This window comes from Citrobacter sp. KTE151 (assembly GCF_000398845.1).
Taxonomy (GTDB): Bacteria; Pseudomonadota; Gammaproteobacteria; order Enterobacterales; family Enterobacteriaceae; genus Citrobacter; species Citrobacter braakii.
The window spans coordinates 1147941-1263283 of the sequence record NZ_KB976064.1 but is presented as its reverse complement, the minus strand read 5'-3'; the positions used below and the strand labels follow the sequence as shown (position 1 = coordinate 1263283).

General features: G+C 54.1%; 101 protein-coding genes and 1 pseudogene (2 of these 102 cut by a window edge). 70 read left to right on the top strand and 32 right to left on the bottom strand.

From position 1 onward, the window contains the following. The 4 genes from WC7_RS08765 to WC7_RS08780 all read right to left on the bottom strand — a co-directional run. A protein-coding gene (locus WC7_RS08765; RefSeq protein ID WP_016154021.1) for a fimbrial protein crosses the window boundary here: on the bottom strand, positions 1 to 97 show its 5' portion. Its footprint begins 986 nt before the window's first position; only the first 97 of its 1083 coding nucleotides appear in the window; its start codon is at positions 95 to 97; the stop codon falls past the left edge of the window. Continuing rightward, positions 88 to 2583: a fimbria/pilus outer membrane usher protein gene (locus WC7_RS08770; protein WP_016154020.1), complete on the bottom strand. Its 2496-nt coding sequence runs from the start codon at positions 2581 to 2583 to the stop codon at positions 88 to 90. The genes WC7_RS08765 and WC7_RS08770 overlap by 10 nt, the downstream gene beginning before the upstream one ends. 52 nt (positions 2584 to 2635) lie before the next feature. Further along, complete coding sequence (locus WC7_RS08775) at positions 2636 to 3328, bottom strand: fimbrial biogenesis chaperone (protein WP_016154019.1); 693 nt, start codon at positions 3326 to 3328, stop codon at positions 2636 to 2638. Positions 3329 to 3404: 76 nt separating this feature from the next. Further along, entirely contained in the window at positions 3405 to 3977 is a 573-nt protein-coding gene (locus tag WC7_RS08780) for a fimbrial protein (protein ID WP_016154018.1), read from the bottom strand. A gap of 514 nt (positions 3978 to 4491) precedes the next feature. On the opposite strand from WC7_RS08780, the gene WC7_RS08785 reads away from it, so the two are divergent. Then, entirely contained in the window at positions 4492 to 5640 is a 1149-nt protein-coding gene (locus tag WC7_RS08785; protein WP_016154017.1) for a 3-phenylpropionate MFS transporter, read from the top strand. On the opposite strand, the gene csiE is transcribed toward WC7_RS08785, so the two are convergent. The 7 genes from csiE to WC7_RS08820 form a co-directional block, all read right to left on the bottom strand. Then, on the bottom strand, positions 5635 to 6912 hold the full coding sequence (gene csiE / locus WC7_RS08790; RefSeq protein ID WP_016154016.1) for a stationary phase inducible protein CsiE: 1278 nt from the start codon (positions 6910 to 6912) through the stop codon (positions 5635 to 5637). The genes WC7_RS08785 and csiE overlap by 6 nt on opposite strands. Positions 6913 to 7159: 247 nt before the next feature. Then, a complete protein-coding gene (locus tag WC7_RS08795; protein WP_016154015.1) occupies positions 7160 to 7759 on the bottom strand; it encodes a KpsF/GutQ family sugar-phosphate isomerase in 600 nt (199 codons plus the stop codon). Continuing rightward, positions 7756 to 9393 (bottom strand): FGGY-family carbohydrate kinase, encoded by a 1638-nt coding sequence (locus WC7_RS08800; RefSeq protein ID WP_003847100.1) that lies wholly within the window; start codon positions 9391 to 9393, stop codon positions 7756 to 7758. The genes WC7_RS08795 and WC7_RS08800 overlap by 4 nt, the downstream gene beginning before the upstream one ends. Before the next feature lie 17 nt (positions 9394 to 9410). After that, the gene (locus tag WC7_RS08805; protein WP_003037658.1) at positions 9411 to 10364 is read right to left on the bottom strand and encodes an ABC transporter permease; all 954 of its coding nucleotides are present in this window, start codon (positions 10362 to 10364) and stop codon (positions 9411 to 9413) included. 1 nt (position 10365) lies between these two features. Next, on the bottom strand, positions 10366 to 11355 hold the full coding sequence (locus tag WC7_RS08810; RefSeq protein ID WP_008785467.1) for an ABC transporter permease: 990 nt from the start codon (positions 11353 to 11355) through the stop codon (positions 10366 to 10368). Beyond that, positions 11348 to 12856, bottom strand: a complete 1509-nt coding sequence (locus WC7_RS08815; protein WP_016154014.1) for a sugar ABC transporter ATP-binding protein — start codon at positions 12854 to 12856, stop codon at positions 11348 to 11350. The genes WC7_RS08810 and WC7_RS08815 overlap by 8 nt, the downstream gene beginning before the upstream one ends. 103 nt (positions 12857 to 12959) lie before the next feature. Beyond that, the gene (locus WC7_RS08820) at positions 12960 to 13943 is read right to left on the bottom strand and encodes an autoinducer 2 ABC transporter substrate-binding protein (RefSeq protein WP_003037665.1); all 984 of its coding nucleotides are present in this window, start codon (positions 13941 to 13943) and stop codon (positions 12960 to 12962) included. Between the two features lie 420 nt (positions 13944 to 14363). On the opposite strand from WC7_RS08820, the gene WC7_RS08825 reads away from it, so the two are divergent. Together WC7_RS08825 and WC7_RS08830 are read left to right on the top strand one after the other, a co-directional pair. Next, complete coding sequence (locus WC7_RS08825) at positions 14364 to 15002, top strand: DUF1007 family protein (RefSeq protein WP_016154013.1); 639 nt, start codon at positions 14364 to 14366, stop codon at positions 15000 to 15002. Continuing rightward, positions 14993 to 15973 carry a nickel/cobalt transporter gene (locus WC7_RS08830; protein WP_016154012.1) on the top strand — a complete coding sequence of 327 codons (981 nt, stop codon included), beginning with the start codon at positions 14993 to 14995 and terminating at the stop codon, positions 15971 to 15973. Before WC7_RS08825 ends, WC7_RS08830 begins: the two co-directional genes overlap by 10 nt. Positions 15974 to 16057: 84 nt before the next feature. Here the strand turns inward: WC7_RS08830 and suhB are convergent, their stop codons facing one another. Continuing rightward, positions 16058 to 16861 (bottom strand): inositol-1-monophosphatase, encoded by an 804-nt coding sequence (suhB, locus tag WC7_RS08835; protein WP_016154011.1) that lies wholly within the window; start codon positions 16859 to 16861, stop codon positions 16058 to 16060. A 118-nt stretch (positions 16862 to 16979) separates the two neighbouring features. Between suhB and trmJ the strand changes: the two genes are divergently transcribed. The 11 genes from trmJ (at position 16980) to sseB (ending at position 25788) form a co-directional block, all read left to right on the top strand. Next, positions 16980 to 17711 carry a tRNA (cytosine(32)/uridine(32)-2'-O)-methyltransferase TrmJ gene (gene trmJ / locus WC7_RS08840; protein ID WP_016154010.1) on the top strand — a complete coding sequence of 244 codons (732 nt, stop codon included), beginning with the start codon at positions 16980 to 16982 and terminating at the stop codon, positions 17709 to 17711. Between the two features lie 217 nt (positions 17712 to 17928). Further along, a complete protein-coding gene (gene iscR, locus WC7_RS08845; protein ID WP_005120405.1) occupies positions 17929 to 18420 on the top strand; it encodes a Fe-S cluster assembly transcriptional regulator IscR in 492 nt (163 codons plus the stop codon). Positions 18421 to 18587: 167 nt separating this feature from the next. Then, positions 18588 to 19802, top strand: a complete 1215-nt coding sequence (gene iscS / locus WC7_RS08850) for a cysteine desulfurase (RefSeq protein ID WP_016154009.1) — start codon at positions 18588 to 18590, stop codon at positions 19800 to 19802. A gap of 25 nt (positions 19803 to 19827) precedes the next feature. After that, positions 19828 to 20214: a Fe-S cluster assembly scaffold IscU gene (gene iscU, locus WC7_RS08855; protein ID WP_002913991.1), complete on the top strand. Its 387-nt coding sequence runs from the start codon at positions 19828 to 19830 to the stop codon at positions 20212 to 20214. A gap of 20 nt (positions 20215 to 20234) precedes the next feature. Then, complete coding sequence (iscA, locus tag WC7_RS08860) at positions 20235 to 20558, top strand: iron-sulfur cluster assembly protein IscA (RefSeq protein WP_003835203.1); 324 nt, start codon at positions 20235 to 20237, stop codon at positions 20556 to 20558. A 108-nt stretch (positions 20559 to 20666) separates the two neighbouring features. Continuing rightward, positions 20667 to 21182: a co-chaperone HscB gene (hscB, locus tag WC7_RS08865; RefSeq protein ID WP_016154008.1), complete on the top strand. Its 516-nt coding sequence runs from the start codon at positions 20667 to 20669 to the stop codon at positions 21180 to 21182. A 15-nt stretch (positions 21183 to 21197) separates the two neighbouring features. Further along, positions 21198 to 23048 carry a Fe-S protein assembly chaperone HscA gene (gene hscA, locus WC7_RS08870; RefSeq protein ID WP_016154007.1) on the top strand — a complete coding sequence of 617 codons (1851 nt, stop codon included), beginning with the start codon at positions 21198 to 21200 and terminating at the stop codon, positions 23046 to 23048. Position 23049: 1 nt separating this feature from the next. Then, positions 23050 to 23385 carry an ISC system 2Fe-2S type ferredoxin gene (gene fdx, locus WC7_RS08875; RefSeq protein ID WP_003037690.1) on the top strand — a complete coding sequence of 112 codons (336 nt, stop codon included), beginning with the start codon at positions 23050 to 23052 and terminating at the stop codon, positions 23383 to 23385. 11 nt (positions 23386 to 23396) lie between these two features. Further along, positions 23397 to 23597: a Fe-S cluster assembly protein IscX gene (gene iscX / locus WC7_RS08880; protein ID WP_003037694.1), complete on the top strand. Its 201-nt coding sequence runs from the start codon at positions 23397 to 23399 to the stop codon at positions 23595 to 23597. Between the two features lie 60 nt (positions 23598 to 23657). Next, positions 23658 to 24941, top strand: coding sequence for an aminopeptidase PepB (gene pepB / locus WC7_RS08885; RefSeq protein ID WP_016154006.1), 1284 nt, complete (start codon positions 23658 to 23660; stop codon positions 24939 to 24941). A gap of 70 nt (positions 24942 to 25011) precedes the next feature. After that, entirely contained in the window at positions 25012 to 25788 is a 777-nt protein-coding gene (sseB, locus tag WC7_RS08890; protein WP_016157136.1) for an enhanced serine sensitivity protein SseB, read from the top strand. Positions 25789 to 26011: 223 nt separating this feature from the next. Here sseB and sseA read toward each other — a convergent pair whose 3' ends face one another. After that, entirely contained in the window at positions 26012 to 26863 is an 852-nt protein-coding gene (sseA, locus tag WC7_RS08895) for a 3-mercaptopyruvate sulfurtransferase (RefSeq protein ID WP_016154005.1), read from the bottom strand. A 207-nt stretch (positions 26864 to 27070) separates the two neighbouring features. Here sseA and WC7_RS08900 point away from each other — a divergent pair, with 207 nt between their 5' ends. The 13 genes from WC7_RS08900 to WC7_RS08960 all read left to right on the top strand — a co-directional run bounded on the left by WC7_RS08900 (position 27071) and on the right by WC7_RS08960 (position 46781). Then, a complete protein-coding gene (locus WC7_RS08900; RefSeq protein WP_016154004.1) occupies positions 27071 to 32005 on the top strand; it encodes an alpha-2-macroglobulin family protein in 4935 nt (1644 codons plus the stop codon). Continuing rightward, positions 32006 to 34318, top strand: a complete 2313-nt coding sequence (gene pbpC, locus WC7_RS08905) for a peptidoglycan glycosyltransferase PbpC (protein ID WP_016154003.1) — start codon at positions 32006 to 32008, stop codon at positions 34316 to 34318. Positions 34319 to 34454: 136 nt separating this feature from the next. After that, positions 34455 to 34886, top strand: a complete 432-nt coding sequence (gene ndk, locus WC7_RS08910) for a nucleoside-diphosphate kinase (protein WP_003037710.1) — start codon at positions 34455 to 34457, stop codon at positions 34884 to 34886. Positions 34887 to 35142: 256 nt separating this feature from the next. Continuing rightward, positions 35143 to 36309 carry a dual-specificity RNA methyltransferase RlmN gene (locus tag WC7_RS08915; RefSeq protein WP_016154002.1) on the top strand — a complete coding sequence of 389 codons (1167 nt, stop codon included), beginning with the start codon at positions 35143 to 35145 and terminating at the stop codon, positions 36307 to 36309. Between the two features lie 284 nt (positions 36310 to 36593). Beyond that, positions 36594 to 37583: a cytoskeleton protein RodZ gene (gene rodZ, locus WC7_RS08920; protein ID WP_016154001.1), complete on the top strand. Its 990-nt coding sequence runs from the start codon at positions 36594 to 36596 to the stop codon at positions 37581 to 37583. A gap of 26 nt (positions 37584 to 37609) precedes the next feature. Next, positions 37610 to 38728, top strand: coding sequence for a flavodoxin-dependent (E)-4-hydroxy-3-methylbut-2-enyl-diphosphate synthase (ispG, locus tag WC7_RS08925; RefSeq protein WP_016154000.1), 1119 nt, complete (start codon positions 37610 to 37612; stop codon positions 38726 to 38728). A 110-nt stretch (positions 38729 to 38838) separates the two neighbouring features. Then, positions 38839 to 40113 (top strand): histidine--tRNA ligase, encoded by a 1275-nt coding sequence (hisS, locus tag WC7_RS08930; RefSeq protein ID WP_016153999.1) that lies wholly within the window; start codon positions 38839 to 38841, stop codon positions 40111 to 40113. Positions 40114 to 40126: 13 nt separating this feature from the next. After that, positions 40127 to 40747 carry a YfgM family protein gene (locus tag WC7_RS08935; RefSeq protein WP_016153998.1) on the top strand — a complete coding sequence of 207 codons (621 nt, stop codon included), beginning with the start codon at positions 40127 to 40129 and terminating at the stop codon, positions 40745 to 40747. A 10-nt stretch (positions 40748 to 40757) separates the two neighbouring features. Continuing rightward, entirely contained in the window at positions 40758 to 41936 is a 1179-nt protein-coding gene (bamB, locus tag WC7_RS08940; RefSeq protein WP_016153997.1) for an outer membrane protein assembly factor BamB, read from the top strand. Between the two features lie 117 nt (positions 41937 to 42053). Then, a complete protein-coding gene (gene der / locus WC7_RS08945) occupies positions 42054 to 43526 on the top strand; it encodes a ribosome biogenesis GTPase Der (RefSeq protein WP_016153996.1) in 1473 nt (490 codons plus the stop codon). A gap of 300 nt (positions 43527 to 43826) precedes the next feature. Beyond that, complete coding sequence (locus WC7_RS08950; protein ID WP_016153995.1) at positions 43827 to 45368, top strand: peptide MFS transporter; 1542 nt, start codon at positions 43827 to 43829, stop codon at positions 45366 to 45368. Between the two features lie 63 nt (positions 45369 to 45431). Continuing rightward, positions 45432 to 46514: a Gfo/Idh/MocA family oxidoreductase gene (locus tag WC7_RS08955; protein WP_016153994.1), complete on the top strand. Its 1083-nt coding sequence runs from the start codon at positions 45432 to 45434 to the stop codon at positions 46512 to 46514. A 51-nt stretch (positions 46515 to 46565) separates the two neighbouring features. Next, a complete protein-coding gene (locus WC7_RS08960; RefSeq protein ID WP_016153993.1) occupies positions 46566 to 46781 on the top strand; it encodes a zinc ribbon domain-containing protein in 216 nt (71 codons plus the stop codon). Here WC7_RS08960 and xseA read toward each other — a convergent pair. Next, positions 46778 to 48151 carry an exodeoxyribonuclease VII large subunit gene (xseA, locus tag WC7_RS08965; RefSeq protein ID WP_016153992.1) on the bottom strand — a complete coding sequence of 458 codons (1374 nt, stop codon included), beginning with the start codon at positions 48149 to 48151 and terminating at the stop codon, positions 46778 to 46780. The two genes, WC7_RS08960 and xseA, sit on opposite strands and share 4 nt — an antisense overlap. Positions 48152 to 48311: 160 nt before the next feature. Here xseA and guaB point away from each other — a divergent pair, with 160 nt between their 5' ends. Both guaB and guaA read left to right on the top strand, forming a co-directional pair. Next, positions 48312 to 49778 (top strand): IMP dehydrogenase, encoded by a 1467-nt coding sequence (gene guaB, locus WC7_RS08970; RefSeq protein WP_019077375.1) that lies wholly within the window; start codon positions 48312 to 48314, stop codon positions 49776 to 49778. Positions 49779 to 49841: 63 nt separating this feature from the next. Continuing rightward, the gene (gene guaA / locus WC7_RS08975; protein ID WP_016153990.1) at positions 49842 to 51419 is read left to right on the top strand and encodes a glutamine-hydrolyzing GMP synthase; all 1578 of its coding nucleotides are present in this window, start codon (positions 49842 to 49844) and stop codon (positions 51417 to 51419) included. 86 nt (positions 51420 to 51505) lie between these two features. Here guaA and WC7_RS26760 read toward each other — a convergent pair. After that, positions 51506 to 52869, bottom strand: a protein-coding gene (locus tag WC7_RS26760; RefSeq protein ID WP_155849795.1) for an IS3 family transposase whose coding sequence is annotated in 2 segments (ribosomal slippage) — positions 51506 to 52392 and positions 52392 to 52869 — 1365 coding nt in all. Because the reading frame shifts where the segments join, the coding sequence is not laid out codon by codon here. Positions 52870 to 53423: 554 nt separating this feature from the next. Then, positions 53424 to 53627 carry a YfgG family protein gene (locus WC7_RS25760; RefSeq protein WP_071601777.1) on the bottom strand — a complete coding sequence of 68 codons (204 nt, stop codon included), beginning with the start codon at positions 53625 to 53627 and terminating at the stop codon, positions 53424 to 53426. Positions 53628 to 53977: 350 nt separating this feature from the next. Between WC7_RS25760 and WC7_RS08990 the strand changes: the two genes are divergently transcribed. Continuing rightward, positions 53978 to 56248 carry a sensor domain-containing phosphodiesterase gene (locus WC7_RS08990; RefSeq protein WP_016153986.1) on the top strand — a complete coding sequence of 757 codons (2271 nt, stop codon included), beginning with the start codon at positions 53978 to 53980 and terminating at the stop codon, positions 56246 to 56248. On the opposite strand, the gene ppx is transcribed toward WC7_RS08990, so the two are convergent. The 4 genes from ppx to purM all read right to left on the bottom strand — a co-directional run bounded on the left by ppx (position 56228) and on the right by purM (position 61729). Further along, positions 56228 to 57769, bottom strand: coding sequence for an exopolyphosphatase (gene ppx / locus WC7_RS08995; protein WP_016153985.1), 1542 nt, complete (start codon positions 57767 to 57769; stop codon positions 56228 to 56230). The two genes, WC7_RS08990 and ppx, sit on opposite strands and share 21 nt — an antisense overlap. Positions 57770 to 57773: 4 nt before the next feature. After that, the gene (gene ppk1, locus WC7_RS09000) at positions 57774 to 59840 is read right to left on the bottom strand and encodes a polyphosphate kinase 1 (protein ID WP_016153984.1); all 2067 of its coding nucleotides are present in this window, start codon (positions 59838 to 59840) and stop codon (positions 57774 to 57776) included. 210 nt (positions 59841 to 60050) lie between these two features. Continuing rightward, entirely contained in the window at positions 60051 to 60695 is a 645-nt protein-coding gene (gene purN / locus WC7_RS09005; RefSeq protein ID WP_016153983.1) for a phosphoribosylglycinamide formyltransferase, read from the bottom strand. After that, positions 60692 to 61729: a phosphoribosylformylglycinamidine cyclo-ligase gene (gene purM / locus WC7_RS09010; RefSeq protein ID WP_016153982.1), complete on the bottom strand. Its 1038-nt coding sequence runs from the start codon at positions 61727 to 61729 to the stop codon at positions 60692 to 60694. Before purM ends, purN begins: the two co-directional genes overlap by 4 nt. A gap of 295 nt (positions 61730 to 62024) precedes the next feature. On the opposite strand from purM, the pseudogene WC7_RS09015 reads away from it, so the two are divergent. From WC7_RS09015 to WC7_RS09030, 4 genes and pseudogenes are all read left to right on the top strand, one after another. Beyond that, positions 62025 to 63454: pseudogene (locus WC7_RS09015) on the top strand (6-phospho-beta-glucosidase). A 183-nt stretch (positions 63455 to 63637) separates the two neighbouring features. Beyond that, complete coding sequence (upp, locus tag WC7_RS09020; RefSeq protein ID WP_003835110.1) at positions 63638 to 64264, top strand: uracil phosphoribosyltransferase; 627 nt, start codon at positions 63638 to 63640, stop codon at positions 64262 to 64264. Between the two features lie 95 nt (positions 64265 to 64359). Next, positions 64360 to 65649: a uracil permease gene (gene uraA, locus WC7_RS09025; protein ID WP_016153979.1), complete on the top strand. Its 1290-nt coding sequence runs from the start codon at positions 64360 to 64362 to the stop codon at positions 65647 to 65649. A 95-nt stretch (positions 65650 to 65744) separates the two neighbouring features. After that, a complete protein-coding gene (locus tag WC7_RS09030) occupies positions 65745 to 66446 on the top strand; it encodes a DnaA inactivator Hda (protein WP_200049399.1) in 702 nt (233 codons plus the stop codon). Positions 66447 to 66481: 35 nt separating this feature from the next. Here WC7_RS09030 and arsC read toward each other — a convergent pair whose 3' ends face one another. Both arsC and bepA read right to left on the bottom strand, forming a co-directional pair. Then, positions 66482 to 66841, bottom strand: a complete 360-nt coding sequence (arsC, locus tag WC7_RS09035; protein WP_016153977.1) for an arsenate reductase (glutaredoxin) — start codon at positions 66839 to 66841, stop codon at positions 66482 to 66484. A gap of 86 nt (positions 66842 to 66927) precedes the next feature. Next, positions 66928 to 68391, bottom strand: coding sequence for a beta-barrel assembly-enhancing protease (gene bepA / locus WC7_RS09040; protein WP_016153976.1), 1464 nt, complete (start codon positions 68389 to 68391; stop codon positions 66928 to 66930). 226 nt (positions 68392 to 68617) lie between these two features. On the opposite strand from bepA, the gene WC7_RS09045 reads away from it, so the two are divergent. The 4 genes from WC7_RS09045 (at position 68618) to iadA (ending at position 72146) form a co-directional block, all read left to right on the top strand. Then, the gene (locus WC7_RS09045) at positions 68618 to 69682 is read left to right on the top strand and encodes an AI-2E family transporter (protein WP_016153975.1); all 1065 of its coding nucleotides are present in this window, start codon (positions 68618 to 68620) and stop codon (positions 69680 to 69682) included. A gap of 166 nt (positions 69683 to 69848) precedes the next feature. Then, positions 69849 to 70508, top strand: a complete 660-nt coding sequence (locus tag WC7_RS09050; RefSeq protein WP_016153974.1) for a nucleoside recognition domain-containing protein — start codon at positions 69849 to 69851, stop codon at positions 70506 to 70508. A gap of 1 nt (position 70509) precedes the next feature. Continuing rightward, complete coding sequence (locus WC7_RS09055; protein WP_003037948.1) at positions 70510 to 70971, top strand: YjiG family protein; 462 nt, start codon at positions 70510 to 70512, stop codon at positions 70969 to 70971. Between the two features lie 11 nt (positions 70972 to 70982). Further along, entirely contained in the window at positions 70983 to 72146 is a 1164-nt protein-coding gene (gene iadA, locus WC7_RS09060; RefSeq protein WP_016153973.1) for a beta-aspartyl-peptidase, read from the top strand. Positions 72147 to 72261: 115 nt separating this feature from the next. Here iadA and bcp read toward each other — a convergent pair whose 3' ends face one another. After that, positions 72262 to 72732, bottom strand: coding sequence for a thioredoxin-dependent thiol peroxidase (bcp, locus tag WC7_RS09065; RefSeq protein ID WP_003835095.1), 471 nt, complete (start codon positions 72730 to 72732; stop codon positions 72262 to 72264). Beyond that, a complete protein-coding gene (locus WC7_RS09070) occupies positions 72732 to 73304 on the bottom strand; it encodes a glycine cleavage system transcriptional repressor (RefSeq protein ID WP_003037954.1) in 573 nt (190 codons plus the stop codon). Before WC7_RS09070 ends, bcp begins: the two co-directional genes overlap by 1 nt. A gap of 145 nt (positions 73305 to 73449) precedes the next feature. Here WC7_RS09070 and dapA point away from each other — a divergent pair, with 145 nt between their 5' ends. The 6 genes from dapA (at position 73450) to ypfH (ending at position 80002) form a co-directional block, all read left to right on the top strand. Beyond that, entirely contained in the window at positions 73450 to 74328 is an 879-nt protein-coding gene (dapA, locus tag WC7_RS09075) for a 4-hydroxy-tetrahydrodipicolinate synthase (protein ID WP_016153972.1), read from the top strand. A gap of 16 nt (positions 74329 to 74344) precedes the next feature. Then, the gene (bamC, locus tag WC7_RS09080; RefSeq protein WP_016153971.1) at positions 74345 to 75379 is read left to right on the top strand and encodes an outer membrane protein assembly factor BamC; all 1035 of its coding nucleotides are present in this window, start codon (positions 74345 to 74347) and stop codon (positions 75377 to 75379) included. A gap of 111 nt (positions 75380 to 75490) precedes the next feature. Then, positions 75491 to 76204, top strand: coding sequence for a phosphoribosylaminoimidazolesuccinocarboxamide synthase (gene purC / locus WC7_RS09085; protein ID WP_003835086.1), 714 nt, complete (start codon positions 75491 to 75493; stop codon positions 76202 to 76204). Positions 76205 to 76332: 128 nt separating this feature from the next. Further along, a complete protein-coding gene (locus WC7_RS09090; protein ID WP_016153970.1) occupies positions 76333 to 77199 on the top strand; it encodes a KPN_02809 family neutral zinc metallopeptidase in 867 nt (288 codons plus the stop codon). Positions 77200 to 77214: 15 nt separating this feature from the next. Further along, the gene (locus WC7_RS09095; protein ID WP_016153969.1) at positions 77215 to 79230 is read left to right on the top strand and encodes a tRNA(Met) cytidine acetyltransferase TmcA; all 2016 of its coding nucleotides are present in this window, start codon (positions 77215 to 77217) and stop codon (positions 79228 to 79230) included. A 73-nt stretch (positions 79231 to 79303) separates the two neighbouring features. Then, entirely contained in the window at positions 79304 to 80002 is a 699-nt protein-coding gene (ypfH, locus tag WC7_RS09100) for an esterase (RefSeq protein ID WP_016153968.1), read from the top strand. A gap of 48 nt (positions 80003 to 80050) precedes the next feature. Here the strand turns inward: ypfH and WC7_RS09105 are convergent, their stop codons facing one another. The 3 genes from WC7_RS09105 to WC7_RS09115 are packed head-to-tail and all read right to left on the bottom strand — an operon-like array spanning position 80051 to position 81766. Next, complete coding sequence (locus tag WC7_RS09105; RefSeq protein ID WP_003835080.1) at positions 80051 to 80251, bottom strand: YpfN family protein; 201 nt, start codon at positions 80249 to 80251, stop codon at positions 80051 to 80053. 27 nt (positions 80252 to 80278) lie between these two features. Beyond that, a complete protein-coding gene (gene dapE, locus WC7_RS09110; RefSeq protein ID WP_016153967.1) occupies positions 80279 to 81406 on the bottom strand; it encodes a succinyl-diaminopimelate desuccinylase in 1128 nt (375 codons plus the stop codon). A gap of 3 nt (positions 81407 to 81409) precedes the next feature. After that, positions 81410 to 81766, bottom strand: a complete 357-nt coding sequence (locus WC7_RS09115; protein ID WP_016153966.1) for an ArsC family reductase — start codon at positions 81764 to 81766, stop codon at positions 81410 to 81412. Positions 81767 to 82155: 389 nt separating this feature from the next. Here WC7_RS09115 and ypfM point away from each other — a divergent pair, with 389 nt between their 5' ends. Then, positions 82156 to 82215, top strand: a complete 60-nt coding sequence (gene ypfM, locus WC7_RS26755) for a protein YpfM (protein WP_001386977.1) — start codon at positions 82156 to 82158, stop codon at positions 82213 to 82215. 75 nt (positions 82216 to 82290) lie between these two features. Here ypfM and acrD read toward each other — a convergent pair whose 3' ends face one another. Together acrD and narQ are read right to left on the bottom strand one after the other, a co-directional pair. Next, positions 82291 to 85404: a multidrug efflux RND transporter permease AcrD gene (gene acrD / locus WC7_RS09120; protein ID WP_016153965.1), complete on the bottom strand. Its 3114-nt coding sequence runs from the start codon at positions 85402 to 85404 to the stop codon at positions 82291 to 82293. Between the two features lie 184 nt (positions 85405 to 85588). Further along, positions 85589 to 87286 (bottom strand): nitrate/nitrite two-component system sensor histidine kinase NarQ, encoded by a 1698-nt coding sequence (gene narQ, locus WC7_RS09125; RefSeq protein ID WP_016153964.1) that lies wholly within the window; start codon positions 87284 to 87286, stop codon positions 85589 to 85591. Positions 87287 to 87549: 263 nt separating this feature from the next. Here narQ and aegA point away from each other — a divergent pair, with 263 nt between their 5' ends. The 3 genes from aegA to WC7_RS09140 all read left to right on the top strand — a co-directional run bounded on the left by aegA (position 87550) and on the right by WC7_RS09140 (position 91429). Then, entirely contained in the window at positions 87550 to 89529 is a 1980-nt protein-coding gene (aegA, locus tag WC7_RS09130) for a formate-dependent uric acid utilization protein AegA (RefSeq protein ID WP_016153963.1), read from the top strand. 157 nt (positions 89530 to 89686) lie between these two features. Further along, a complete protein-coding gene (nudK, locus tag WC7_RS09135; protein WP_016153962.1) occupies positions 89687 to 90262 on the top strand; it encodes a GDP-mannose pyrophosphatase NudK in 576 nt (191 codons plus the stop codon). A gap of 123 nt (positions 90263 to 90385) precedes the next feature. After that, positions 90386 to 91429, top strand: coding sequence for a DUF1176 domain-containing protein (locus WC7_RS09140; RefSeq protein ID WP_016153961.1), 1044 nt, complete (start codon positions 90386 to 90388; stop codon positions 91427 to 91429). Here WC7_RS09140 and tkt read toward each other — a convergent pair. Then, positions 91419 to 93413: a transketolase gene (tkt, locus tag WC7_RS09145; RefSeq protein WP_016153960.1), complete on the bottom strand. Its 1995-nt coding sequence runs from the start codon at positions 93411 to 93413 to the stop codon at positions 91419 to 91421. The genes WC7_RS09140 and tkt overlap by 11 nt on opposite strands. 280 nt (positions 93414 to 93693) lie before the next feature. Here tkt and maeB point away from each other — a divergent pair, with 280 nt between their 5' ends. The 18 genes from maeB to eutR all read left to right on the top strand — a co-directional run bounded on the left by maeB (position 93694) and on the right by eutR (position 110907). Next, positions 93694 to 95973, top strand: coding sequence for an NADP-dependent oxaloacetate-decarboxylating malate dehydrogenase (gene maeB / locus WC7_RS09150; RefSeq protein WP_016153959.1), 2280 nt, complete (start codon positions 93694 to 93696; stop codon positions 95971 to 95973). A 160-nt stretch (positions 95974 to 96133) separates the two neighbouring features. Next, on the top strand, positions 96134 to 96469 hold the full coding sequence (eutS, locus tag WC7_RS09155; RefSeq protein ID WP_003037995.1) for an ethanolamine utilization microcompartment protein EutS: 336 nt from the start codon (positions 96134 to 96136) through the stop codon (positions 96467 to 96469). 12 nt (positions 96470 to 96481) lie between these two features. Continuing rightward, on the top strand, positions 96482 to 96961 hold the full coding sequence (eutP, locus tag WC7_RS09160; RefSeq protein WP_016153958.1) for an ethanolamine utilization acetate kinase EutP: 480 nt from the start codon (positions 96482 to 96484) through the stop codon (positions 96959 to 96961). Beyond that, on the top strand, positions 96939 to 97643 hold the full coding sequence (eutQ, locus tag WC7_RS09165; RefSeq protein WP_016153957.1) for an ethanolamine utilization acetate kinase EutQ: 705 nt from the start codon (positions 96939 to 96941) through the stop codon (positions 97641 to 97643). The genes eutP and eutQ overlap by 23 nt, the downstream gene beginning before the upstream one ends. A 9-nt stretch (positions 97644 to 97652) precedes the next feature. Continuing rightward, positions 97653 to 98456, top strand: coding sequence for an ethanolamine utilization cob(I)yrinic acid a,c-diamide adenosyltransferase EutT (eutT, locus tag WC7_RS09170; RefSeq protein ID WP_016153956.1), 804 nt, complete (start codon positions 97653 to 97655; stop codon positions 98454 to 98456). Continuing rightward, positions 98453 to 99469: a phosphate acetyltransferase gene (gene pta / locus WC7_RS09175; RefSeq protein WP_016153955.1), complete on the top strand. Its 1017-nt coding sequence runs from the start codon at positions 98453 to 98455 to the stop codon at positions 99467 to 99469. The genes eutT and pta overlap by 4 nt, the downstream gene beginning before the upstream one ends. Positions 99470 to 99505: 36 nt before the next feature. Next, positions 99506 to 99799, top strand: coding sequence for an ethanolamine utilization microcompartment protein EutM (eutM, locus tag WC7_RS09180; RefSeq protein ID WP_003835054.1), 294 nt, complete (start codon positions 99506 to 99508; stop codon positions 99797 to 99799). A 114-nt stretch (positions 99800 to 99913) separates the two neighbouring features. Beyond that, a complete protein-coding gene (gene eutN / locus WC7_RS09185; RefSeq protein ID WP_016153954.1) occupies positions 99914 to 100201 on the top strand; it encodes an ethanolamine utilization microcompartment protein EutN in 288 nt (95 codons plus the stop codon). Positions 100202 to 100212: 11 nt separating this feature from the next. Next, positions 100213 to 101616: an aldehyde dehydrogenase family protein gene (locus tag WC7_RS09190; protein ID WP_016153953.1), complete on the top strand. Its 1404-nt coding sequence runs from the start codon at positions 100213 to 100215 to the stop codon at positions 101614 to 101616. Between the two features lie 12 nt (positions 101617 to 101628). Next, on the top strand, positions 101629 to 102468 hold the full coding sequence (gene eutJ / locus WC7_RS09195; protein ID WP_016153952.1) for an ethanolamine utilization protein EutJ: 840 nt from the start codon (positions 101629 to 101631) through the stop codon (positions 102466 to 102468). Then, a complete protein-coding gene (gene eutG / locus WC7_RS09200) occupies positions 102458 to 103645 on the top strand; it encodes an ethanolamine utilization ethanol dehydrogenase EutG (RefSeq protein WP_016153951.1) in 1188 nt (395 codons plus the stop codon). Before eutJ ends, eutG begins: the two co-directional genes overlap by 11 nt. A gap of 27 nt (positions 103646 to 103672) precedes the next feature. Next, the gene (gene eutH, locus WC7_RS09205; protein ID WP_016153950.1) at positions 103673 to 104905 is read left to right on the top strand and encodes an ethanolamine utilization protein EutH; all 1233 of its coding nucleotides are present in this window, start codon (positions 103673 to 103675) and stop codon (positions 104903 to 104905) included. Next, positions 104902 to 106305 (top strand): ethanolamine ammonia-lyase reactivating factor EutA, encoded by a 1404-nt coding sequence (gene eutA, locus WC7_RS09210; protein ID WP_016153949.1) that lies wholly within the window; start codon positions 104902 to 104904, stop codon positions 106303 to 106305. The genes eutH and eutA overlap by 4 nt, the downstream gene beginning before the upstream one ends. Before the next feature lie 11 nt (positions 106306 to 106316). After that, positions 106317 to 107678: an ethanolamine ammonia-lyase subunit alpha gene (eutB, locus tag WC7_RS09215; RefSeq protein WP_016153948.1), complete on the top strand. Its 1362-nt coding sequence runs from the start codon at positions 106317 to 106319 to the stop codon at positions 107676 to 107678. A 20-nt stretch (positions 107679 to 107698) separates the two neighbouring features. Beyond that, positions 107699 to 108595 carry an ethanolamine ammonia-lyase subunit EutC gene (eutC, locus tag WC7_RS09220; RefSeq protein ID WP_016153947.1) on the top strand — a complete coding sequence of 299 codons (897 nt, stop codon included), beginning with the start codon at positions 107699 to 107701 and terminating at the stop codon, positions 108593 to 108595. A 9-nt stretch (positions 108596 to 108604) separates the two neighbouring features. Continuing rightward, positions 108605 to 109264, top strand: coding sequence for an ethanolamine utilization microcompartment protein EutL (gene eutL, locus WC7_RS09225; RefSeq protein ID WP_016153946.1), 660 nt, complete (start codon positions 108605 to 108607; stop codon positions 109262 to 109264). 11 nt (positions 109265 to 109275) lie between these two features. Beyond that, positions 109276 to 109806, top strand: coding sequence for an ethanolamine utilization microcompartment protein EutK (gene eutK, locus WC7_RS09230; protein WP_016153945.1), 531 nt, complete (start codon positions 109276 to 109278; stop codon positions 109804 to 109806). Between the two features lie 48 nt (positions 109807 to 109854). Next, entirely contained in the window at positions 109855 to 110907 is a 1053-nt protein-coding gene (gene eutR, locus WC7_RS09235; RefSeq protein ID WP_016153944.1) for an HTH-type transcriptional regulator EutR, read from the top strand. 67 nt (positions 110908 to 110974) lie between these two features. On the opposite strand, the gene hemF is transcribed toward eutR, so the two are convergent. Both hemF and amiA read right to left on the bottom strand, forming a co-directional pair. Further along, entirely contained in the window at positions 110975 to 111874 is a 900-nt protein-coding gene (gene hemF / locus WC7_RS09240; protein ID WP_016153943.1) for an oxygen-dependent coproporphyrinogen oxidase, read from the bottom strand. 2 nt (positions 111875 to 111876) lie between these two features. Next, positions 111877 to 112746 carry an N-acetylmuramoyl-L-alanine amidase AmiA gene (gene amiA / locus WC7_RS09245; RefSeq protein WP_016153942.1) on the bottom strand — a complete coding sequence of 290 codons (870 nt, stop codon included), beginning with the start codon at positions 112744 to 112746 and terminating at the stop codon, positions 111877 to 111879. 211 nt (positions 112747 to 112957) lie between these two features. Between amiA and WC7_RS09250 the strand changes: the two genes are divergently transcribed. From WC7_RS09250 to yfeX, 4 genes are all read left to right on the top strand, one after another. Continuing rightward, positions 112958 to 113383, top strand: coding sequence for a GNAT family acetyltransferase (locus tag WC7_RS09250; RefSeq protein WP_003038048.1), 426 nt, complete (start codon positions 112958 to 112960; stop codon positions 113381 to 113383). Beyond that, positions 113370 to 113819 (top strand): DUF2919 domain-containing protein, encoded by a 450-nt coding sequence (locus WC7_RS09255; RefSeq protein WP_016153941.1) that lies wholly within the window; start codon positions 113370 to 113372, stop codon positions 113817 to 113819. Before WC7_RS09250 ends, WC7_RS09255 begins: the two co-directional genes overlap by 14 nt. Positions 113820 to 113878: 59 nt before the next feature. After that, positions 113879 to 114454 (top strand): RpoE-regulated lipoprotein, encoded by a 576-nt coding sequence (locus tag WC7_RS09260; RefSeq protein ID WP_016153940.1) that lies wholly within the window; start codon positions 113879 to 113881, stop codon positions 114452 to 114454. Between the two features lie 94 nt (positions 114455 to 114548). Continuing rightward, positions 114549 to 115343 carry the 5' portion of a porphyrinogen peroxidase gene (yfeX, locus tag WC7_RS09265; RefSeq protein WP_016153939.1) on the top strand. It continues 105 nt past the right edge of the window, so the window shows 795 of its 900 coding nt (coding positions 1-795); the start codon lies at positions 114549 to 114551; the stop codon falls past the right edge of the window.

Sequence of the window (115343 nt, the reverse complement as noted above, 5' to 3'; positions counted from 1 at the left end):
CGGCGCAGGACCCGTTCGCCGCGTAGACCGGGGCGATAGATAGCGCCAGCAGCGCGGCGGCAATCCCATTTTTCATCCACGAATTCTTTATTGACATGGTGCGTTCCCATTATGTATTGCGGCGCTGCGATCGGCATCTTCCTGCATGCTGAAGGTAAACTGGCACTGTTGATCAGGCTGATTGCCCCAGCGCACGGACCACCTCTGCGGTTGATTGTTCACGCCGGTGATATACAGCACGCCGCCTTCATCGACGATGCTTTGCTGCGTCTGGCTGCTGGCTAGTGCGCCGAAGGGCAGCGCATTCCCTCGCGCATCGGTGAGTTTTAACAGCACGCGGTAGCCGGTCTGGGCAATAAAATGCGCCGTTACGGCGGCACCGCGATTAGGCACCACGGTACGCACGGTTTCGGTCACATCGACATTATCCGGCATCATAGTGGTATCGAGAGAGATGGCATTTTCCTGATACGCGGTCAGATAGGGGATAATGGCATAGCCAAAATAGTCGGTGGCGATGCCCGGATAGTTTTTCACCCGGATACCTGCCGCGCCGTTGGCGTCAATCAGCGCAAAGGCATTACCCAGCGGCTGCGACAGCGTCACGCCGTGGGGATGGGCGACAATCCCGCCGGAGAGGCCGTAGCTCATCTGCTGGCTATCGCTGCTGTAGTCGTAGCCCGCATTCATGGTGCCATAGGCAGAGCGATAGCTGCCGTACAGGCTGCTGCTATCACCGCCGCCGCCTTCGCTTTGTCGCTGTTTGAGGCTATAGCTCAGTCGACGGTCTTCCAGCAGCGAGCCGTTGATACCCACTTCGTGCTGTGTGGCGCGATCGCGTTGATCGGTGGTGCGCCAGGTTGCCCGCGCATGCGACAGCCAGCGATCCAGCGGTACGCTCAGGCTGAGCGACAGCGTGCGATCGTTGTCGCTGTCCTGCGAATCGGTGAACTGGCCGCTGAGGTTATAGCTCACGCCCCATAGATTGCCGTTCAGGCCGATGGACAGGTTTTTATCCTGCCCCCCGCGATCCCAGTACTTCTGCTGCGAGCCGGAGGCGTAGAAGCTGATACCAGAAAACAGCGACTGGCTGACGGTGAACTGAGCTTCATTGCGCAGGCGGTCGTCGGCGCTGATGTCCTTCTGGTTGGCGTCGGAGAAGTTGAAATAACCGCTGCTGGTGTAGCGATAGTAGCTTAGTGACACGCTGGTGCCGCTTTCCGGTAGATCTTTGATGTACTGGGTACGCCAGCTGTAGCCGTGATAGTTTTCATCGTTATCAAGCTGAGTATCCGCACGGCTGACATCCATCGATACCGCCCCAAGTTCGCCGAGCGTAGAGCCGAGACCCAGCGCCAGCGCCCGATAGTCCTGCGAGGCATTCAGACCACCGTACAGGGTCAACACGTTGTTCAGGCCATAGCTGGCGGTGCTTTCAAGGAACTCCGGCTCGTTGCTGTCCTGCGAGCTGGCGGCGCGAAAGCGCCCGGCGGTGGCGCTGTATTTGAGATATCCCGGCCTCTGCATCTGCGGTAGCGCGGAGAACGGCTGGACGAAGTGCCGCACGCTACCGTCGGCCTCTTCGATAGTGACGTCTAAATCGCCGCTGAAGGAAGAGGGGTACAGGTCGTTGATTTCAAAAGCGCCGGCCGGGACATTGCTTTGATACAGGGTGTAGCCGTTTTGCCGTACCGTGACGATAGCGCTGGTGTTGGCGATACCGCGAATGGTCGGCGCAAAGCCGCGCTGACTGTTGGGCAGCATGGTTTCATCGGAGTACAGCCGCACGCCGGTAAACTGATAGCTGGTGAATACCGTGCCTTCCGTTGCGCTCTCGCCCATCACCAACTGCGATTTCAGACTCTTGATATCCCGCTGCAACCAGCTATTGATGCTCTCCCAGCGTGTGTCGTTATCGTTGTGCGTCCAGGTGGAATAATTGCGCAGCCGCCAGGGGCCGATATTGGCGCCGTTTTGCATATTCAGATACTGGCGCTGGGTGTTATCGCTGTCGTATTGGTTCTGCGAGCCGCTAAAGGCGTAGTTGGTAAACAGCACCGGCATACCGTCGTCCCAGCGGGAGGGGTCAATATACCCGCGGGCGTCGCGGTACAATGCAATCTGCGGCACGCTGAGATTCAGTCGGCTGTGGTTGAAGTCGAACTGAGAGACGCTGCCGGGGATGACCTGCGCCAGATCGGCAATTATCGTTCGGTTGTCCTGCTCCGCAAGCTGCGGATAGTTGTCGATCTTAAAGCCCAGCTCACGTAGCTGCCCAAGGGTGAACTGAGGAATCAGCTGGTGGTCTTTACTGGCGATGAACGGCAGCGTACGTTGTGCCGTTTTCTTTTTATTAATATAAATATCAACGATATATTCACCAGGGAGCTGGGCGTTATTCTGAGAAAATACGTTGAGGTCCACTATCCGCTGGCCACTTTTCTCCGTTTCCAGCAGCGCCGGGTCAAAATAGAGATCGCTGGCCCAGGCCTGGCATGCGCCCAGGCATCCGCTGACAATCGCGCAATGTATCCAGACAGAGAGCCGTTTCGTGGTTAATAAATGCGGTGTTAATTGCACCATTTCGCTTGTCATTCCTTTAGAGCTATCATCGTGTGGTCAACGTGGGGTAGGGCTATTGCAGCGTACGGGTTTCCGTTTTGGTGGCCCCGCCGTAGTCGTTAATGGCTGCCCACTGCACCGTTTTCCCTGCAGAAGCGGGAACCTCGATCTGTTTATGCTCGCCGGGAGCGATATAGTCGATTTTACTGGTGAGATCGGTTTTACCGAGCGCAATACCGGCAAAGACGACGTGATAAGCCGATGGGTTATAGATGTCTAACTTATTATTGCTATATTTATATTCGAGAGATTTATAGGCATCGTAAGGTTTACCCGTTAAATTGGCTGGCCGATAGAACAGTTTGATGCGCGTTTTAAATACCAGGGTCAGCATATTATTATCGCTGTCGGCAGACTGGCTTTTTGCCGGGATCGCACGGACGTTAATAAAGAAAAGTGATTCTTTGTTATTAATGATGTTTTCAGATGATTTAATTATTCGTAGTGATGAATCGCTGCCCGAATCCAGACGAAATAGCGGTGGCGTAATAATAAAAGGACCACGTGCCGTTCCTTGCGCATTATCGACCCACGACTGTAATAAATAGGGCAGGTTCTCGCTGCGGTTAGCCACTGGCAGGGCGGCCTCTTTTTTCCCGGCATCGTAGATGACGCGAGTTCTCTCTAGCACAATTCCACCCGCGAGGCACTGGCTGACCCAGCCACCAAGCAGCATCGATAATACGAGAATAGTGTGTTTTTTCATCACAGTCATCCTTAACCAGACGTCAGAAAACGTCTCTTTTCGTCCTTGCTGGAAGAAAAGAGACGGCGTACGGGAATTAGCGGTAGTCTATGGTGACATCCACGCTGGCGTTGGCTTCCCCTGGGGTGATCTGTGATGCTTCAACGGTGGATACGTAATAGGCTTGCAGCCCTACGGTAGTGGTGCCATCGGCATCCGGGGTAAAACTAACTTTCGGCGTGGTGAGCTTATTCAGCGACATTTGCTGGCCGTCGCTGGATCTGTCGATACGGATACCCACGCCGGTTGCGGCGGTATCCAGACTGCTAACGGCGACCAGATCGTCGTAATTGGCCACGGTGCCGCCTGCACGCGTTTCCAGCCACACCTTGAACGAGTTGTCCGTTGTACCATCAACGTGTTCCCACGGGGTGGTTGGGCAATTTTTTAACGGAATATCAACCGGAATCGCCGGGGAACGGTCGCCTGGGCTTTTAAACTGAGCAGCGGCGTAGTGACCCAGTTCCACGTTGATGACGTCGCCATTAGAAAACTCGCAGGTGCTGGTTAGAATTTCACCCGTAAATTCAATGGTGCCATCCGTCGCCCATGCGCTTCCCGCAGAAAGCGCTATCAGGCTAACTGCTATAGATTTTGTAATTTTGTTCATTAAATTCCCTCTTATCCGATAAAGCCATTGACAATTAAATTTATGAAAACATACAGGTTAAAATTAATTGCGCAGGTTAAAATTAATTGCGGGGCGATGGTATTAGATATTCGTATATAAGCAAGTTAAGGCGTGATGTTTTAAGATTATATTTATTTAAAATAAGTAAATTAACTGTCGTTGTATTAAATGATATTAAATTATTGAGGCGTGAAATATTAAAGTAACGAATGTTTTTTTCTAAATGTTATACTCGTGATGATATTAAGCCTCTTGATATTTAGTTGCGTGTTTTTAGCAAAATCTTTCCCTTCCCTTCCTTGCATTCCTGTTTACTCATCCCATTACATCTTCTGCTGTAAAATTGTACAGGTGTAAATGATTGTGGATTCGGATAGCCAACAGTGTTGGTTAAAAGTGATGTTTGTCACAATTATCTCGTAAATGTGAACAGTAGTACTCTTCAGAATGCGGCTTGTGTCATTAGACTAGGGCTTCTAAAACGGGAGGACCCATGGCTTTGCATTCCACGCGCTGGCTGGCGCTCGGTTATTTCACCTACTTCTTTAGCTACGGTATTTTTCTGCCTTTCTGGAGCGTCTGGCTCGAAGGGCTGGGGCTGACGCCGGAAACCATCGGTTTACTGCTGGGCGCGGGGCTGATTGCACGTTTTCTCGGCAGTTTGCTGATTGCGCCGCGCGTAAGCGATCCCTCTCGTCTGATCTCCGCTTTACGTATTCTGGCCCTGTTGACGCTGGTGTTTGCGCTGGCCTTCTGGGCAGGCACCAACGTGGCGTGGCTGATGGTGGTGATGGTCGGCTTTAACCTGTTTTTCTCGCCGCTGGTGCCGTTGACCGACGCGCTGGCCAACACCTGGCAAAAACAGATAACCATGGACTACGGTCGGGTAAGGCTGTGGGGATCCGTTGCCTTTGTGATTGGCTCCGCGCTGACCGGTAAGCTGGTAAGCCTGTTTGACTATCGGGTGATCCTGGTCCTGCTGTCGCTTGGCGTCGCGTCGATGCTATTGGGGATGATGATCCGCCCGAGCGTGCAGCCAGCGGGGGAAAACCGTCAGCAGGAGAGCGCGGGATGGCCCGCCTGGCGCGTGTTGATAACCCAAAGCTGGCGTTTTCTGGCCTGCGTGAGTCTGTTGCAAGGTGCGCATGCCGCTTATTACGGGTTCAGCGCCATCTACTGGCAGTCTGCCGGATATTCCGCTTCGGCGGTGGGCTATTTATGGTCATTAGGCGTGGTGGCGGAAGTGATTATTTTCGCGCTCAGTCACAAGCTGTTCCGCCGCTTTAGCGCGCGCGATTTGCTGCTGCTTTCCGCCGTTTGCGGCGTGGCACGTTGGGGGTTGATGGGCTGGAGCACTGAGCTACCGTGGCTGATTGTGGTGCAAATCCTCCATTGCGGAACCTTTACCGTCTGCCACCTGGCGGCAATGCGCTATATCGCGACGCGCCAGGGCAGCGAAGTGATACGTTTGCAGGCGGTGTATTCTGCGGTGGCGATGGGCGGCAGCATCGCCATCATGACCGTATTCGCAGGCTACCTGTACCAGAATCTGGGCAACGGCGTATTCTGGGTGATGGCGCTGGTGGCGCTACCGGCAATCTTTCTGCGCCCGAAGGTGGTGGCGCAGCCTGCAACGTTATGATTCGAGGATTTTGCGGATCTGCTGCTGCTGATGCGGCGTAAGTGCCAGATCCGCATGAATCAACGGCGGAGAAAACAGCGGCAGCGGCGTGGTATACGGCGTAATAATCAGCGTGACTCCGCGCGGCGAACCCTGTTTTTGAAAGTCCTGCATCGGCATATGTTTTACGTTGAGCGGCAGCAGCGTCAGTTCGCGCAGCTGTTGCTCAATATGCGCTTCAAGTTGTTCATTGTTGCCGGTCAGCAGGATAATCTGCTTCTCGTGCAAATCCTTCTCCTGCATCAGCCAGGCACCGAAAATAACGGCGACCAGCCCAATCTCTTCTTCTGAAAACTGCACATCGTACTCCGCTTCGAAGCCATGTATCGCCTCGCGGGTAGTACGAACCAGACGGGGATAAAGTCGGCTGAACTCCTCCGGCAGCGTGTTATCTATGCCAATGGCAAACACGCTGCGGTTAAGCGCCTGGGCAAGGTGAATATACAGCTGATCGTTCAGTCCTTGCTCATCGCTGAAGCGCACATTGCCATACTCGCGAAAACGCAGCACCAGCCGTGCAATAGCAAGGCGCAGGCGACGATCCTGCTGGTGGTTATCGCGCACTGGGTCGGGGATACGGAGCATTGAGAACAGCAACGCCATAAACAGCGATTCGCCCGGCGGCGCACTCTGCATGACGTGGCGCTGCCAGTGGCGGCCAATTTCCTCCGCGAGCGGATACTCTGCGCAGGATTGCGCCCAGCGTTGCTGGAGCGGATTAAATTCCGGGGTGATTCCCGCGTGATGCTGTAGCAGACAATACTGTAAATACAGGCGCAGGAACTGGATGTCACGGTACTCAAACGGCTTCTGCAAGCGCCGGGAGCACAGATTAATGAGCGCATGCAGATTGGTGTCGTCATACAGCGTACGCGCGATACCTTGTTGTTTCAGCGCCATTTTTAATGCGGGTGTGAAATGCTGGGCGATGAAAGTCGGGCAGATCCGCAGACCGCGGCGCAGCCACTGCAACAGACACAGGCGCTGATTTAGCGGGGTCCCTTCGAGCGTATAGCCGCCATTCAGCGCGGTGGTAATCGCGAGTCGGTGATAGCGCTGGATTTCGAGTCCTGCGCCAATAATATCTTCCTCAACAGTGGCATCATCAACGCCATTGAGGCGACTGAAGGTTTGAGCTGTAGCGATTTGCCCTGGCAGGAAAAGCGTCAGCAGCACCTGGCAACGGCGCTGGGGAGCGGAAAGTACAGATGGTGGAGCAAGCGTTGACATCATCTGTAGAATCTCCCGTAAGTATGTTTGATAAGAATAGCTAAAGTTTGCTCATAGATTTGGAGAATGGAATGCTTTCCACCAGGAATGCTGGAGAGCGTCACAGAATTTTTAACGTGCGGAACAGATAGCAGGAGTGGAACGCAGCGCGTTAACTGGCTTTTTCACTGTTTTATCTTCTATTGAGACATAAAAAAACCCGCCTGAGGGTGACGGGTTGAGAAGACGAGTGGAAATGCGCGGTCTGGTGTTACTGTTCGCGGCTCAGCGTTAATCCCACATCACCGCCGGGATGTACAGACAATAGCGTCTCTTTTGAGTAACCGCTTTCGCTCATCAGACAGGCGCAGGCGGCGTCAAAGATAGCCAGGACCAGTAAAATTGAGGTGGTGGCCAACATGTTCAACGGGTCGGCCTCACGCTGGACGCCGGTGGAAATCACCAGCCTCGACGCTTTAGCAATGGCTGAGTCGGCGTTTTCAGTCACGCTCAGGATGGGCACATTTTTCGCAGCCAGCCCGGGCAGCAGTCGGGTGAGTTCATCCGAATTTCCCCCGCGTGATAGCATAATGACCAGATCGTCGGCGCGTAAAAAACCGAGATCGCCATGTGCCGCATCCGTCGCGTTGAGGTAAATCGCCGGACGTTCCACGCAGGCGAGCATGTGCGCAACTTTACGCGCCGCAATACCGGATGTACCGACGCCAGTGACGACGATTTTCCCCTGGCAACCGCGCAGCTCCGCCATTAGCGACTGCCAGACCGGTTCAGTCAGATGCTGTCCCAGACCTGCGAGGGCATCGCTATAGAGCTGAAATACGCCGGTGGCCTGAGACCAGGAGTCACTCATGCGTCCTCCTGCATCAGTTGGCGGTATTTCATATGATCCTGATACATCTCGTGGAATACCCGATATTTGCGATCGTAGTACTGCTTAATGCGATTGGTCTGCGGGGTGACCGTTTTACCAATCCGGCTCATTGCCGACATCGCTTCCGGGAACGTGTCGAACACGCCTGCGGCGATAGTCCCCATCATGGCGCCGCCCAGCAGCATGGCTTCGCTCTCTTCAGGCAGCAGCATGGCGCAACCGGTGGCGTTGGCATGCTCCTGAACGAAGATCGGGTTTTTCGTCCCGCCGCCGCTGGCCATAATCGTATCGATGGTGTAGCCGCTTTGGTTCATCGTTTCAATGATATGGCGCGTTCCCAGCGCAATGGCCTGGATGGTTGCGAGGTACTGGAGCGCCATATCTTCCGGCGTGCGGGACAGCTTCAGTCCGGTGATTGCTCCCGTGAGCGTGGGGTTAGCGCGCGGCGAGCGGTTGCCGTGGAAATAGGGCAGGATGTGCATGTCACGGGTCAAAAAGGCGATATCTTCCGGCTCACCAGCCATTTTACGCAGCAGCGCATTCAGCACTTCATAAATGGTTTGTCCCTGAGACTTAGCCTGCGTCAGCAGGGTTTCGTAACACGGATGCGACTGAATAACGTGGTCGATTAACGCCCCGGTTGCTGACTGTCCGCCTTCATTAAGCCAGTATTCCGGCAGTACGGCTGAGTAGTAAGGGCCCCAGACGCCGCCGATAAAACGCGGCTCTTTGGAAATTGCCATGTGTCCGGTGGAGGTGCCACCAATTAGCGCGACACGACGGTCAAAATCCGCCACCTCGCCGGAAACTCCGCTTGCGCCGAGCGTACCGAGTGTGCCGGCGTGGGCATCGATTATCGAGACGCTGACCGCGGTCCCCGGAATCAGTCCCATTTCGCTGGCGGCGCGCGCGGACAGCCCGTGACCGAGCGGTTCGCCCATGGTTTTCACGTAGCGACCAATTTTGGCAGCATCATGTTCCAGCAGGTCTTCCAGACCAATCTGGCGGAAGTAGCTGGCATCCCATTTGTCTTCATGGCCCATATAGGTCCATTTACACACTGTCGAACACAATGAGCGTGTGTCATCGCCTGTTGCGCGCCAGGTCAGGAAATCGGGCAGATCAAAGTAGTAACCCGCATTGGCCCAGGTATTGGGCATATGCTGCTTCAGCCACAGCAGCTTTGGCGTTTGCATTTCCGGGGAGATAATGCCGCCAACGTAGTCCAGCACCCGATGATGCAGGGCGTTAATGCGTTCAGCCTGGGTAATGGCGCGGTGATCCATCCACACAATGATGTTCTGTTCGCTGCGCCCGGACGGGCTGATGGTCAGCGGTTTACCTTCTTTATCCAGCACCACCAGTGAGCAGGTAGCGTCAAAGCCCAGACCTTTCACCTGGATTGGGTTGATATCTGACTGGTTAATCGCATCGCGAACCGCGTTACACACCGCCTGCCAGATGTTATCGGAAGACTGCTCAACAAAATCGGCCTGCGGGCGGTAAATCTCGATAGCCCGACTGGCCTGGCCGACCATTCTGCCGTTGAGATCAAACACGCCAGCGCGGGCGCTTCCGGTACCGACATCCACACCAATAAAGTAACTTGCCATAATTTTTTCTCCTGAAATCAGGCTTTACGATTCTGTAATGCGATAAAGAGGATCAGCACCGCGCCCCACAGGGCCATCGTCAGATAGCTGCTCACCCCCAGCAAGTTAAGGCCGCTTTCCAGCATTTGCAGCACAATCAGCGCCAGTACCAGGCCGATAATGCGCCCGAAACCGCCATCCGGGTTGATGCCGCCGAGGACGGAAGCAAGGATGGTGACCAGCAGGTAGGACTCACCGTATCCGGCTTTTGCCGAGTTGAATTTCGCCATCATCAGAATGGCGGCGACCCAGCCGAGCAGGGCAGAAATCACGTACACGGAAATTTGTACCCGGACGGTATTTACGCCGCTGTAGCGGGTAGCCTGTTCATTGGAACCCACGAGATACAGACTGCGCCCAAGCGTGGTGTGCTCCAGCAGTACCCACAGCAGGATTGCCACCAGGAAAAAGAGCAGCAGCGCTACCGGAATACCGGCAATCGTGGCGTTACCAAGATATTGAATGGCGGTCGGGAAACCGGAAATCACTGTCCCATTGGAAAGCAGAATATTCAGCCCGGAGATAAGCGTCATCGTGCCGAGCGTGGCGAGAATCGGCGAAACCCCGACCCAGGCAATCAGCGCGCCGTTGAGCGTACCGATTGCGACCGCCACGGCAGCGCCTGCCAGCAGCGCCAGCACCAGAAACAGCGGGTTATCCGGATGGGTGACGATAATCGCCGCCATTACCAGCGAGCAGGCATTCGCTCCTGCAATTATCGACAGGTTTATGCCGCCGGTCAGCATGGTCATACCCATCCCGAGGGCCAGCATGCCAAGGATCGGCAGTTGCGAGCCAATCGACTGGAAGTTAGCGACGCTGAAAAAACGGCTGCCGAGCAGGGCCGAGAAGACCAGGGCGACGACCACAATAATGACGCATTGCAGACGAATGATGGCATCACCGGGTAAAAATCTGGCGATTGTTTTCATCTCAAAGCTCCCTTGCCAGTTTGCGTTTTTCGTTCCAGGCCGTGGCGCTAATGCTGACCAGGATAATGGCGCCGCTGAACACGGTGTGCCAGTAAGAGGAGACGCTGAGCAGCGTCAGGCCATTTTGTAAGAAGGCCAGCAGGACCACGCCGAGCAGGGTTCCGGTTAATGTGCCGCGTCCGCCGCTCATGCTGGTTCCGCCGAGCACGACCGCCGCCAGCACCGTCAACTCAAAACCGAGCAGCGAATTGGGCGCAACTGACTGGGTGATTTGCGCCTGAACCACGGCGGCAACGCCTGCCAGAATACCCATGTAGCCATACACGTAGAAATGCAGCTTCAGCAGATTCAGCCCCAGGCGCGAAGCCGCATCACGATTACCGCCCATGGCGTAAACCTGACGGCCAAGACGGGTATAGTTCATCAGCACGGCGGTAAAGATGATCACAGCCGCCAGGCACAGCAGGGGCAGTGTCAAGCCGTAGTCGTAGCCATCCGCCGCGGTGAACGAGAACCAATTGATGCCGTTCATAAACCAGTCCGGAAAGCCGTACAGCCAGGTGCCTTTGGTGGCGTACACCAGCAGACCGTAGTAAACGTTCAACGTGGCGATGGTAATGATGATGGCCGGAACGCGCAGCCAGTAGACCAGGAAGCCATTAATAAGTCCAAGCAACAGGCCCACCGCAATCGCGATGATTAACGCCAGCGCGAAGTTGCCGCCGTGGCCGATAACCCAACTTGCCATCGCATACTGGGCTATCGCGGTCATCGCCGGAAATGAGATGTCGATCCCGCCGGAAATCAGTACCACAAACAGCCCGCAGGCAAGGATGCCGAGAATCGCATAGCTGGTAGCCACATCCGTCAGGTTCCCCAAAGACAAGAACTCATCGGTGCTGATGCTCAGCCCAACGGCAAGGGCAACAACCAGCAGGCCCAGCCAAAACTCATGTTGCCCGATTAAACGGGAGAGATGCATCTTATTCATTGATTACCTCGACCACTTCAGCAATCTCCTCTTCACGGCACTGATGAGGATTAAATTCCGCGACCAGCCTGCCGCGACGCATCACCAGCACGCGGTGGCTGTTGTAATACGCTTCCGGGATTTCATCGCAAATCATCAGCACCGCCATACCCTGTTCCGCCAGATCGCGGGCTATCTGGTAAATACCCTCTTTGTTGGCGATATCTACGCCTACGGTAGGGGAGTCGAGGATCAGGATGCGGGGATTAGTCGCCACCCATTTGGCAATGGCGATACGCTGGGCATTACCGCCGGAAAGGGTTTTAACCGGCAGGTGTGGATCGGACACTTTGATATTCAGCTCGCGGATCAAATCGGCGACCAGCTTTTGCGCTTTACGGTGATCGAGCAGGCCGCTGCCAGTATGCAGTTGATCAAACACCGTGACGATGGTGTTGTCGTAGATCGACTGCTCCATGATCAGCCCCTGCGTCAGGCGATCTTCTGAGACGTAGCCGATCCCATGTTTGATGGCATCATGGTTATTGCGAAGAGTGACCGGCTGGCCGTTAATGCGAATCTCACCGCTTTCTGGGTGCGTCATGCCAAACAGGCTCAGACAAAGTTCGGTGCGTCCGGCGCCCAGCAGGCCCACAATGGAGACAATCTCGCCGCCGTGCAGCGACAGATTAATGTTTTGGTATTTGCCTCTGCGGCTGAGGTTGCGCAGCTCCAGCAGGGGCTCTTGCTCAATAGCGGGTCTTTCCGGCAGCGGGCTATAGTGGAAGCGTTGTCCGGTCATCAGGAAAGCCAGCTCGTGGCTGTCGAGTTCGCTGGCAGGATAAGTGCCCACCAGTTTGCCGTCGCGCATCACGCTGATGCGGTCAGCCACTTCCATCACTTCATCCAGACGGTGGCTGACAAACACTACACAAATTCCGGCAGCTTTTAGTTCGTTAACGACCCGTAGCAGACCATTAACCTCCTGACGGGTTAGCGAGGCGGTGGGCTCGTCCATAATCACCAGACGTGCGTCGGCGGCAATCGCCCGGCAAATGGCGACCAGTTGTCGGTCGGCAATCGAGAGTTTTTCAACCTTTTTATCGGGATCGATGTTCACACCGATGCGCTTCATGGCTGCCAGCGCCTGCTGCTTCATGGCGCCACGACGTACCCAGATATCGCCACCGGGCAGATAGCGGTTGACCGCGATATTCTCCGCGACGCTAAAGTTAGGGAACAACGACAGGTCCTGATAAATAACCTGAATGCCATAATGGGAAGAGAGCTGCGGCGTCAGGTGATGGAACAATTTGCCATCGAGTAAAATCTGCGCGCCTTTTTCCGGATGATAAACTCCGGAGATCACTTTAATAATGGTACTTTTACCACAGCCGTTTTGACCCGCCAGACAGTGAACTTCGCCTTTTCTCAGCGTCAGATTCACGTTATCCAGCGCCAGCACGCCCGGGAATTGTTTGCTGATATTCTCAAGAGTGATAAATGCGGTGGTGTCTGCCATGGACAATACCCCTGCGAGCGCCCGGATGGACGCTGAGTGTTAGTTTGGTTGATAGCGCCGGCCAGACGGCCGGCGTTAAGGTTCCCTGGTGTTGGCTAAAGCCTTAGAAACCAAGTGATTGTGCGTTGTCTTTGGTGACTTCGAGGATCTTGTTAAAGCGGATCACTTTCTTCTCCGTGTCGATATCGGCTTTCCCTAAACCATCGATACTCAGGTCGGCGTTAACTTCTTTGCCCTGCAACAGCTGATCGGCAACCGTTACCAGCGCGTAGCCCGCGTCTTTTGGATCCCACAGCAGCGCTTTTTTGATATCACCGCGCATCAGGTAAGGTGCAGCCTGTGCTGGCATTGCGATCCCGACAACGGCGATTTTATCTTTGGCGCGTTTTTTCTGCACAGCCTGACCCGCACCGATTGGACCCAGCGAGCCGAAACCGATAATGCCTTTCATCTGCGGATAAGTTTTCATGAGGTCCAGCGTCGTGGCGTAGGATTTATCGATGCTTTCCGCAACCGGCAGACGTGAAGTGACCTCAAACATTTCCGGATATTTTTCTTTCTGGTACTTAATTGCATAATCCGCCCACGCGTTATGCAGCGGCACCGTCAGTGAACCGACATAGATGGCGTAACCCCCTTTGCCGCCCATGTTTTTTGCTAACTCATCGACGTTGGCCTGTGCGTATTTTTCACTATCGATGGTTTCGATATCCCATTGGCCAATTTGCTCATCCGGGGATTCGTGCGTCAGAACGACAATGCCTTTATCGCGCGCTTTTTTCAGTACTGGCTCAAGGACCTTGGCGTCATTCGGTACCACGATGATGGCGTTGACGTTTTTGGCGATCAGATCCTCAATCACTTTGACCTGCTGTGCCGGATCCGGCGTGGAAGGCCCGGTCTGGTAAGCATTCACATCCAGTTTTTTTGCTGCTTCATTAACACCGGTTTCCATCCGGTTAAACCACGGAATCCCGGTGACTTTGGCAACCACAGCAATTTCATATTTTTCCGCCGCAAAGGACGTGCCGGACAACATGCATGCAGAAACCAGGGTTGCACTGAGTAATGCGAGTTTGAATTTCATAGTTGTACCTTTCGTAGGGGGCAGGACATGTCACGGCGTGAAGTTAACAACGAATGGAAGAGGGAATGAATCACAAGTTTGGTGAATGTGATCTATGCCCATTATTGTAATTTTATGGAAAATAAACGGTTAAATATTGGTTAAATTTGCACGAAAATACACTCAGGAATTTAAATTCAGTGTTAACAAAACATTAAAATGAAACCATAAATTAACAAATTGTTATCATTTTGCTTAAGTTGTGGCGACGAAAAGGTATTTGGGAGGATGTTGCTGAAGAAGAAATTGTTGAAATTGAGAACTGAATCGATACCGGAAAAGGAGGCTCAACATTTTTTCGTTCAATGGTATCCTCAGCACACTTTCGCCAAACACGGCATCATTATTTGTGGCGGTGTAGATTTTTCTCGTGGAGAACTCATGCAAGGCGTTAAACGTATCATTATGACGTTGTTTCTCGCGATCCTGTCCTTTGGCGCAGGTGCGCATCCCCACAGCTTTATCCATTTGAAAACCGAGATAGTGAGCGAGAATTACCAGTTCGTCGCGCTAAAAATGCGCTGGACGATGGATGAAATCACCTCGGCAGATCTGCTTTACGATGCGGGAAATGCCAAGCCTGGTGATGAGATCTGGAAAAAACTGGCGGCAGAAGTGATGGCCAACGTCCTCGGGCAGCACTATTTCACCGAAGTGTGGCACGACGGGAAAAAGGTAAAGTTCAAAAACAGGCCGACGGAATATGGCATGGAGCGTGAAGAACATCAGGCAGTGCTGACGTTCGTGTTGCCGCTGGCAGAAGCTCAGCCGCTGAGCGGTCAAAAATATACTATTTCAACCTTCGACCCCACCTACTACGTTGATATGAGCTATGACAAAGACAGCGATGCCTGGCTGGCGCAGGCCATAAGTCAGCAATGCCGTATTTCAGTACATACGCCGACGCCGAATGAACAAATGCTGAGCTTTGCGCAGTCGCTGGATAAAGAAGACGCACCGCCGGAGGATATGGAATTGGGTAAACAGTTTGCACAGACGGTGACGCTGCAATGTCCGTAGTTTATCAACAACGCGCCGCCAGACGCCGCTGGCTGACACTATGGCCGCTGGCGGTGTTTTTACTGTTGGCTGCAGTCGGCATACTGTGGCTATGGCAGGCCTGGCCGCAGGTGATGATGAAGAGTGTCGTCTGGCAGCGCGACGTTAACCAGCAGATGAGCGGTTTGCTGAAAGCCGTTGCCGCCAATCCGGCCCAGGCCGGGGGATCGCTGCTGCTGTTTAGTTTTCTTTATGGTGTGCTGCATGCGTTGGGACCAGGACATGGAAAAGTCGTCATTACCACCTGGCTGGCAACGCATCCCTCGAAGCTGAGGTCGAGTATTGGCCTGACGCTGGCCTCATCTTTATTACAGGGACTGGTCGCCATCGGGCTGGTGGTTGTGGTGCTCACCATTTTGCAGTTGCCTGCACGACAGCTACATATGAGTAGTTTCTGGCTGGAGAAAGGGAGTTATGCGCTGGTTGGCGTGTTGGGCGTTTTATTGTGCGTCCGTGCGCTGAAGAAATTGCGCCAGTTGCTGCGTCGCCCGAAATTTATCGCCTTCACGCCGCACCATGTGCATCACGAGGGATGTGGCTGTGGGCATCAGCATTTGCCTGATCTTGAACAGCTGCAAAGCGGTGATGACTGGCGCGCCCGGCTGATGATCGTTTTGTCTATGGGAATGCGGCCATGCTCCGGGGCAATTATGGTTTTACTGTTTAGCAAAGTGGTTGGCGTTTTTAGCTGGGGCATGGCGTCGGCGCTGGCGATGGCGGCAGGAACCTCTTTGACCATTACGTCACTGGCTTTGCTGGTACACAGTTTCCGCTCGCTGGCGGTGAGACTTAGCGGACATAAAGCGCCGGTGCTGTGGCGACAGATTGGCTGGACGACGCTGGCATTAGCCGGTGGTGCGGTGCTGATTGCTGCTGCGGTAGTGATGTGGGTGAGCGCGGTGCCGGTGGGGCGAGGGATTAGACCGTTTTAATCAAAGCCGGATGGCGGCTTCGCCTTATCCGGCCTGTATCAACACGTAAGCCCGGTAAGCATGACACCACCGGGCTGTACTGAATTAACGCTTCAGCGCGTCGCTCAGTTCGTCACGCATGTTAGCCAGCATGGCTTTCACTACGCGCGGATTACCTGCAACGATGTTGCCAGTCGCCATATAGTTATGACCGCCGGTGAAGTCGCAAACCAGTGCGCCTGCTTCACGAGCAATCAGCTCACCTGCGGCGAAATCCCATGGTTTCAGACCGATTTCGAAGTAACCGTCAACGCGTGCAGCGGCAACGTAAGCCAGATCCAGCGCAGCAGAACCTGTGCGGCGGAAGTCAGCGCACTCGGTAAACATCTTGCCAAGAATTTTCATGTAAGAAGTGGCGTGCTGTTTCGCTTTGAACGGGAAACCGGTGGCGATGATGGTACCGTCCAGATCGCGTGAAGTGCTGCCACGCAGACGGTAGCCGTTCAGCTGTGCGCCCTGGCCGCGGGTTGCGGTGAACAGTTCGTTACGCATTGGATCGTAAACAACGGCGACTTCAGTACGGCCTTTAATGCGTACTGCGATGGAAACCGCGAAGTGCGGCAGACGTTTTACGAAGTTGGTGGTGCCATCCAGTGGATCGATAACCCATTGAACATCCTGATCTTCACCAACATGCTCACCGCTTTCTTCGGTGATGATGGTGTGCTGTGGGTAAGATTTGCGAATTGTTTCGATAATAATCGCTTCGGCGGCTTTATCGACGTTAGTCACGAAATCATTGCTGCCTTTCTGGCTGGTTTCTACAGAGTCTGGCGTTTCGTAGTGTTTGGCAATTACATTACCCGCCTTGCGCGCTGCGCGCACGGCGATGGTCAGCATCGGATGCATCGGTCTCTCTCACTGGATGTTAAAGAACGGGAAAACGGCGCAGAGTATAGCAGCGAGTTCGGAATATGTCTTCGTTTTATGATAATATGCCCGAATAATCTTTAGCCGAAGAAATACAATGCTGCAAAATATTCGAATCGTGCTGGTGGAAACTTCTCACACTGGCAACATGGGCTCTGTGGCCCGCGCAATGAAAACCATGGGTTTAACTAATCTGTGGCTGGTAAATCCACTGGTTAAACCGGACTCCCAGGCCATCGCCCTGGCGGCAGGTGCCAGCGATGTGATCGGCAGCGCGCAGATCGTCGATACTCTTGATGAAGCGCTGGCGGGTTGCAGCCTGGTGGTGGGTACCAGCGCGCGCTCCCGTACGCTGCCGTGGCCGATGCTGGATCCGCGTGAATGCGGTTTAAAAAGCGTCTCTGAAGCAACGAACTCGCCGGTGGCGCTGGTGTTTGGACGTGAACGCGTTGGCCTGACCAACGAAGAGCTGCAGAAGTGCCATTATCACGTCGCCATTGCCGCAAACCCGGAATACAGCTCGCTCAACCTGGCGATGGCGGTGCAGGTCATCTCTTATGAAGTTCGCATGGCCTGGCTGGCAACGCAGGAAAGCGACAAGACCGCAGAATACGAAGAAGCTGAGTATCCGCTGGTCGATGATTTAGAGCGTTTTTACGGTCATCTGGAACAAACGCTGCTGTCGACCGGGTTTATCCGCGAAGGACATCCGGGGCAGGTGATGAACAAGCTGCGCCGTCTGTTCACTCGTGCGCGTCCTGAGAGCCAGGAGCTGAACATTTTGCGCGGAATTTTAGCTTCTATAGAGCAGCAGAATAAAAGCAAGTAAGCGTCTTGATGCCGGATGGCTGCACGATTTCCAGGCCGGATTAGCGAAGCGCCATCCGGTAAGTGAAAATGGCACTGAAGGTTAAATACCTGACTAAATTAGTCAAGTAAATAGTTGACTGATTTAGTCGGGAATGTCAGACTTGCCCCTGCTATGCAATACCCCCATTTTACAATAAAAAACCCCGGGCAGGGGCGAGTTTGAGGCTAAGTAAGACATGAGACTGACATCAAAAGGGCGTTATGCCGTGACCGCAATGTTGGACGTTGCGCTCAACTCCGAAACGGGCCCGGTACCGTTGGCTGATATTTCTGAACGTCAGGGAATTTCCCTGTCATATCTGGAGCAGCTGTTTTCCCGTTTGCGTAAAAACGGTCTGGTTTCCAGCGTACGTGGACCAGGCGGCGGGTATCTGCTGGGTAAAGATGCCGGCAGCATCGCAGTAGGTGAAGTGATTAGCGCTGTTGACGAGTCTGTAGACGCGACCCGTTGCCAGGGCAAAGGCGGTTGTCAGGGCGGCGATAAATGCCTGACCCACGCGCTGTGGCGCGATCTGAGCGATCGTCTGACCGGTTTCCTCAACAACATTACGTTGGGCGAACTGGTGAATAATCAGGAAGTCCTGGATGTGTCTGGTCGCCAGCACACCCATGACGCTCCACGCAGCACCCGCACGCAAGACGCTATCGACGTCAAACTGCGTGCCTAATAAAAATTACGCAATATCTTCTGGTTGCATCAAGGCAGCCAGAAAGATGAAGCGTAAAAAGTATTTCAGAATCAGGCCGGGGTGCCAGACGCCCCGTTAACTCGGTCGTACATCCAGCCGGTTGCCTGATTCCTTGCATTGAAGCGATGTACGGAGTTTATAGAGCAATGAAATTACCGATCTATCTCGACTACTCCGCAACCACGCCGGTGGACCCGCGTGTTGCCGAGAAAATGATGCAGTGTCTGACCCTGGACGGAAACTTTGGTAACCCAGCGTCTCGTTCACACCGTTTCGGCTGGCAGGCTGAAGAGGCGGTAGATATCGCCCGTAACCAGATTGCCGACCTCGTGGGCGCTGACCCGCGTGAAATCGTCTTTACTTCCGGTGCGACGGAATCCGATAACCTGGCGATTAAAGGTGCAGCCAACTTTTACCAGAAAAAAGGCAAGCACATCATCACCAGCAAAACCGAACACAAAGCCGTGCTGGACACCTGCCGTCAGCTGGAGCGCGAAGGGTTTGAAGTGACCTACCTCGCCCCGCAGCGTAACGGCATTATCGACCTGAAAGAACTTGAAGCGGCAATGCGTGACGACACCATTCTGGTCTCCATCATGCACGTTAACAACGAAATCGGCGTGGTACAGGATATCGCAACCATCGGCGAAATGTGCCGTGCTCGCGGCATCATCTATCACGTTGATGCGACCCAGAGCGTGGGCAAACTGCCTATCGATCTGAGCCAACTGAAAGTTGACCTGATGTCCTTCTCCGGCCACAAAATTTATGGCCCGAAAGGTATCGGCGCGCTGTACGTTCGTCGTAAACCGCGTATTCGTATTGAAGCGCAGATGCACGGCGGCGGTCACGAGCGCGGTATGCGTTCCGGTACGCTGCCTGTGCACCAAATCGTTGGGATGGGTGAAGCTTACCGTATCGCCAAAGAAGAGATGGAAACCGAGATGGCGCGCCTGCGCACTCTGCGTAACCGTCTGTGGAACGGCGTGAAAGATATGGAAGAGGTGTACCTCAATGGTGACCTCGAGCAGGGCGCACCGAACATTCTCAACGTTAGCTTCAACTTTGTTGAAGGCGAGTCGCTGATTATGGCGCTGAAAGACCTGGCTGTGTCCTCCGGTTCTGCATGTACCTCTGCAAGCCTGGAGCCATCCTACGTGCTGCGCGCGCTGGGGATGACCGACGAGCTGGCACATAGCTCAATTCGTTTCTCTTTAGGTCGTTTCACTACCGAAGAAGAGATTGACTACGCCATCAATCTGGTTCGCAACTCCATTGGCCGCCTGCGCGACCTTTCCCCGCTGTGGGAAATGTTCAAACAGGGCGTGGATTTGAACAGTATTGAATGGTCACATCACTAATCGGTACCGATAAGGAGAATTCATCATGGCTTACAGCGAAAAAGTAATCGATCATTACGAGAATCCACGTAACGTGGGCTCTTTTGACAACAGCGACGAGAACGTGGGCAGCGGCATGGTGGGTGCACCGGCCTGTGGCGACGTGATGAAGTTGCAGATCAAAGTCAACAATGAGGGTATCATTGAAGACGCGCGTTTCAAGACTTACGGCTGCGGTTCCGCTATTGCCTCCAGCTCTCTGGTTACCGAATGGGTAAAAGGGAAATCTCTGGATGAAGCACAGGCGATCAAAAATACCGATATCGCCGACGAGCTTGAACTGCCACCGGTGAAAATTCACTGTTCTATTCTGGCTGAAGACGCGATTAAAGCCGCGATTGCGGATTACAAAAGCAAACGTGAAGCAAAATAATTAAGAGTTGAGGTTTTATTATGTCGATTACCTTAAGCGACAGTGCAGCAGCGCGTGTAAATACCTTCCTGGCAAACCGCGGTAAAGGGTTTGGTCTGCGTCTGGGCGTGAGAACCTCCGGCTGCTCAGGTATGGCTTATGTACTGGAATTTGTTGACGAGCCGGCGGCTGAAGATACCGTGTTTGAAGACAAAGGCGTAAAAGTCGTGATCGACGGTAAGAGCCTGCAATTCCTCGACGGTACGCAGTTAGACTTCGTCAAAGAAGGTCTGAACGAAGGGTTTAAATTCACTAACCCGAACGTGAAAGACGAATGTGGATGCGGCGAAAGCTTCCACGTGTAACGCGCTTACTGATAACCCCACCGTGGTCGCCTGCGCGTGGGGTTTGTTTTACCTGACTCTCTGGTTTTGCCTCATCGAACAACAGAGAATCGATGCCCTGAGAATGTTATGGACTACTTCACCCTCTTTGGCTTACCGGCCCGTTATCAGCTCGATACTCAGGCGCTGAGCCTACGTTTTCAGGATCTACAACGTCAGTATCATCCTGATAAATTCGCCAGCGGTTCTCAGGCGGAACAACTTGCTGCGGTTTCGCAGTCCGCCACTATCAACCAAGCCTGGCAAACGCTGCGTCATCCTTTGATGCGCGCCGAATACTTGTTGTCTTTACACGGCTTTGATATCCGCAGCGAGCAGCACACGGTGCGCGATACCGCGTTCCTGATGGAGCAACTTGAGCTGCGCGAAGAGCTGGACGAGATTGAACAGGCAAAAGACAATCAACGGCTGGATGCGTTTATGCAACGCGTCAGCGAAATGTACAACGTTCGCCATCAACTGATGGTGGAACAGCTGGATAGCGAGACGTGGGACGCAGCGGCAGATACCGTGCGTAAGCTGCGTTTTCTCGATAAACTGCGAAGCAGTGCAGAACAACTCGAAGAAAAACTGCTCGATTTTTAATTTCCGGAAGCGAAAATGGCCTTATTACAAATTAGTGAGCCTGGTCTGAGCGCCGCGCCGCACCAGCGTCGTCTGGCGGTCGGTATCGATTTAGGCACCACCAACTCCCTGGTTGCGACCGTACGCAGCGGCCAGGCCGAAACGCTGGCAGATCATGAAGGTCGCCACCTGTTGCCGTCAGTGGTTCACTATCAGCAGCAGGGCTACTCGGTCGGTTACGATGCCCGCGCCAATGCTGCGCTGGATACGGCAAACACCGTCAGCTCGGTAAAACGCATGATGGGCCGCTCTCTGGCGGATATCCAGGCGCGTTACCCGCATCTGCCTTATTCATTCCAGGCGAGCGAAAACGGCCTGCCGATGATTGAAACCGCTGCCGGTTTGCTTAATCCGGTGCGCGTATCCGCTGACATTCTGAAAGCGCTGGCCGCGCGGGCAACCGAATCGTTGTCTGGCGAACTGGATGGCGTAGTGATCACCGTTCCGGCTTACTTTGACGATGCACAGCGTCAGGGGACGAAAGACGCCGCGCGTCTGGCAGGCCTGCACGTATTGCGTCTGCTGAACGAACCGACCGCTGCGGCGATCGCTTATGGCCTGGATTCCGGTCAGGAAGGCGTGATCGCGGTCTATGACCTTGGCGGCGGTACTTTTGATATTTCTATTCTGCGCCTGAGTCGCGGCGTGTTCGAAGTGTTGGCGACCGGCGGTGATTCCGCGCTGGGCGGCGACGATTTTGACCATCTGCTGGCCGACTATATTCGCGAGCAGGCGGGCGTTGCCGATCGCAGCGATAACCGCTTACAGCGCGAACTGCTGGATGCCGCGATTGCAGCGAAAATCGCACTCAGCGACGCCGATTCTGTGACGGTTAACGTGGCGGGATGGCAGGGTGAAATCACCCGTGAAACCTTTAATGAACTCATTTCCGCACTGGTTAAACGTACGCTGCTGGCCTGCCGCCGTGCGCTGAAAGATGCGGGCGTTGAGCCGCAGGATGTGCTGGAAGTGGTAATGGTCGGTGGTTCAACGCGCGTGCCGCTGGTACGTGAACGCGTCGGTGAATTCTTTGGCCGTACGCCGCTGACCTCTATCGACCCGGACAAAGTGGTCGCCATCGGTGCGGCAATCCAGGCGGATATTCTGGTCGGGAATAAACCGGACAGCGAAATGCTGCTGCTGGACGTTATCCCGCTGTCTCTGGGACTGGAAACCATGGGCGGTCTGGTGGAGAAAGTGATCCCGCGTAACACCACTATCCCGGTGGCGCGTGCGCAGGACTTCACCACGTTTAAAGATGGCCAAACCGCGATGTCCATTCACGTGATGCAAGGCGAGCGTGAGTTGGTGCAGGACTGTCGTTCACTGGCGCGTTTTGCGCTGCGCGGTATCCCGGCGTTGCCGGCAGGCGGCGCGCATATCCGCGTGACCTTCCAGGTCGATGCTGATGGGCTGCTGAGCGTCACCGCTATGGAGAAATCCACCGGCGTTGAGTCCTCGATTCAGGTCAAACCGTCCTACGGTCTGACCGACAGTGAAATCGCCTCCATGATTCAGGATTCGATGAGTTTTGCCGAGCAGGACGTTAAAGCTCGTATGCTGGCAGAACAGAAAGTCGAAGCGGCACGCGTACTGGAGAGTTTATCCGGTGCGCTGAACGCTGATGCCGCGCTGTTAAGCGCCGCAGAACGTCAGGCTATCGACACCGCTGCTGCGCACTTGAGCGAGGTAGCACAGGGTGACGATGTTGACGCGATAGAACAAGCCATTAAAAACGTAGACAAACAAACCCAGGAATTCGCCGCTCGCCGTATGGACAAATCCGTCCGTAGCGCGCTGAAAGGCCATTCCGTGGACGAGGTTTAATATGCCAAAGATTGTTATTTTGCCTCATCAGGATCTCTGTCCCGATGGCGCAGTTCTGGAAGCTGAGACCGGCGAAACCATTCTCGACGTTGCCCTGCGTAACGGTATCGAGATTGAACACGCCTGTGAAAAATCCTGTGCCTGCACGACCTGCCACTGCATCGTACGTGAAGGTTTTGATTCTTTGCCGGAAAGCACAGAAGAAGAAGACGACATGCTGGATAAAGCCTGGGGACTGGAGCCGGAGAGCCGTTTAAGCTGTCAGGCACGGGTAACCGAGGACGATTTAGTGGTCGAAATCCCACGTTACACAATCAATCATGCACGTGAGCATTAACAGAGGGTAGTATGGGACTGAAGTGGACCGATAGCCGCGAAATCGGCGAGGCGCTGTACGACGCGTTCCCCGATCTCGATCCCAAGACCGTTCGTTTCACCGATCTGCATCAATGGATCTGTGACCTGGAAGAGTTCGATGATGATCCACAGGCATCGAACGAAAAAATCCTTGAGGCCATTTTACTGGTCTGGCTGGACGAAGCCGAATAAGTCAACGGGCTGCCCACGGGTGGCCCGTTTTCCTGTATGCGCGAAATAAGGATAAATAAAATGACAGAAGCCATGAAAATTACGCTTTCCACGCAACCCGCTGACGCTCGCTGGGGTGAAAAGGCGACATACAGCATTAATAATGACGGTATTACCCTGCACCTGAACGGAAAAGATGATCTCAGCCTTATCCAGCGCGCCGCGCGTAAAATTGACGGCCTGGGTATTAAACATGTCCAACTGGATGGTGAAGGCTGGGATACCGAACGTAGCTGGGCGTTCTGGCAGGGTTACAAAGGACCAAAAGGCACCCGCAAAGTTGAGTGGGCCGCTCTGGACGAGGCGCAGCGCAAAGAGCTGGATAACCGTCTGAAGATTATTGACTGGGTGCGCGATACCATTAACGCACCTGCAGAAGAGCTGGGCCCGGAACAGTTGGCGCAACGCGCGGTAGACCTGCTGTGCAGCGTGGCCTGCGACAACGTCTCGTACCGTATCACCAAAGGTGAAGATCTGCGCGAGCAGAACTACATGGGGCTGCATACCGTAGGTCGAGGCTCTGAACGTCCGCCGGTGCTGCTGGCGCTCGATTACAACCCGACTGGCGACAAAGAAGCTCCAGTTTATGCCTGTCTGGTTGGCAAGGGAATTACCTTTGACTCCGGCGGATACAGCATCAAGCAAAGCGCATTTATGGACTCAATGAAGTCCGATATGGGCGGTGCGGCAACGGTCACCGGCGCGCTGGCGTTTGCCATCACCCGTGGCCTGAACAAGCGTGTGAAGCTGTATCTGTGCTGCGCGGATAACCTGATCAGCGGCAACGCCTTTAAGCTTGGCGATATCATTCACTATCGCAACGGTAAAAAAGTTGAAGTGATGAATACCGATGCTGAAGGGCGTCTGGTACTGGCCGATGGCCTGATCGATGCCAGCGCGCAAAAACCTGAATTGATCATTGATGCTGCCACGCTGACCGGCGCGGCGAAAACCGCACTGGGCAACGATTACCACGCGCTGTTTAGCTTTGATGACCAACTGGCCGCGCGTTTGTTGGCAAGTGCGGCGCAAGAAAACGAGCCGTTCTGGCGTTTGCCGTTGGCAGAGTTCCACCGTAGCCAACTGCCGTCAAATTTTGCTGAGCTGAATAATACCGGCAGTGCGGCCTACCCAGCGGGTGCAAGCACCGCGGCGGGCTTCCTGTCCCATTTCGTGGAAAATTACCAGCAAGGCTGGCTGCACATCGATTGCTCTGCAACCTATCGCAAAGCGCCGGTTGAGCAGTGGTCTGCGGGCGCAACCGGTCTGGGTGTGCGCACCATCGCGAATCTGCTGACCGCATAATTCATGACTGTATTGCCGGATGGCGCTACGCTTATCCGGCTTACATGTATTCATCCAATTTGTGATACTTATGTCCGAAACAAAAAATGAATTAGAAACGTTGCTGGAGCAAGCAGCGACAGAGCCTGCGCATCGTCCGGCATTTTTCCGTACATTACTGGAATCCACCGTCTGGGTGCCGGGTACTGCCGCAGAAGGCGAGGCGGTAGTAGAAGACAGCGCCCTCGACCTTCAACACTGGGAAAAAGAAGACGGCACTACCGTGATTCCGTTCTTCACCTCCCTGGAAGCCCTGCAACAGGCGGTTGAAGATGAGCAAGCATTTGTCGTTATGCCGGTGCGTACGCTATTTGAAATGACGCTTGGCGAAACGCTCTTTCTCAACGCTAAACTGCCGACCGGCAAAGAGTTTATGCCGCGTGAAATCAGCCTGCTGATGGGGGAAGAGGGTAATCCGCTAAGCACCCAGGAAGTACTGGAAGGTGGTGAATCGCTGATCCTTTCTGAAGTCGCCGAACCTCCGGCGCAGATGATTGACTCACTGACCACGCTGTTTAAAACCATTAAGCCGGTAAAACGCGCATTTCTCTGCTCAATCAAAGAAAGTGCTGAAGCCCAGCCGAACCTGCTGATTGGTATTGAAGCTGAAGGTGATATTGAAGAGATCATCCATGCTGCGGGTAGCGTCGCGACCGATACGTTGCCGGGTGATGAACCCATTGATATCTGCCAGGTGAAGAAAGGTGAGAAGGGCGTGAGTCACTTTATCACTGAGCACATCGCACCGTTCTACGAACGCCGCTGGGGCGGTTTCCTGCGCGACTTCAAACAGAACCGGATTATCTGAGTGAAGGAAAGCCGCCACGAAGGATTATACCTCGTGCACTGAATAACTTTGCCGCTAACTCAGTTGGCTTTTTCTCCCTTAAAAGGGAGTATTAGTGCGCTACGATGAGCATGCGTTGCTAAAGCAGCACAGCCTGCTGGAAAGGCCGCGAACCGGACTGGCACAAAAAAAACCGCTCATTGAGCGGTTTTTTTGTGGGTGAAAAAGATGAGTAAATCAGATTTTATTGAGTCTCAGCCGGTTCTACCGGTAAATCGTTACGCGCGCCCCATTCGCTCCATGCGCCGTCATACAATGCGACGTTAGAAACGCCCAGCGTGGCAAGCGCCAGCACAACCACCGCCGCCGTGACGCCTGAGCCGCAGCTGGCGATAATGGGACGGTCAAAGCTTACGCCGTGGCTGAAGAAAATAGCATCCAGTTCGTCGGTAGTTTTCAGTTCACCGTCACGAACCAGCTCTGTCCACGGTACGTTAAGCGCACCAGGCACATGGCCACGCTTGAGGCCCGGACGCGGCTCGTCAACTTCGGCATTAAAACGCGCAGCCGGTCGGGCATCGACGATCTGCGCCGTTTTTTCATGACTGGCCAGCAGTACGTCGGTAACGCGCACAACCGCTTCAGGCGTAAATGCCACGTTAAATTCACCTTCCGGTAAATCCTCATTTCCTTCTTTGAGCATTAGCTCATCGCGCTGCCAGCCAGCCAGACCGCCCGCCAGAATGGAGACATTCTCGACACCAAATGTCCGCAGCATCCACCATGCGCGTGGCGCGGAAAACAGGTTGCCGTCATCGTAGACAACCAGGTGTTTATCCTGATGAACGCCCAATTCGCGCATCGCTACGGCAAAGGCTTCCGGTCGCGGCATCATATGCGGTAGCGGTGACGTATGGTCGGAAAGCGCTTCAATATCAAAAAAGACTGCGCCAGGAATATGGCCCGCGCGATACTCCTCGCCAACATCGCGATCTTCCTGTCCTGGAGGTGCCATCCGGGCATCAAGAATTTGTATTTCCGGGTCGTCAATGTGTTCGGCAAGCCAGTCGGCAGCGACAAAAAAGGCGGTGGTCATAGGCATCTCCATTTTTACCAGGTTTTGGCAAATTGTCGGATGTTTAGGGCAATGCGACAAGTAAAAGAGGCTGATTTGTCAGGCGAATCCACATTAATCACGAAAAAATAGGACAACGTAGAACAGTTACTGGCTTCCACAGCCGAAAATCTGACGCATAATAGTTGTTCTACGTAGCTAACGGGCCACTACGGCCAGGGATGAAAAATGAAACATTTACGCGTAGCGGCCTGTATGCTGATGCTGGCACTGGTTGGGTGCGATAATAATAACGAAAAATCACCGACGGCTGCGAAGCCTGATGCGCCTGCACCGCAGACTGCGCCAGCAAAAGATAAGGCCCAATTACAAAAGCTGATTCAGCAAAGCCAGGGTAAGTCGCTGACGCTGCTTGATGCCTCAGAGGTCCAACTCGACGGCGCGGCAACGCTCGTTTTGACCTTTTCCATTCCCCTCGATCCGGAACAAGATTTTTCTCGCGTAGTACACGTTGTTGATAAAAAAAGCGGCAAAGTGGATGGTACCTGGGAGCTGGCGCCAAATCTAAAAGAGCTACGCTTACGCCATCTCGAACCTAACCGGGAACTGGTGGTTACCATTGAGCGTGATTTGCTGGCGCTGAATAAAGCGACGTTCGCTATCGATTATGAAAAAAACATTACCACCCGCGACGTCCAGCCAAGCGTAGGGTTCGCTAGTCGCGGCTCGCTGCTGCCGGGAAAAGTGATTGAAGGGTTACCGGTGATGGCCCTTAACGTTAATAGCGTGGATGTGAACTTCTTTCGCGTGAAGCCTGAGTCGCTCGGTGCGTTTGTCAGCCAGTGGGAATACCGTAATTCGTTGTCAAACTGGGAGTCAGACAATCTGCTGAAAATGGCGGAGCTGGTTTATACCGGACGCTTTGACCTCAATCCTGCGCGTAATACCCGAGAGAAGCTGCTACTGCCACTGAGCGATATCAAGCCGTTGCAGCAAGCAGGCGTTTACATTGCGGTGATGAATCAGGCCGGACACTATAACTACAGCAATGCTGCTACGCTGTTTACGCTCAGTGACATTGGTGTCTCTGCGCACCGTTACCACAATCAACTGGATGTCTTTACGCAGAGTATGGAAAACGGCGCTGCGCAGCAGGGTATTGAGGTCACGTTACTCAACGAAAAAGGGCAGACGCTGGCGCAGGCTACCAGTGACGCGCAGGGTCACGTCAAGCTGGAAACCGATAAAGACGCGGCCTTATTGCTGGCCCGTAAAGACGGGCAAACCACGCTGCTAGACCTGAAGCTCCCGGCGTTGGATCTGGCTGAATTTGATATTGCCGGCGCGCCGGGATACAGCAAGCAGTTCTTTATGTTTGGCCCCCGTGACCTCTATCGCCCTGGCGAAACGGTGATCCTCAACGGATTACTGCGAGATAGCGACGGCAAAACGCTGCCTGACCAGCCGGTGAAGCTGGAGGTCGTTAAGCCCGACGGACAGGTGTTACGCTCGGTAGTGAGCCAGCCGGAAAACGGTCTGTATCGCTTTAGCTGGCCGCTGGACAGCAGCGCGCCAACCGGCATGTGGCATATTCGTGCCAATACTGGCGACAACCAGTCGCGGATGTGGGATTTCCACGTCGAAGATTTCATGCCTGAGCGGATGGCGCTCAATCTCACTGCCAATAAGATGCCGGTGGCTCCAACTGATGAAGTGAAGTTCTCGGTGGTGGGCTACTACCTGTACGGCGCGCCCGCCAACGGCAATGCTCTGCAAGGGCAGCTTTTCCTGCGCCCGTTGCGGGAAGCGGTGCAGGCATTACCGGGGTTCCAGTTTGGTAATATTGCCGAAGAAAATCTTTCTCGCAGCCTCGATGAGGTTCAGTTGACGCTGGATGACCACGGTCGCGGCGAAGTGACTACCAACAGCCAATGGCAGGAGACGCATTCTCCGTTACAGGTGATTCTGCAAGCCAGCCTGCTGGAGTCGGGTGGCCGTCCGGTGACGCGTCGGGTTGAACAAGCCATCTGGCCTGCGGATACGCTGCCAGGTATTCGTCCGCAGTTTGCGGCGAGAGCCGTATATGACTACCGCACCGATACTACCGTCAATCAGCCTGGCGTTGATGAAAACAGCAATGCCGCTTTTGATATTGTGTATGCCGATGCGCAAGGTGAGAAAAAAGCGGTGTCCGGTTTACAGGTGCGTTTGATTCGTGAACGCCGTGATTATTACTGGAACTGGTCTGAAGGCGAGGGCTGGCAATCGCAGTTCGATCAAAAAGATCTGGTTGAGGGTGAGCAGACCCTGGATCTTAAGGCCGATGAAACCGGTAAAGTCAGCTTCCCTGTCGAGTGGGGTGCCTATCGCCTGGAAGTGAAAGCTCCGAATGATGCGGTGAGCAGCGTGCGCTTCTGGGCTGGTTATAGCTGGCAGGATAACAGCGACGGCAGCGGGGCAGTGCGTCCCGATCGCGTGACCCTGAAACTGGATAAACCCGGCTATCGTCCTGGCGATACCATGAAGCTACACATTGCCGCACCCGCTGCTGGCAAAGGTTACGCGATGGTGGAGTCCAGCGAAGGCCCGCTGTGGTGGCAAGAGATAGACGTACCGACGGATGGTCTTGATATCTCCATCCCGGTCGATAAAACCTGGAATCGCCATGATTTGTATCTCAGCGCGCTGGTGGTTCGTCCTGGCGACAAGTCTCGTTCGGCAACGCCAAAACGGGCAGTCGGCTTACTGCATTTGCCGTTAGGCGATGAAAACCGTCGTCTGGCGCTGGCGCTGGAAAGTCCGGCAAAAATGCGTCCAAATCAGCCGTTGACCGTCAAGATTAAAGCCAGTGTTAAAAATGGCGACGTGCCAAAACAGGTTAACGTGCTGGTCTCAGCCGTTGACAGCGGGGTGTTGAACATTACCGATTACGCCACGCCGGATCCGTGGCAGGCGTTTTTCGGGCAAAAACGCTATGGCGCGGATATTTATGATATTTACGGCCAGGTGATCGAAGGGCAAGGACGTCTGGCGGCGCTGCGCTTTGGTGGTGATGGCGATGAGTTAAAACGCGGCGGCAAGCCACCGGTTAATCACGTCAATATTGTGGCGCAACAGGCGCTGCCGGTGACGCTTAACGAGCAGGGCGAAGGTACGGTGACGTTACCAATTGGTGATTTCAACGGCGAGCTGCGGGTAATGGCGCAAGCCTGGACGGCGGATGACTTTGGCAGTAGCGAAAGCAAAGTGATTGTCGCCGCGCCGGTAATTACTGAACTGAACATGCCGCGCTTTCTGGCGGGGGGCGATACCTCGCGCCTGACGCTGGACGTGACCAACCTGACTGACAAACCGCAAACGCTGATTATTAATCTCGCGGCCAGCGGTTTACTGGAGTTGATGGGGCAAGATCCCGCCCCGGTGAATCTGGCGCCAGGCGTACGGACTACGCTGTTTATTCCGGTGCGTGCGCGGGAGGGCTTTGGCGATGGCGAAATTCAGGCGCAAATTAGCGGTCTGAATCTACCGGGTGAAACGCTGCCTGTTCAGCATAAACAGTGGAAAATTGGCGTGCGACCGGCGTTCCCGGCGCAAACTGTTAATTACGGCGTCGCACTTCAGCCGGGCGCAACCTGGCAGCTTCCGGGCGAAGAACTGACGAATTTCTCTCCTGTGACGATGCAGGGACAACTGCTATTCAGCGGTAAACCACCGCTGAATCTGGCGCGCTATATCCGTGAACTGAAAGCTTACCCTTACGGTTGCCTCGAGCAAACGGCGAGCGGGTTGTTCCCATCCTTATACACCAATGCCGCGCAGTTGAAGGCGTTAGGTATCGCGGGCGACAGCGATGAAAAACGCCGTGCGGCAGTAGAGATTGGCATCTCTCGTTTACTGCAAATGCAGCGTGATAACGGCGGTTTTGCGCTGTGGGATAAGAACGGGTCGGAAGAGTACTGGCTGACCGCGTATGTGATGGATTTCCTCGTTCGCGCGAATGAACAGGGCTATAGCGTCCCGGCAGAGGTGATTAACCGGGGTAACGAGCGGCTGCTGCGCTATTTGCAGGATCCGGGCATGATGTCGATTCGCTATACCGACGACGCATCAGCAAGCCGGTTTGCCGTACAGGCCTACGCCGCGCTGGTGCTGGCTCGTCAGCAGAAAGCCCCGCTTGGCGCGCTGCGTGAGATCTGGGAGCGTCGTGCACAGGCGGCTTCCGGTTTACCGCTGTTGCAACTGGGGATAGCGCTGAAAAACATGGGCGACGCCAACCGCAGTGAACAAGCGTTGACGCTGGCGCTGAATACGCCACGTCGCGATGCGCAGCAGTGGATGGCGGATTACGGCAGTCAGCTACGTGACAACGCGCTGATGCTGGCATTGTTGGAAGAGAACAAGCTTAAACCTGACGTGCAGAATACGCTGCTGAACACCTTGTCAGAACAGGCCTTTGGGCAGCGCTGGCTCTCTACTCAGGAAAACAATGCGCTGTTCCTTGCCGCGCGTACGTTGCAGGACTTGCCTGGCTCGTGGCAGGCGCAAACGTCACTCTCTGAACAGGCGTTAGCCGGGGAGAAATCACAAACGCGTAATCTGGATGCTGACGCGCTGTCTACGCTGAACGTCACCAATACCGGTAATCTGCCGCTGTGGCTGCGTCTGGATGTGAGTGGTTACCCGCAAACCTCGCCGACGCCTGCCAGCAACGTCCTGCACATTGAGCGTCAGATCCTGGGGCTCGACGGGAACAGCAAAGCGCTGGATTCTCTGCGCAGCGGCGAACTGGTACTGGTCTGGCTGGAGGTGAAAGCCAGCCAGAACGTACCGGATGCGCTGGTGGTTGACTTACTGCCAGCCGGCCTGGAGCTGGAAAACCAGAATCTGGCCAACGGCAGCGCCAGTCTGCAGGACAGCGGCAGCGAGGTAGCGAATTTGCTCAATCAGATGCAGCAGGCGGATATCCAGCACGTTGAGTTCCGTGACGATCGCTTTGTCGCCGCGGTAGCGGTCAACGAAGGGCAGCCTGTGACGCTGGTCTATCTGGCGCGGGCGGTAACGCCGGGGACCTATCAGGTTCCTGTGCCGCAGGTGGAGTCAATGTATGTTCCGCAGTGGCGCGCGACCGGTGCGACAGAGGGGCTTTTGATTGTCAGACCGTAAATGATGCGCGGGTTGGGGAAACGCGGCTGCTGGCTCTGGCTGGCAGCCGTTGCGCTATTGCTGGTAGCGGGGGTTTGGGCGGCAGATAAAATCTGGCCGCTGCCGCTTCACGAAGTCGATCCGGCACGTGTCGTGGTGGCTTACGATGGTACGCCGCTATGGCGCTTCGCCGACGCGGACGGCATCTGGCGTTATCCGGTGACTATTGATGAGGTGTCCCCCCGTTACCTTGAGGCGTTAATCAACTACGAAGACCGCTGGTTCTGGAAACATCCCGGCGTCAATCCGTTTTCAGTGCTGCGCGCGGCATGGCAGGACCTCTCCTCAGGTCGCGTCGTTTCAGGCGGCAGTACGCTCACCATGCAGGTCGCACGATTACTCGATCCCCACCCGCGAACTTTCGGCGGCAAGTTCCGCCAGCTCTGGCGCGCATTGCAGCTGGAATGGCATCTTTCTAAGCGCGACATCCTGACGCTATATCTTAACCGTGCGCCGTTTGGCGGCACGCTGCAGGGCGTGGGGGCGGCGAGTTGGGCCTACCTTGGTAAATCTCCCACACAGTTGAGTTATTCCGATGCCGCGCTGCTGGCCGTGTTGCCGCAGGCACCGAGCCGTCTGCGCCCGGACCGCTGGCCGGACCGCGCTGAAGCGGCGCGCAATAAAGTGCTTGAGCGCATGGCGACGCAGGGCGTTTGGCCTGCCAGACAGGTGCAGGAGTCACGTGAAGAACCGGTCTGGCTGGCGCCCAGACAAATGCCGCAGCTAGCGCCGTTATTCTCGCGCATGATGCTGGGAAAAAGCCGGAGCGATAAAATCGTGACCACCCTTGACGCCGGATTGCAGCGCCAACTGGAAGAGCTGGCGCAAAACTGGAAGGGCCGCTTACCTGCGCGCAGTTCGCTGGCGATGATTGTGGTCGATCACACTGATATGAGCGTGCGTGGCTGGGTGGGGTCGGTAGATATGAATGACGACTCCCGCTTTGGCCATGTGGATATGGTGAATGCGATCCGCTCGCCGGGCTCGGTGCTGAAGCCGTTTGTCTATGGTCTGGCGCTGGATGACGGATTAATTCATCCTGCTTCATTGTTGCAGGATGTGCCGCGTCGAACCGGAGATTATCGACCAGGGAATTTTGACAGTGGTTTTCATGGCCCGGTGAGTATGAGCGAAGCGCTGGTGCGCTCGCTAAATTTACCCGCCGTGCAGGTACTTGAAACCTATGGCCCGAAGCGTTTTGCCGCATCGTTACGTAACGTTGGCTTACCGCTGTATCTGCCCGCAGGTGCTGCACCGAATCTGTCGCTGATTTTGGGCGGGGCAGGGGCCAGACTGGAAGACATGGCGGCGGCGTACAGTGCCTTTGCCCGTCAGGGAAAAGCGGGAAAACTGCGCCTGCAGCCAGACGATCCACTGCTGGAGCGTCCGTTGATGTCGGTAGGCGCGGCGTGGATTATTCGCCGCATTATGGCTGACGAAGCGCAACCGCTGCCGGATAACGCGCTGAGCAGAGTGGTTCCGCTGGCGTGGAAAACGGGTACCAGTTATGGCTATCGCGATGCGTGGGCGATTGGCGTTAACGCCCGTTATGTGATGGGGATCTGGACCGGCAGACCCGACGGTACGCCGGTGGTGGGCCAGTTTGGTTTTGCCAGCGCCGTGCCGCTGCTCAATCAGGTCAACAATCTTTTGCTCTCTCGCGGGACAAATCAGCCGGAGGATCCGCGCCCTGAATCCGTTAGCCGCGGCGTAGTGTGCTGGCCGGGCGGGCAGTCACTTGCGCCGGGAGACAGCAACTGTCGACGCCGTCTGGCAACCTGGCTGCTGGAGGACAGCCAGCCGCCCACGTTGTTATTGCCCGAACAGGAGGGTGTGAGTGGCATTCGTTTCCCCGTCTGGCTGGACGATGAAGGCAAACGTGTGGCGGCGGATTGCCCACAGGCGCGCGAACAAACGTTAATCGTCTGGCCTTTACCGCTGGAGCCATGGCTGCCGGAATCAGAGCGCCGTGGGGCGAGATTACCGCCGGTTTCTGCCACGTGTCCGCCGCTGGGGCAGGATGCTTCGCTGCCGTTGCAGTTGACAGGGGTTCGTGATGGCGCGATCGTGAAGCGTTTACCCGGTTCTGCGCTGGCCTCATTGCCAGTACAAACCAGCGGTGGGACTGGCGATCGCTGGTGGTTTCTTAACGGTGAACGGCTGGATGAACGCGGACGCCGTCTTACGCTACGGCTGGCGACCAAAGGGGATTATCAACTGCTGGTGATGGATGACGCCGGACAGGTGGCGACGGTGAGATTTTCGTTGCAGTAGACCACCAGGTGACTTTTGTTGCTAAAATTCATCTTATTTTAAAGAAATGTTATCTTCGTCAATAGTCAATTGCCGGGATGCTCTTTATAATCCGCGCCAGGTAAACAACAACAAAACATCTTTTTCAGAGGTAATCATGGCTATTGAACGTACTTTTTCCATCATCAAACCAAACGCGGTGGCAAAAAACGTTATTGGGAGCATCTTTGCGCGCTTTGAAGCAGCAGGGTTCAAAATTGTCGGTACTAAAATGCTGCACCTGACCGTTGAGCAGGCGCGTGGCTTCTATGCTGAGCATGATGGTAAGCCGTTCTTTGACGGTCTGGTTGAATTCATGACCTCCGGTCCTATCGTTGTTTCTGTTCTGGAAAGCGAAAATGCCGTGCAGCGTCACCGTGATCTGCTGGGTGCAACCAACCCGGCGAATGCGCTGGCGGGTACTCTGCGTGCAGACTACGCTGATAGCTTCACCGAGAACGGTACTCACGGTTCCGACTCCGTTGAATCTGCCGCGCGTGAAATCGCCTATTTCTTCGGTGAAGGCGAGGTTTGCCCGCGCACGCGCTAATCTCCTGCGTCTTTCACATCGCATAGTTTTCTATGCTTTCGGGGAGGCTCGAACGTGCCGCTTTCCTGCGATGCGAAATCCTTTGGAGAGGAATTAGCGATTTACATATTATTTTCGCTAATGCTTCGTGCAAACGTGGCATCCCTGCGCCAGACTTTGTACAATGCAACGCCCCGGAAGAGCAGAACGCTTGCCGGGGCGTTTCTTTTTAACCCTCCACGGGCCACAACGTGTAACAACGAGGCCGGAAAAAATTATGTCTGAATTAGTTAACACCTCTGAAGTCGTCATTCCTGCGGTTCCAAATAAAAATGGAAAAATCAACCTGCTGGATCTGAACCGTCAGCAAATGCGCGAATTCTTCAAAGATATGGGTGAAAAACCGTTTCGTGCCGATCAGGTCATGAAGTGGATGTACCACTATTGCAGCGACAACTTTGATGACATGACTGACATCAATAAGGTGCTGCGTAACAAGCTGAAAGAAGTGGCTGAAATTCGCGCCCCGGAAGTGGTGGAAGAGCAGCGTTCTTCTGACGGTACGATCAAATGGGCCATCGCGGTTGGCGATCAGCGCGTAGAAACCGTGTATATCCCGGAAGACGATCGTGCGACCCTGTGTGTTTCCTCACAGGTCGGTTGTGCATTAGAGTGTAAATTCTGCTCTACGGCGCAACAGGGCTTTAACCGTAACCTGCGGGTGTCGGAAATCATTGGTCAGGTCTGGCGCGCGGCGAAAATCGTCGGCGCGGTGAAAGCAACGGGCGTGCGTCCTATCACCAACGTGGTGATGATGGGGATGGGCGAGCCGCTGCTCAACCTGACCAACGTGGTGCCAGCGATGGAAATCATGCTGGATGACTTCGGTTTTGGGCTGTCCAAGCGTCGCGTCACGCTCTCCACCTCAGGCGTTGTCCCTGCGCTGGATAAGCTGGGCGATATGATTGATGTCGCGCTGGCGATTTCTCTGCATGCGCCGAACGATGAAATTCGTGACGAAATTGTACCTATCAACAAAAAGTACAATATTGAAACATTCCTTGGCGCGGTTCGTCGTTATCTGGAGAAGTCCAACGCTAACCAGGGTCGTGTGACCATTGAGTATGTGATGTTAGATCACATCAATGATGGTACTGAACACGCGCATCAGTTGGCAGAGCTGCTGAAAGATACGCCGTGTAAGATTAACCTGATCCCGTGGAACCCGTTCCCAGGCGCGCCATATGGCCGTAGCTCCAACAGCCGTATCGATCGTTTCTCCAAAGTGTTGATGAGCTATGGTTTCACTACCATCGTGCGTAAAACACGTGGCGATGACATCGATGCAGCCTGCGGTCAGCTGGCGGGTGACGTTATCGACCGTACCAAGCGTACTCTGCGTAAGCGTATGCAGGGCGACGCTATCGATATCAAGACCGTTTGATGTTGAGTGCACTACGGTATAATTCATGTACCGTAGTGCAACGTAAGCCAAATGAGGTTTTTTGTTGTTGTCGTCAGGTCAATAATAACGGTGCGTTTTTGTCGACTTTAAGGCAGTATGTAACGGCGCAACAAGCCTTTAGCCCTCAGGTTTACGTTGTTTTGTCTTTGATAGTCTGACCGTTTTATACTGTCTGACGAAGGTTAACTGACCAGATGTTTCGCGGTGTGGGTGAGCATTGTGGCTCGCCGGCATCAGAACCCAAATTTACGCAGCTGTAGCGAATGAATACTGAAGCCACGCACGACAAAAATGAAGCACTATCCACCGGCGTTCGTCTGCGCAATGCCCGTGAACAACTCGGATTCAGCCAGCAGGCAGTCGCGGAGCGACTTTGCCTGAAGGTCTCCACGGTACGTGATATTGAAGAAGATAAGGCACCAGCCGATCTCGCTTCAACATTCCTGCGCGGGTATATCCGTTCTTATGCGCGTCTGGTGCATATTCCTGAAGAAGAACTGTTGCCAGGGCTGGAAAAACAGGCTCCGATTCGCCCAGCCAAAGTCGCACCGATGCAGAGCTTCTCGCTCGGTAAGCGTCGTAAAAAACGCGACGGCTGGTTAATGACCTTTACCTGGCTGGTGCTGTTTGTCGTTGTCGGACTGACGGGAGCCTGGTGGTGGCAGAACCATAAAGCGCAGCAGGAAGAGATTACCACCATGGCCGATCAATCCTCCGCTGAGCTGAATGCCGGTAAAGATGGTGCGCAGAACGTACCGTTAGATACCAGCGCCGCAGCGGGCCAGGATACTACCCCGGCTCCAGACGATGGCGCGGTGGCGGACGCAGCGCCTACGCCAGATGTTGCTGCAACCCCGGCACCTGCCGCTGATGCGCAGCAGAATGCCGTTGTGGCACCTTCTCAGGCTAACGTCGATACCGCAACTGCAGCGCCAGCTACCGCGGCACCGCTGCCGACTGACCAGGCGGGTGTAACTACCCCTGCGGCCGATCCTAACGCACTGGTAATGAACTTTACCGCCGATTGCTGGCTGGAAGTGACCGATGCGACCGGAAAAAAACTGTTCAGTGGTATGCAGCGTAAGGACGGCAATCTGAATCTGACGGGTCAGGCGCCGTACAAACTGAAAATTGGCGCTCCGGCGGCAGTGCAGATTCAGTTCCAGGGTAAACCTGTCGATCTGAGTCGTTTTATCAGAACTAACCAGGTTGCGCGTCTGACCGTTAATGCCGAACAATCACCGGCTCAGTAACAGACGGCAATGCGGGAGATTTTTTAATGCATAACCAGGCTCCAATTCAACGTAGAAAATCGACACGCATTTACGTTGGGAACGTGCCGATCGGCGATGGCGCGCCCATCGCCGTACAGTCTATGACCAATACGCGTACCACAGATGTGGAAGCGACGGTTAATCAGATCAAAGCGCTGGAACGCGTCGGCGCAGATATTGTTCGTGTCTCTGTACCGACAATGGATGCCGCAGAAGCGTTCAAGCTTATCAAACAGCAGGTTAATGTCCCGCTGGTTGCCGATATTCACTTCGACTATCGTATCGCGCTGAAGGTGGCGGAATACGGCGTCGATTGCCTACGTATCAACCCAGGCAATATCGGTAATGAAGAGCGTATCCGCATGGTAGTGGACTGCGCTCGTGATAAAAATATTCCTATCCGTATCGGCGTCAACGCCGGATCGCTGGAAAAAGATCTGCAGGAAAAATACGGTGAACCGACGCCGCAGGCGCTGCTGGAATCCGCTATGCGCCATGTGGATCACCTCGATCGTCTGAACTTCGATCAATTCAAAGTCAGCGTTAAAGCGTCTGACGTTTTCCTCGCTGTTGAATCCTATCGCCTGCTGGCGAAACAGATCGATCAACCGCTGCATTTGGGGATCACCGAAGCCGGTGGTGCACGCAGTGGGGCGGTAAAATCAGCGATCGGTTTAGGATTGCTGTTGTCCGAAGGGATCGGCGATACGCTGCGTGTCTCTCTGGCGGCGGATCCGGTGGAAGAGATCAAAGTTGGCTTCGATATCCTGAAATCGCTGCGCATTCGTGCCCGCGGGATCAACTTTATCGCCTGCCCAACCTGCTCGCGTCAGGAGTTCGACGTTATCGGTACGGTTAACGCGCTGGAACAACGTCTGGAAGATATCATTACGCCAATGGATGTTTCGATCATCGGCTGCGTGGTGAACGGTCCTGGCGAAGCGCTGGTTTCTACGCTGGGCGTGACGGGCGGTAACAAGAAAAGCGGTCTGTATGAAGACGGCGTGCGTAAGGATCGACTCGATAACGACGATATGATTACGCAGCTTGAAGCCCGCATTCGCGCTAAAGCGAGTATCCTGGACGAAGCGCGTCGTATTGACGTGCAGCAGCTTGAAAAATAACAACGTGATGGGAAGCGGCGTGCTTCCCGTGTATGATTGAACCCGCATGGCGCCCGCATTGTTCGGGTTAGCGCTGAGGGTTCATTTTTATATTCATAAAGAGAATAAACGTGGCAAAAAACATTCAAGCCATTCGCGGCATGAACGATTATCTGCCTGGCGAAACCGCCATCTGGCAGCGCATTGAAGGCACTCTCAAAAACGTGCTCGGCAGCTACGGTTACAGTGAAATCCGCTTGCCGATTGTAGAGCAGACCCCGTTATTCAAACGCGCGATCGGTGAAGTCACCGACGTGGTTGAAAAAGAGATGTATACCTTTGAGGACCGTAATGGCGACAGCCTGACGTTGCGTCCTGAAGGGACTGCGGGCTGCGTACGCGCCGGCATCGAACATGGTCTCCTGTACAATCAGGAACAGCGTCTGTGGTATATCGGGCCGATGTTCCGCCACGAACGTCCGCAAAAAGGGCGCTATCGTCAATTCCATCAGTTGGGTGTCGAAGTGTTTGGCCTGCAAGGCCCGGACATCGATGCTGAACTGATTATGCTGACCGCTCGCTGGTGGCGCGCGCTGGGTATTTCTCAGCATGTCAGCCTTGAGCTGAACTCAATTGGTTCGCTTGAAGCCCGCGCTAACTACCGTGATGCGCTGGTCGCCTACCTGGAACAGCACAAAGAGAAACTGGACGAAGACTGCAAGCGCCGTATGTACACTAACCCGCTGCGCGTTCTCGACTCCAAAAACCCGGAAGTACAGGCGCTGCTCAACGACGCACCTGCACTGGGCGACTATCTTGATGACGACTCTCGCGAGCACTTTGCGGGCCTGTGCAAACTGCTGGAGTCCGCAGGTATTGCCTATACCGTCAATCAGCGTCTGGTTCGTGGTCTTGATTATTACAACCGCACCGTATTTGAGTGGGTTACCAGCAGCCTGGGCTCTCAGGGTACCGTGTGTGCCGGTGGGCGTTACGACGGTCTGGTAGAGCAACTTGGCGGTCGCGCAACGCCGGCCGTGGGCTTTGCCATGGGTCTGGAACGACTTGTTTTGTTAGTTCAGGCAGTTAATCCGGAATTTAACGCAGATCCTGTTGTCGATATATACCTGGTCGCTTCGGGGGCGGATACGCAGTCGGTTGCAATGCGGCTTGCAGAACGTCTGCGCGATGAAGTTCCTGGTGTGAAACTGATGACAAACCACGGTGGCGGCAACTTTAAGAAACAGTTTGCCCGCGCCGACAAGTGGGGCGCCCGCGTTGCACTGGTACTGGGCGAGTCCGAAGTGGCTGACGGTACTGTTGTAGTGAAGGATTTGCGCTCTGGTGAGCAAACGGCAGTAGCGCAGGATAGCGTTGCCGCGCATTTGCGCACTCTACTGGGCTAAGGAGAAGGACAGCGTGGAAATTTACGAGAACGAAAACGACCAGATTGATGCAGTAAAACGCTTCTTTGCTGAAAACGGCAAAGCGCTGGCTGTTGGGGTCATTTTAGGGGTTGGCGCGCTGGTTGGCTGGCGTTACTGGACCAGCCATCAGACGGAGTCCGCACGCTCTGCTTCTCTGGCATATCAAAATACGGTGACTGCGGTTAGCGCGGGTAAACCGGATAGCCTTCCTGCTGCAGAGAAATTTGCCGCAGAAAACAAAAATACCTACGGCGCGTTAGCTTCACTGGAACTGGCGCAGCAGTTTGTTGACAAAAATGAACTTGAGAAAGCCGCAAGCCAGCTGCAACAAGGCTTAGCAGCGACCAGCGATGAGAATCTCAAAGCGGTGATTAACCTGCGTCTGGCTCGTGTTCAGGTTCAGCTTAAACAGGCTGATACCGCGCTGAAAACACTCGACACCATTAAAGGTGAAGGGTGGACGGCCATTGTTGCCGACCTGCGCGGTGAAGCATTGCTGAGCAAAGGCGATAAACAAGGTGCGCGTAGCGCATGGGAAGCGGGCGTGAAAAGCGATGCCTCTCCTGCTCTGAGCGAAATGATGCAGATGAAAATCAATAATTTGTCCATCTGAGAGGGACCCGATGCAATTGCGTAAATTACTTCTGCCAGGGCTGCTTTCCGTTACCCTATTGAGCGGCTGTTCACTGTTTAGTGGCGAAGAAGATGTCGTTAAGATGTCCCCATTACCGGTGGTTGAAAACCAGTTTACTCCGTCTACGGACTGGAGCACCTCTGTAGGTAACGGTATTGGTGATTTCTATTCCAATCTTCATCCTGCGCTGGCGGATAACGTTGTCTATGCAGCCGATCGCGCCGGCGTCGTTAAGGCGTTGAATGCGGACGACGGCAAAGAAGTATGGTCTGTTAATCTGGGTGAGAAAGACGGCTGGTTCTCCCGCGCATCTGCACAGCTTTCTGGCGGTGTAACCGTGTCCGGTGGCCATGTTTACATTGGCAGCGAAAAAGCGCAGGTTTATGCGCTGAACACCAGCGATGGTACCACCGCATGGCAGACGAAAGTTGCCGGTGAAGCGCTGTCTCGTCCTGTTGTGAGCGATGGCGTGGTATTAATCCACACCAGTAACGGTCAGTTGCAGGCCCTGAACGAAGCTGACGGCGCCATCAAATGGACCGTTAACCTCGACATGCCTTCACTGTCTCTGCGCGGCGAATCTGCCCCAGCGACAGCCTTTGGCGCAGCTATCGTTGGCGGTGATAACGGCCGCGTAAGCGCCGTGCTGATGCAGCAGGGCCAGATGATTTGGCAGCAGCGTATTTCTCAGGCGACAGGTCCAACGGAAATCGATCGTCTGAGCGACGTTGATACCACGCCGGTTATCGTCAATGGCGTTGTCTACGCGCTGGCTTATAATGGTAACCTGACGGCGCTGGATCTGCGCAGCGGTCAGATCATGTGGAAACGTGAACTGGGTTCAGTGAATGATTTCATCGTCGACGGTAACCGTATCTACCTGGTTGACCAGAACGACCGTGTACTGGCGCTGACCACCGACGGCGGTGTGACGCTGTGGACGCAAAGCGATCTGCTGCACCGTCTGTTGACGTCCCCGGTATTGTATAACGGCAATCTGGTCGTGGGTGATAGCGAAGGCTACCTGCACTGGATTAACGTTGACGATGGCCGCTTTGTCGCCCAGCAGAAAGTTGACAGCTCTGGTTTCCTGACCGAGCCGGTCTCTGCTGATGGTAAACTGCTGATCCAGGCGAAAGACGGTACGCTGTACTCTATTACGCGTTAATCGTCCCGGCCGCTCGCTTTGAAAAACGGCTCCTGGTGCAGGGGCCGTTTTACTGTTTTTAACAACGGCGCAAAAAATGTGCCGTTGTCTGATGATTTATTAAATGAGGCTTTAAACATGGTACCTGTGGTCGCGCTTGTCGGGCGCCCTAACGTTGGCAAATCCACGTTATTTAACCGTCTAACTCGCACCCGAGATGCGCTGGTTGCGGATTTCCCGGGTCTGACTCGTGACCGTAAGTACGGTCGTGCGGAAATTGAAGGCCGCGAGTTTATCTGTATTGATACCGGCGGTATTGATGGCACCGAAGACGGTGTAGAAACCCGCATGGCGGAACAGTCGCTGTTGGCGATCGAAGAAGCGGACGTTGTGCTGTTCATGGTAGATGCGCGTGCTGGCCTGATGCCTGCGGATGAAGCCATTGCGAAACATCTGCGTTCGCGCCAGAAACCGACGTTCCTGGTAGCCAACAAAACTGACGGACTCGATCCTGATCAGGCGGTCGTCGATTTCTACTCGCTGGGTCTGGGTGAAATTTATCCGATCGCGGCATCCCATGGTCGTGGCGTTCTCAGCCTGCTGGAGCATGTTCTGCTGCCGTGGATGGATGACGTTGCTCCTCAGGAAGAAGTGGATGAAGATGCAGAATATTGGGCGCAACTGGAAGCCGAAGAGAACGGCGAAGAAGAGCCTGAAGATGACTTCAACCCGCAGGACCTGCCGATCAAACTGGCGATTGTTGGTCGCCCGAACGTAGGTAAGTCCACGCTTACTAACCGTATTCTCGGCGAAGACCGCGTAGTGGTTTACGACATGCCGGGGACCACGCGTGACAGTATTTATATCCCGATGCAACGCGATGAGCGCGAATATGTGCTCATCGATACCGCGGGCGTGCGTAAGCGCGGCAAAATTACCGAAGCAGTAGAAAAATTCTCAGTTATCAAAACGCTGCAGGCGATTGAAGATGCCAACGTGGTGATGCTGGTGATTGACGCGCGCGAAGGTATTTCCGATCAGGACCTGTCGCTGCTGGGCTTTATCCTCAATAGTGGGCGTTCACTTGTTATTGTGGTCAACAAGTGGGATGGCCTGACGCAGGAAGTGAAAGAGCAGGTCAAAGAGACCTTGGACTTCCGTCTGGGCTTTATTGATTTTGCGCGTGTACACTTTATCTCTGCGCTGCACGGCAGCGGCGTGGGTAATCTGTTTGAATCGGTCCGCGAAGCGTATGACAGCTCCACCCGTCGCGTCAGCACCGCGATGCTGACGCGCATTATGACTATGGCGGCAGAAGATCATCAGCCGCCGCTGGTGCGTGGTCGTCGTGTGAAGCTGAAATATGCCCACGCCGGTGGTTATAACCCACCAATCGTGGTGATTCACGGCAACCAGGTCAAAGACCTGCCGGATTCCTACAAGCGTTATCTGATGAACTATTTCCGTAAGTCTTTGGATGTGATGGGGACGCCGATCCGCATTCAGTTCAAAGAAGGGGAAAACCCGTTTGCGAACAAGCGTAATACGCTGACGCCTACGCAGATGCGCAAACGTAAGCGTTTGATAAAACACATCAAAAAAAGCAAGTAACCGTTGCTGATGCTGATAAAAACCCGTGCTTGTCGCGGGTTTTTTTTCGACGTTCCATCGCCAGCCTCAGCCCGTGCGATGTCAATCACTATTCATTTTTTACCAAGTTTAAATCTAAGAAAGTAGACATTTGTCGAGTTTTCGTCTTAAAGTCCGAGGGCTGGTACTAGACAAAACTAGCCTTAGGTTATCAAATGGTTAAATAAATTTTCGCCGCATGTAAAAAATCGGTCAGATACGTAACTGGCTGGCGTACATCGCGGTGTTTACACACACGACGACATAACTTTCGGGAGAATTATGCAATCCTCTGTTAATCAAAAAGAAAGCCGAACTTTCTTCGGCCATCCTTATCCGCTCGGCTCGCTGTTCTTCACAGAGATGTGGGAGCGCTTCTCGTTTTATGGTATTCGCCCGTTACTGATCCTGTTTATGGCTGCTACCGTTTATGACGGCGGCATGGGGCTGGCACGTGAAAATGCCTCGGCGATTGTGGGTATCTTTGCCGGTACGATGTACCTCGCTGCGCTACCGGGTGGCTGGCTGGCGGATAACTGGCTCGGCCAACAGAAAGCGGTGTGGTACGGTTCCATCCTGATTGCCCTCGGCCATCTGTCAATTGCGCTCTCCGCCATTATGGGGAACAACCTGTTCTTTATTGGTCTGATGTTTATTGTGCTCGGCTCCGGTCTGTTTAAGACCTGTATTTCGGTCATGGTTGGCACGCTGTACAAAAAAGGCGATGCGCGTCGCGACGGCGGCTTCTCGCTGTTCTACATGGGCATCAACATGGGGTCGTTTATCGCGCCGCTGATTTCCGGCTGGCTGATTAAAACTCACGGCTGGCACTGGGGCTTTGGCATCGGTGGTATCGGGATGTTGGTGGCGTTGATCATTTTCCGTTTATTTGCCGTTCCATCAATGAAACGCTACGACAGCGAAGTGGGGCTCGACTCCACCTGGAATAGCCCGGTAGTGAAACGTAACGGCGTGGGCGCGTGGCTGTTGGCGCTGGCCGTCGGTGCGGCGGTTATTGTTACGCTGATAGCGCAGGGCGTGATTGTAATTAATCCGGTCGCGGTTGCCAGCATGCTGGTGTATGTGATTGCAGCCTCCGTTGCGCTCTACTTTATCTACCTGTTCATCTTTGCCGGTCTGAACCGTAAAGAGCGCGCCAGACTGCTGGTCTGCTTTATCCTGCTGGTTTCCGCCGCGTTCTTCTGGTCCGCGTTTGAGCAGAAGCCAACCTCGTTCAACCTGTTCGCCAACGACTACACTAACCGTATGATCGGTGATTTTGAAATCCCGGCGGTCTGGTTCCAGTCGATAAACGCGCTGTTTATTATCCTGCTGGCACCGGTATTCAGTTGGGCATGGCCGAAGCTGGCAAGCATGAATATTCGCCCGAGTAGCATCACCAAGTTTGTTATCGGTATCCTCTTTGCGGCGGCAGGCTTTGGTCTGATGATGCTGGCGGCGCAAAACGTTCTCAGTAACGGCGGGGCAGGCGTTTCTCCATTCTGGCTGGTGGGCAGTATACTGATGCTGACGCTTGGCGAGCTGTGCCTGAGTCCGATCGGTCTGGCGACAATGACGCTGCTGGCGCCGGAAAGAATGCGCGGGCAGATGATGGGCCTGTGGTTCTGCGCCAGTGCGCTGGGCAACCTGGCCGCAGGTTTGATTGGCGGTCATGTGAAGGCTGACCAACTGGATATGCTGCCGGATCTCTTCGCACGCTGCTCGATTGCGCTGCTGATCTGTGCTGCGGTACTGATCATCCTCATTGTTCCGATTCGTCGCATGCTGGAAAATACGCAAACTAAACCGGCAACTAGCGCCTGATAACACCTCGATTGTGCCGGGGCAGACGTTATGTCCCGGCTATTCAATTAACGAGGTAAGAGCATGCTGTTAGGATTTGTTGGGCTTGGTGCAGTCGTTGAAACGGCATACTTGCCCGCATTACGTAATATGTTCGGTGATACACTACGCTGTGTGGGATTTGATGTTCAACCCGCAAAGCAGCCCGCAGACGTGACGCGCTGTGCGTCGCTCGCTGAACTTCTTGCAATGCCGCTTGATACCATTTTTATTACCACCGCATCCCTGTATCACCTCGATGTGCTTGAACAGGCGCTGGCGGCTCCCATCGCTCGTATCGTGGTCGAAAAGCCTATTGTCGCCACGCTTTCCCAAATTGAAAAACTGAAAACGCTGCTGGCTCAACCGGATGCTGCCAACCGCGTGCTGGCACTCGACCATTGGATGGCACGCAATGGCGCAATGCAGCTGGCGTTGGGCAAACTCGGAGCGCAGTGGCAGGGCGATAATCCGCAACAGGCACTTGTCTCTCACTTTTCACACATTGTTAAAATCGACGGTTTTTTGCAGGAACCGAGCGGGTTTAACGCTGTTGGAGAACCCATTGCGCTTAACTTTGCCACCGGTGAGCCGGATACCCGTGAGCTTCGTCATCCGGACGGTGTGATTCTGGACATTGGCACACATGTACTGGCAATGCTGCGTGAAACAGTGCGTTACCTGGGCGGTAATGACAGTATGACCTTGCAGGTGAAGAGCGCTAAAGACCGTCTGGGACGTGATATTGTAGAGGGCGACCTGACCACAGCAGAAGGAGAAGCGCATCTGCAGGGACAGATTAGTGGCATTCCGCTGGATATCTGGCTGAATAAATACGCGGGGCCGGCTGGCGGACAAAAAGGCCTGCGCCTTTGTCTGCGCGATGGTCGTGTCATTAGCCATGATCGCCGTGGTGTCGAGGATGTGCTCGAATTGATTGACGGTGATGTTGTACAACGCTGGAGTCTGCCTGGTAGTGTATATGCCCATTGTCTGGCGGAGCATATTCTGGGCGCGCAAAGTCTGTTTGAACGCAGTCCACAGGAAGTGAGCCGCACGACGCAGCGCAGGCTGGAGGAAGTGGAGTGCCTGTTAACGTTACAGCAGCAGTTACGCGGGCGGCATTAAACGCATCGTGTTAAACTCAGCGCAGTAATGGATCCCTGTACTGGAGTCGCTATGTCTATTATTTGCCCGGATTGTCATGCAGAGCTGGAGCCGCAAAACGGTATGGCGCACTGTGATAACTGTAATAAAGATATTCAGTTAGAAGCGCACTGCCCGGAGTGCAATCAGCCACTGCAGGTGCTTAAAGCCTGTGGTGCGGTGGATTATTTCTGCCAGAACGGTCATGGCCTTATCTCGAAGAAACGCGTGGCGTTTGTGCCGCGTTAATCCTGTTTTTTCCTGCGTGTTTTCTTTGTTTTCGTGACAGCTCTCACTTCGCTTTCCACCCATCCGTCAGACAGGCGGGTGGTGAGCACATCACCTGCTGTAACCTGTTTAGTCTGTTTCAACACTTCACCCTCTTTTGCGGTCGTCACGCTATAACCGCGCGCCAGCGTAGCCAGCGGGCTGACTGCCTCAAGATGGGTAACCGCGTTGCCAAAACGTTCGCGTTGTTCGCTTAAACGCGCACGGATACTTTCCGCCAGGCGGTATTCCAGTTGCTGAATGCGTGTTTGCGCACGGTAAATACGCGGCTGCGGGTTTTGCTGATTCAGACGCTGCAGCATGCGCTGCTGACGTTGATTTGCCTGTTTAATCTTATTCTCAAGTGCGAAGTTCATTCTCTGACGCAGTCGTTCCAGCACGGTCTGTTGACGGGCCAGACGCAGTTGCGGATGCTGCTGTTGCAAGCGGTGATGAAGCTGGGTAAATCGACGAGTACGATTGGCGAGGTAGTAGTCCATCGCCATCTCCAGACGCTGCTGACCATGCTGTATTTGACGCAGCAGTTCAAGCTGATTACGGCTGACAATTTCTGCCGCCGCCGACGGCGTAGGTGCCCGTAAATCTGCAATAAAATCGGCAATAGTGACATCGGTTTCATGGCCGACGGCGCTGACGACTGGAATGCGGCTGGCAAAGATCGCCCGTGCTACACGTTCGTCGTTAAAGCTCCACAAATCTTCCAGCGAGCCGCCGCCGCGCCCGACGATCAGCACATCGCACTCGCCCCGCGCGTTCGCCAGTTCAATGGCCCGAACGATCTGCCCTGGCGCATCATCGCCCTGGACTGCGGTCGGGTAGATAATAACGGGCAGGGAAGGGTCGCGACGCTTCAGGACGTGGAGGATATCGTGCAGCGCGGCGCCGGTTTTAGAGGTGATTACCCCGACGCAGTGGGCCGGTGAGGGCAGCGTTTTTTTGAACTGCTGATCGAATAGCCCTTCAGCCTGCAGTTTGGCCTTGAGTTGCTCATATTTTTGCTGCAGCAAACCTTCGCCCGCTGGCTGCATGCTCTCAACAATTATCTGATAGTCGCCGCGCGGCTCGTACAATGTAATGTTGGCGCGTACCAGTACCTGCTGACCGTGCTGTGGTCGGAACGTTACCCGGCGATTGCTGTTGCGAAACATCGCGCAGCGTACCTGAGCGGTGTCATCTTTGAGCGTGAAATACCAGTGACCGGAGGACGGCTGCGTGAAATTCGAAATTTCACCGCTGATCCACACTTGTCCCATTTCCTGCTCAAGCAGCAAACGAACCGTCTGATTCAGGCGGCTTACGGTAAAAATTGAGGTGGTCTGAGAGGATAACATGTGAGCGGGATCAAATTCTAAATCAGCAAGTTATTCAGTCGAAAGTAACATGCTCACAGAGGAGCGCAAGGTTTTTTTGCAAAAAAGTGTGGATGCAATCGGTTACGCTCTGTATAATGCCGCGGCAATATTTAATAACCTCCCAGGTGAGATATTGCCCATGCTACGTATCGCAAAAGAAGCCCTGACGTTTGACGACGTCCTCCTCGTTCCCGCTCATTCTACCGTTCTGCCGAATACTGCTGATCTCAGCACCCAGTTGACGAAAACCATTCGCCTGAACATTCCTATGCTCTCCGCAGCAATGGACACCGTGACGGAAGCGCGCCTGGCAATTGCCCTGGCTCAGGAAGGCGGCATCGGTTTTATCCACAAAAACATGTCTATTGAGCGCCAGGCGGAAGAAGTTCGTCGCGTGAAGAAACATGAATCTGGCGTCGTGACCGACCCACAAACCGTACTGCCAACCACCACTCTGCGCGAAGTAAAAGAACTGACCGAGCGTAACGGTTTCGCAGGCTACCCGGTAGTGACTGAAGATAACGAACTGGTCGGCATCATCACCGGTCGTGACGTACGGTTTGTGACTGATCTGAATCAGCCGGTTAGCGTCTACATGACGCCGAAAGAGCGTCTGGTGACCGTTCGTGAAGGCGAAGCACGCGATGTTGTCTTTGCCAAAATGCACGAAAAACGCGTCGAGAAAGCGCTGGTTGTTGACGACAGCTTCCATCTGCTCGGCATGATCACCGTTAAAGATTTCCAGAAAGCGGAACGTAAACCTAACGCCTGTAAAGACGAGCATGGTCGTCTGCGCGTTGGGGCTGCTGTAGGCGCAGGTGCGGGTAACGAAGAGCGTGTTGACGCGCTGGTTGCCGCTGGCGTTGATGTTCTGCTGATTGACTCCTCTCACGGTCACTCAGAAGGCGTACTGCAGCGTATCCGTGAAACTCGTGCTAAATACCCGGATCTGCAGATCATCGGGGGGAACGTTGCGACTGGTGCAGGCGCTCGTGCGCTGGCGGAAGCCGGCTGCAGCGCTGTTAAAGTCGGTATCGGCCCAGGCTCCATCTGTACTACCCGTATCGTTACCGGCGTAGGTGTACCGCAGATCACCGCCGTTTCTGACGCCGTTGAAGCGCTGGAAGGCACTGGTATTCCGGTTATTGCCGATGGCGGTATTCGTTTTTCCGGCGACATCGCAAAAGCGATCGCTGCGGGTGCTTCTGCAGTGATGGTTGGCTCTATGCTGGCGGGGACTGAAGAATCTCCGGGCGAAATCGAACTGTATCAGGGTCGTTCTTACAAATCATACCGTGGTATGGGCTCTTTGGGCGCGATGTCCAAAGGTTCTTCCGACCGTTATTTCCAGAGCGATAACGCCGCTGACAAACTGGTCCCGGAAGGTATCGAAGGTCGCGTTGCCTATAAAGGTCGCCTGAAAGAGATCATTCACCAGCAGATGGGTGGCCTGCGCTCCTGTATGGGTCTGACCGGCTGTGGTACTATCGACGCGTTGCGAACAAAAGCAGAGTTTGTACGTATCAGCGGTGCGGGTATTCAGGAAAGTCACGTTCACGATGTGACCATCACCAAAGAGTCCCCTAACTACCGCATGGGCTCCTGATAAGTTTCCGCGCCCGGCTATATGCCGGGCGAATTTGTTTCACTTGCCTCGGAATTAGCGTCAATGACAGACAATATTCATAAACATCGCATTCTCATCCTTGATTTCGGATCTCAGTACACTCAGCTGGTTGCTCGTCGCGTACGTGAACTGGGCGTCTATTGTGAACTGTGGGCGTGGGATGTTACGGAAGCACAAATTCGCGAATTCAACCCAAGCGGTATCATTCTTTCCGGTGGTCCGGAAAGCACCACTGAAGAAAACAGCCCGCGTGCGCCGGAATACGTTTTCACTGCGGGCGTGCCTGTGTTCGGCGTGTGCTACGGCATGCAGACTATGGCAATGCAGCTCGGTGGTCATGTTGAAGGTTCTAACGAACGTGAATTCGGCTATGCGCAGGTTGAAGTTCAGACCGACAGCGCGCTGATCCGCGGTATTGAAGACTCTCTGACCGCAGACGGCAAACCACTGCTGGACGTGTGGATGAGCCACGGCGACAAAGTGACCGCTATTCCGGAAGGTTTCGTGACCGTTGCCAGCACCGACAACTGCCCGTTCGCCATCATGGCGCACGAGGAAAAACGTTTCTACGGCGTGCAGTTCCACCCGGAAGTTACCCACACTCGTCAGGGGATGCGCATGCTGGAGCGTTTTGTGCGCGACATCTGCCAGTGTGAAGCGCTGTGGACCCCGGCAAAAATTATCGATGACGCCGTTGCCCGCATTCGTGAGCAGGTTGGCACTGATAAAGTGATCCTCGGCCTCTCCGGCGGCGTTGACTCCTCCGTCACCGCGATGCTGCTGCACCGTGCGATTGGCAAAAACCTGACCTGTGTGTTCGTCGACAACGGTCTGCTGCGTCTCAACGAAGCTCAGCAGGTGATGGATATGTTCGGCGACCATTTCGGCCTGAACATCATTCATGTTGAAGGTGAAAAGCGTTTCCTGGACGCGCTGAAAGGCGAGAACGATCCGGAAGCTAAACGTAAAATCATCGGCCGTGTGTTCGTGGAAGTCTTCGACGAAGAAGCGCTGAAGCTGGAAGACGTTAAGTGGCTGGCGCAGGGAACCATCTATCCGGACGTGATCGAGTCCGCGGCTTCTGCCACTGGTAAAGCGCACGTCATCAAATCTCACCACAACGTGGGCGGTTTGCCGAAAGAGATGAAGATGGGGCTGGTTGAACCGCTGCGTGAGCTGTTCAAAGACGAAGTGCGTAAGATTGGTCTGGAACTGGGTCTGCCGTACGACATGCTGTACCGTCACCCATTCCCGGGTCCGGGTCTGGGCGTACGCGTGCTGGGCGAAGTGAAGAAAGAGTACTGCGACCTGCTGCGCCGTGCGGATGCTATCTTCATTGAGGAACTGCACAACGCTGACCTGTACAACAAAGTGAGTCAAGCGTTCACCGTGTTCCTGCCGGTACGTTCCGTTGGCGTCATGGGCGATGGCCGTAAGTACGACTGGGTTGTTTCCCTGCGTGCTGTTGAAACCATCGACTTTATGACCGCGCACTGGGCGCACCTGCCGTATGACTTCTTAGGCCGCGTCTCTAACCGCATTATCAACGAAGTTAACGGTATTTCCCGCGTGGTGTATGACATCAGCGGTAAGCCGCCAGCTACGATTGAGTGGGAATAATATTCCTCTCGTTTAGCGGTTTCTGAACCGGTGGTATGTAAAAGCCCTCTTTTTTGGACTGACCCCATAAAGTTGGACAGTTCATGTTAAGCGGCTTTCAGAGCCTGGGTTCGGTATTCTACCGGACTCAGGCCTTTTAATTTCAGGCTTATTCGTTCGTTGTTGTAGTAATGGATATAGCTCTCTATCGCCTTCCTTAGTTCGCTGACACTGCTGAACTGACTCAGATAAAAACATTCCGATTTCAGCGTCCCGAAGAAGTTCTCCATCACCGCATTGTCCAGACAGTTCCCTTTACGCGACATACTCTGCGTCATGCCCTTCGCCTTTAACCTGGCCTGATAACCTTCCATTCGATATTGCCAGCCCTGATCCGAGTGCAGCAGCGTGCTATCTTCCGGGCTGAGCTTCAGGAACGCATCGTGCAGCATCGTATTAACCATCTCCATCACCGGCCTTTCCGACAGGCTGTAGGAGATAATCTCCCGGTTAAACAGGTCAAGAACCGGTGACAGGTACAGCTTTTTACCCTGTACCGAGAACTCAGTAACATCTGTAACCCATTTTTCGTTGGCTTTTGACGCGCCGAAGTTCCGGTTCAGTATATTGGGCGCTGCCCTGCCAGTTTCGCCTTTCCAGGAACGATATTTCTTCACCCTTATCAGGGACCGGAGCGACAGCTCTGCCATCAGTCGTTGCACTGTTTTATGGTTCACCAGCAGCCCCTGTTTTTTCAGCGAGAGCGTGATCCTGCGGTAGCCATAACGTCCTTTGTGATAGTGGTAAATCTCTCTTATTTTATCTTTCAGTCCGGCATGCCTGTCCATGCGCTTTAGCGCGTTCATATTGTGATACCACGTGCTGCGGGACATACCCGCGGCACGCAGAAGATCACTGAGCGCATACTCCAGCCTTAGCTCACTGATTATTGCGGCTTTTTGCCGTTTTTCTCGCTTTGAACTAAGGCCTTCAGCTTTTTTAGGTAGGCATTCTCTGCACGCAGGTAACGGAGTTCAGCCCGTAGTTCTTCGGGCGATAACGTTTCCAGTGCAGCATCGGTAAGTGGAGATGATTTTTTAGGTTTTTTCATGTCCTTGCTCCGGCCCTGTTTTATCCTCAGAAGTCCTTTCTCACCAGCATCCTGGTAAACATTAACCCAGTGCCGGACAACGGTTTCGGTTGAGATATTAAACCGTGCGGCGGCCTCGCGCATGGAAAGTTCTTCAGCGAGTACAGTCCGGACTACAGCAATCCGAAACGACGGTGAATGGCGGTCATTTTTCCAGGTAATACCATCAATACCGTGAAGTTGCCAGGCTCTTACCCAGCGTCGCACCGATGTTCTTTCAACACCAAAACGTTCAGCGGTACGATGTGTGCCATCGAGTCCGGCAAGGTAATGATTAACTACAGCTAATCTGGTTTCGAGGGAATATTTTGGCTTTGCCATAAAAAACTGCACCTTAGTCAGTTGGGTGTCCAACTTTTGGGGTGCAGTCCATTTACAGAGGGCTTTTTATTGCGCGAATTTTTATCGATGCGACAGTCCTGCTCGATAGTAGGGTTAATCACACACTTAATGTCTGCGATCCATTCAACACCGCTTTTTATTTACGGAAATAATGAAAAATACTCAGGGTATTACCCTGTAGAATTTAATAATGGTAACAATTCAAATAAGCATTTAATTTCATGCTAAATATGAATGTTTTAGTCAGTGATATTTTCTGGAGATATTAATTAGCGTCTATTTGAGCGCAGTGTAACTTTTTTATATCCAGTACACTGGAACGTAAAAAATCAGCGCGAATGGCGCGGTGAAGTGGGATTAAAAGATGGTGTATTTGTGCGAAAAACACGGTTGATTATCCGATATATCAGCACATGTGGCGGGTAAGACTGCGTGAAGTTTCATCACTCAAATCCCTTACCGGATGGTTAAATGTCAGGCGATTAGCCATCCGGTAAGGAATCTTAATGCTGGAGTATCCTCGGCGCGAGCGATCAGCGTACGTCAGTGTGTGCAGGAGATGCCTGTTGCGGCTGGGTGATCTGCTGAGATTCTTTTTTGTTCTGGTGGTGGTGCCACGCACCTATGGCGGAGTAGACGAAGCGTCCGAAGAAGAAAAGAAAGCTGATAAGCAGTACGATCCGGATCATGCGACTGTTAAATCGGTGTCGTTTGCGTAGGCTGGTAACCTGGCTCACAAAAGGTTCCTTGTAGTGTACCCAACTGAGGGCGATAGTCACATTAAGGCATACTGTGAGGGAATGGTCAATTTTTCGTTATGTAAAATTGCTTCAGTTGTTTTATCTATTTATGTTATGGAAATTAATATTATTATTTGCATTAATAATGAGATAACGATAAAAAACCATGAAAAGAGTAATAATTGATTAATGAGGGACTTATTTATTGATGTGTATCAAGCATCACCCTTTGCTGACAACTAAAATTGATGAGTCATTTTAATGTATTTAACTTTATCGTTTTAACGTCAGGTGGGATGCCTGTCCGAATACCCCCTGCAGGATGTGCGGGATTCTACTGAGCATCTATGAAACTCAATAAAAATTATATTGGTATTAGAGATAGATGGTGGGCGTTACCTCTCATCTTGCCTTCCTTGCTGTTGCCTATATTGAGCACTGCTAACACCTATGCCCATATTAGTACCGGGAACGTAATTCTTTTCTACCTGCCTTTAGCGCTGATGATTAGCCTGATGTTGTTTTTTGGCTGGGCGGCATTACCAGGAATTATCATTTCCATCATCTGGTACAAATATCCGCAGGTTGGGTTATTTGAAATGCTCTCAATAATTTCGCACTTTATAGTTACGATAGTGCTTAGTTGGGGAGGGTATAAAGTTTTTGCTCCCCGGCGGAATAACGTTTCTTACGGTGACTCCCACCTGATGTTTCAGCACATGTTTTGGCAGGTTTTCTGCCCGGCAACGCTGTTTCTGCTATTCTTCCATTTCGCCGCGTTTGTGGGCGTCTATGAGAGCAAATCCGGCATGGTGGGCGTTATGCCCCTTAATACCGGCACGTTGATCAACTATCAGGCCATGCTGGCCGGGAATCTGGTTGGGGTTCCACTGTGCTACTTTATAATTCGCACGATTCGTAATCCTTTGTATATCAGAGGCTATTTATCTCAGTTAAAGCAGCAGTTTGATACCAAAGTTACCAAAACAGAGTTTGCGGTCTGGCTGATTATATTGACCATACTAATGACATTGTTGTGTATGCCGCTAGATGAGAAAAGCTCAATATTTAGCACGAATTATACCTTGTCACTGATGCTGCCCGTCATGCTATGGGGAGCTATGCGTTACGGTTATAAATTTATTTCGTTAATATGGATGCTCGTACTCATTACAGCAATTCATTATTATCAACGCTATATGCCCTGGTATTCGGGTTACGATGTGCAGCTTGCCATTACCTCATCGAGTTACCTGGTTTTCTCCTTCATCGTGAATTTTATTGCCGTACTGGCAACGCGCCAGAGAATTGTCGCCAGACATTCTCATCGTCTGGCCTTCTTTGACCCCATGGTGCATATTCCGAATTTGCGCGCTTTGAACCGGGATTTGAGAAAAGCGCCATGGTCAGTGCTTTGCTTTTTGAGTGTTCCGGGTATGGAACTGCTGGTGAAAAATTACGGCATTATGCTACGTATCCAGTACAAGCAAAAACTTGCCCAGTGGGTAAAGCCATTGCTGAAACAAGATGAGCATGTCTATCAGTTATCGGGTAATGATTTAGTTCTGCGTTTTAACACCGAGTCGCATCAGGAGCGTATTGAAGCGCTGGACAGGCATATCAAGCAGTTTCGTTTTATCTGGGATGGCATGCCTTTACAGCCGCAGGTGGGGATTAGTTTTTGCTATGTCCGTTCTCCTGTTAATCACATCTACTTGTTACTGGGTGAGTTAAGCACCATCGCCGAGCTTTCTCTGGCGACCAATGCGCCAGAGAATTTGCAGCGCCGAGGCGTGATGCACCTGCAACGTGACCTGAAAGATAAGGTTGCGATGATGAATCGTCTGCAACTGGCGCTGGAGCACAATCGCTTTTTCCTGATGGCGCAGCCGATTTCAGGCGTGCGCGGCGATATTTATCACGAAATTCTGCTGCGGCTAGAGGGGGATGATGGTAAAACCATCGGTCCTGATAGCTTCTTACCGGTAGCGCATGAGTTTGGATTGTCATCCAGCATCGATCTGTGGGTGATTGAAAATACGCTGAAGTTTATGGCGCAGAATCGGGAAAAAATGCCCGCTCGTCGGTTTGCTATTAACTTATCTCCCACGTCGGTATGCCGGGCCCGGCTTCCGCATGACATCAACCAGCTACTGATTAAGTACAAAGTTGAACCATGGCAGCTGATTTTTGAAGTAACGGAAAGCAATGCCTTAACCAATGCGGAACAGGCGCAGGCAACGTTACTGCAGCTGCAATCCTTGGGCTGTCAGATTGCGATTGATGATTTTGGTACCGGATATGCCAGCTATGCGCGGCTGAAGAATGTGAATGCCGATATCCTGAAAATTGATGGCAGCTTTATTCGCAACATCGTTTCGAATAGCCTCGACTATCAAATCGTGGCCTCTATTTGCCATCTGGCGCGGATGAAAAGAATGCTGGTGGTTGCGGAGTACGTCGAAAGCGAAGAAATACGCAGTGCGGTAATTTCGCTGGGGATTGATTACATGCAGGGGTATCTGATTGGTAAACCGCAGCCGTTGCATGAAATGCTGGAAGAGCAGGTGCCAGAAGAACTGGCACCTGCTGAGAGCTTATGCGGCGATATCGGGTGAACTCTCTTCTTCAATTTTGAGACGCCAGCCGGTAACGGCTTCCCAGTATTGCTGCTCTTTTTCCAGATCGAGCAGCACCAGCGCATTCTGGCTAAACCAGTCATGCGGAAAGCGTAAGGTCCAGTGGTTGTCGTCGGTAATTAGGGTCAGCGTCGGTGGCGTGGTGGTCGCCTGTCGCTGATTATTCAGCAGCACGCCCAGGCGCAACAGCTGAATTAACGGCAGAAACTGTTTTTTCTTGAACAGCGTAAAGCGCGGCAAATCATCCAGTTTCACCGCTTTGCGATGATATCGAACCAGGGTTGCCATCATCAGCTGTTGTTCCTGATTGAAACCCGGTAAATCGCTGTTTTGGAGGATATACGCCGAGTGGCGATGTAAACCGCTGTGGTTGATGTTCAGCCCAACCTCATGCAGCATCGCCGCCCAGCGCAGCAACGCTTCCAGTTGTGGATTGGCCAGCTTTGGCTGCTGCGTATGCCACTGATCGTACATTTGCATCGTCGTTTCCAGTACGCGCCGGGCCTGTTCGCTGTCGATATTGTACTGGTTCGCCAGGCTGCTCGCGGTACGACTGCGAACGTCCTGGTGGCGAAAACGACCTTCCATCTCATACAGCACGCCTTCGCGTAGTGCGCCATCAGAAAGGCGGAGTTCGCGGATAGCCAGTGCGTCAAAAACGCCGCACAGAATCGCGAGTCCCGGCACAAACACCGCTTTTCGTTCTTCAGACAGCCCCGGCAGGCTGAGCGCATCGAATGACGCATGCTTCAGCACTTCGGTTCGCAGTTTGTCCAGGCGTTCGGGGGTGATAAAACCATCTTTCTCACCCATCTCCAGCAGCACTTCGTGTGCCGCTTTAATCGTGCCCGATGCGCCCAGCGCAACGTTCCAGCCCTGAATGCGAAACTGCCAGGTTAAGGTTTCAAGCTTTTGCGCTGCCGCCATGCGCGCACGCTGGAAGTTTTCCCGACTAATAGCGCCGCCCGGGAAATACATCTGAGCAAAACTGACGCAGCCCATACGACGGCTTTCCACCAGTTTGGGCTCGAAATCTTCGCCGATTACCAGTTCTGTTGAACCACCGCCGATATCAATAACCAGCTTACGACCCTTTTCCGGCTGGGTGTGCTCCACGCCCATAAAAATCAGTCGGGCTTCTTCATTACCGGAAATAATCTCAATCGGGTAGGGGATAACTTTTTCTGCTCGCTTGAGAAAATCGGTCGCATTTAGCGCCTGACGCAAAGTATGGGTTCCCACGATGCATACGCTTGATGGGGGAAAGCCCTGCAGACGTTCGGCGAACAGCGACAGGCAGCTTAATCCGCGCTCCATTGCCTCTTCGCTCAGCTTGTTATCTTCGCCGAGGCCATCCGCCAGATGAACGCGCTGTTTCAGTCGCCCGATAATCTGCATTGCGCCATCAACCACGCGGGCAATGACCATATGGAAACTGTTTGAACCAAGGTCGACCGCAGCAAATTCCTGCGGTCGTGGAGTCTTGTCGTGTATTGGCATAGCGTTAGTCAGGTTGCTCGAGTGATTTGATGTAGTCGTATATCGCCAATTGTGACTGAACCTTACGGCGGTTTCCGCGCGGTACGTAGCGATTACTGAGTTCTTTATCGATGAAGCGAGCCTTCACCGTGTCGCTGAACAGGATATCGATAATATCCAGCACCCGTTGCTTAAGACGCGGGTCCAGCAGCGGTGTGGCGACTTCGATGCGATAGTCGATATTCCTGGTCATCCAGTCTGCGGAGGAGAGGTATACCTGCTTGTCGCCACCGTTTTCGAAGATATAAACCCGGTCGTGTTCAAGGTAGCGGTCAACTATGCTTATCACGCGAATATTGTCGCTAATGCCTTCCAGGTTCGGAATCAAAGAGCACATACCGCGAATCAATAAATTGACTGGCACGCCTGAGCTTGAGGCCGCATAGAGACGATCAACCAGGCCTTTATCGACCAGGTTATTCAGTTTTAGGGTGATACCGGAAGGCTGTCCTTGCTGCGCGTTGGCGATTTCTTTGTCAATCATCGCGTACAGCAAACGGCGCGAGTTCTGCGGAGAAACCAGCAGATAATCGAACATCACCGGACGATACGGGTTCTCGATGAAGTTGAACACCCGACGAACCTCGTTGGTAATGCGTGAGTCGGCGGTAAGTAACGAGTAGTCGGTATAGAGACGCGCCGTTTTTTCGTTGAAGTTCCCCGTCCCGATATGTGCATAGCGCACAACTTCATCACCTTCTTTACGCGAGATAAGGAACAATTTGGCGTGAATTTTCAGGCCCGGTGCGGAGAAGATAACGTGAACGCCTGCCTCGGTAAGACGCTTGGCCCAATGAATGTTGGCTTCTTCATCAAAGCGAGCCTGCAATTCTACCACCACGGTGACTTTCTTACCGTTGTGCGCAGCATGGATCATCGAATCAATGATGCGCGAGTCTTTGGCCACACGGTAGATGTTGATTTTAATCGCCAGCACGCTCGGATCGAAAGAGGCCTGGCGCAACAGTTCAAGAACGTGCTCAAAAGTGTGATAAGGATAATATAGCAGCACGTCGCGTTCGCGAACGGCGTCAAAGCCGTTACGAAACTTCTCGTTATCGAACCAGATATGGCGCAAACGCGGCAGCGGTTTGTTCACCAGGTTAGCTTTGCCAACGTTGGGGAAATTAATAAAGTCTTTGAAGTTATGGTAACGCCCGCCGGGAACAATCGAGTCGTAGCGAGAAATCGTCAGCTTTTCACGCAGTACCTCGACCAGCGCATTGGGCATGTCGCGCTGATAGACAAAACGTACAGGCTCTGCGGTCAGACGCTGTTTCAGGCTGGACGACATCAGCTCCATCAGGCTCGATTCCATCTCGTGCACCAAATCGTATTCGGCGTCGCGAGTCATTTTCATCGAATAGGCGTTCAGCGCATCGTAATCAAAGAACCCTTTGAAAATGTCGTCAAGGCAGTAGCGTAAGATGTTGTCCAGCAGGATCATCGGTTTGCGACGGCGCGGGGTTTCCGGCGGTAGATTCACAAAACGGGGAACCTTGTCGGAAGGGATTTCCAGCAGCGCGTAGCGGATCGTATCGCCGCGGATAATTTCCACCGCCAGATAGGTGTAGTCATCTTTCAGAAACTGAACTAAATCCGTCTCGCGGTTAATCAGGATCGGTGTAATGTGCTGGCGAAGATATTGCTTGAAGTAATGGCGTAACCAGCTCTGTTGATTGACCGACAACTGACGTTCATTGATAAGGAAAATCTGGTTGCGTGCCATCTCCAGCAGCAACTCGTTGTACAGGCCGTCAAATTCCTGATCGGCTTTTAATACGCGGGCCTGGATTTTACCTAACAGATGGCGGGAGTGAGAGTTTGAACCCTGTTCTTCGCTAATAATGATTCGGCGCTTCAGTTCGGCAAAACGAACCTTATAAAACTCGTCGAGATTATTGGAATAGATGCCTAAGAAACGCATCCGTTCGATCAACGGGTTTGACTTATCAGCAGCTTCCTGGAGTACACGTTCGTTGAACGCTAACCAACTGAGTTCTTTCTCGATGTATAGCTTTTCCTGACCCATTACCACTTTTACTCCGTTTCATTCACGGGACACTACCGATTTATTATGGCGAGCATTGCTCTCAGATGTCCAACAGTGCCAGAAAAATATGACAATAAACCGTCTGATAGCAAAGAGAAAGGGGGAGCGTAGATGAATACCGGAGATGTTAACCGGAAAAGGTATTTATGCCTGTAAACCGGATGATGAGATCCGGTTTACAGGTTGATTTTATTCTTCGTCGGCGGCGTAGCCTTGTGGCGGCAGACGAACCCCGTCCAGCCATGCTGCGTTATCACGCATCTTCAGGCGACCATCAGTAAACCAGCTTACCACCAGCGGGTAAATGGTATGTTCCTGGGTCTGGACTCGTGCCGTGACATCATCTTCGCTGTCGCCTTCAAATACCGGAACCTTGGCCTGGAGAATAACCGGTCCGCCGTCCAGTTCATCGGTGACGAAATGGACGGAAGTGCCATGCTCTTCATCGCCGTTTTCCAGAACCTGACGGTGCGTGTGCAGGCCAGGATACTTCGGCAATAAAGACGGGTGGATATTCAGCAATCGTTCAGAATAGTGAGCAACAAACGCCGGACTTAGAATGCGCATATAACCGGCCAGCACCACGACATCGGGGGCATAAGCGTCGATTTCTTGTATCAGTTGCTGGTCGAATGCTTCGCGACTGGCAAACTGGGCGGCTTCCAGCGAGTGTGCAGGAATATTCGCTTCGCGTGCGCGCTCAAGGCCGAACGCATCGGCCTTGTTACTGAATACTGCACGTATGGTGCCATTGATTTTATTCTGTTCGCAGGCATCCATTATCGCCTGCAAATTGCTTCCGTTGCCGGAAATGAGCACCACAATGTTTTTCATTCAATGACCACACGCTGTTCGGAATCAGAAGCTTTGATGATACCGATTTTCCATGCGTTTTCACCTTTCTCATTGAGCAAAGCAAGGGCTTTGTCCACTTCAGAAGCTGGCAGGGCGATAACCATGCCTACGCCGCAGTTAAAGGTGCGATACATCTCATGCTGGCTGACGTTACCCGCCGTTTGCAGCCAGTTGAAGACGGCTGGCCACTGCCATGAAGATTCATCGATCACAGCCTGCGTGTTATCTGGCAGAACGCGTGGAATATTTTCCCAGAAACCACCGCCGGTCAGGTGGGCAATGGCATGCACATCAACCTTCTCAATCAATTCCAGAATGGATTTGACATAAATGCGGGTCGGGGCCAGTAAGTGATCGGCCAGCGACTTGCCTTCAAGCTCGGTGATTTCCGGGTCACAACCGCTGACTTCAACAATTTTGCGCACCAGAGAGTAGCCGTTGGAGTGCGGACCGCTGGAACCGAGTGCAATCAGTACGTCGCCGTCAGCCACTTTTGAACCGTCGATGATCTCTGATTTTTCGACGACGCCAACGCAGAAGCCTGCCACGTCGTAATCTTCGCCGTGGTACATCCCCGGCATTTCAGCCGTTTCACCGCCGACAAGCGCACAGCCAGACTGCAGACAGCCTTCGGCAATACCGTTAATGACGCTGGCTGCAGTATCCACATCCAGTTTGCCGGTAGCATAGTAGTCGAGGAAAAACAGCGGCTCAGCGCCCTGAACCACGAGGTCGTTGACGCACATTGCGACGAGGTCAATGCCGATAGTGTCGTGGCGTTTCAGATCCATCGCCAGACGCAGTTTTGTGCCGACGCCATCAGTGCCGGAAACCAGTACCGGTTCACGATATTTTTGCGGCAATGCGCACAGCGCACCGAAGCCACCCAGACCACCCATAACTTCCGGACGACGAGTTTTCTTTACTACGCCTTTGATTCGATCAACCAGAGCATTACCTGCATCAATATCAACACCGGCATCTTTGTAGCTAAGAGAGGTTTTATCGGTCACTGCCTGCTTCCCCACATGTTTACTTGCAGTAAAAGTTAAATTCGGCGCAATTCTAACAGGGAAAGCAAACGTTTGCGAGCCTGCTCTGCATCAAGTTTTATGTGCTGATTTTTTCAGCATTTTACAATCATTTATCTATTTGTTTGAACTGCGCCACGAAAATGAAGCCGGGTACAGTCTTGTGCTTGAAACCTGCCTGCTGAATACACAGTATCGTACTGAAACCGGTTTCTGTTTTCTGTTGCAGACCTCATCAACAGCGTTTTGCACAGAGTAATCACGATAGGGGAAGGGTATGTCAGGATTTAAAGCAGATTTCATGTGGGGTGGTGCCGTAGCCGCTCATCAACTGGAAGGTGGCTGGCAGGAAGGTGGAAAAGGAATTAGCGTTGCCGATGTCATGACGGCGGGGGCGCATGGCGTGGCGCGTGAAATCACTGACGGTGTGATTGCCGGTAAAAACTACCCTAACCACGACGCCATCGATTTTTATCACCGCTATAAAGACGACATTAAGCTGTTTGCCGAAATGGGGTTTAAATGTTTTCGCACTTCGATTGCCTGGACGCGTATTTTCCCCTTAGGCGATGAAGTGCAACCCAATGAGGCTGGCCTGCAGTTCTATGATGACCTGTTTGACGAATGCCTGAAATATGGCATTGAACCGGTGATTACGTTGTCGCATTTCGAGATGCCATACCATCTGGTGACGGAATATGGCGGCTGGCGTAACCGTAAGCTTATCGATTTCTTTGTCCGTTTTGCCGTAGTGGTTTTTACCCGTTACCAGCACAAAGTGAAGTACTGGATGACGTTTAATGAAATTAACAACCAGGCAAATTATCACGAAGACTTCGCGCCTTTTACTAACTCTGGCCTGAAATACCAGCCCGGTGAAGACCGCGAGCCGGTTATGTACCAGGCGGCGCACTATGAACTGGTGGCAAGCGCGCTGGCGGTAAAGGCTGCGCGTGAGATTAACCCGGCATTGCAGATAGGGTGCATGATTGCCATGTGTCCTATCTATCCACTGACCTGCGCGCCGGACGATATGATGATGGCGATGAACGCCATGCACCGGCGTTACTGGTTTACCGATGTCCATGTGCGCGGCAAATACCCGCAGCATCTTCTCAACTACTTTGCCCGGCGTGGCTTTGAACTTGATATCACCGAGGAAGACCGTCAGGCGCTGACCGAGGGATGTGTCGATTACATCGGCTTTAGCTACTATATGTCTTTCGCAACGCAGGCCACGGCAGACAACCCACAGCTGGATTATGACGAGTCGAAAAGTCTGGTTTCCAACCCGTACGTGCAGAAATCGGACTGGGGCTGGCAGATTGATCCCGTCGGTCTGCGCTATTCGCTGAACTGGTTCTGGGATCATTACCAACTGCCTCTGTTTATCGTAGAAAACGGCTTTGGTGCGATTGACGTGCAGCAGGCCGACGGCTCGGTAGATGATTCCTATCGTATTGACTATATGGCCGCACATATCAGCGAAATGAAAAAGCGGTAGTGGAAGATGGCGTGGACCTGATGGGTTATACCCCGTGGGGCTGTATTGATTTAGTCTCGGCCGGGACGGGGGAGATGAAAAAACGCTACGGCTTTATCTATGTTGATAAAAATAATGACGGAAGCGGAACGTTAGCACGCTCGCCGAAGAAATCTTTTTCATGGTATCAAAACGTTATCCAGACCAATGCTGAATATCTATAAAATTCATAGTATTGACAGCCAGCCCCGCCAATAATGCGGGGCTTGTTTTATACTCATCATCCAGACGCAAACGACTTTGGTTGATCCATATCAAGCGTATCCAGTGTTGCGCCAGAGACGAAAAGCGGTATAATCCGGCGATTTTTTTTGTGGTTGCCACTCGTCTGAGGAAAGGAGAAGAGTATGAAGATCGTGGAAGTCAAACACCCACTCGTCAAACACAAGCTGGGACTGATGCGTGAAAACGACATCAGCACTAAACGCTTTCGTGAACTCGCCTCGGAAGTTGGCAGCCTGCTGACTTATGAAGCAACCGCTGGTCTGGAAACCGAAAAGGTGACCATTGAAGGCTGGAACGGTCCGGTTGAAGTTGACCAAATCAAAGGTAAAAAAATCACCGTTGTGCCAATCCTGCGTGCGGGCCTGGGCATGATGGAAGGCGTACTGGAAAACGTTCCGAGCGCGCGTATCAGCGTGGTTGGTATGTACCGTAACGAAGAAACGCTGGAGCCGGTTCCGTACTTCCAGAAGCTGGTATCTAACATCGATGAGCGTATGGCGCTGATTGTTGACCCGATGCTGGCAACCGGCGGTTCCGTTATCGCCACCATCGACCTGCTGAAAAATGCAGGCTGCACCAGCATTAAAGTGCTGGTCCTGGTTGCGGCACCGGAAGGTATCGCGGCACTGGAAAAAGCGCACCCGGATGTTGAGCTGTACACGGCCTCCATCGATCAGGGGTTGAACGAGCACGGATACATTATTCCGGGGCTCGGCGATGCCGGCGATAAGATTTTTGGTACCAAGTAAACGAATAAGTGAAAAGAAGCCGACTTTAAGAGTCGGCTTTTTTTTGAATATAACAACCCAAGGCTAATAACAAACAACACTCAGAGGAAAACACTATGACGCGCCGTGCTATCGGGGTGAGTGAAAGACCGCCGCTTTTACAGACAATCCCGCTTAGTTTGCAGCACCTGTTCGCCATGTTTGGCGCAACGGTACTGGTGCCAGTCCTGTTCCACATCAACCCGGCTACCGTTCTGCTGTTTAACGGCATTGGTACGTTGCTGTATCTCTTTATCTGTAAAGGTAAAATTCCTGCGTATCTGGGTTCCAGCTTCGCATTTATTTCCCCAGTACTGCTGTTGTTGCCGTTAGGGTATGAAGTGGCGCTGGGTGGTTTCATTATGTGCGGCGTTCTGTTCTGCCTGGTTTCTTTCATCGTTAAGAAAGCAGGAACCGGCTGGCTGGATGTCATGTTCCCTCCTGCGGCGATGGGCGCAATCGTTGCCGTCATCGGTCTGGAGCTGGCTGGCGTCGCTGCGGGCATGGCGGGGTTACTGCCAGCAGAGGGGCAATTACCGGATTCAAAAACCATCATCATCTCAATGGTGACGCTGGCGGTTACGGTATTTGGCTCTGTACTGTTCCGCGGTTTTATGGCGATTATCCCGATTCTGATTGGGGTGCTGGCCGGCTACGCGCTCTCCTTCGTGATGGGGGTCGTGGACACCACGCCGATTGCGCAGGCCCACTGGTTTGCTCTGCCAACGTTCTACACGCCGCGCTTTGAATGGGTTGCCATTCTGACCATCCTGCCGGCGGCGCTGGTGGTCATCGCTGAACACGTTGGACACCTGGTGGTAACGGCGAATATCGTGAAAAAAGATTTGATTCGCGATCCTGGCCTGCATCGTTCTATGTTTGCCAACGGCCTGTCTACGGTTATCTCTGGTTTCTTCGGCTCTACGCCGAACACCACGTACGGCGAAAACATTGGCGTAATGGCGATTACCCGTGTTTACAGTACCTGGGTTATCGGCGGCGTGGCAATTTTTGCTATTCTGCTCTCCTGTGTGGGCAAACTGGCGGCGGCGATCCAAATCATTCCGCTGCCGGTCATGGGGGGCGTATCGCTGCTGCTGTACGGCGTGATTGGTGCTTCCGGTATTCGCGTACTGATCGAGTCAAAAGTTGATTACAACAAGGCGCAAAACCTGATCCTGACCTCGGTTATTTTGATCATCGGCGTGAGTGGTGCGAAAGTTCACATTGGTGCCGCTGAGCTGAAAGGCATGGCGCTGGCGACCATTGTTGGCGTTTGTCTGAGCCTGATTTTCAAAGTTATCAGCCTGCTGCGTCCGGAAGAAGTCGTGCTTGACGCGGAAGATGTCGACAGTCCGCAACAGTAAATCTCTTACCGGGCGGCGATGCTGCCCGGTTCTATCACGACGTATTTCTGTGTTAAACTCAACGCGATTTTATGAAATCCTGGGTTGAGGTATCTCTGAACACACCGGCACAGCTCTCTTTGCCACTTTATCTTCCTGACGACGAAACTTTCGCAAGTTTCTGGCCGGGGGATAACTCCTCTTTACTGGCTGCACTGCAAAACGTGCTGCGTCAGGACCATAGCGGGTATATTTATCTCTGGTCGCGTGAAGGCGCTGGCCGTAGTCATTTGCTGCATGCAGCTTGTGCGGAACTGTCCGCGCGCGGCGATGCGGTAGGCTATGTGCCGCTCGACAAGCGTACCTGGTTCGTCCCCGAGGTGCTCGACGGTATGGAGCATTTATCGCTGGTATGCATCGATAACATCGAATGTGTGGCCGGGGATTCGCTGTGGGAAATGGCGATCTTTGATCTCTACAACCGCATCCTGGAGTCGGGGAAAACGCGTCTGCTGATCACCGGCGATCGCCCGCCAAGACAGCTGAATCTGGGGTTGCCGGATCTCGCCTCGCGCCTGGACTGGGGACAAATCTACAAGCTGCAGCCGCTTTCCGATGAAGATAAGCTGCAGGCGTTGCAATTACGCGCCAGACTTCGTGGGTTTGAACTGCCGGAAGATGTGGGACGCTTCCTGCTCAAGCGTCTGGATCGAGAAATGCGTACGCTGTTTATGACGTTGGATCAGCTTGATCATGCATCGATCACCGCCCAGCGTAAGCTGACCATTCCATTCGTAAAAGAGATACTGAAGCTGTAAGCGCCGCAGCCGAAGAGACTGCGGCAGGTTTCAGGTTAACCGATGATTTCCAGTACCTGCTCCGGCGGGCGTCCAATTCTCGCCTGGCCTTTGGCAACCACAATCGGGCGCTCCATCAATTTCGGGTTTTCCACCATTGCCTGAATCAGCGCATCCTCACTCAGATTTACGTCCGCCAGATTAAGTGACTTATAGAGATCTTCTTTCTGGCGCATCAGCTCGCGCGCGCTGGACATGCCCAGCATCTGCAAAAATTCACGCAGGGTTGTGGCGTCAGCCGGGGTTTCCAGATACAACACCACTTCCGGGTCCACGCCGTTGGACTTCAGTAACTCCAGCGTTTCACGGCTCTTGGAGCAGCGTGGGTTATGGTAGATTTTAATCGCGTCTGACATGACTTCTCCTTGCATAACAATCCTGCCGGATGGCGACCAAAGGCCTTATCCGGCCTACATATCGCCATCCGGCAAGGGTTCGATAATTACATTTTCGTATACGGTTTAAAGCGCTCTTGCAGTTGGCGTAGCTGGTCGATACGGGCATCGTATCTGGCCTGCTGCTGGCTACCCAGCTTGACCTGTGAGCTTGCGCTGCTGAGCATCGAAATCGCCTGATCCAGACGTCCTGCGAGGGCATACCCTTCCGCGCGGGCCGCCAGCTCCTGATCGCGGTTGTTCAGGTTGGCTTCCGTTTGCGCTAACAGATCCCAGCCGTTAGGGTCGTTCTTATGGTTAAACGTATAGCGATTCAGGATGGTCGCCGCCTCTTTGGCTTGCCCGGCCTGTAAATACGCATTTGCCAGGTTGAGCTGCAGTACCGGGTTGGTGCGCAGGTCGCGGGCGTTTTTCAACCGATTAATGGCATCGCTGGTTTTCTTCTGGCCGAGATCGATATCCGTTGCCAGGTCGAGATACCAGGCATTGTTAGCATCTGCCGCCAGCAGCGGTTGCAGTGCTTTACGTGCCTCGTCATATTTACTGGCCTCCATTGCCTGCAATGCCCGGCCATACTGCGCCGCACGTTGCTCACGTATGTTGCCTTTCGACCAGTTACTCAGCAGGTCAGCGGTCAGCTGGTTGCGACCAGAGTTGTACATGCCTAAGGTGCGTGCTTTGGCCAGATAAAAATCTTCTGAAGACTGGACGACAGCCGGACGCATTTGGTTGGCGCGGTTACGGGCATCCGACAGACGGCTTTCTGGCAGGGGGTGAGTCAGCAAAATTTCTGGTGGACGCGAAGAGTAACGGGCCTGATCGAGCAATTTTTCCAGAAACGTCGGCATGGCCTGGGGATCGAATCCCGAGCGTTGCAGTACCTGAATACCGATGCGGTCTGCTTCCTGTTCGTTTTGCTGCGTAAAGCTAATCATCCCCTGACGTGTACCCGCCAGCGTACCGGTCAGCGCCGCCATACCCGCCTGCGGGCTGGCCATCGCCAATAAAATTGACCCTAACGCACCCACCCACGTTAGCGGCGCGCTGCGTTTCTGGTCTTCCATTGCACGCGCCAGGTGACGCTGCGTAACGTGGGAAATTTCGTGCGCCATAACCGATGCCAGTTGGCTTTCGTTATCGGAATAGCGGAACAGTGCGGAGTGCAAAACAACGTTGCCGCCAAAGAAAGCAAAGGCGTTGATTTCATCGTTGTTAATCAAAAAGAAGGTGAAGGGCGTTTTTACCGAGTCGGCGTGCGAGACCAGACGCATCCCCAGCGCATTAATGTATTGCGTCAGCAACGGATCGTTAATTAATGGCGCACTGCCGCGCAGTTGGCGTACATAATAATCGCCCATCTGCATTTCCTGTCCTATGGAAAGCGTACTCCCTGCCGAGGTTCCCATATCAGGTAGGGTGTCCGCGGTTTCTGCAAATGCGGGCGCAACCTGACCGATGGTCAGTGCAGCAATGAGGGTAGCAACCAGGTTTTTTTTCAACTGCCTGAACATAACCTCTGTCCTGTATTCTTTTTTGAGATAGCCATTTGACCAATGCCGTGAAGTTTCGTTCACACTCCGCAAGCTTAGGGAGTGTAACTGCGAAACCTGACGATGAACACCCAGGAAAAATGTCTTTTCACTTTGCGTAATCCGCTATAAAAAGCGAAGTCTTTTTTGTGACATTTCGATACAATTCGGGATCGCAATCCCGCTATTGGATTCATGGAAGGGTTTTATGCTCGAAATGTTGATGCAATGGTATCGCCGCCGCTTTAGCGACCCCGAAGCCATCGCCTTGCTGATTATTCTGGTTGCCGGTTTTGGCATCCTGTTCTTTTTTAGCGGTCTTCTGGCGCCGCTGCTGGTCGCCATTGTGCTGGCGTACCTGCTCGAATGGCCGACAGTACGGCTGGAACATATTGGTTGTTCACGGCGTTGGGCGACTTCGATTGTTTTGGTGGTGTTTGTCGGTATTTTGCTGCTGATGGCGTTTGTGGTAATGCCCGTTGCATGGCAACAGGGGATCTACCTGATCCGCGATATGCCCGGCATGCTCAATAAATTGTCTGATTTTGCCGCCACCTTACCGCGGCGTTATCCGGCGCTGATGGATGCAGGCATTATTGATGCGATGGCGGAGAATATGCGCTCGCGAATGCTCACCATGGGCGATTCGGTGGTGAAATATTCGCTAGCTTCACTGGTCGGATTGCTGACGCTGGCGGTGTATCTGATTCTCGTCCCGTTGATGGTGTTCTTCCTGATCAAAGATAAAGGACAAATGCTGAACGCTGTGCGTCGGGTGCTGCCGCGTAATCGCGGACTTGCGGGGCAGGTGTGGAAAGAGATGAACCAGCAAATCACCAACTATATCCGCGGCAAGGTGCTGGAAATGGTGGTGGTTGGCGTGGCGACCTGGCTCGGCTTCCTGCTGTTTGGCCTCAACTATTCGCTGCTGCTTGCGGTGCTGGTAGGCTTCTCCGTGCTGATCCCGTATATCGGCGCTTTCGTGGTCACTATTCCGGTGGTCGGTGTGGCATTGTTCCAGTTCGGGCTTGGCACCGAGTTCTGGAGCTGTTTTGCCGTATACCTGATAATCCAGGCGCTGGACGGTAATTTGCTGGTGCCGGTGCTGTTCTCCGAGGCGGTAAATCTGCATCCGCTGGTGATTATTCTCTCAGTGGTGATATTCGGCGGCCTGTGGGGATTCTGGGGGGTATTCTTTGCTATTCCTCTGGCGACGTTAATCAAAGCGGTAATGCATGCCTGGCCGGATGGTCAGGTCGTTGATGAACCCTAATCTGTTTGCTCCGGCGATGCAATGTCGCCGGAGCCGAACTTGTCTGACCTCTATCCACACATTCTGAATAATCTCTTCTGGTGTCGTTTTTCTCTGCGTTTGTCTTTAACTTGACCCGCGTGATGTCTTTAAGTCACGCAAGGAATAAGGCCAACAGGAGAACAAAATGGGTCACAACACACACACGCAGCAGAAGGTGGGATGGGGCGGTTATCTCGCTTTTTTTATTACGATTATTCTTTTTTCCGGCATGTTTGCGAAAAGTACCGAATGGTGGCGAGTCTTTGATTTCACCGTTCTCAACGGTGCGTTTGGGCAGATTAATGCGGCGGGGGACACGGCGGTCTCTTTTCGCGGCACGGGCGGTATGGGCGCAAAAGACGGCTTCTTATTCGCGCTTGAGCTGGCGCCTTCCGTCATTCTTTCACTCGGGATAATTTCCGTCACCGAAGGGCTGGGAGGGTTGCGTGCGGCACAGCAACTGATGACGCCAGTCCTGCGCCCGTTACTCGGTATTCCAGGTATTTGTTCGCTGGCGCTGATTGCGAATTTGCAAAATACCGATGCTGCGGCAGGGATGACTAAAGAAATGGCGGAAGAGGGCATTATCACTGAACAGGAACGTGCCATTTTTGCCTGCTGGCAAACCAGCGGCAGTGCGTGTATTACCAACTATTTTTCCTCGGGTGCCGCGTTGTTTACGATGGTTACCGTTCCGGTGATTACGCCCCTGGCGGTGATCCTTGTCTTCAAATTTGTGGGTGCGAACCTGCTGCGTTTGTGGATTGCGCAGCTGGAAAATCGCCGTACGCAGCAGGAGGCGTGAGATGACAACGCAAGTACGTAAAAACGTCATGGATATGTTTATCGATGGCGCACGGCGCGGATTCACTATTGCAACAACCAGCCTGTTGCCTAACGTGGTAATGGCGTTTGTGATTATTCAGGCGCTGAAGGTGACGGGACTGCTCGAGATTGTCGGGCGGGTATGTGAGCCGGTAATGGCGCTGTGGGGACTGCCGGGGGAATCTGCTACCGTACTGCTGGCGGCGGTGATGAGTATGGGAGGCGGCGTCGGTGTTTGCGCCAGCCTGGTTGTCGCCGGTACGCTTTCGGGACATGATGCTACGGTGCTGTTACCGGCTATCTACCTGATGGGCAATCCGGTGCAAAATGTGGGACGCTGTCTGGGTACCGCGGGGGTCCATCCCCGTTATTACCCGCTTATTATTGCGGTATGCGTAATTAATGCGCTGCTCTCTATTTGGGTTATGCAGGTTATTGCCTGACAAGGAAGGTTATGAACTGTTCCATTCTTAATTTGACGTTGTTCCAGCAGGGACACGTGTACGCGCCGGAAGACTTAGGGCGCCAGGATATACTGGTGTCTGGCAGCAAAATTGTTGCCATCGCACCGTCGATTTCCCCTGACGATTTTCCTGGCTGCGAGTGTATCAATCTTGACGGCGCGATTGTGTGCCCAGGATTTATCGATCAACACGTCCATCTGATTGGCGGCGGCGGAGAAGCGGGGCCGCACACCCGCACGCCGGAAGTGCGCTTGTCGCGGCTGGTTGAAGCTGGCGTCACCTCGGTGGTGGGATTGCTGGGGACAGATGGTATTACCCGTCACCCTGAATCCCTGCTGGCGAAAACCCGCGCGCTGGAATTTGAAGGCATCAGCGCATGGATGCTGACCGGGGCGTATTCTCTGCCTTCTCCGACCATCACCGGCAGTATCGATCGCGATGTGGCGCTGATCGATAAAATCATTGGCGTGAAATGTGCTGTTTCGGACCATCGTTCTTCAGCCCCGGACACCTCGGTGCTGGCAAACATGGCGGCGCAGTCGCGCGTTGGCGGATTGTTAGGGCGCAAGCCGGGGATTAGCGTCTTCCATATGGGCGACAGCCCGCGCATGCTGGAGCCGTTGTATCAGATCCTCGACAGCTGCGATGTACCGATTACCAAGCTGCTGCCCACACACGTCAATCGTGCGGAACCGCTGTTTCAGTCGGCGCTGGAGTATGCCCGCAAAGGCGGTTATATCGACATTACCAGCAGCATTGATGAACCCGTCGACCCGGCCACGGCTATCGCCACGGCGCTACGCCAGAACGTGCCGCTGTCGCGTATTACCTTGAGTTCAGACGGCAACGGTAGTCAGCCGGAATTTGATGACTACGGTAATCTTACCGGCATCGGTGTCGCAGGGTTTGAATCACTGGCTGAAACAGTGCGCCAGTTGGTGAAGGTTCATGCCATACCGCTGGAACTGGCGCTGTGTCCGCTGACGCGAACGGTCGCAGAATTTTTGGGACTGGAACATAAAGGGCGTCTGGCGGTGGGATGCGATGCCGACATTCTGGTGCTCAATGATGCGCTTGAAGTTCATCACCTGTGGGCGAAGGGAAAAGCCGTCGTCAGAGAGAAAAAAGCCTGTGTAAAAGGGACGTTTGAATAAACGACGTTGATGCCGGATGGCGGCGTAAACGCCTTATCCGGCTACGGAGTTATGCGGATGGTGGCCTGATAAGACGCGTGGCGTCACCATCAGGCGCTATCCGGCAAAATGTAAATCAGGCGTTCTCTTTCAGCCAGTTCATTACCACGTCGTGGTGGTTGCTGGTTTTGAAGTCATCAAACACATGCTCAATTTTCCCTTCAGCATCAATCAGGAAGCTGATGCGGTGGATGCCATCATAGGTTTTGCCCATAAATGATTTCTCACCCCAGACGCCGAACTGCTCGCAAACCTGGTGATCTTCGTCGGACAGGAGAGTGAAGTTAAGGACTTCTTTCTCCGCGAATCGGGAAAGCTTCTCTGGTTTATCGGTGCTGATTCCCAGCACTTCAACACCTGCTTTTTTTAACTCATCCATGTTATCGCGCAGGCCGCAGGCCTGTACGGTACAGCCGGGTGTCATGGCTTTCGGGTAAAAATAAACCAGAACACGCTGTCCCTGGAAGTCGGTTAAATTTACTTGTTCTCCGTCTTGATCCGGCAAGCTAAATTTCGGTGCGATATCACCGGCTTTCAGTGGGTTCATTACTTAACTCCATCCTGTTCATCATGCTGTGAGTAATTGACGACGTTAATACTGCCTTGCGCATTGAGTTCTGTACAGAGTGCTTTAAACGCATCTTCAATATTTGCCGAATCATGTGACGCAGGACTATGTGCGGTAATTTGAATAAACAGCTGTGCCGCCTTTCCGTTCTCAGCCGGTTGCGTGCGTGAAACCAGTTCCGCAATATTCATTTGGTGGCTGTCAAACAGGGCGGTAAAGCGTTCAATCAAATGCGGAGAATCAGGAACATCGACCTGCACCCATACCGTAGCGGGCATCGCCGGACGAGGGCGTGCGGTCGTGCGCTTCATCACAATCAGTAAATCCAGCTCTGCACCTTTCAACGGCAAGGTTGATTCAATTAGGGTAATGGCATTCCAGGTGCCCGACAGCAACATGATAAACGTGAACTCGTCACCCAGCATGGCCAGTCGGCTGTCTTCGATATTACAGCCGCAACTGCTGACATGACGTGTGATGGTGTTCACAATTCCCGGGCGGTCAGCACCCAGCGCAGTAATGACCAGATAGTGTTGCGATGACGATGTCAAACCTGTTCTTCCTTTGAGCGGTGAGGTAATCATAAGGAAAGCATAAAAAAAACATGCATACAACAATCAGAACGGCTCTGGTCGCTTGCTTTTATTGTCGTACCAAACGTACCATTGAGACACTTGTTTGCACAGAGGATGGCCCATGTTCACGGGAAGTATTGTCGCGCTTGTTACGCCGATGGATGAGAAAGGTAAAGTCTGCCGGTCGAGCCTGAAAAAACTGATTGATTATCATGTCGCCAGCGGCACCTCGGCGATCGTTTCGGTTGGCACCACCGGTGAGTCTGCCACCCTGAGTCATGATGAACATGGCGATGTGGTGATGATGACCCTGGAGCTGGCCGACGGGCGTATTCCGGTGATTGCCGGAACCGGCGCTAATGCGACCGCGGAAGCCATTAGTCTGACGCAGCGTTTCAACGACAGTGGTGTTGTCGGCTGCCTGACGGTGACGCCTTACTACAACCGCCCAACCCAGGAAGGTTTGTTCCAGCATTTCAAAGCCATCGCTGAACATACTGACCTGCCGCAAATTCTGTATAATGTACCGTCCCGTACCGGCTGCGATATGTTGCCGGAAACCGTTGGTCGCCTGGCGAAAGTAAAAAATATTATCGCTATTAAAGAGGCCACGGGGAACTTAAGTCGCGTTCACCAGATCAAAGAGCTGGTTTCAGACGACTTTATTCTGCTCAGCGGTGATGACGCGACCGGACTGGATTTTATGCAGCTCGGTGGTCATGGTGTGATTTCCGTGACGTCTAACGTTGCGGCACGCGATATGGCCGAAATGTGCAAACTGGCGGCAGCCGGGAACTTTGCCGAGGCGCGGGTGATTAACCAGCGTCTGATGCCGTTACACAACAAACTATTTGTCGAACCCAATCCTATCCCAGTGAAATGGGCGTGTAAGGAGTTGGGACTTGTGGCGACCGATACGCTACGTCTGCCGATGACGCCAATCACGGATAATGCTCGTGAAATCGTCAAAGCGGCGCTTAAGCATGCCGGTTTGCTGTAAAGTTTAGGGAGATTTGATGGCTTACTCAGTACAAAAGTCGCGCCTGGCCAAGGTTGCGGGTGTTTCGCTTGTTATGTTGCTCGCGGCCTGTAGTTCTGACTCGCGTTATAAGCGCCAGGTGAGCGGTGATGAATCCTATCTGGAGGCCGCACCGCTTGCTGAGCTTCACGCTCCAGCTGGGATGATTCTGCCGGTTATGTCGGGTGACTATAATATCCCGGTCACCAACGGCAGCGGTGCCGTTGGTAAAGCGCTGGACATTCGCCCGCCGGCTCAGCCGTTAGCACTAGTCACTGGTGCTCGCACTCAGATCGCGGGTGATACGTCGACATTGCTGGTGGAAAATGGTCGTGGCAACACGCTGTGGCCACAGGTCGTTAGCGTCATTCAGTCTAAAAACTACACGATCACCAAACGTGATGATGCCAGCCAGACGTTGACCACCGACTGGGTTAACTGGAACCGTCTGGATGAAGACGAGCAGTACCGTGGACGTTATCAAATCTCGGTTAAACCGCAGGGCTATCAGCAAGCGGTAACGGTGAAACTGATTAACCTCGAGCAGGCGGGTAAACCCGTAGCTGATCCAGCATCAATGCAGCGTTACAGCGCTGAGATGATGAACGTTATCTCCGCAGGTCTGGATAAGAACGCCACTGACGCCGCGAATGCCGCGCAGAACCGCTCTGCCGCCACCATGGATGTTCAGAGTGCTGCCGATGACACCGGTTTACCGATGCTGGTGGTACGTGGACCGTTCAACGTGGTATGGCAACGTCTGCCGGCAGCGCTTGAGAAAGTGGGGATGAAAGTGACCGACAGCACCCGTTCTCAGGGCAGCATCGCCGTGACCTACAAACCACTGTCTGATAGCAACTGGCAGGAGCTGGGCGCAAGCGATCCGGGTCTGGTATCCGGCGACTATAAACTGCAGGTCGGTGATTTAGACAACCGCAGTAGCTTGCAGTTTATCGATCCGAAGGGGCATACCCTGACGCAAAGCCAGAACGACGCGCTGGTCGCCGTCTTCCAGGCAGCGTTCAGTAAGTAAAAATAAAGGGCTGGATAACTCCAGCCCTTTTTTTCTGATATGATACGCAAACGTGTGCGTCGGCAGAAAAACGCAATATTTATCGTTAATTCACACCCAGGAGTAATAAAGATGCAAAAGCAAGCTGAGTTGTATCGTGGTAAAGCGAAGACCGTATACAGCACGGAAAACCCGGACCTGTTGGTGCTCGAATTCCGCAATGATACGTCAGCAGGGGATGGCGCGCGCATTGAACAGTTTGACCGTAAAGGCATGGTGAACAACAAGTTCAACCATTTCATTATGACTAAACTGCAAGAAGCGGGCATTCCTACCCAGATGGAGCGACTGCTTTCCGATACTGAATGTCTGGTGAAAAAACTGGAGATGGTACCGGTTGAATGTGTGGTTCGTAACCGCGCAGCAGGTTCCCTGGTTAAGCGTTTAGGCGTTGAGGAAGGTATTGAACTGAATCCGCCGCTGTTTGATCTGTTCCTGAAAAACGATGCTATGCACGATCCAATGATTAACGATTCCTATTGCGAAACTTTTGGTTGGGTGAGCAAAGAGAATCTGGCGCGTATGAAAGAGCTGACCTACAAAGCCAACGACGTGCTGAAAAAGATGTTTGATGATGCTGGTCTGATTCTGGTCGACTTCAAACTTGAGTTTGGTTTGTATAAAGGTGAAGTGGTCCTGGGCGATGAGTTCTCACCGGACGGCAGCCGTCTGTGGGACAAAGAAACGCTGGATAAAATGGATAAAGATCGTTTCCGCCAGAGCCTGGGCGGCCTGATCGAAGCCTATGAAGCCGTCGCGCATCGTCTGGGTGTGAAGTTAGACTAATCCTCCCCTGAGCCGGCGATCGCTCTCCGGCTCATCAATCCCGCCGATTTTGATTACTGTTTCTTATGGTAATCCTGTTCCGAACCGCCTACGATCATCATCATAATGAATAAAAAGTTGAGGTGATTATGCGCTGGCAAGGGCGTCGTGAAAGTGACAATGTGGAAGACAGACGAAATAGTTCCGGTGGCGGCCCTTCTATAGGCGGCCCTGGTTTTCGTTTGCCCAGTGGTAAAGGCGGCATCATCCTGCTGATTGTGGTGCTGGTGGCGGGATATTATGGCGTGGATCTCACCGGATTAATGACCGGCCAGCCAGTTTCCCAACAGCAATCATCACACTCCATCAGCCCAAATGATGATGAAGCAGCAAAATTTACCTCGGTGATTCTGGCCACCACGGAAGATACCTGGGGGCAGCAGTTTGAAAAAATGGGCCGGACCTACCAACAGCCGAAGCTGGTAATGTATCGCGGAGCGACGCGTACCGGCTGTGGCGCGGGTCAGTCCGTGATGGGGCCGTTTTACTGCCCGGCGGATGGTACGGTGTATATCGACCTCTCATTTTATGATGACATGAAAAATAAGCTGGGCGCCGATGGTGATTTTGCTCAGGGCTATGTTATCGCCCATGAAGTGGGCCACCACGTGCAGAAACTGCTGGGTATTGAACCGAAAGTTCGCCAGATGCAGCAGAATGCCTCACAGGCTGAGGTGAACCGTCTTTCCGTACGTATGGAACTGCAGGCGGACTGCTTTGCCGGCGTCTGGGGCAACAGTATGCAGCAGCAGGGCGTGCTGGAGTCCGGCGACCTGGCTGAAGCGCTGAACGCCGCTCAGGCTATTGGCGACGATCGCCTGCAGCAGCAGGGACAAGGACGCGTTGTGCCGGACAGCTTTACCCACGGCACTTCTGAGCAGCGGCTTAGCTGGTTCAAACGCGGTTTTGACAGCGGCGATCCGGGACAATGTAATACTTTTGGTAAAGGCATTTAAGCTACTGAGGCAGGGATGTCTGATAACACGGCGCTGAGCGCGTTAACCGAACAGATGGCCCGCGAAGGGATCCGTCGTCTGCTGATTATCAGTGGTGAGGGGAACTGGTGTCAGGAGCGGGCTTTAGCGCTACGCGACACGTTACCCGGCGACTGGTTATGGGTGGGCGCACAAGCCCCTGCTGAGCCGAACTGTACGCCACAGGCGCTGCAAACGTTATTAGGGCGCGAATTTCGTCATGCGGTTTTTGACGCCGGGCAGGGATTTGACGCTGCGGCGTTTGCCGCCTTAAGCGGAACGCTGATCGCCGGGAGCTGGCTGGTTTTGCTGACTCCCCCCTGGCATACCTGGCACACGCATCCGGACGTGGATTCACTGCGCTGGAGCGACTGTGCTGAACCTATCCCAACGCCGCACTTTGTTGAACATGTCAAACGGGTGATTTCCCGTGACGGACAGGCGCTGCACTGGCAGCAGCATCACGCAGTTTCCAGCCCGCGTTTTGCTGTTCGTGCAGTCTGGCACGCGGCAACCGGTTACCCTCAGCCTGAACAGGCGATGGTTTTAACCCAGTTGCTGGATATGCCTCCCGGCGTGGCTGCGGTCACAGCTGCACGTGGCCGGGGTAAATCGGCTCTGGCAGGGCAACTGATAGCACGTATCAACGGGACCGCGATTGTCACCGCGCCTGCTAAAGCGGCAACGGATGTGCTGGCGCAATTTGCCGCAGAGCGATACCGCTTTATGGCCCCGGATGCGCTGTTAAGCAGTTCTGCAACCGCAGACTGGCTGGTTGTGGATGAAGCCGCCGCGATCCCCGCGCCGCTGCTGCACCAACTGGTTGCGCGTTTCCCTCGTACGCTGTTAACCACCACCGTACAGGGCTATGAGGGAACTGGCAGAGGCTTTTTGTTGAAATTTTGCGCCCGCTTTCCCCATCTTCGACGCTATAAGTTGCAACAACCCGTGCGCTGGGCGCAGGGATGTCCGCTGGAGAAAATCGTCAGCGATGCGCTGGTGTTTGACGACGAAACCTTTGCGCATGCCCCCTTGGGGGAGCTTAACTTCTCGGCATTTGATCAACTCTCATGGCAGACAAACCCGGCGCTGTCGTTAGCGGTATATCAGCTACTTTCCGGTGCGCATTATCGCACCTCGCCACTGGATCTGCGGCGAATGATGGACGCGCCGGGTCAGCATTTTCTTCAGGCTTCGGCTGCTGACTCGGTGGCGGGAGCCGTCTGGCTGGTCGACGAGGGGGGATTATCCGCAGAATTAAGCCAGGCCGTCTGGGCCGGATATCGCCGACCAAGAGGAAATCTGGTTGCGCAGTCACTGGCGGCGCACGGCGGAGACCCATTGGCGGCAACGCTCGTCGGGCGGCGGGTCAGTCGAATTGCGGTTCATCCCGCGCGTCAAAGGGAAGGTATTGGGCAACAGCTGAATCTGCAGGCCCGGCACTATTGCACGCAGTGCGACTATTTGTCCGTCAGCTTTGGTTATACGGCTGAATTATGGCGTTTCTGGCAGCGTTGCGGTTTTGTCCTGGTACGAATGGGCAATCATCGGGAAGCCAGCAGCGGCTGTTATACCGCTATGGCGGTGCTGCCCATCAGCGAAGCAGGAAAACGCCTTGCCTGGCGGGCGCACCAGCGCCTGCGACGGGATGCGGAGATTCTTGCTCAGTGGAACGCAGAGCGCATTCCGCTGGTACCACTGAAAGAGACTACGCTTAATGAGGATGACTGGGGTGAGCTGGCTGGGTTTGCCTTCGCGCATCGACCATTACTGACATCATTAGGTTGTCTGAGTCGTTTGCTTGAGCGCAGCGAGTTGCCTCTTCCAGCATTGCGCGGGCGTATACAGGCTCAACGCAGCGATGCTGAATTGTGCCAACAGTTGAAAATATCGGGTCGCAAAGCGCTGTTGGCAGTTCAGCGCGCCGAGGCGGCGCAGGCCTTAAAACAGCTGGATGCTGAGCGTGAACAACGGCTACATAATCGCATTATGCAATGGCAATTTTTTCACTAACTTCTTCAATTTCCTGGCATGGTCATTGCGGTTAAGCGGCGTAGAATGATTCTCATCAGTTAAGGAGATCGCCATGAAACATGACCATTTTGTTGTTCAAAGTCCCGATAAACCCGCTCAACAGCTCTTGTTGCTGTTTCATGGCGTCGGCGATAACCCGGTTGCCATGGGCGAAATTGGCTCCTGGTTTGCACCGCTGTTTCCAGATGCGCTAATCGTCAGCATTGGCGGGGCAGAGCCTTATGGTACGACTTCCGGGCGTCAGTGGTTTTCGGTACAGGGGGTAACGGAAGAGAACCGCCAGGCGCGTATTGACGCGATTATGCCGGTCTTTATCGAAACCGTTCGCTACTGGCAGAAGCAAAGCGGCGTTTCGCCTCAGGCGACTGCGCTGATTGGTTTTTCTCAGGGCTCGATTATGTCGCTTGAGAGTATTAAAGCCGAGCCTGGGCTGGCGTCGCGGGTCATCGCCTTTAATGGTCGCTATGCCACGTTGCCGGAGGTTGCAACTACCGCGACGACGGTGCATTTGATTCACGGCGGTGAAGACCGGGTGATTGAGTTATCTCATGCCGTTGCCGCGCAGGAGGCGTTAATACGCGCCGGTGGGGATGTGACGCTGGATATCGTCGAAAATCTGGGGCACGCCATTGATGAACGCAGTATGCAGTTTGCGCTCGACCACCTGCGTTTTACCGTACCGAAGCACTACTTTGATGAAGCGCTGAGCGGCGGTAAGCCTCACGATGATGATGTGATTGAGATGATTTAACCCGCAGGCCGGATGGCGATGTGAAACCGCCATTCGGCCTACGTTGGCTTATTTCTTCGGTTGATCCTTGTTTGGCCAATCGTCGTCGTCATCCCATTTATCGTTAAAATCACGATGCGGGGGAAGCTCCGGCTTATTGGCAAGAAATTTCTTGTGGTCGACGCGCTTGAGATCTTTAATCACGTTCAGCAATACGCCTACCAGAAACACCAACACTAGAATCCACCAGTATTTTGCCAGCCAGTCCATGCTCATTTCCTCTTACAGGAACACTCATCAGGCGACGAGTTGCTCCATGATACGTTGATACATACGGGCAAGCAGTTGCAGGTCGGCGGCATTAACACATTCATTAATTTTATGAATGGTGGCGTTGACCGGCCCCAGTTCTACTACCTGTGCCCCCATGCGGGCAATAAAACGCCCGTCGGACGTCCCGCCTGTAGTCAGTAACTGCGGTTTAATCTCATTATAGTGCTCAATGGCGTTCACCACCGCATCCACCAGTTTACCGCGTGCGGTCAGGAACGGCTGACCGGAAAGCCACCAGTCGACGGTATAACGCAACTGATGTTTCTCCAGCAGCTCCAGCACCCGGGACTTAATCATTTCATCGTTTAATTCGGTGCTGAAACGGAAGTTGAACTGGATAAACAGTTCGCCGGGAATAACATTGTTGCTGCCGGTTCCTGCCTGAATATTGGCAATCTGCATGCTGGTCGCCGGGAAGAATTCGTTGCCCTGATCCCACTCAATCGCCACCAGTTCATTGAGCATTGGCGCCGCGCGGTGTACCGGGTTATCGGCCAGATGCGGGTAGGCTACGTGGCCCTGCACGCCGTGAATGGTCAGATTGCAGGTCAGTGAACCACGACGCCCATTTTTCACCACGTCGCCAACGATTTCCGTGCTGGACGGCTCGCCAACCAGACAATAATCCAGTCGTTCATTGCGCGCCATAAGTGCTTCAACCACCTTTACGGTGCCGTTTTGGGCGCTGGCCTCTTCGTCAGAGGTTATCAAAAACGCCAGACGACCCTGATGGTTCGGATGCTGGGCGACAAAACGTTCTGCGGCCACGACCATTGCCGCCAGTGAGCCTTTCATATCGGCTGCGCCACGCCCGAACAACATGCCATCGCGAATGGTCGGTTCGAACGGTGGATTAATCCAACGATCGACATCGCCGACAGGCACTACGTCAGTGTGACCGGCAAATGCCAGAGTCTCACCTTTGCCGCGCCATGCCCAAAAATTCTGTGTGTCACCAAAATCCATACGCTCAACGGTAAAACCTACCGCGCGCAGGCGTTCAATCATTAACGCCTGGCACCCGGCATCATCCGGGCTCAGGGAAGGACGGCGAATAAGCTGCTGTGTCAGCTCAATAACCGGGCACGACATAGACTATACCTCATTAAAAAACTGCGTATAACTGGATTCACTAAAGCCAAGCAGCATAGGCTTACCCGGCGCGCAGAGCAATGGGCGTTTGATAATTGCAGGCATTTCAATCATCAATGCAGCAGCAGAGGACGCATCGGTGATTTGGTTACGTGTGGCTTCATCCAGTTTGCGCCAGGTGGTTCCACGTGTATTGAGCAGCGCCTCCCAACCTAATTCGCTGATAAAGGCGTGTAATAACGCGTTATCCAGGCCGTCGACGCGATAATCATGGAAGCGGTAGTCGACCCCATTGTCTTCCAGCCAGCGTCTGGCTTTTTTAATCGTATCGCAATTCTTGATGCCGTAGAGGGTGATCATTTGAATCCTTATTGACGTAATTTGAATATTTATTCTCGTGTCCTATAAACATGAATAATACATATTGTCATCGAACCGTTATAGAAAAATATAACATTGTTGTTGAATGGTGAATAATGATTCCTGAAAGTTCCAAAATTCACGGGAAACTGAAAATCAGAATTTGCCTGTTTGCATCAGCCTGTTTTTCCATCAGAATTGCCAAAGTCGTAGATGATGTATGAATATTTCAAAATATTGCAGTAAGTCACATAAAATTTATGGGGTTAGCGCATAGTGATTACATATACCCCCGAACACTGGAGGATGTAATCGCAACCATTGGTTAAATGATCTTCTTTTTATGATGATGATTTCGTAGAATGCCCATAATAATAAGAGAGGTTGTTATGATTGAACGTGAACTGGGGAACTGGAAAGACTTTATCGAAGTGATGCTTCGTAAATAATTTTCTGGAAGAAATTCATATCCTGCAAAGGATAATAAAAGGCGACTCAACGTAAGTCGCCTTTTTTGTGTCCGATTATTCTGGGCGGGGCTTCAATGGGAAGCGTCTGCGTACCAGCACAAAGAACAGAGGAACGAAGTAAATCGCCAGGACAGTGGCTGAAATCATCCCGCCCATTACGCCAGTCCCCACCGCATGTTGACCGCCGGAACCTGCGCCACTGCTGATGGTCATCGGCAACACCCCAAAGATAAACGCCAGTGACGTCATCAGAATTGGGCGTAAGCGTTGGCGACAGGCATGCAGCGTGGCGTCGAGCAAGTCGTGACCTTTCTCGTTCATCTCATTGGCGAATTCAACAATCAATATTGCGTTCTTCGCCGAAAGCCCGATAACGGTGAGTAACCCGACCTGAAAGTACACGTCGTTTTCCAGACCGCGCATCCAGGTAGCGAGCAGCGCGCCAATGACCCCCAGCGGAACAACCAGCATGACGGAGAAGGGAACCGACCAGCTTTCGTACAACGCCGCCAGACACAGGAACACCACCAGCAAAGAAATGGCGTACAGAGCTGGCGCCTGAGAGCCCGACAGCCGTTCCTGGTAAGACATCGCGGTCCATTCGAGGCCGAATCCGGTCGGCAACTGGTGGACCAGCGATTCCATAATGTCCATCGCCGTACCGGTACTGACGCCGGGAGCGGCTTCGCCAACAATCTCGACGGCGGAGTAGCCGTTATAGCGTTCCAGACGCGGTGAACCCGTTTCCCAGCGCGACGTGGCAAAGGCCGAGAAAGGCACCATGCCGCCGCTATTATTGCGGACGTACCACAGATTGATGTCGTCCGGGAGCATGCGATATTTTGCCGCCGCCTGCACGTAAACCTTCTTCACGCGACCCCGGTCCATAAAGTCATTGACGTAGCTGGAGCCCCAGGCCGTTTGCAAGGTGTCGTTGATGTCATCAATGGAAACGCCCAGCGCCTGGGCTTTGCGCTGATCGATATCAATTTGCAACTGCGGGCTGTCGTCCAGACCATTATGACGAACGCGGGTCAGAGACGCGTCTTTCCCGGCCAGCTCAATCAGCTTGTCGCGCGCGGCCATTAACGCATCATGGCCCGCACCGGCGTGATCTTGCAGCTCCATATCGAAACCGGCAGAGCTCCCGAGACCGCTAATCGCCGGAGGACTGCTGGCGAAGACGCGGGCTTCTTTAATCTTATTAAAGGCTTTGGTCGCGCGCTCGATGATGGCGAAAGAGGTTCCGGTGGTGGTGTCGCGATCATCCCAGTCTTTTAAGCGGACAAACATCCGCGCCACGTTTTGACCGTTCCCGCCAGGGCCGGAACCGACCGTGGAAAAGACCGACGTAATGTTGTCTTTCTCATGGGTGAAGTAATACTTCTCCACTTCCTCAACTACTTTCAATGTTTGCTGCTGGGTCGAGCCGCTGGGCAACTGTATCGAGGTGGTAAACATGCCGCGGTCTTCGAGCGGCAGGAAGGAGGTTGGCAGGCGCAGGAACAGGAAAACCATACCGCCGAGCAGCAGGCCGTAAATCAGTATCCAGCGCAGGCTGCGGTGCAGGATCCTGGCGACGCCTTTTTCGTAGCGTTCGGCGTTGCGGTTAAACATCCGGTTAAACCAGCCAAAGAAACCGGTTTGCCCGTGATGCTCGCCTTTATGTAGCGGTTTGAGCAGAGTGGCGCACAGGGCAGGGGTGAGGATCATCGCCACCAGAACTGAAAGAACCATTGCGGAGACGATGGTAATCGAGAACTGGCGGTAGATAGCCCCGGTAGTGCCGCCGAAGAAAGCCATCGGGATAAACACCGCCGACAGCACCATGGCGATACCGACCAGCGCGCCCTGGATTTGCCCCATCGATTTCCGCGTCGCTTCCCGCGGCGAGAGGCCTTCCTCACTCATAATTCGCTCGACGTTTTCCACCACCACAATGGCATCATCGACCAGCAGGCCGATCGCCAGCACCATCGCAAACATCGTCAGGGTGTTAACGCTGTAGCCAAAGGCGTAGAGCACGGAAAAAGTACCCATCAGGACGACGGGAACTGCGATTGTAGGGATCAGCGTGGCGCGGAAGTTTTGCAGGAACAGGTACATCACAAGAAATACCAGCGCGATCGCTTCCAGCAGCGTTTTCACCACGTCGATGATTGAGGCTTTGACAAAGGAGGTAGTTTCATACGCCACCTTGTATTCCAGCCCGTGCGGAAAATACTGTGAGAGCTCGTTCAGGCGGTCGATAACCAGCTCCGCCGTTGCCATTTCATTGGCGCCGGAGGCCAGTTTTACCCCCAGACCGGAAGCCGGGTGGCCGTTGAAGCGGCTGAGATAGTCGTACTTTTCCGCACCCATTTCGACCGTCGCCACATCACCCAGTTTAACTTCTGAGCCGTCCTGGTTGACGCGTAGCGTAATCGCGCGGAATTCATCCGGAGTCTGCAGCAGCGACTGGGCGTTGATCGTCGCATTCAGCGCTTGTTTGTCCACCGAAGGCGTGCCGCCAAGTTGCCCGACGGCAATCTGCGCATTCTGTGACTCGATAGCATCGGTCACATCTTTGGCGGTCATCTGGAAGCTGTTAAGTTTGACCGGGTCGAGCCAGATACGCATGGAATATTGTGAACCGTAGGCGTCAATATCGCCCACGCCGTTTATACGACTGAGCGGATCCTGGATATTACTGGCGACGTAGTCGGCGATGTCCTGCTTATCCATTGAGCCATCGGTGGAGACGAAGGCGATGGTCAGAATATTGGTGTCACCGGTCTTGCGCACCGTGACCCCTTGATTCTGTACCGCCTGCGGCAGCTTACGCATTGCCGATTGCAGCTGGTTTTGCACCTGCTGGACGGCCTCATCAGGATCGGTTCCCGCGAGGAAGCTCAGCGTAACCGACGCCTGGCCTGTCCCGCTGCTCTGCGACGACATGTACATCAGATTATCGAGACCAGTCATGTTCTGCTCGATAACCTGGGTGACGGTATTTTCCAGGGTTTGTGCGGACGCGCCAGGGTAGTTCGCGGTTACCCGCACGTTTGGCGGTGCCAGATCGGGGTATTGCTCAACGGGCAGCGAAAAAATAGCCAGGGCTCCTGTCAGGCACAACAGGATTGCTAACACCCAGGCAAAAATGGGGCGATCGATGAAAAAATTCGCCATTAAAAGGGGACCTCGTGTTTCTGCGTATCGTTATGGGTGTGAATTGCTTCACTTTAGCGGCAAGGTACGGGGCAAACGTGGAGAAAAAAAGAAGATAATGTAAATTATCATGCCCGTTTACAGCATACCTTTCGTGCCAACGCCGTCAGGCCTGGATCGAGAACCGACGGCGCTTTGCGGTTCTTTACGTTAGCTCACCGTCGGATTCTGCCGAACGAAAACTGATGCTCACCAGCGTTCCCCCTCCGGAGGGTTGAGAGAAAGTCAGCGTGCCGCTCAGCCTTTCCGCCCGCTCGCGCATAATATTTAACCCATAGTGCCCCGAAGGCTCCCGCGGCTCGCCAATGCCGATACCGTTATCGCGAATATAAACCGTGTGATTACCATCCGGCGCAGTCACGCAACTGACGGCAATTTCGGTTGCGCTGGCATGTTTAATCGCGTTCAGCACCGCTTCACGGACGATCTGCAGCAGATGCACCTGCATTTGCGCGTCCAGCGCCAGGGTCGGTAACCGGCAATCAAGCGTCAGTTTAGCCGAGGTCTGATTTTGCAGCGTTTCCAGCATTTCATGCAGGGCGGAGGGGAGATCGGCCTGCTGTAAAGTCAGGCGGAAGGTGGTGAGCAGTTCGCGTAGCTGGCGGTAGGCGTCGTTCAGCGCCTGAGAGAAATCCGCCATAATGCTTTGCGCTGGGGCGTTATCTTCGGGAATCGAACGCTTCAGCAGCGTGAGCTGAATGCGTAAATAAGAGAGCACTTGCGCCAGCGAGTCGTGCAGCTCGCGCGCAATCGTCGCCCGCTCCTCCATTAATAACAGCTGCTGAAAATGTTTTTGCGCCTGGTTGAAGTACAACCCGCGACCCAGCATCGAGGAGACGCTGTTAAGCAACGGGGTAGAAGCATTGACGTTCGGGCTTTGCCAGTGCAGTTCACCGTAGACGGTTTCCTGCATGGTGACCGGCAGGATCTGCATCGGCAGCTCGGGGCTTTTTGCGCCTTCGCTAATTCGCCAGTTATCTCCGACGGTGAGTTCCAGGAAATAGGCGGCGTCATGCTCGCGGACGATCTGTAAAATATGGCGGAAGCAGTACACATCAATCTGACTGGTATTTAACGCCTGAGAGCACTGATACAACACTTCCAGACGACGATTAGCTTCGTGGAGATCGTGGGTCTTCTCAGCGACAGACGCTTCCAGCGAGCGGTACAGCTTGTGTAATTCACTCGACATCTGGCTGAAGGTCTTGCCCAACAACCCGAGTTCGTTGGGCAAATCAGTATCCAGCGACGGGATGTCAAACTGACCGTGTTCAATGTGCTGGCTGGCCACCACCAGCTTATTCAGCGGACGCACCACCTGCTGGCGAATACGCCGTAAGGTAAAGAAAACGAGGGTGAAAATGCCGATCCCGCCCGCCAGTGAAATACCAAAAACCAGCATCACTTTGCGTTCGGCATAATGCTGCAGCGCCAGCACGAAGAGATCGATTTGATCGACATAGTTATTGATATTGCTCTGGTACCAATTTAAATCGCCATCGATCAGACGGGCGTTCATTTCCAGCCAGTTTGCATGTAGACGCCCATAGCGACTTTTTACTGCTTGAGGCACATACCACGCGTTCAGGTTCTGTAGTGCTGGCGAGTTTAGCGCCTGCTGGAAAAGCTGGCGGTGAGCGTTAAGCTGCGGACTTTGGCTTTGCAGATCGTAACCCAGACGGTAACTTTGCATGCGCAATGAGCCAGCCACGTTGATGGCTTCGGCATCTCGTAAGCTGCTGGTCAGCGTGAGCAGCGCAATACCCGTTGAGAGAATCGACAACAGCACTATGTAGAAAAAAGCTTTAGCCAGACTGGCCGAGACCGGACGCTTTACCGTCACTTGTGCATCCTCACACAATACACGTCGCGCCTTAAAACAGCCCGAACGATGCGGTGTATTTGATAAATGTTAATAAAACGCCATGAAACTGGATGGTAACTGAAACGCAATTTCATATGCGATGAAATAAATTGATCTGCCACAGGTTCTGGATAAATAGTTGTGCTTCCTGGGCAAATGAACATTGCCGCTTCCTTCCGTGTCGGTTAATAACAACACTCATATAAAGAATAAGGTTTTTGCAACCAAAAAAGAAGGAAGCCATGAATCGTTTTATTATGGTTAATAGCCAGCAGTGCCTGGGATGCCATGCCTGTGAGGTCGCCTGCGTCATGGCTCACAATGGCGAGCAGCATGTCCTGAGTCAACGGCATTTCCTGCCCCGAATTACCGTCATCAAGCATCAGCAGCAGCGCAGTGCGGTAACCTGCCATCACTGTGAAGATGCGCCCTGCGCCAGAAGTTGCCCGAACGGGGCAATCAGCCATGATAACGACAGCGTTCAGGTGAACCCGAAAAAGTGTATTGGCTGTAAATCGTGCGTCGTTGCTTGTCCTTTCGGCACGATGCAGATCGTACTCACTCCTGTCGCTAAAGGGAAGGTGAAAGCCACTGCGCACAAATGCGATTTGTGTCAGGGACGCGAACAGGGACCCGCCTGCGTAGAGAACTGTCCGGCGCAAGCGTTACAACTGGTGACGGAAAATTCGCTTACTGGTCTGTCAAAAGCGCGCAGGCTACGCACCGCCAGTCTGGAAAGCCAGCCCTGGCATGCCAACGCCACCGATTTCGTTTCGCATACAATTACCAAACGTGAGCAAATGCAGGCGACGCCTGCGCGTGGTGAGCCGGATAAGCTGGCAATTGAGGCCCGTAAAACCAGCTTTGAGGAGATCTATCTGCCGTTTCGTACGGCGCAGGCGGAACGGGAAGCGTCCCGCTGCCTGAAATGCGGCGACCACAGTATTTGCGAATGGACCTGCCCATTGCATAACCATATTCCGCAGTGGATTGAACTGGTCAAAGCCGGGAATATCGACGCGGCGGTTGAGCTTTCTCACCAGACCAACTGCCTGCCAGAAGTGACCGGGCGCGTATGTCCGCAGGACCGACTTTGCGAAGGGGCATGTACGGTGCGTAGCGAGCATGGGGCGGTCACTATCGGAAATATTGAGCGTTACATCTCTGATCGGGCCCTGAGCAAAGGATGGCGACCGGACTTAAGCCACGTGCAGAAAGTGGATAAGCGCGTTGCTATCATCGGCGCGGGTCCGGCGGGTCTGGCCTGCGCGGATGTGCTGGCGCGCAGCGGAGTCAGCGCCACCGTATACGATCGCCACCCTGAAATCGGCGGTTTGCTGACGTTCGGCATTCCGGCCTTCAAGCTGGACAAATCGCTGCTGGCCCGCCGCCGTGAAATCTTCAGCGCCATGGGTATTCATTTCGAACTTAACTGTGAAGTGGGTAAGGATGTGGCGCTGTCGGCGCTGCTGGAGGATTACGATGCCGTGTTCGTGGGCGTAGGAACCTATCGTTCCATGAAGGCGGATCTGCCGAATGAAGACGCGCCTGGCGTTTATGACGCGTTACCGTTCCTGATTGCTAACACCAAGCAGGTGATGGGGCTGGATGAACTGCCTGAAGAGCCGTTCATCGATACCGCCGGACTGAACGTGGTTGTACTGGGCGGAGGCGATACGGCAATGGACTGCGTGCGTACCGCGCTGCGTCATGGCGCACGCCAGGTGACCTGCGCTTATCGTCGTGATGAAGCCAACATGCCCGGTTCGAAAAAAGAGGTGAAGAACGCCCGGGAAGAGGGGGCGTTCTTCGAGTTTAACGTCCAGCCGGTTGAGCTGGTGTTACATGATGATGGGCGAGTCAGCGGCGTGCGTTTTTTACGTACCCAGCTTGGCGAGCCGGACGCGCAGGGGCGTCGTCGCCCGGTTCCCCTCGCCGGGAGTGAGTTTGTCATGCCCGCAGATGCGGTGATCATGGCGTTTGGTTTTCACCCACATGGCATGCCGTGGCTGGAGACGCATGGGGTTAAGGTCGATAACTGGGGGCGCATTGCCGCCAATGTTGAAAGCGCATACCGTTATCAAACCAGTAACCCGAAAATCTTCGCCGGTGGTGACGCGGTACGCGGTGCGGATCTGGTGGTTACGGCGATGGCGGAAGGACGGCATGCCGCCCAGGGGATCGTCGACTGGCTGGGCGTAAAATCAGTCAAATCTCACTAAGTCGCTAAGAAGGCCGGATAAGGCGCGTTAGCGTTGCTATCCGGCTCTGTGCCGCATAATTGCCTGATGGCGCTTCGCTTATCAGGCCGACATTGCACCAAGACAAACCCGGTTTCACGGCGTAGTATTATTTCTCACTTCTTGCTGTGGAGCCGGTATGTCGCAAAAAATTACCCTCATCAAAGATAAAGTCCTTTCCGATAACTACTTCATCCTGCGCAATATCACCTATGACCTAACCCGTAGCAATGGAGAGGTGATTCGTCACAAACGCGAGGTTTACGATCGCGGCAACGGCGCCACTATCCTGCTGTATAACCCGGAGAAGAAAACGGTGGTGCTCATCCGCCAGTTTCGCGTCGCCACCTGGGTCAATGGTAATGAAAGTGGTCAACTGATTGAAACCTGCGCCGGGCTGCTGGATAACGACGAACCGGAAGCGTGCATTCGGAAAGAGGCCATTGAAGAGACCGGCTTTGAAGTGGGTGAAGTGCGTAAGCTGTTTGAGCTCTATATGTCGCCGGGCGGCGTGACGGAGATAATTCATTTCTTTATTGCGCAATACAGCGACAGCCAGCGGGCAAATGCGGGCGGAGGGGTGGAAGATGAAGATATTGAGGTTCTGGAGCTGCTGTTCACCCAGGCGCTGGAAATGATTAAAACGGGTGAGATCCGTGACGGTAAGACGGTGCTATTGCTGAACTATTTGCAATCGTCGCATCTCATGGACTAATGCGCGGGATTTATATTTCTTTACAAATTTTCGGCCAATCCGACGATTCTTATTGAGCCACATCAGTCGCGCAAGGAAGATACCGCTTAGGCTGTGTGTTTTGACTTCGGGGTTGTACCGTCCATGCGCTATCGCGTTATTTTACTTTTCCTGCTCGGGTTGTTACCCGTCCGTTTGCTGTGGGCCGCGCCCGCGCAACAGACGTTTTCTGACTGGCAGGTGACGTGCAATAACCAAAACTTTTGCGTGGCGCGCAATACCGGAGAACATCACGGCTTGGTCATGACCTTGAGCCGCAGTGCCGGGGCACATACCGACGCCGTGTTGCGTATTGAACTGGGTGGGCTGGAATCGCCCACAGCCAAAGAGAGCGATATTGCGCCACGTCTGCTACTGGATGGCGCGCCGCTCCCGCTTCGCGGCGAACACTGGCGTATTACCCCCTGGCAACTGATGACCGATGATCCGGCCACCATCAGCGCATTTTTAACAACCGTACAGGACGCGAAGGCGATAACCCTGCAAAAAGGGGCGCAAAACCTTTCCCTGGTCGGGCTAAAAGCCGCGCTGCTTTTTATCGACGCCCAGCAAAAACGGGTCGGCAGCGAAACCGCATGGATCGAAAAAGGCGACGAGCCTCCGCTCAGCGTGCCTCCCGCTCCCGCTTTAAAAGGCGTGGCTGTGATTAACCCAACGCCAACGCCTCTCACGCAACAAGAGCGCAGTGAATTGCTGGATTACGGTAACTGGCGGATCAACGGTATTCGCTGTTCGATCGATCCGCTGCGTCGCGAGATGCGCGTCACGGCCTTGACGGATGATAAAGCGCTGCTGATGATCGGCTGTGAAGCCGGGGCATATAACACCATCGATCTGGCGTGGGTGGTTTCACGTACTACCCCGTTGACGTCACGGGCGGTACGGCTAAGCCTGCCTTTTAAAACGGATGCGGAAAGTCGCGATATGGAGCTGACCAACGCCACGTTTGATGAGAAGTCGCGCGAGCTGGTAACCCTCGCTAAAGGACGAGGGTTGGCAGATTGCGGTATCCAGACCCGCTGGCGCTACGACGGCCAGCGTTTTCGTCTGGTGCGCTATGCCCAAGAGCCAAGCTGCGATAACTGGCATGGGCCAGATGCCTGGCCCACGCTGTGGATCACACGTTAAGCACCTTATGCGCTTTGTCGACAATGTTATCCACCGTAAAGCCGAAGAACGGGAACAGCTTGTCTGCCGGAGCCGACTCCCCATAACCCGTCATACCGACAATCTCCCCTTTCAGCCCAACATATTTGTACCAGTAGTCGGCAATTCCTGCTTCTACCGCCACGCGCGCGCTGACGTTTGAGGGGAGGACCGATTCCCGATACGCTTCATCCTGGGCGTCGAAGATATCGGTTGAGGGCAGAGAAACCACCCGCACGTTACGACCTTCACCGGTCAGTTTTTCCGCCGCCAGCAGCGTGATTTCCATTTCTGAACCGGTAGCAATCAGGATAACATCCGGCTTACCGCCGCCATCCTTCAGCACATAGCCGCCGCGGGCAATCTGCTGCACTTGCTCAGGCGTCCGCTCAACCTGCGCCAGATTTTGCCGCGAGAGGATCAGCGCCGTTGGCCCGTCATGGCGTTCGACCGCCAGCTTCCAGCCTACCGCCGCTTCAACCTGATCGCAGGGTCGCCAGGTGCTGAAATTAGGCGTCAGACGCAGGCTGGCGAGCTGTTCGACGGCCTGGTGCGTGGGACCATCTTCCCCAAGGCCAATCGAGTCGTGGGTATAAACCATGATTTGTCGGGCTTTCATCAGCGCCGCCATGCGTGCGGCATTACGGGCATATTCGACAAACATCAGGAACGTTGCGGTGTACGGTACGAAGCCCCCGTGGTGAGCGATACCGTTGGCAATCGCGGTCATGCCAAATTCCCGCACGCCGTAGTGGATGTAGTTTCCTGCATGATCCTCTTTAAGAGAAGTGGAGCCTTTCCAGATGGTCAGGTTGCTGGGCGCCAGATCCGCCGAACCGCCAAGCAGCTCAGGCAGTATCGGCCCGTAGGCGTTCAGGGTATTTTGCGAGGCCTTACGGGTGGCGATTTTGGCCGGATTGGCCTGCAGCTCGGTGATATATTTCTGGGTCGTTTCTTCCCACTCTTCCGGCAGTCCACCGCTCATCCGGCGGGTAAACTCTGCCGCCAGATCCGGATGCGCATGTCGATAAGCGGCGAATTTCTCATTCCAGCTCTGTTGGGCTTTCTCGCCTTTTTCACGAGCGTCCCACGCCCGGTAAATCTCTTTGGGGATTTCAAAGGCAGGATGATGCCACCCCAACTTCTGTCGGGTCAGCGCCACTTCTTCTTCACCCAGCGCCGCGCCGTGCGCTTCCTCTTTCCCGGCTTTATTCGGTGAACCAAAACCAATCACCGTGCGGCAGATAATCAGCGACGGTTTATCGGTAACGGCCTTTGCTTCCTGAATCGCTTTTTTCACCGCCTCAGGGTCATGGCCGTCAATCTCGTGCACTACATGCCAGTTATAGGCCTCAAAGCGTTTCGCGGTATCGTCGGTAAACCAGCCGTCGGTTTCGCCATCAATTGAGATGCCGTTGTGATCGTAAAAGCCGATGAGTTTGCCAAGTCCCAGGGTGCCCGCCAGTGAGCACACTTCGTGAGAAATGCCCTCCATCAGACAGCCGTCGCCCATAAAGACCCAGGTATAGTGATTAACAATCTCGTGGTCTGGCTGGTTAAACTGCGCCGCCAGCGTGCGTTCTGCAATCGCCATTCCGACAGCGTTGGCTAAACCCTGACCCAACGGTCCGGTGGTGGTCTCCACGCCCGGCGTATAGCCAATTTCCGGGTGTCCTGGCGTCTTCGAATGGAGCTGGCGGAAGTTCTTTAACTCTTCGAGCGGCAGGTTGTAGCCGGAAAGATGCAACAGGCTGTAAAGCAGCATTGAGGCGTGGCCATTGGATAAAATAAACCGGTCACGATCGTACCAGGTGGGATCGGACGGGTTATGGCGCAGGAAATCGTTCCACAGTACTTCGGCGATATCGGCCATCCCCATTGGTGCTCCAGGGTGGCCAGAGTTAGCTTTTTGGACGGCATCCATACTTAGCGCACGAATGGCATTGGCAAGCTCTTTACGGGTCATAGGAAATACTCCTTGAAAAGTAAAGTGTTAGATGCGTGTTGTGATTCACACTTTTGAGATAATTGCGGGCGTTGTCAGCAAAAAGCATAGCAGACAAGCATGGTATTGCTGGCTTAAGCAGGTAACATAGATGTTATAAATTGATAACAAATTCTTTCTTTGAATGGTGAGAGTATGGGGACCTTCAAAGTTTGTGCCGTTGACTGAGGTGATAATGTGCGGCTCAGTAGAATGGTTACCCGCGCCACTTTTTTGATAGATACGTGAAAGGAACAACAAGATGGATGACCAGTTAAAACAAAGCGCCCTCGATTTCCACGAATTTCCGGTACCCGGTAAAATCCAGGTTTCTCCGACCAAGCCTCTGGCAACTCAGCGCGACCTCGCGTTGGCCTACTCGCCGGGCGTGGCTGCACCGTGTCTTGAAATTGAAAAGGACCCGCTGGCAGCCTACAAATACACCGCACGCGGCAACCTGGTTGCGGTTATTTCCAACGGTACTGCGGTTCTGGGCCTGGGTAATATTGGCGCGCTGGCCGGTAAACCAGTGATGGAAGGTAAAGGCGTTCTGTTTAAGAAATTCGCCGGGATTGACGTGTTCGACATCGAAGTTGATGAACTCGATCCGGATAAATTTATCAACGTGGTAGCGGCGCTTGAACCAACGTTTGGCGGCATTAACCTCGAGGATATCAAAGCGCCGGAGTGCTTCTACATTGAGCAAAAACTCCGTGAGCGCATGAATATTCCGGTATTCCACGATGACCAGCACGGTACGGCAATCATCAGTACTGCCGCAATCCTTAACGGTCTGCGGGTGGTTGAGAAAAATATCTCTGATGTGCGCATGGTGGTGTCCGGTGCAGGTGCGGCGGCGATTGCCTGTATGAACCTGCTGGTGGCGCTGGGTATGCAGAAACACAACATTGTGGTCTGCGACTCCAAAGGGGTGATTTACAAAGATCGTGAACCAAACATGGCTGAAACCAAAGCGGCATACGCAGTGGTGGATGACGGTAAGCGTACGCTGGATGATGTCATTGACGGCGCGGATATTTTCCTCGGTTGCTCTGGTCCGAAAGTGCTGACGCAGGAAATGGTTAAGAAGATGGCGCGTGCGCCAATGATCCTGGCACTCGCCAACCCGGAACCGGAAATCCTGCCGCCGCTGGCGAAAGAGGTGCGTTCCGACGCCATCATTTGCACCGGCCGTTCCGACTACCCGAACCAGGTTAACAACGTCCTGTGCTTCCCGTTCATCTTCCGCGGCGCGCTGGACGTCGGCGCTACTGCCATCAACGAAGAGATGAAACTGGCCGCGGTACACGCCATTGCTGAGCTGGCGCACGCCGAGCAGAGCGAAGTGGTGGCCTCCGCCTATGGTGACCAGGACCTGAGCTTCGGGCCGGAATACATCATTCCGAAACCGTTCGACCCGCGTCTGATCGTCAAAATCGCCCCTGCGGTGGCGAAGGCGGCGATGGATTCCGGTGTGGCAACGCGTCCGATTGCCGACTTTGACGCTTACATCGATAAGCTGACCGAATTCGTCTACAAAACCAACCTGTTCATGAAGCCGATTTTCTCCCTGGCACGCAAAGCGCCGAAGCGCGTGGTGCTGACTGAAGGGGAAGAGGCGCGTGTACTGCATGCCACGCAGGAGCTGATCACTTTAGGTCTGGCGAAACCGATCCTGATCGGTCGTCCGAGCGTTATCGAAATGCGTATCCAGAAACTGGGTCTGCAGATCAAAGCGGGCGTCGATTTTGAGATCGTCAACAATGAATCCGATCCGCGCTTTAAAGAGTACTGGAGCGAGTACTACCAGATTATGAAACGTCGTGGTATTACCCAGGAGCAGGCGCAGCGTGCGGTAATTGCCAACACCACGGTGATCGGCGCGATCATGGTGCAGCGCGGCGAAGCGGATGCAATGATCTGCGGTACGATAGGCGACTACCATGAGCACTTCAGCGTGGTGAAAGAGGTGTTTGGTCACCGCGATGGCGTGCATACTGCCGGGGCGATGAACGCCTTGCTGCTGCCAAGCGGTAACACCTTTATCGCCGATACCTACGTTAACGACGATCCTACGCCGGAGCAACTGGCGGAAATCGCCGTGATGGCGGCAGAAACCGTGCGTCGCTTTGGTATCGAACCGAAGGTAGCGCTGCTGTCGCACTCCAACTTTGGCTCATCTAACTGTCCGTCGGCCAGCAAAATGCGCGAAGCGCTGGAGCTGATTAAGGCGCGTGCGCCAGAGTTGATGATTGATGGCGAAATGCACGGCGATGCCGCGCTGGTGGAAAGCATCCGTCATGACCGCATGCCGGACAGTCCGCTGAAAGGCTCAGCGAATATTCTGGTGATGCCGAATATGGAAGCTGCCCGTATTAGTTACAACTTACTACGCGTTTCCAGCTCTGAAGGCGTAACGGTCGGCCCGGTGCTGATGGGGGTTGCGAAACCGGTTCACGTATTAACGCCGATCGCATCTGTTCGTCGTATCGTTAATATGGTGGCGCTGGCGGTCGTAGAAGCCCAAACTCAGCCGCTGTAATTTCACTTTAATTTATTTCCGGCGCGGGTTTCTCCCGCGCCTTTTTATTTCCCCTTTCTTAGTGATCCACTTCACCTTTTAAACATGGTTGCCGAATTTTGTTATTTACTCTGACAAAAAATTGCCACGATGAGGGCAGTTTTAGCGGAGGCGGTGAGCAATGGAAAAAGAACGCATTATTCAGGAATTTGTGCCGGGGAAACAGGTTACGCTGGCGCATCTCATTGCGCACCCTGGTGAGGAACTGGCGAAAAAGATCGGCGTTCCCGAAGCGGGCGCTATCGGCATCATGACGCTGACGCCAGGCGAAACCGCGATGATTGCCGGTGACTTAGCTATGAAGGCGGCAGATGTACATATCGGCTTTCTCGATCGATTCAGCGGTGCGCTGGTCATCTACGGCTCGGTAGGCGCGGTAGAAGAAGCGTTATTACAGACGGTAAGCGGTCTGGGTCGGTTATTAAATTTCACTTTGTGCAACCTGACAAAAAGTTAATCAGAGGCGGCGATGAAACGTATTGCGTTTGTCGGTACGGTGGGGGCGGGGAAAACAACGCTCTTTAATGCGCTACAGGGAAATTATTCCCTCGCCAGAAAAACACAGGCCGTGGAGTTTAATGAAAATGGCGATATCGACACGCCAGGAGAATATTTTAGCCATCCGCGCTGGTATCACGCCTTAATTACTACGCTGCAGGATGTTGATACGTTGATTTATATACACGCGGCAAATGATAAAGAAAGTCGCTTACCTGCCGGGCTGTTGGATATCGGCGCCAGTAAACGACAAATCGCCGTTATCAGCAAAACGGACATGCCGGATGCCGACGTCGCCGCAACGCGACAACTACTTCGCGGGATAGGGTTCCAGGAGCCGATTTTCGAACTCAACAGCCATGACCCGCGCAGCGTGCAGCACCTGGTGGATTATCTGACTGAGCTCAGCCAAAAGGAGGAAAGGGCAGGTGAAAAAACTCATCACAGCTAACGATATTCGTGCGGCCCACGCACGCGGCGAACAGGAAGTGTCGGTTGTTCTGCGCGCCAGCATCATCACCCCGGAGGCGCGCGAAGTTGCGGAGCTGCTGGGCGTCACCATCAGTGAATGCGATGAATCCGCGCCAACCGCTGCTGCTGCCGCACCGGTTGCGGTGGATGATGGCAAAACGGAAAGCCAGCGCATTCGCGAAACCATCATTGCGCAGTTACCGGAAGGGCAGTTTACCGAAAGCCTGGTCGCCCAACTGATGGACAAAGTCATGAAGGAGAAACAGTCGCTGGAGCAGGGCGGAATGCAGCCGAGCTTTAACTCGGTGACCGGCAAAGGCGGCGTCAAAGTCATCGACGGCAGCAGCGTGAAGTTTGGTCGTTTTGACGGCGCACAGCCGCACTGCGTGGGTTTAACCGATCTGGTGACCGACCAGGACGGTAGCAGCATGGCCGCCGGGTTCATGCAGTGGGATAACGCTTTTTTCCCATGGACGCTGAACTACGACGAAATCGACATGATTCTGGAAGGCGAGCTGCACGTTCGCCACGAAGGCGAAACCATGATTGCTAAAGCCGGGGACGTGATGTTTATTCCGAAAGGCTCCAGCATCGAATTTGGTACGCCATCGACGGTGAAATTTCTGTATGTGGCCTGGCCTGCGAACTGGCAGTCCTGCTAAGGCGGATGTATGAAGGATTTCATTACCGAAGCATGGCTCAGAGCGAATCATACGCTCAGCGAAGGGGCTGAAATTCATCTCCCCGCTGATGCTCGCCTGACGCCATCTGCCCGGGAATTACTGGAAAGCCGACATCTGCGCATTAAGTATATCGACGAGCAGGGCAGCCTGTTTATTGATGACGAAGCACAGCAGCCGCAGCCGGTGCATGGTTTAACCAGCAGCGATACGCATCCACAGGCCAGTTGCGAACTGTGTCATCAACCGGTGGTGAAGAAAGCAGACACGCTGACGCATCTGACAGCGGACAAGATGGTCGCTAAAAGTGATCCGCGCCTGGGATTTCGCGCCGCGCTGGACAGCACCATCGCCCTGGCCGTGTGGTTGCAGATAGAGCTGGCGGAACCGTGGCAGCCGTGGTTGGCGGATATCCGTTCGCGTCTGGGCAACATTATGCGCGCCGACGCTATCGACGAGCCGCTGGCAGCACAAGCTATCGTCGGTTTAAGCGACGAAGATTTACACCGGCTTTCGCATCAGCCGCTGCGCTATCTGGACCACGACCATCTGGTGCCTGAAGCCAGTCATGGCCGTGATTGCGCGTTGCTTAATCTGCTGCGTACCAAAGTCCGTGAAACGGAGACGGTGGCGGCCCAGGTATTCATCACCCGTAGTTTTGACGTGATGCGACCGGACATCATGCAGGCGCTCAATCGCCTTTCCAGTACGGTCTACGTGATGATGATAATGAGCGTAGCGAAGCATCCACTGACGGTTAGCCAAATTCAACAGCGACTGGGGGAGAAGCAATGATCATTGAACGTGCTCGTCAACTCGCCCAGCGCTCACCTGCACGGGTGGTGTTCCCGGATGCGCTGGATGTTCGGGTGTTGAAAGCGGCAAATTACCTGCATCAGCACGGTCTGGCACATCCTGTTCTCGTCGCCAGTCCGTTTGCGCTGCGCCAGTTTGCCCTCAGCCATCGGGTGGCGATGGATGGCATTCAGGTTATCGACCCGCAAAGCAACCAGTCCATGCGTGAAGAGTTTGCGCTGCGCTGGCTGGCCCGCGCGGGAGATAAAACGCCTGCAGATGCGCTGGAAAAACTCAACGATCCGCTGATGTTCGCCGCCGCCATGGTTAGCGCGGGTAAAGCTGACGTCTGTATTGCGGGCAATTTGTCGTCGACAGCAAACGTGCTGCGCGCTGGGTTACGCATTATTGGGTTACAGCCAGGCTGTAAAACGCTGTCGTCAATTTTCCTGATGCTGCCGCAGTACCTCGGGCCGGCATTAGGGTTTGCCGATTGTAGCGTCGTGCCGCAGCCCACAGCCGCGCAGCTGGCGGATATTGCGATTGCCAGCGCGCAGACATGGCAGGCGATCACCGGTGAAGAACCGCGCGTGGCCATGCTGTCGTTTTCAAGTCAAGGCAGCGCTCGTCATCCCAACGTCGCTAACGTGCAGCAGGCTACGGAGATCGTTCGTGAGCGTGCCCCGCAGCTTACCGTGGATGGAGAACTGCAATTTGATGCCGCCTTTGTTCCGGATGTCGCCGCGCAAAAAGCGCCCGCCAGTCCGTTAAAGGGCAATGCCAATGTGATGGTCTTCCCATCGCTGGAGGCAGGCAATATTGGCTACAAAATCGCCCAGCGTCTGGGAGGGTATCGTGCCGTAGGTCCGTTGATCCAAGGGCTTGCCGCACCGCTTCATGACCTCTCTCGCGGCTGTAGCGTACAGGAAATTATCGAACTGGCGTTGGTGGCAGCAGTGCCGCGTCAGACTGACATGAGTCGTGAAAACGCCTCACACACACTGGTTGTTTAGGTCCCGTTCTGGACCCCTTAATGAGAGGAAAACACAATGGAAGCATTAGGAATGATTGAAACCCGGGGCCTGGTTGCACTGATTGAGGCTTCTGACGCAATGGTTAAAGCGGCACGCGTGAAACTGGTCGGCGTGAAGCAGATCGGCGGCGGTCTGGTTACTGCAATGGTTCGTGGCGACGTAGCGGCATGTAAAGCCGCAACGGATGCTGGTGCTGCTGCTGCACAGCGTATTGGTGAGCTGGTTTCCGTACACGTGATCCCGCGTCCGCATGGCGATCTGGAAGAAGTGTTCCCGATCAGCTTTAAAGGCGACAGCAACGACATGTAAGTCGTCCATGTGACGCCACAGACTTCATTGCTGGCGTCACCCTCTCTCCTTTTCACATTACCTTCTGCGGAGGGTAGGGGGAGGTTTTACCTGAAATATGCCACGGAGGCGCGTATGAAACTGGCAATCGTCACAGGACAAATTGTTTGTACCGTACGCCATCAGGGGCTCGCGCACGACAAGTTGCTGATGGTGGAAATGATTGATGCCTGCGGAAATCCCGACGGGCAATGTGCTGTTGCTATCGACAGCATTGGGGCGGGAACCGGAGAGTGGGTGCTGCTGGTCAGCGGAAGCTCAGCCCGTCAGGCGCACCGTAACGAATCATCACCTGTCGATCTGTGCGTGATTGGCATTGTTGATGAAGTGGTGGCAGGTGGTCAGGTGATCTTCCATAAATAAGGCAGAAAATCATGAATCAACAGGATATTGAACAGGTCGTGAAAGCGGTACTGCTGAAAATGAAAGACAGCAGCCAACCCGTCAGTGCCGTTCAAGAAATGGGCGTTTTTGCCTCCCTGGATGACGCAGTGGCGGCAGCAAAACTGGCCCAGCAAGGGCTGAAAAGCGTTGCCATGCGCCAACTGGCTATCACGGCTCTACGTGAGGCGGGCGAAAAACATGCCCGAGAATTAGCGGAACTTGCCGTCACAGAAACCGGCATGGGACGCGTTGAAGATAAATTTGCCAAAAATGTGGCGCAGGCACGCGCCACGCCGGGCGTGGAATGCCTGTCTCCACAGGTTCTGACCGGTGATAACGGCCTGACGCTGATTGAAAACGCGCCGTGGGGCGTGGTGGCCTCGGTGACACCGTCCACCAACCCGGCTGCGACCGTTATTAACAACGCCATCAGCCTGATTGCGGCTGGCAACAGCGTGGTCTTCGCACCGCATCCGGCTGCCAAGGGCGTGTCTCAGCGCGCTATCACTCTGCTTAACCAGGCGGTAGTTGCTGCAGGCGGACCGGCAAACCTGCTGGTTACCGTGGCCAATCCGGATATCGAAACCGCCCAGCGTCTGTTTAAGTACCCAGGCATCGGCCTGCTGGTGGTGACCGGCGGTGAAGCCGTAGTGGATGCCGCGCGTAAGCACACCAACAAACGTCTGATTGCCGCCGGTGCGGGAAATCCGCCGGTGGTGGTTGATGAAACGGCTGATCTGGCACGCGCAGCCCAGTCGATCGTCAAAGGCGCTTCGTTTGACAACAACATTATCTGCGCCGACGAAAAAGTGCTGATCGTGGTCGATAGCGTCGCTGATGAGCTGATGCGTCTGATGGAAAGCCAGCATGCAGTCAAGCTGACCACGGCTCAGGCCGAACAGCTGCAACCGGTGCTGCTGAAAAATGTCGATGAACGCGGTAAAGGCACGGTCAGTCGTGACTGGGTAGGTCGCGACGCAGGAAAAATCGCTGCGGCGATTGGTCTGAACGTACCGGAGCAAACCCGGCTGTTGTTCGTCGAAACCTCTGCGACTCACCCGTTTGCCGTAACCGAACTGATGATGCCGGTTCTGCCGGTCGTGCGGGTCGCCAACGTCGATGAGGCCATTGAACTGGCGGTCAAGCTTGAAGGCGGCTGTCACCATACGGCGGCGATGCACTCGCGCAATATCGACAACATGAACCGCATGGCAAACGCCATTGATACCAGCATTTTCGTTAAGAACGGACCGTGCATTGCCGGTCTTGGACTCGGCGGCGAAGGCTGGACCACGATGACCATTACCACGCCAACCGGGGAAGGGGTGACCAGCGCACGCACGTTTGTGCGTCTGCGTCGCTGTGTGTTGGTGGATGCCTTCAGAATTGTATAAGGAGTGAACGACATGGCGCACGACGAACAACGTTGGCTGACACCCAGATTGCTAAAAGCGGCAACGCTATGTAACCAGACGCCCGTAAAGAGCGATTCACCGCTGTGGCTGGGCGTGGATTTGGGTACGTGTGACGTGGTGTCGATGGTTGTCGACAGTGACGGACAGCCGGTTGCGGTTTGCCTGGACTGGGCCGACGTCGTGCGCGATGGCATCGTCTGGGATTTCTTCGGTGCGGTGACTATCGTTCGTCGCCATCTCGATACGCTCGAACAACAGTTGGGTTGCCGCTTTACCCACGCGGCAACCTCGTTTCCACCGGGAACTGACCCACGGATCTCGATCAACGTGCTGGAATCTGCCGGGCTTGAAGTCAGTCATGTGCTCGACGAACCGACCGCGGTGGCAGACCTGTTGCAGCTTGATAACGCTGGCGTGGTGGATATCGGTGGCGGTACCACCGGGATTGCGATTGTGAAGCGAGGCAAGGTGACTTACTCCGCCGATGAAGCGACCGGCGGGCACCACATTTCTCTGACGCTTGCCGGGAACCGTCGCATCCAGTTGGAAGAGGCGGAGCAGTACAAACGCAGCAACGGTAAAGAAATTTGGCCGGTGGTTAAGCCGGTCTACGAAAAAATGGCGGAAATTGTGGCTCACCATATTGCCGGACAGGGCGTGGCTGATTTATGGCTGGCCGGTGGTTCCTGTATGCAGCCGGGCGTTGATGAACTGTTTCGTAAGCGTTTCCCGGAACTGCAGGTGCATTTACCCCAGCACAGCCTGTTTATGACCCCGCTGGCGATTGCAAATAGCGGAAAAGAAAAAGCGGAAGGAATCTATGCAAGCTGAATTGCAGACCGCGCTCTTTCAGGCATTCGATACCCTGAATCTGCAACGCGTAAAAACGTTTAGCGTTCCACCGGTTACGTTGTGTGGACTGGGAGCGCTCAGTACCTGCGGACAGGAAGCACAAACGCGCGGCCTGACGCATATGTTCGTTATGGTCGACAGTTTCCTGCACCAGGCGGGGATGACCGCCGCACTGGAACGCAGCCTGGCGATGAAAGGCGTGGCGATGACGCTGTGGCCATGTCCGGTGGGCGAACCGTGCATTACGGACGTCTGTGCGGCGGTCGCGCAACTGCGTGAATCGAAGTGCGATGGCGTAGTGGCCTTTGGTGGTGGTTCCGTATTGGATGCCGCAAAGGCTGTGGCGTTGCTGGTGACCAATCCCACCCAGACGCTGGCAGACATGGATGAGAGCAGCGCGTTACGCCCGCGTCTGCCGCTGATTGCCGTACCGACTACCGCCGGAACGGGTTCAGAAACCACTAATGTCACGGTGATTATCGACGCCGCGACCGGGCTTAAAAAAGTGCTGGCCCACGCAACCCTGATGCCGGATGTGGCGATTCTTGACGCCGCGCTGACGGAAGGTGTGCCCGCACACGTAACGGCGATGACCGGGATCGATGCGCTGACGCACGCTGTTGAAGCGTATAGCGCTCTGAACGCGACGCCGTTTACCGACAGTCTGGCGATTGGCGCGATTGCGATGATAGGTAAATCGCTGCCGAAGGCCGTTGGCTATGGTCAGGATCTGGCGGCGCGAGAAAGCATGCTACTGGCTTCCTGTATGGCCGGGATGGCGTTTTCCAGCGCGGGGCTGGGCCTGTGTCACGCGATGGCGCACCAGCCGGGTGCGACGCTGCACATTCCACATGGACAGGCTAACGCCATGCTGCTGCCCACTGTAATGGGTTTCAACCGCATGGTGTGTCGTGAGCGTTTCAGCCATATCGGACGGGCGTTAACCAACAAGAAGTCGGACGATCGCGATGCCATCAACGCCGTCAGCGAGCTGATTAGCGAAGTGGGCCAGACCAAACGACTCTCTGACGTTGGGGCAAAGCCCGAGCATTACAGCGCATGGGCTCACGCCGCGCTGGAGGATATTTGTATTCGCAGTAACCCACGCACCGCCACGCAGGCCGACATTATCGCGTTGTATGCGGCGGCACAATAAATACACATATGACAGGGAGTGAAGGTTATGGGAATTAACGAAATCATCATGTACATCATGATGTTCTTTATGCTGATTGCCGCCGTGGACAGGATCCTGTCGCAGTTCGGCGGTTCGGCACGCTTCCTCGGTAAATTCGGGAAGAGTATCGAGGGATCGGGCGGTCAGTTTGAAGAAGGTTTTATGGCGATGGGCGCGCTGGGGCTGGCGATGGTCGGTATGACCGCGCTGGCACCGGTACTGGCGCATGTGCTCGGGCCGGTGATTATTCCACTGTACGAAATGTTGGGCGCGAACCCGTCGATGTTTGCCGGAACGCTGCTGGCGTGCGATATGGGCGGCTTCTTCCTGGCGAAAGAACTGGCGGGCGGCGACGTTGCGGCGTGGCTGTACTCTGGCCTGATCCTCGGGGCGATGATGGGGCCGACGCTGGTCTTCTCTATTCCGGTTGCGCTGGGGATTATTGAACCGTCCGACCGTCGTTATCTGGCGCTGGGCGTGCTGGCTGGGATCGTCACCATTCCGATTGGCTGTATTGCGGGTGGTTTGATCGCGATGTACTCCGGTGTCGAAATCAACGGGCAGCCGGTGGAGTTCACTTTCGCACTGATCCTGATGAACATGATCCCGGTGCTGATCGTTGCCGTGCTGGTGGCGCTGGGACTGAAATTCATCCCGGAAAAAATGATCAACGGCTTCCAGATTTTCGCGAAATTCCTGGTGGCGCTGATCACCATCGGTCTGGCGGCAGCGGTAATCAAATTCCTGCTCGGCTGGGAACTGATTCCGGGTCTTGATCCTATCTTCATGGCACCGGGTGACAAGCCGGGTGAAGTGATGCGCGCCATCGAAGTTATCGGTTCTATCTCCTGCGTGCTGCTGGGTGCGTACCCAATGGTACTGCTGCTGACCCGCTGGTTTGAAAAGCCGCTGATGAGCGTCGGTAACCTGTTAAAAATCAATAATATCGCGGCTGCTGGCATGGTGGCGACGCTGGCGAACAACATCCCAATGTTCGGCATGATGAAGAATATGGATACCCGCGGCAAAGTGATCAACTGCGCCTTTGCGGTCTCCGCAGCCTTCGCTCTGGGTGACCACTTAGGTTTCGCCGCGGCCAACATGAACGCGATGATCTTCCCAATGATTGTCGGCAAGCTGATTGGCGGCGTGACGGCGATTGGTGTGGCTATGCTGTTGGTACCGAAAGACGAAGATGTTCCGGCACCAGCAGAAACCAACCCGGAGGCGCAATCGTGAATACTCGCCAGCTACTCAGCGTCGGTATCGATATCGGCACCACCACCACTCAGGTGATCTTCTCGCGCCTTGAGCTGGTCAACCGTGCGGCAGTGTCGCAGGTGCCGCGTTACGAATTCATCAAACGCGAAATTAGCTGGCAAAGCCCGGTGTTCTTTACCCCCGTTGATAAGCAGGGCGGGTTGAAAGAGGCCGAACTTAAGGCGCTGATCCTCGCCCAGTATCAGGCGGCGGGGATTGCGCCTGAGACCGTCGATTCCGGCGCGATCATCATTACCGGAGAAAGTGCCAAAACCCGCAACGCGCGACCAGCGGTGATGACGCTCTCTCAATCGCTGGGGGACTTCGTGGTAGCCAGCGCCGGTCCGCATCTGGAATCAGTGATTGCCGGTCACGGCGCAGGGGCTCAAACCCTGTCAGAGCAGAAGTTGTGCCGCGTACTGAATATCGACATCGGTGGCGGGACGTCGAACTACGTCCTGTTCGATGCCGGAAAAGTCAGCGGTTCGGCCTGCCTGAACGTCGGCGGACGACTGCTGGAAACGGACGGTCAGGGGCGGGTGGTGCATGCGCATCAGCCAGGACAGATGATTGTTGATGACGTATTTGGTCCAGGCACCGACGCCCGGACCCTCAATGCGGCGCAGCTTGTTCAGGTGGCCCGACGGATGGCGGCGCTGATCGTTGAGGTGATTGACGGCACGCTGTCACCGCTGGCGCAGGCGCTGATGCAAACCGGTCTGTTGCCGACGGGTGTGAAGCCGGAAGTGATTACGTTGTCCGGCGGGGTGGGCGAGTGCTACCGCAACCAGCCTGCCGATCCATTCTGTTTTTCCGATATTGGGCCGCTGTTAGCGACGGCGCTGCATGAACATCCGCGCCTGCGTGAGATGAACGTGCAGTTCCCGGCGCAAACCGTGCGCGCCACGGTGATTGGCGCCGGTGCGCATACGCTGTCGCTTTCGGGCAGCACCATCTGGCTGGAAGGTGTGGCGCTTCCGCTGCGCAATCTGCCGGTGGCGATTCCGGTTGATGAGGCTGATTTGGTGGCCGCCTGGCAACAAGCGCTGATGCAGCTCGATCTGGACCCGCAAACAGACGCTTACGTGCTGGCGCTACCCGGTTCGCTGCCGGTGCGCTACGCCGCGCTGTTAACGGTTATTGATGCGCTACTGGCCTTTGTCGCGCGCCATCCGAATCCGCATCCCCTGCTGGTGGTAGCCGAGCAGGATTTTGGTAAAGCCCTGGGCATGCTGTTACGCCCACAGTTACAGCAACACCCGCTGGCAGTCATCGATGAGGTGGTTGTCCGGGCGGGGGACTATATCGACATTGGTACGCCTCTTTTTGGCGGATCGGTTGTGCCGGTGACGGTGAAATCACTCGCATTTCCTTCCTGAGGGAACGACTTATGAAACTAAAGACCACATTGTTCGGCAATGTTTATCAGTTTAAGGATGTTAAAGAGGTGCTGGCAAAAGCCAACGAACTGCGTTCGGGGGATGTGCTGGCAGGGGTAGCTGCAACCAGTTCGCAAGAGCGAGTGGCGGCCAAACAGGTGCTGTCGGAAATGACGGTAGCGGATATCCGCAACAACCCGGTGATTTCCTATGAAGAGGACTGCGTGACGCGTCTGATTCAGGACGACGTCAACGAAACGGCCTATAACCGCATCAAAAACTGGAGTATCAGCGAGCTGCGCGAGTACGTGCTGAGCGATGAAACCTCCGTTGATGACATTGCGTTTACGCGCAAAGGATTAACGTCGGAAGTGGTCGCAGCGGTTGCAAAAATCTGCTCTAACGCGGACCTGATCTACGGCGGTAAGAAAATGCCGGTGATCAAAAAGGCCAACACCACCATTGGTCTGCCGGGCACCTTCAGCTGTCGTTTACAGCCGAACGACACCCGTGATGACGTGCAGAGTATTGCGGCACAAATCTACGAAGGGCTGTCCTTCGGGGCGGGCGATGCGGTGATTGGCGTTAACCCGGTAACAGATGACGTGGAAAACTTAAGCCGCGTACTTGATACCGTGTACGGCGTCATCGACAAATTCGATATCCCGACCCAGGGCTGCGTCCTGGCGCACGTTACTACCCAGATCGAAGCCATTCGTCGCGGCGCGCCGGGCGGGCTGATTTTCCAGAGTATCTGCGGCAGCGAGAAAGGCTTAAAAGAGTTTGGCGTTGAGCTGGCCATGCTGGATGAAGCGCGTGCAGTGGGCGCTGAGTTTAACCGTATCGCCGGGGAAAACTGCCTGTACTTCGAAACCGGACAAGGGTCTGCGCTTTCTGCTGGCGCTAACTTCGGCGCCGATCAGGTGACGATGGAAGCACGTAACTACGGTCTGGCGCGTCACTACGATCCGTTCCTGGTGAACACCGTTGTCGGTTTTATCGGGCCGGAGTATCTCTACAACGACCGTCAGATTATTCGCGCGGGTCTGGAAGATCACTTTATGGGCAAGCTGAGCGGCATCTCAATGGGCTGCGACTGCTGCTATACCAACCATGCTGATGCTGACCAGAACCTCAACGAAAACCTGATGATTCTGCTCGCCACCGCTGGCTGCAACTACATCATGGGCATGCCGCTCGGTGACGACATCATGCTCAACTATCAGACCACCGCCTTCCACGACACCGCGACCGTGCGCCAGTTGCTGAACCTGCGTCCGTCGCCGGAGTTTGAACGCTGGCTGGAAACCATGGGCATTATGGCAAACGGTCGCCTGACCAAACGGGCGGGCGATCCGTCACTGTTCTTCTGATGACGCGGGGATGACACACGATGGATCAAAAACAGATTGAAGAAATTGTACGCAGCGTGATGGCGTCAATGGGTGAGTCGCAGCCGCAGGCTCAAGCGCCGGCAGTACAAGCGCAATGCAGCACCACCCAGTGTGCCGCGCCGACCGGTGAAAGCTGTGCGATGGATTTAGGCTCAGCCGAGGCTAAAGCGTGGATTGGCGTTGAGAATCCGCACCGCGCAGAGGTGTTGACTGAACTGCGTCGCAGCACTGCGGCGCGTGTATGTACCGGTCGAGCCGGTCCACGTCCGCGTACCCAGGCGCTGCTGCGCTTCCTGGCCGACCACTCGCGTTCGAAAGATACGGTATTGAAAGAAGTGCCGGAAGAGTGGGTAAAAGCCCAGGGGCTGCTGGAAGTGCGCTCGGAAATCAGTGACAAAAACCTGTATCTGACGCGTCCGGATCTGGGGCGTCGTCTGAGTGCGGAAGCCATTGAAGCGCTGAAATCACAGTGTGTAATGAACCCGGATGTGCAGGTGATTATCTCTGATGGCCTGTCTACGGACGCTATCACCGCTAACTACGAAGAGATCCTGCCGCCGCTGTTGTCTGGCTTAAAACAGGCCGGATTGAAGGTCGGGACGCCGTTCTTTGTTCGCTATGGTCGCGTGAAAATCGAAGATCAGATCGGCGAACTGCTGGGCGCGAAAGCGGTGATTCTGCTGGTTGGGGAACGTCCGGGCCTGGGCCAGTCGGAAAGCCTTTCTTGCTACGCCGTCTATTCGCCGCGTGTGGCGACGACCGTTGAAGCTGACCGTACCTGTATCTCGAACATTCACCAGGGCGGTACGCCACCGGTTGAAGCGGCGGCGGTCATTGTGGATTTGGCCAAGCGCATGCTGGAGCAAAAAGCATCCGGCATCAATATGACCCGTTAAGGAGGCATCATGCCAGCATTAGATTTGATTAGACCTTCAGTCACCGCAATGCGCGTGATTGCCTCGGTAAATGACGGTTTTGCCCGTGAACTTAAATTACCGCCACATATACGTAGCCTCGGACTCATCACAGCAGATTCTGATGACGTGGCGTATATTGCCGCAGACGAAGCGACAAAACAGGCAATGGTGGAAGTGGTTTATGGCCGCTCGCTGTATGCCGGCGCGGCGCACAGTCCCTCTCCAACTTCGGGTGAAGTGCTGATTATGCTCGGTGGACCCAACCCGGCAGAAGTTCGTGCAGGTCTGGACGCGATGGTAGCCAATATTGAAAGCGGCGCGGCGTTTCAGTGGGCGAATGACGCAGAAGATACCGCCTTCCTGGCGCATGTGGTTTCGCGTACCGGCTCGTATCTCTCGGCGACCGCAGGATGCCGGCTTGGCGATCCGATGGCGTATCTGGTGGCGCCGCCGCTGGAAGCGACATTTGGTATTGATGCTGCGCTGAAATCGGCTGATGTACAACTGGTGACTTACGTTCCGCCGCCGTCAGAAACCAACTATTCGGCTGCGTTTATGACCGGTAGCCAGGCTGCTTGTAAAGCTGCATGTAACGCCTTTGCCGATGCCGTTCTGGATATTGCCCGTAACCCAATCCAGCGCGCGTAAGAGAGGTTGTGATGATCAATGCACTGGGATTACTGGAAGTGGATGGCATGGTCGCTGCCGTGGATGCGGCGGATGCCATGCTGAAAGCCGCGAACGTGCGCCTGCTTAGCCACGAAGTGCTCGATCCTGGCCGGTTGACGCTGGTGGTGGAAGGCGATCTGGCGGCGTGCCGCGCAGCGCTGGATGCCGGTAGCGCCGCTGCTGCGCGTACAGGCCGTGTTATCAGCCGTAAGGAAATCGGCCGACCGGACGATGATACCCAGTGGCTGATCGGCGGTTTTAAGCGCCAGCCGAAGAAACCAGAACAGAAGCCAGAAGTGAAAACAGATGTAAAAACGCAGAGGATGCAGGACGCCCCGTTGACGCCTGAATCCTCTGATCAACTTCTGACGCTGTTGGCATCGGTCCGTCAAGGAATGACGGCAGGGGAAGTGGCTGCCCACTTTGGCTGGTCACTTGATGAAGCCAGAAAGGCGCTGGAACAGCTCTTTTCTGACGGAGCGTTGCGTAAACGCAGTAGTCGCTATCGCTTAAAAAATTAACCTGTCGGAGGGCCGGGGGCTTCGTTGAAGCTTCCGGCTTAAAAGATCATGAAAAAGAACCGTACTGCAAACCTGCACCATCTTTATCATGAAGCATTACCCGAAGACGTTAAACTTACGCCGAAAGTGGAGGTGGACAACGTTCACCAGCGGCGAACAACGGATGTGTATGAGCATGCGCTGACGATTACCGCATGGCAGCAGATCTACGACCAGTTGCATCCGGGAAAATTTCATGGCGAGTTCACGGAAATCCTGCTCGATGATATTCAGGTGTTCCGTGAATACACCGGACTGGCGTTGCGTCAGTCGTGTCTTGTCTGGCCGAACTCTTTCTGGTTTGGTATTCCGGCCACGCGCGGCGAACAGGGATTTATTGGCACCCAGTGTCTGGGGAGCGCTGAAATTGCCACCCGCCCTGGCGGGACAGAGTTTGAACTGAGTACGCCGGATGATTACACCATTCTGGGCGTCGTCATTTCGGAAGAGGCGATTGCCCGTCAGGCCAACTTCCTGCATAACCCGGAAAGAGTGCTGCATATGCTGCGCAACCAGTCGGCGCTGGAAGTTAAAGAACAACACAAAGCCGCGTTATGGGGCTTTGTGCAGCAGGCGCTGGCGACGTTTAGCGAAAATCCGGAAAACCTCCATCAACCTGCGGTACGCAAAGTGCTGGGCGATAACCTGCTGCTGGCAATGGGCACTATGCTGGAAGAAGCGCAGCCGATTATCACGGCTGAGAGCATCAGCCATCAGAGCTATCGTCGCCTGCTGTCGCGTGCGCGGGAATATGTGCTGGAAAATATGTCAGAACCGCTGACCGTGCTCGATCTGTGTAATCAACTGCACGTCAGCCGTCGGACGTTGCAAAACGCCTTTCACGCGATCCTTGGTATCGGTCCGAATGCCTGGTTAAAACGCATTCGCCTGAACGCCGTACGTCGCGAGCTGATAAGCCCGTGGTCGCAGAGTACGACGGTGAAAGACGCCGCGATGCAGTGGGGATTCTGGCATTTAGGGCAATTTGCCACCGACTACCAGCAGCTGTTTGCGGAAAAACCTTCATTGACGCTGCATCAGCGCATGCGCCAGTGGGCATGATGCGATGAATGTGCCGGATGCGACGCAAATGCGTTTTATCCGGCCTGGGGGCTGGTATTGTCTGGGGTTACACCCAGTCGCGAACCTGAATAAACTCGCTAAGGGCGGCTTCCGGGCTGTTCGCTTCCGGCTGCCAGTCATACTCCCAGCGCACCAGCGGCGGCATCGACATCAGAATCGATTCCGTACGGCCGCCGGTCTGCAGACCGAATAACGTGCCGCGATCCCACACCAGGTTAAATTCCACATAGCGTCCGCGACGGTAAAGCTGAAAATTGCGTTCACGTTCGCCCCAGCTCATTGCTTTGCGGCGCTCAACGATGGGCAGATACGCTTCGGTATAGCCTTGACCTACCGCCTGCATAAAGGCGAAGCTGTGGTCGAAATCCGGCGTATTCAAATCATCGAAAAACAGCCCGCCAATGCCGCGCTGTTCGTTGCGATGCTTGAGGAAGAAGTAGTCATCGCACCACTTCTTGTAACGGGGATAAACGTCTTCGCCGAACGGCTGGCACAGATCTCGCGCCGTGCGGTGCCAGTGAGCCGCATCCTCATCAAAGCCGTAGTAGGGCGTTAAGTCAAAGCCGCCGCCAAACCACCAGACCGGGTCAGTGCCCGGTTTTTCCGCGATAAAAAATCGCACGTTGGCGTGACTGGTCGGAATGTAGGGATTCTGCGGATGTACCACCAGCGAGACGCCCATGGCCTCAAAGCTGCGTCCCGCAAGCTCCGGGCGATGGGCGGTTGCCGAGGCCGGCATTGCCTCGCCGTGAACGTGGGAGAAGTTGACGCCCGCTTGCTCGAAAATACCGCCGTTACGCAGCACCCTGCTGCGCCCGCCGCCGCCTGCTTCACGTTGCCAGTTATCCTCAACAAACTCGGTGCCGTCTACGGCGGATAACTGCTGGCAAATATCATCTTGCAGGCTGAGCAGGAACTGTTTTACGCGCTGTGCATCGGGCTTCATGGTTAACGTTTCTTCGAGTGTGCTTTCTGGTTATCAAACCAGTGGAAATAGCTGATGATGCCATTGGCGATAGCGGTGGCGATTTTCTGGCGAAATGCCGCCGTACCCAGCAGACGTTCTTCTTCCGGGTTGGTTATGAACGAGGTTTCGACCAGTACCGACGGAATTGATGGTGATTTTAGCACCACGAAGGCGGCTTGTTCCGTGCTGCGGCTGTGAAGACGATGTACCGGCTTGATCTTCTTGAGAATATGCGAGCCTAACGTCAGGCTGTTTTTAATGGTATCCGTTTGCACCAGATCGAACAGCACCTGCTGCAGCAAATGGTCTTTATCGGTGGTCTTCTTCCCGGCCACTTCATCGGCCCGGTTTTCACGATCGGACAGATACTTCGCCATGGCGCTACTGGCACCGCGATTGGACAACGCAAAGACCGACGCACCTGCAGCGCTCGGATTGGTAAAACCGTCGGCGTGGATCGACATGAACAGGTCAGCGCCATGCTTATGAGCGATCTCGACGCGATCGTAAAGCGGAATAAATGTATCGCCGGAGCGCGTCAGGCGCGCATCAATCCCCTGGTTGCGTAGAATCGAGCGCACGTTTTTGGCAATCGCCAGTACCACGTGCTTTTCCTTCGACCCATTGCGACCAATTGCGCCTGTATCAATCCCTCCGTGACCCGGATCAAGGACAACAACGCGCTTAGCGCCGGCTTTTTTCGCTTTCGGTTTGCTGTGTCCATTGCTGGTCTTAAGCGCTTCTTCTTTAGCGATGGCTTGCGACATGCCTGACAGCGTTAGGGCGGCCAGCCCGGCTTTCAACACCTGGCGGCGCGATGTGAGTGTTTTTAGTGGTTTAAAAGTGCTCATACGGCCTGAGTTGTAAAAAAAGGTTCTAAACGTTATATCGTATCGCGTTGTCCGTTGCGACGGATCGGGATAAGAATTGTTTTACTTTTCATTTCAATACGTGACAATTCCGTATTATGCCATTTTTTCCGCCGCTTCGCGTCAGATATTGGCTAAATCAGCCGTTCGCGCCATAATCGCTTTTTAACGTCCTGAAAAGGTAACCAATACCATGGAAATACGCGTTTTTCGCCAGGAAGATTTCGAAGAGGTGATCACCCTCTGGGAGCGCTGTGATTTGCTGCGTCCATGGAACGACCCTGAAATGGACATTGAGCGTAAAGTCAATCATGACGTCAGTTTGTTCTTGGTCGCTGAAGTGAATGGCGAGGTGGTCGGTACTGTGATGGGCGGATATGACGGGCATCGCGGCTCGGCCTATTACCTGGGCGTGCATCCTGAGTTTCGCGGTCGCGGCATTGCCAATGCGCTGCTGAACCGGCTGGAGAAAAAGCTCATTGCCCGCGGTTGTCCGAAGATTCAAATCATGGTGCGTGACGATAATGACGTCGTACAGGGTATGTATGAACGTCTGGGCTATGAACATGCGGATGTACTCAATCTGGGCAAGCGTTTGATCGAAGATGAAGAGTACTGAGTTTCATCCGGCCGACTATGACGCTCATGGGCGTCTGCGCCTGCCTTTTCTCTTCTGGTGCGTGCTGCTGCTGCAGGCGCGCACCTGGGTTCTGTTTGTGATTGCCGGTTCTTCCCGCGAGCAGGGCAACACGCTGCTGAATCTGTTTTATCCCGATCACGACGCTTTCTGGCTGGGTTTGCTTCCCGGCGTTCCTGCGGTATTGGCATTTTTACTCAGCGGGCGACGCTTTGCGTTTCCTGTGTTATGGCGCTGGCTGCGCGAGTTACTGATCCTCGCTCAACTGGTGCTGCTGTGCTGGCAGCCGGTGATGTGGCTGGCAGGCGATCCGGTCAACGGCGTCGGGCTGGCGCTGCTGGTGGCGGATGTCGTTGCGCTGATCTGGCTGTTAACTAATCAACGTCTGCGCGCCTGTTTTTCCCTCGAGAAAGAATAACGGCACTTTTTGGCGAAACCGGACTCCAAGCAACGTTGATAAATAAGGAAGGAAGTGAAATGAAATCACTGCGTTTGACTTTATGCGCGATGCCGCTGCTATTGACCGGGTGTTCAACGTTGTCATCGGTGAACTGGTCTGCCGCCAATCCGTGGAACTGGTTTGGTTCTTCAACGCAGGTCACTGAGCAGGGCGTCGGAGCGTTGACTGGCGCAACCCCGCTGGATGAAAAAACCATTGCTGATGCGCTGGACGGTGATTACCGCCTGCGTAGCGGGATGAAGACCGATAACGGTAATGTGGTGCGCTTTTATGAAGCGATGAAAGATGACAAGCTGGCGATGGTTATCAATGGCAATCAGGGAACGATTAGCCGTATTGATGTAGTCGACAGCGATATTCCCTCTTCTGCGGGTGTCGAAATCGGTACACCGTTTAGCGACCTTTACACTAAAGCCTTTGGTAATTGTCAGAAGGCGACTGGCGATGACAGCGCGGGTGTTGAATGTAAAGCAGAAGGAAGTCAACATATTAGCTACGTCTTTTCCGGTGAGTGGAGCGGGCCTGAGGGCTTAATGCCGTCTGACGATACGTTGAAAGCATGGAAAGTAAGCAAAATTATCTGGCGGCGTTAATTTGCGTCTGAACAAATCGGCTTGTTAAAAAAACAGGTAGAATAGCGCCCATCAATGCCACGATGTCGTGGCATCTTTTTTTTCAGGAGGAACAATGTCTCAGGTTCAGAGTGGCATTTTGCCAGAACATTGCCGTGCGGCGATTTGGATTGAAGCCAATGTTAAAGGCGACGTTGAGGCCCTGCGTGGGGCCAGCAAAACCTTCGCCGATAAGCTGGCGACCTTTGAAGCGAAGTTCCCGGATGCGCATCTGGGCGCGGTTGTTGCTTTTGGCAACAACACCTGGCGTACACTGAGCGGCGGCGTTGGCGCAGAAGAGTTAAAAGACTTTATCCCTTACGGTAAAGGTCTTGCGCCAGCTACCCAGTATGATGTGCTGATTCATATTCTCTCTTTGCGTCATGACGTGAATTTCTCCGTTGCACAGGCGGCAATGGAAGCCTTTGGCGACTGTATTGAAGTCAAAGAAGAGATCCACGGTTTCCGTTGGGTTGAAGAGCGCGATCTCAGCGGCTTTGTTGACGGAACGGAAAACCCGGCAGGCGTTGAAACGCGCCGTGAAGTCGCGGTTATTAAAGATGGCGTGGATGCTGGTGGCAGCTATGTGTTTGTGCAGCGTTGGGAACATAACCTGAAGCAGCTTAACCGCATGAGCATTCATGACCAGGAAATGATGATTGGGCGTACCAAGGAAGCCAACGAAGAGATCGACGGTGATGACCGTCCGGTTACTTCTCACCTGAGCCGCGTCGATCTCAAAGAAGATGGTAAAGGACTGAAAATTGTGCGCCAAAGCCTGCCATACGGTACCGCCAGCGGTACGCACGGCCTCTATTTCTGTGCCTATTGCGCCCGTTTGCACAACATCGAGCAGCAACTGCTGAGCATG

Bases quoted from the DNA above. Each gene is read 5' to 3' on its own strand.
- WC7_RS08770 (WP_016154020.1), bottom strand. From the start codon at position 2,583: ATGGTGCAATTAACACCGCATTTATTAACCACGAAACGGCTCTCTGTC.
- WC7_RS08775 (WP_016154019.1), bottom strand. From the start codon at position 3,328: ATGAAAAAACACACTATTCTCGTATTATCGATGCTGCTTGGTGGCTGG.
- WC7_RS08780 (WP_016154018.1), bottom strand. From the start codon at position 3,977: ATGAACAAAATTACAAAATCTATAGCAGTTAGCCTGATAGCGCTTTCT.
- WC7_RS08785 (WP_016154017.1), top strand. From the start codon at position 4,492: ATGGCTTTGCATTCCACGCGCTGGCTGGCGCTCGGTTATTTCACCTAC.
- csiE (WP_016154016.1), bottom strand. From the start codon at position 6,912: ATGATGTCAACGCTTGCTCCACCATCTGTACTTTCCGCTCCCCAGCGC.
- WC7_RS08795 (WP_016154015.1), bottom strand. From the start codon at position 7,759: ATGAGTGACTCCTGGTCTCAGGCCACCGGCGTATTTCAGCTCTATAGC.
- WC7_RS08800 (WP_003847100.1), bottom strand. From the start codon at position 9,393: ATGGCAAGTTACTTTATTGGTGTGGATGTCGGTACCGGAAGCGCCCGC.
- WC7_RS08805 (WP_003037658.1), bottom strand. From the start codon at position 10,364: ATGAAAACAATCGCCAGATTTTTACCCGGTGATGCCATCATTCGTCTG.
- WC7_RS08810 (WP_008785467.1), bottom strand. From the start codon at position 11,355: ATGAATAAGATGCATCTCTCCCGTTTAATCGGGCAACATGAGTTTTGG.
- WC7_RS08815 (WP_016154014.1), bottom strand. From the start codon at position 12,856: ATGGCAGACACCACCGCATTTATCACTCTTGAGAATATCAGCAAACAA.
- WC7_RS08820 (WP_003037665.1), bottom strand. From the start codon at position 13,943: ATGAAATTCAAACTCGCATTACTCAGTGCAACCCTGGTTTCTGCATGC.
- WC7_RS08825 (WP_016154013.1), top strand. From the start codon at position 14,364: ATGCAAGGCGTTAAACGTATCATTATGACGTTGTTTCTCGCGATCCTG.
- WC7_RS08830 (WP_016154012.1), top strand. From the start codon at position 14,993: ATGTCCGTAGTTTATCAACAACGCGCCGCCAGACGCCGCTGGCTGACA.
- suhB (WP_016154011.1), bottom strand. From the start codon at position 16,861: ATGCATCCGATGCTGACCATCGCCGTGCGCGCAGCGCGCAAGGCGGGT.
- trmJ (WP_016154010.1), top strand. From the start codon at position 16,980: ATGCTGCAAAATATTCGAATCGTGCTGGTGGAAACTTCTCACACTGGC.
- iscR (WP_005120405.1), top strand. From the start codon at position 17,929: ATGAGACTGACATCAAAAGGGCGTTATGCCGTGACCGCAATGTTGGAC.
- iscS (WP_016154009.1), top strand. From the start codon at position 18,588: ATGAAATTACCGATCTATCTCGACTACTCCGCAACCACGCCGGTGGAC.
- iscU (WP_002913991.1), top strand. From the start codon at position 19,828: ATGGCTTACAGCGAAAAAGTAATCGATCATTACGAGAATCCACGTAAC.
- iscA (WP_003835203.1), top strand. From the start codon at position 20,235: ATGTCGATTACCTTAAGCGACAGTGCAGCAGCGCGTGTAAATACCTTC.
- hscB (WP_016154008.1), top strand. From the start codon at position 20,667: ATGGACTACTTCACCCTCTTTGGCTTACCGGCCCGTTATCAGCTCGAT.
- hscA (WP_016154007.1), top strand. From the start codon at position 21,198: ATGGCCTTATTACAAATTAGTGAGCCTGGTCTGAGCGCCGCGCCGCAC.
- fdx (WP_003037690.1), top strand. From the start codon at position 23,050: ATGCCAAAGATTGTTATTTTGCCTCATCAGGATCTCTGTCCCGATGGC.
- iscX (WP_003037694.1), top strand. From the start codon at position 23,397: ATGGGACTGAAGTGGACCGATAGCCGCGAAATCGGCGAGGCGCTGTAC.
- pepB (WP_016154006.1), top strand. From the start codon at position 23,658: ATGACAGAAGCCATGAAAATTACGCTTTCCACGCAACCCGCTGACGCT.
- sseB (WP_016157136.1), top strand. From the start codon at position 25,012: ATGTCCGAAACAAAAAATGAATTAGAAACGTTGCTGGAGCAAGCAGCG.
- sseA (WP_016154005.1), bottom strand. From the start codon at position 26,863: ATGACCACCGCCTTTTTTGTCGCTGCCGACTGGCTTGCCGAACACATT.
- WC7_RS08900 (WP_016154004.1), top strand. From the start codon at position 27,071: ATGAAACATTTACGCGTAGCGGCCTGTATGCTGATGCTGGCACTGGTT.
- pbpC (WP_016154003.1), top strand. From the start codon at position 32,006: ATGATGCGCGGGTTGGGGAAACGCGGCTGCTGGCTCTGGCTGGCAGCC.
- ndk (WP_003037710.1), top strand. From the start codon at position 34,455: ATGGCTATTGAACGTACTTTTTCCATCATCAAACCAAACGCGGTGGCA.
- WC7_RS08915 (WP_016154002.1), top strand. From the start codon at position 35,143: ATGTCTGAATTAGTTAACACCTCTGAAGTCGTCATTCCTGCGGTTCCA.
- rodZ (WP_016154001.1), top strand. From the start codon at position 36,594: ATGAATACTGAAGCCACGCACGACAAAAATGAAGCACTATCCACCGGC.
- ispG (WP_016154000.1), top strand. From the start codon at position 37,610: ATGCATAACCAGGCTCCAATTCAACGTAGAAAATCGACACGCATTTAC.
- bamB (WP_016153997.1), top strand. From the start codon at position 40,758: ATGCAATTGCGTAAATTACTTCTGCCAGGGCTGCTTTCCGTTACCCTA.
- der (WP_016153996.1), top strand. From the start codon at position 42,054: ATGGTACCTGTGGTCGCGCTTGTCGGGCGCCCTAACGTTGGCAAATCC.
- WC7_RS08950 (WP_016153995.1), top strand. From the start codon at position 43,827: ATGCAATCCTCTGTTAATCAAAAAGAAAGCCGAACTTTCTTCGGCCAT.
- WC7_RS08955 (WP_016153994.1), top strand. From the start codon at position 45,432: ATGCTGTTAGGATTTGTTGGGCTTGGTGCAGTCGTTGAAACGGCATAC.
- WC7_RS08960 (WP_016153993.1), top strand. From the start codon at position 46,566: ATGTCTATTATTTGCCCGGATTGTCATGCAGAGCTGGAGCCGCAAAAC.
- xseA (WP_016153992.1), bottom strand. From the start codon at position 48,151: ATGTTATCCTCTCAGACCACCTCAATTTTTACCGTAAGCCGCCTGAAT.
- guaB (WP_019077375.1), top strand. From the start codon at position 48,312: ATGCTACGTATCGCAAAAGAAGCCCTGACGTTTGACGACGTCCTCCTC.
- guaA (WP_016153990.1), top strand. From the start codon at position 49,842: ATGACAGACAATATTCATAAACATCGCATTCTCATCCTTGATTTCGGA.
- WC7_RS08990 (WP_016153986.1), top strand. From the start codon at position 53,978: ATGAAACTCAATAAAAATTATATTGGTATTAGAGATAGATGGTGGGCG.
- ppx (WP_016153985.1), bottom strand. From the start codon at position 57,769: ATGCCAATACACGACAAGACTCCACGACCGCAGGAATTTGCTGCGGTC.
- ppk1 (WP_016153984.1), bottom strand. From the start codon at position 59,840: ATGGGTCAGGAAAAGCTATACATCGAGAAAGAACTCAGTTGGTTAGCG.
- purN (WP_016153983.1), bottom strand. From the start codon at position 60,695: ATGAAAAACATTGTGGTGCTCATTTCCGGCAACGGAAGCAATTTGCAG.
- upp (WP_003835110.1), top strand. From the start codon at position 63,638: ATGAAGATCGTGGAAGTCAAACACCCACTCGTCAAACACAAGCTGGGA.
- uraA (WP_016153979.1), top strand. From the start codon at position 64,360: ATGACGCGCCGTGCTATCGGGGTGAGTGAAAGACCGCCGCTTTTACAG.
- arsC (WP_016153977.1), bottom strand. From the start codon at position 66,841: ATGTCAGACGCGATTAAAATCTACCATAACCCACGCTGCTCCAAGAGC.
- bepA (WP_016153976.1), bottom strand. From the start codon at position 68,391: ATGTTCAGGCAGTTGAAAAAAAACCTGGTTGCTACCCTCATTGCTGCA.
- WC7_RS09045 (WP_016153975.1), top strand. From the start codon at position 68,618: ATGCTCGAAATGTTGATGCAATGGTATCGCCGCCGCTTTAGCGACCCC.
- WC7_RS09050 (WP_016153974.1), top strand. From the start codon at position 69,849: ATGGGTCACAACACACACACGCAGCAGAAGGTGGGATGGGGCGGTTAT.
- WC7_RS09055 (WP_003037948.1), top strand. From the start codon at position 70,510: ATGACAACGCAAGTACGTAAAAACGTCATGGATATGTTTATCGATGGC.
- iadA (WP_016153973.1), top strand. From the start codon at position 70,983: ATGAACTGTTCCATTCTTAATTTGACGTTGTTCCAGCAGGGACACGTG.
- bcp (WP_003835095.1), bottom strand. From the start codon at position 72,732: ATGAACCCACTGAAAGCCGGTGATATCGCACCGAAATTTAGCTTGCCG.
- dapA (WP_016153972.1), top strand. From the start codon at position 73,450: ATGTTCACGGGAAGTATTGTCGCGCTTGTTACGCCGATGGATGAGAAA.
- bamC (WP_016153971.1), top strand. From the start codon at position 74,345: ATGGCTTACTCAGTACAAAAGTCGCGCCTGGCCAAGGTTGCGGGTGTT.
- purC (WP_003835086.1), top strand. From the start codon at position 75,491: ATGCAAAAGCAAGCTGAGTTGTATCGTGGTAAAGCGAAGACCGTATAC.
- WC7_RS09090 (WP_016153970.1), top strand. From the start codon at position 76,333: ATGCGCTGGCAAGGGCGTCGTGAAAGTGACAATGTGGAAGACAGACGA.
- WC7_RS09095 (WP_016153969.1), top strand. From the start codon at position 77,215: ATGTCTGATAACACGGCGCTGAGCGCGTTAACCGAACAGATGGCCCGC.
- ypfH (WP_016153968.1), top strand. From the start codon at position 79,304: ATGAAACATGACCATTTTGTTGTTCAAAGTCCCGATAAACCCGCTCAA.
- WC7_RS09105 (WP_003835080.1), bottom strand. From the start codon at position 80,251: ATGGACTGGCTGGCAAAATACTGGTGGATTCTAGTGTTGGTGTTTCTG.
- dapE (WP_016153967.1), bottom strand. From the start codon at position 81,406: ATGTCGTGCCCGGTTATTGAGCTGACACAGCAGCTTATTCGCCGTCCT.
- WC7_RS09115 (WP_016153966.1), bottom strand. From the start codon at position 81,766: ATGATCACCCTCTACGGCATCAAGAATTGCGATACGATTAAAAAAGCC.
- acrD (WP_016153965.1), bottom strand. From the start codon at position 85,404: ATGGCGAATTTTTTCATCGATCGCCCCATTTTTGCCTGGGTGTTAGCA.
- aegA (WP_016153963.1), top strand. From the start codon at position 87,550: ATGAATCGTTTTATTATGGTTAATAGCCAGCAGTGCCTGGGATGCCAT.
- nudK (WP_016153962.1), top strand. From the start codon at position 89,687: ATGTCGCAAAAAATTACCCTCATCAAAGATAAAGTCCTTTCCGATAAC.
- WC7_RS09140 (WP_016153961.1), top strand. From the start codon at position 90,386: ATGCGCTATCGCGTTATTTTACTTTTCCTGCTCGGGTTGTTACCCGTC.
- tkt (WP_016153960.1), bottom strand. From the start codon at position 93,413: ATGACCCGTAAAGAGCTTGCCAATGCCATTCGTGCGCTAAGTATGGAT.
- maeB (WP_016153959.1), top strand. From the start codon at position 93,694: ATGGATGACCAGTTAAAACAAAGCGCCCTCGATTTCCACGAATTTCCG.
- eutS (WP_003037995.1), top strand. From the start codon at position 96,134: ATGGAAAAAGAACGCATTATTCAGGAATTTGTGCCGGGGAAACAGGTT.
- eutP (WP_016153958.1), top strand. From the start codon at position 96,482: ATGAAACGTATTGCGTTTGTCGGTACGGTGGGGGCGGGGAAAACAACG.
- eutT (WP_016153956.1), top strand. From the start codon at position 97,653: ATGAAGGATTTCATTACCGAAGCATGGCTCAGAGCGAATCATACGCTC.
- pta (WP_016153955.1), top strand. From the start codon at position 98,453: ATGATCATTGAACGTGCTCGTCAACTCGCCCAGCGCTCACCTGCACGG.
- eutM (WP_003835054.1), top strand. From the start codon at position 99,506: ATGGAAGCATTAGGAATGATTGAAACCCGGGGCCTGGTTGCACTGATT.
- eutN (WP_016153954.1), top strand. From the start codon at position 99,914: ATGAAACTGGCAATCGTCACAGGACAAATTGTTTGTACCGTACGCCAT.
- WC7_RS09190 (WP_016153953.1), top strand. From the start codon at position 100,213: ATGAATCAACAGGATATTGAACAGGTCGTGAAAGCGGTACTGCTGAAA.
- eutJ (WP_016153952.1), top strand. From the start codon at position 101,629: ATGGCGCACGACGAACAACGTTGGCTGACACCCAGATTGCTAAAAGCG.
- eutG (WP_016153951.1), top strand. From the start codon at position 102,458: ATGCAAGCTGAATTGCAGACCGCGCTCTTTCAGGCATTCGATACCCTG.
- eutH (WP_016153950.1), top strand. From the start codon at position 103,673: ATGGGAATTAACGAAATCATCATGTACATCATGATGTTCTTTATGCTG.
- eutB (WP_016153948.1), top strand. From the start codon at position 106,317: ATGAAACTAAAGACCACATTGTTCGGCAATGTTTATCAGTTTAAGGAT.
- eutC (WP_016153947.1), top strand. From the start codon at position 107,699: ATGGATCAAAAACAGATTGAAGAAATTGTACGCAGCGTGATGGCGTCA.
- eutL (WP_016153946.1), top strand. From the start codon at position 108,605: ATGCCAGCATTAGATTTGATTAGACCTTCAGTCACCGCAATGCGCGTG.
- eutK (WP_016153945.1), top strand. From the start codon at position 109,276: ATGATCAATGCACTGGGATTACTGGAAGTGGATGGCATGGTCGCTGCC.
- eutR (WP_016153944.1), top strand. From the start codon at position 109,855: ATGAAAAAGAACCGTACTGCAAACCTGCACCATCTTTATCATGAAGCA.
- hemF (WP_016153943.1), bottom strand. From the start codon at position 111,874: ATGAAGCCCGATGCACAGCGCGTAAAACAGTTCCTGCTCAGCCTGCAA.
- amiA (WP_016153942.1), bottom strand. From the start codon at position 112,746: ATGAGCACTTTTAAACCACTAAAAACACTCACATCGCGCCGCCAGGTG.
- WC7_RS09250 (WP_003038048.1), top strand. From the start codon at position 112,958: ATGGAAATACGCGTTTTTCGCCAGGAAGATTTCGAAGAGGTGATCACC.
- WC7_RS09255 (WP_016153941.1), top strand. From the start codon at position 113,370: ATGAAGAGTACTGAGTTTCATCCGGCCGACTATGACGCTCATGGGCGT.
- WC7_RS09260 (WP_016153940.1), top strand. From the start codon at position 113,879: ATGAAATCACTGCGTTTGACTTTATGCGCGATGCCGCTGCTATTGACC.